97 protein-coding genes and 8 tRNA genes are annotated in these 107,534 nt (G+C 60.1%); 65 read left to right on the top strand and 40 right to left on the bottom strand.

Going from position 1 to position 107,534, the window contains the following annotated elements; genetic code table 11:
• The 5 genes from C0V76_RS17510 to C0V76_RS17525 form a co-directional block, all read left to right on the top strand.
• A partial coding sequence (locus C0V76_RS17510) for a DUF2345 domain-containing protein (protein WP_143707457.1) occupies positions 1 to 583 on the top strand: 583 nt, incomplete at its 5' end.
• A gap of 25 nt (positions 584 to 608) precedes the next feature.
• Positions 609 to 2,921 carry a hypothetical protein gene (locus C0V76_RS17515; protein ID WP_101944205.1) on the top strand — a complete coding sequence of 771 codons (2,313 nt, stop codon included), beginning with the start codon at positions 609 to 611 and terminating at the stop codon, positions 2,919 to 2,921.
• A gap of 12 nt (positions 2,922 to 2,933) precedes the next feature.
• Positions 2,934 to 3,857 carry a hypothetical protein gene (locus tag C0V76_RS19715; RefSeq protein WP_143707458.1) on the top strand — a complete coding sequence of 308 codons (924 nt, stop codon included), beginning with the start codon at positions 2,934 to 2,936 and terminating at the stop codon, positions 3,855 to 3,857.
• 281 nt (positions 3,858 to 4,138) lie between these two features.
• Positions 4,139 to 4,732 (top strand): hypothetical protein, encoded by a 594-nt coding sequence (locus C0V76_RS17520; RefSeq protein WP_143707459.1) that lies wholly within the window; start codon positions 4,139 to 4,141, stop codon positions 4,730 to 4,732.
• Between the two features lie 81 nt (positions 4,733 to 4,813).
• Positions 4,814 to 5,140 (top strand): hypothetical protein, encoded by a 327-nt coding sequence (locus C0V76_RS17525; RefSeq protein ID WP_101944207.1) that lies wholly within the window; start codon positions 4,814 to 4,816, stop codon positions 5,138 to 5,140.
• Positions 5,141 to 5,379: 239 nt separating this feature from the next.
• On the opposite strand, the gene C0V76_RS17530 is transcribed toward C0V76_RS17525, so the two are convergent.
• The 11 genes from C0V76_RS17530 to orn all read right to left on the bottom strand — a co-directional run bounded on the left by C0V76_RS17530 (position 5,380) and on the right by orn (position 13,724).
• Positions 5,380 to 5,456, bottom strand: a tRNA-Pro gene (locus C0V76_RS17530).
• A 60-nt stretch (positions 5,457 to 5,516) separates the two neighbouring features.
• Complete coding sequence (locus C0V76_RS17535) at positions 5,517 to 5,891, bottom strand: MerR family transcriptional regulator (protein WP_101944208.1); 375 nt, start codon at positions 5,889 to 5,891, stop codon at positions 5,517 to 5,519.
• On the bottom strand, positions 5,875 to 6,177 hold the full coding sequence (locus C0V76_RS17540) for an integration host factor subunit alpha (protein WP_101944294.1): 303 nt from the start codon (positions 6,175 to 6,177) through the stop codon (positions 5,875 to 5,877). Before C0V76_RS17540 ends, C0V76_RS17535 begins: the two co-directional genes overlap by 17 nt.
• A 19-nt stretch (positions 6,178 to 6,196) precedes the next feature.
• Entirely contained in the window at positions 6,197 to 8,572 is a 2,376-nt protein-coding gene (pheT, locus tag C0V76_RS17545) for a phenylalanine--tRNA ligase subunit beta (RefSeq protein ID WP_101944209.1), read from the bottom strand.
• Positions 8,573 to 8,586: 14 nt separating this feature from the next.
• Positions 8,587 to 9,621 (bottom strand): phenylalanine--tRNA ligase subunit alpha, encoded by a 1,035-nt coding sequence (pheS, locus tag C0V76_RS17550; protein ID WP_101944210.1) that lies wholly within the window; start codon positions 9,619 to 9,621, stop codon positions 8,587 to 8,589.
• Positions 9,622 to 9,714: 93 nt separating this feature from the next.
• Complete coding sequence (gene rplT, locus C0V76_RS17555) at positions 9,715 to 10,074, bottom strand: 50S ribosomal protein L20 (RefSeq protein ID WP_101944211.1); 360 nt, start codon at positions 10,072 to 10,074, stop codon at positions 9,715 to 9,717.
• Between the two features lie 19 nt (positions 10,075 to 10,093).
• Complete coding sequence (rpmI, locus tag C0V76_RS17560) at positions 10,094 to 10,291, bottom strand: 50S ribosomal protein L35 (protein WP_101944212.1); 198 nt, start codon at positions 10,289 to 10,291, stop codon at positions 10,094 to 10,096.
• Between the two features lie 127 nt (positions 10,292 to 10,418).
• Entirely contained in the window at positions 10,419 to 10,943 is a 525-nt protein-coding gene (gene infC, locus C0V76_RS17565; protein WP_101944213.1) for a translation initiation factor IF-3, read from the bottom strand.
• Positions 10,944 to 10,971: 28 nt separating this feature from the next.
• On the bottom strand, positions 10,972 to 12,888 hold the full coding sequence (gene thrS / locus C0V76_RS17570; protein WP_101944214.1) for a threonine--tRNA ligase: 1,917 nt from the start codon (positions 12,886 to 12,888) through the stop codon (positions 10,972 to 10,974).
• Between the two features lie 162 nt (positions 12,889 to 13,050).
• Positions 13,051 to 13,127 (bottom strand) — tRNA-Val (locus C0V76_RS17575).
• A 45-nt stretch (positions 13,128 to 13,172) separates the two neighbouring features.
• The gene (gene orn, locus C0V76_RS17580) at positions 13,173 to 13,724 is read right to left on the bottom strand and encodes an oligoribonuclease (RefSeq protein ID WP_101944215.1); all 552 of its coding nucleotides are present in this window, start codon (positions 13,722 to 13,724) and stop codon (positions 13,173 to 13,175) included.
• A 71-nt stretch (positions 13,725 to 13,795) separates the two neighbouring features.
• On the opposite strand from orn, the gene C0V76_RS17585 reads away from it, so the two are divergent.
• From C0V76_RS17585 to C0V76_RS17630, 10 genes are all read left to right on the top strand, one after another.
• The gene (locus C0V76_RS17585; RefSeq protein WP_101944216.1) at positions 13,796 to 15,046 is read left to right on the top strand and encodes a M48 family metallopeptidase; all 1,251 of its coding nucleotides are present in this window, start codon (positions 13,796 to 13,798) and stop codon (positions 15,044 to 15,046) included.
• Entirely contained in the window at positions 15,043 to 15,942 is a 900-nt protein-coding gene (gene rsgA / locus C0V76_RS17590; protein WP_101944217.1) for a ribosome small subunit-dependent GTPase A, read from the top strand. Before C0V76_RS17585 ends, rsgA begins: the two co-directional genes overlap by 4 nt.
• Before the next feature lie 80 nt (positions 15,943 to 16,022).
• On the top strand, positions 16,023 to 16,919 hold the full coding sequence (locus tag C0V76_RS17595) for a 5'-nucleotidase (RefSeq protein ID WP_101944218.1): 897 nt from the start codon (positions 16,023 to 16,025) through the stop codon (positions 16,917 to 16,919).
• 123 nt (positions 16,920 to 17,042) lie between these two features.
• Positions 17,043 to 17,837 carry a BPSS1780 family membrane protein gene (locus C0V76_RS17600; RefSeq protein WP_101944219.1) on the top strand — a complete coding sequence of 265 codons (795 nt, stop codon included), beginning with the start codon at positions 17,043 to 17,045 and terminating at the stop codon, positions 17,835 to 17,837.
• Positions 17,838 to 17,882: 45 nt separating this feature from the next.
• Positions 17,883 to 18,569: an RDD family protein gene (locus C0V76_RS17605; protein WP_101944220.1), complete on the top strand. Its 687-nt coding sequence runs from the start codon at positions 17,883 to 17,885 to the stop codon at positions 18,567 to 18,569.
• Entirely contained in the window at positions 18,566 to 19,552 is a 987-nt protein-coding gene (locus tag C0V76_RS17610; RefSeq protein WP_101944221.1) for a stage II sporulation protein M, read from the top strand. The genes C0V76_RS17605 and C0V76_RS17610 overlap by 4 nt, the downstream gene beginning before the upstream one ends.
• Entirely contained in the window at positions 19,542 to 21,071 is a 1,530-nt protein-coding gene (locus C0V76_RS17615) for a DUF4129 domain-containing protein (protein WP_101944222.1), read from the top strand. The genes C0V76_RS17610 and C0V76_RS17615 overlap by 11 nt, the downstream gene beginning before the upstream one ends.
• A complete protein-coding gene (locus tag C0V76_RS17620) occupies positions 21,064 to 22,527 on the top strand; it encodes a DUF4350 domain-containing protein (RefSeq protein ID WP_101944223.1) in 1,464 nt (487 codons plus the stop codon). Before C0V76_RS17615 ends, C0V76_RS17620 begins: the two co-directional genes overlap by 8 nt.
• A complete protein-coding gene (locus tag C0V76_RS17625) occupies positions 22,524 to 23,495 on the top strand; it encodes a MoxR family ATPase (RefSeq protein ID WP_101944224.1) in 972 nt (323 codons plus the stop codon). Before C0V76_RS17620 ends, C0V76_RS17625 begins: the two co-directional genes overlap by 4 nt.
• Positions 23,492 to 24,823, top strand: coding sequence for a DUF58 domain-containing protein (locus tag C0V76_RS17630; protein WP_101944225.1), 1,332 nt, complete (start codon positions 23,492 to 23,494; stop codon positions 24,821 to 24,823). The genes C0V76_RS17625 and C0V76_RS17630 overlap by 4 nt, the downstream gene beginning before the upstream one ends.
• Before the next feature lie 55 nt (positions 24,824 to 24,878).
• On the opposite strand, the gene C0V76_RS17635 is transcribed toward C0V76_RS17630, so the two are convergent.
• The 5 genes from C0V76_RS17635 to C0V76_RS17655 all read right to left on the bottom strand — a co-directional run bounded on the left by C0V76_RS17635 (position 24,879) and on the right by C0V76_RS17655 (position 29,679).
• Positions 24,879 to 25,790: an amino acid ABC transporter substrate-binding protein gene (locus C0V76_RS17635; protein WP_101944226.1), complete on the bottom strand. Its 912-nt coding sequence runs from the start codon at positions 25,788 to 25,790 to the stop codon at positions 24,879 to 24,881.
• Between the two features lie 131 nt (positions 25,791 to 25,921).
• Positions 25,922 to 26,764: a DUF4349 domain-containing protein gene (locus C0V76_RS17640; RefSeq protein WP_101944227.1), complete on the bottom strand. Its 843-nt coding sequence runs from the start codon at positions 26,762 to 26,764 to the stop codon at positions 25,922 to 25,924.
• 57 nt (positions 26,765 to 26,821) lie between these two features.
• Entirely contained in the window at positions 26,822 to 27,466 is a 645-nt protein-coding gene (locus C0V76_RS17645; RefSeq protein WP_101944228.1) for an HAD hydrolase-like protein, read from the bottom strand.
• Positions 27,463 to 28,548: a S9 family peptidase gene (locus C0V76_RS17650; RefSeq protein WP_158239273.1), complete on the bottom strand. Its 1,086-nt coding sequence runs from the start codon at positions 28,546 to 28,548 to the stop codon at positions 27,463 to 27,465. The genes C0V76_RS17645 and C0V76_RS17650 overlap by 4 nt, the downstream gene beginning before the upstream one ends.
• A gap of 21 nt (positions 28,549 to 28,569) precedes the next feature.
• Complete coding sequence (locus C0V76_RS17655) at positions 28,570 to 29,679, bottom strand: AIR synthase-related protein (RefSeq protein WP_101944295.1); 1,110 nt, start codon at positions 29,677 to 29,679, stop codon at positions 28,570 to 28,572.
• A gap of 139 nt (positions 29,680 to 29,818) precedes the next feature.
• Between C0V76_RS17655 and hda the strand changes: the two genes are divergently transcribed.
• From hda to panB, 9 genes are all read left to right on the top strand, one after another.
• On the top strand, positions 29,819 to 30,532 hold the full coding sequence (gene hda, locus C0V76_RS17660) for a DnaA regulatory inactivator Hda (RefSeq protein WP_101944296.1): 714 nt from the start codon (positions 29,819 to 29,821) through the stop codon (positions 30,530 to 30,532).
• A gap of 15 nt (positions 30,533 to 30,547) precedes the next feature.
• Entirely contained in the window at positions 30,548 to 31,258 is a 711-nt protein-coding gene (locus C0V76_RS17665; protein WP_101944230.1) for an HAD family phosphatase, read from the top strand.
• 68 nt (positions 31,259 to 31,326) lie between these two features.
• A complete protein-coding gene (locus tag C0V76_RS17670; RefSeq protein WP_101944231.1) occupies positions 31,327 to 31,710 on the top strand; it encodes a DUF6394 family protein in 384 nt (127 codons plus the stop codon).
• A 7-nt stretch (positions 31,711 to 31,717) separates the two neighbouring features.
• Complete coding sequence (locus C0V76_RS17675; protein WP_101944232.1) at positions 31,718 to 33,415, top strand: NAD-binding protein; 1,698 nt, start codon at positions 31,718 to 31,720, stop codon at positions 33,413 to 33,415.
• Positions 33,416 to 33,563: 148 nt separating this feature from the next.
• On the top strand, positions 33,564 to 34,919 hold the full coding sequence (pcnB, locus tag C0V76_RS17680; RefSeq protein ID WP_101944233.1) for a polynucleotide adenylyltransferase PcnB: 1,356 nt from the start codon (positions 33,564 to 33,566) through the stop codon (positions 34,917 to 34,919).
• Positions 34,920 to 34,922: 3 nt separating this feature from the next.
• The gene (folK, locus tag C0V76_RS17685; RefSeq protein WP_101944234.1) at positions 34,923 to 35,414 is read left to right on the top strand and encodes a 2-amino-4-hydroxy-6-hydroxymethyldihydropteridine diphosphokinase; all 492 of its coding nucleotides are present in this window, start codon (positions 34,923 to 34,925) and stop codon (positions 35,412 to 35,414) included.
• Positions 35,415 to 35,424: 10 nt separating this feature from the next.
• On the top strand, positions 35,425 to 35,766 hold the full coding sequence (locus tag C0V76_RS17690; RefSeq protein ID WP_101944235.1) for a DMT family protein: 342 nt from the start codon (positions 35,425 to 35,427) through the stop codon (positions 35,764 to 35,766).
• Between the two features lie 9 nt (positions 35,767 to 35,775).
• Positions 35,776 to 36,411: a deoxynucleoside kinase gene (locus C0V76_RS17695; protein WP_101944236.1), complete on the top strand. Its 636-nt coding sequence runs from the start codon at positions 35,776 to 35,778 to the stop codon at positions 36,409 to 36,411.
• Between the two features lie 135 nt (positions 36,412 to 36,546).
• A complete protein-coding gene (gene panB, locus C0V76_RS17700) occupies positions 36,547 to 37,362 on the top strand; it encodes a 3-methyl-2-oxobutanoate hydroxymethyltransferase (protein ID WP_101944237.1) in 816 nt (271 codons plus the stop codon).
• Positions 37,363 to 37,503: 141 nt separating this feature from the next.
• Here the strand turns inward: panB and C0V76_RS17705 are convergent, their stop codons facing one another.
• Positions 37,504 to 38,727: a J domain-containing protein gene (locus C0V76_RS17705; RefSeq protein ID WP_101944238.1), complete on the bottom strand. Its 1,224-nt coding sequence runs from the start codon at positions 38,725 to 38,727 to the stop codon at positions 37,504 to 37,506.
• A complete protein-coding gene (locus C0V76_RS17710; RefSeq protein ID WP_158239274.1) occupies positions 38,727 to 39,977 on the bottom strand; it encodes an ankyrin repeat domain-containing protein in 1,251 nt (416 codons plus the stop codon). The genes C0V76_RS17705 and C0V76_RS17710 overlap by 1 nt, the downstream gene beginning before the upstream one ends.
• 179 nt (positions 39,978 to 40,156) lie before the next feature.
• On the opposite strand from C0V76_RS17710, the gene pgi reads away from it, so the two are divergent.
• Positions 40,157 to 41,791, top strand: coding sequence for a glucose-6-phosphate isomerase (gene pgi, locus C0V76_RS17715; RefSeq protein WP_101944240.1), 1,635 nt, complete (start codon positions 40,157 to 40,159; stop codon positions 41,789 to 41,791).
• Between the two features lie 585 nt (positions 41,792 to 42,376).
• Here the strand turns inward: pgi and secA are convergent.
• Positions 42,377 to 45,106 carry a preprotein translocase subunit SecA gene (gene secA / locus C0V76_RS17720; RefSeq protein WP_101944241.1) on the bottom strand — a complete coding sequence of 910 codons (2,730 nt, stop codon included), beginning with the start codon at positions 45,104 to 45,106 and terminating at the stop codon, positions 42,377 to 42,379.
• 180 nt (positions 45,107 to 45,286) lie between these two features.
• On the opposite strand from secA, the gene C0V76_RS17725 reads away from it, so the two are divergent.
• On the top strand, positions 45,287 to 45,730 hold the full coding sequence (locus tag C0V76_RS17725; protein WP_158239275.1) for a DciA family protein: 444 nt from the start codon (positions 45,287 to 45,289) through the stop codon (positions 45,728 to 45,730).
• A 54-nt stretch (positions 45,731 to 45,784) separates the two neighbouring features.
• Here the strand turns inward: C0V76_RS17725 and C0V76_RS17730 are convergent, their stop codons facing one another.
• The gene (locus C0V76_RS17730) at positions 45,785 to 45,973 is read right to left on the bottom strand and encodes a hypothetical protein (protein ID WP_101944243.1); all 189 of its coding nucleotides are present in this window, start codon (positions 45,971 to 45,973) and stop codon (positions 45,785 to 45,787) included.
• Between the two features lie 7 nt (positions 45,974 to 45,980).
• Positions 45,981 to 46,904, bottom strand: coding sequence for a UDP-3-O-acyl-N-acetylglucosamine deacetylase (lpxC, locus tag C0V76_RS17735; RefSeq protein WP_101944244.1), 924 nt, complete (start codon positions 46,902 to 46,904; stop codon positions 45,981 to 45,983).
• 124 nt (positions 46,905 to 47,028) lie between these two features.
• On the opposite strand from lpxC, the gene amrB reads away from it, so the two are divergent.
• The 14 genes from amrB (at position 47,029) to nirD (ending at position 62,209) form a co-directional block, all read left to right on the top strand.
• Positions 47,029 to 47,844 carry an AmmeMemoRadiSam system protein B gene (amrB, locus tag C0V76_RS17740; RefSeq protein ID WP_101944245.1) on the top strand — a complete coding sequence of 272 codons (816 nt, stop codon included), beginning with the start codon at positions 47,029 to 47,031 and terminating at the stop codon, positions 47,842 to 47,844.
• Positions 47,845 to 47,850: 6 nt separating this feature from the next.
• On the top strand, positions 47,851 to 48,405 hold the full coding sequence (gene amrA, locus C0V76_RS17745) for an AmmeMemoRadiSam system protein A (RefSeq protein WP_101944246.1): 555 nt from the start codon (positions 47,851 to 47,853) through the stop codon (positions 48,403 to 48,405).
• Positions 48,402 to 49,475 carry an AmmeMemoRadiSam system radical SAM enzyme gene (gene amrS, locus C0V76_RS17750; RefSeq protein ID WP_101944247.1) on the top strand — a complete coding sequence of 358 codons (1,074 nt, stop codon included), beginning with the start codon at positions 48,402 to 48,404 and terminating at the stop codon, positions 49,473 to 49,475. The genes amrA and amrS overlap by 4 nt, the downstream gene beginning before the upstream one ends.
• Before the next feature lies 1 nt (position 49,476).
• Entirely contained in the window at positions 49,477 to 50,130 is a 654-nt protein-coding gene (locus tag C0V76_RS17755; RefSeq protein WP_101944248.1) for an alpha/beta hydrolase, read from the top strand.
• An 82-nt stretch (positions 50,131 to 50,212) separates the two neighbouring features.
• The gene (locus tag C0V76_RS17760; protein WP_101944297.1) at positions 50,213 to 51,319 is read left to right on the top strand and encodes a pectinesterase family protein; all 1,107 of its coding nucleotides are present in this window, start codon (positions 50,213 to 50,215) and stop codon (positions 51,317 to 51,319) included.
• 91 nt (positions 51,320 to 51,410) lie between these two features.
• Complete coding sequence (locus tag C0V76_RS17765) at positions 51,411 to 52,853, top strand: hypothetical protein (RefSeq protein ID WP_143707460.1); 1,443 nt, start codon at positions 51,411 to 51,413, stop codon at positions 52,851 to 52,853.
• Between the two features lie 99 nt (positions 52,854 to 52,952).
• The gene (aat, locus tag C0V76_RS17770) at positions 52,953 to 53,663 is read left to right on the top strand and encodes a leucyl/phenylalanyl-tRNA--protein transferase (protein ID WP_101944250.1); all 711 of its coding nucleotides are present in this window, start codon (positions 52,953 to 52,955) and stop codon (positions 53,661 to 53,663) included.
• Positions 53,663 to 54,409 (top strand): arginyltransferase, encoded by a 747-nt coding sequence (locus tag C0V76_RS17775; protein ID WP_101944251.1) that lies wholly within the window; start codon positions 53,663 to 53,665, stop codon positions 54,407 to 54,409. Before aat ends, C0V76_RS17775 begins: the two co-directional genes overlap by 1 nt.
• Positions 54,410 to 54,668: 259 nt before the next feature.
• Positions 54,669 to 55,409: a FadR/GntR family transcriptional regulator gene (locus tag C0V76_RS17780; RefSeq protein ID WP_158239276.1), complete on the top strand. Its 741-nt coding sequence runs from the start codon at positions 54,669 to 54,671 to the stop codon at positions 55,407 to 55,409.
• A gap of 213 nt (positions 55,410 to 55,622) precedes the next feature.
• Positions 55,623 to 56,591 carry a TRAP transporter substrate-binding protein gene (locus C0V76_RS17785; RefSeq protein ID WP_101944253.1) on the top strand — a complete coding sequence of 323 codons (969 nt, stop codon included), beginning with the start codon at positions 55,623 to 55,625 and terminating at the stop codon, positions 56,589 to 56,591.
• Positions 56,592 to 56,664: 73 nt separating this feature from the next.
• Positions 56,665 to 57,204 (top strand): TRAP transporter small permease, encoded by a 540-nt coding sequence (locus C0V76_RS17790; protein ID WP_173894018.1) that lies wholly within the window; start codon positions 56,665 to 56,667, stop codon positions 57,202 to 57,204.
• A 10-nt stretch (positions 57,205 to 57,214) separates the two neighbouring features.
• Positions 57,215 to 58,786, top strand: coding sequence for a TRAP transporter large permease subunit (locus C0V76_RS17795; RefSeq protein ID WP_101944255.1), 1,572 nt, complete (start codon positions 57,215 to 57,217; stop codon positions 58,784 to 58,786).
• Between the two features lie 535 nt (positions 58,787 to 59,321).
• Positions 59,322 to 61,853, top strand: a complete 2,532-nt coding sequence (gene nirB, locus C0V76_RS17800; RefSeq protein ID WP_101944256.1) for a nitrite reductase large subunit NirB — start codon at positions 59,322 to 59,324, stop codon at positions 61,851 to 61,853.
• 17 nt (positions 61,854 to 61,870) lie between these two features.
• A complete protein-coding gene (nirD, locus tag C0V76_RS17805; RefSeq protein WP_101944257.1) occupies positions 61,871 to 62,209 on the top strand; it encodes a nitrite reductase small subunit NirD in 339 nt (112 codons plus the stop codon).
• Between the two features lie 227 nt (positions 62,210 to 62,436).
• Here nirD and C0V76_RS17810 read toward each other — a convergent pair.
• The 5 genes from C0V76_RS17810 to C0V76_RS17830 all read right to left on the bottom strand — a co-directional run bounded on the left by C0V76_RS17810 (position 62,437) and on the right by C0V76_RS17830 (position 64,514).
• Positions 62,437 to 62,510: transfer RNA gene (locus C0V76_RS17810), tRNA-Met, on the bottom strand.
• 369 nt (positions 62,511 to 62,879) lie between these two features.
• Positions 62,880 to 62,956: transfer RNA gene (locus C0V76_RS17815), tRNA-Arg, on the bottom strand.
• A gap of 47 nt (positions 62,957 to 63,003) precedes the next feature.
• Positions 63,004 to 63,080: transfer RNA gene (locus C0V76_RS17820), tRNA-Arg, on the bottom strand.
• Between the two features lie 67 nt (positions 63,081 to 63,147).
• Positions 63,148 to 63,240, bottom strand: a tRNA-Ser gene (locus C0V76_RS17825).
• Positions 63,241 to 63,284: 44 nt separating this feature from the next.
• A complete protein-coding gene (locus C0V76_RS17830; protein WP_101944258.1) occupies positions 63,285 to 64,514 on the bottom strand; it encodes an aspartate kinase in 1,230 nt (409 codons plus the stop codon).
• 318 nt (positions 64,515 to 64,832) lie between these two features.
• Between C0V76_RS17830 and C0V76_RS17835 the strand changes: the two genes are divergently transcribed.
• The 5 genes from C0V76_RS17835 (at position 64,833) to C0V76_RS17855 (ending at position 67,901) form a co-directional block, all read left to right on the top strand.
• Positions 64,833 to 65,126, top strand: coding sequence for a DNA-binding transcriptional regulator (locus C0V76_RS17835; protein ID WP_101944259.1), 294 nt, complete (start codon positions 64,833 to 64,835; stop codon positions 65,124 to 65,126).
• Positions 65,127 to 65,255: 129 nt separating this feature from the next.
• Positions 65,256 to 65,696: a 6-carboxytetrahydropterin synthase QueD gene (gene queD, locus C0V76_RS17840; protein ID WP_101944260.1), complete on the top strand. Its 441-nt coding sequence runs from the start codon at positions 65,256 to 65,258 to the stop codon at positions 65,694 to 65,696.
• Positions 65,697 to 65,766: 70 nt separating this feature from the next.
• A tRNA-Ser gene (locus tag C0V76_RS17845) sits at positions 65,767 to 65,856 on the top strand.
• Between the two features lie 161 nt (positions 65,857 to 66,017).
• Positions 66,018 to 67,232, top strand: coding sequence for an integrase arm-type DNA-binding domain-containing protein (locus C0V76_RS17850; RefSeq protein ID WP_101944261.1), 1,215 nt, complete (start codon positions 66,018 to 66,020; stop codon positions 67,230 to 67,232).
• A gap of 360 nt (positions 67,233 to 67,592) precedes the next feature.
• A complete protein-coding gene (locus tag C0V76_RS17855) occupies positions 67,593 to 67,901 on the top strand; it encodes a hypothetical protein (RefSeq protein WP_101944262.1) in 309 nt (102 codons plus the stop codon).
• Positions 67,902 to 67,987: 86 nt separating this feature from the next.
• Here the strand turns inward: C0V76_RS17855 and C0V76_RS17860 are convergent.
• Positions 67,988 to 68,062: transfer RNA gene (locus tag C0V76_RS17860), tRNA-Arg, on the bottom strand.
• Positions 68,063 to 68,174: 112 nt separating this feature from the next.
• On the opposite strand from C0V76_RS17860, the gene C0V76_RS17865 reads away from it, so the two are divergent.
• The 3 genes from C0V76_RS17865 (at position 68,175) to C0V76_RS17875 (ending at position 73,276) form a co-directional block, all read left to right on the top strand.
• Positions 68,175 to 70,079, top strand: coding sequence for an ATP-binding cassette domain-containing protein (locus tag C0V76_RS17865; protein ID WP_101944298.1), 1,905 nt, complete (start codon positions 68,175 to 68,177; stop codon positions 70,077 to 70,079).
• A 152-nt stretch (positions 70,080 to 70,231) separates the two neighbouring features.
• Complete coding sequence (locus C0V76_RS17870; protein WP_101944263.1) at positions 70,232 to 71,731, top strand: polysaccharide lyase family 1 protein; 1,500 nt, start codon at positions 70,232 to 70,234, stop codon at positions 71,729 to 71,731.
• Between the two features lie 240 nt (positions 71,732 to 71,971).
• The gene (locus C0V76_RS17875; RefSeq protein ID WP_158239277.1) at positions 71,972 to 73,276 is read left to right on the top strand and encodes a polysaccharide lyase family 1 protein; all 1,305 of its coding nucleotides are present in this window, start codon (positions 71,972 to 71,974) and stop codon (positions 73,274 to 73,276) included.
• Positions 73,277 to 73,350: 74 nt separating this feature from the next.
• Here the strand turns inward: C0V76_RS17875 and C0V76_RS17880 are convergent, their stop codons facing one another.
• The 13 genes from C0V76_RS17880 to tssJ form a co-directional block, all read right to left on the bottom strand.
• Positions 73,351 to 74,256, bottom strand: coding sequence for a hypothetical protein (locus tag C0V76_RS17880; protein WP_143707461.1), 906 nt, complete (start codon positions 74,254 to 74,256; stop codon positions 73,351 to 73,353).
• A 107-nt stretch (positions 74,257 to 74,363) separates the two neighbouring features.
• The gene (locus C0V76_RS17885) at positions 74,364 to 74,981 is read right to left on the bottom strand and encodes a hypothetical protein (RefSeq protein ID WP_143707462.1); all 618 of its coding nucleotides are present in this window, start codon (positions 74,979 to 74,981) and stop codon (positions 74,364 to 74,366) included.
• Positions 74,982 to 75,038: 57 nt separating this feature from the next.
• A complete protein-coding gene (locus C0V76_RS17890; RefSeq protein WP_101944267.1) occupies positions 75,039 to 76,025 on the bottom strand; it encodes a hypothetical protein in 987 nt (328 codons plus the stop codon).
• A 342-nt stretch (positions 76,026 to 76,367) separates the two neighbouring features.
• Positions 76,368 to 76,667, bottom strand: coding sequence for a hypothetical protein (locus C0V76_RS19720; protein ID WP_143707463.1), 300 nt, complete (start codon positions 76,665 to 76,667; stop codon positions 76,368 to 76,370).
• Positions 76,668 to 76,899: 232 nt separating this feature from the next.
• Positions 76,900 to 77,421 (bottom strand): hypothetical protein, encoded by a 522-nt coding sequence (locus C0V76_RS17895; RefSeq protein WP_143707464.1) that lies wholly within the window; start codon positions 77,419 to 77,421, stop codon positions 76,900 to 76,902.
• Positions 77,418 to 78,077 carry a hypothetical protein gene (locus C0V76_RS17900; protein ID WP_143707465.1) on the bottom strand — a complete coding sequence of 220 codons (660 nt, stop codon included), beginning with the start codon at positions 78,075 to 78,077 and terminating at the stop codon, positions 77,418 to 77,420. Before C0V76_RS17900 ends, C0V76_RS17895 begins: the two co-directional genes overlap by 4 nt.
• Positions 78,078 to 78,145: 68 nt before the next feature.
• Positions 78,146 to 78,367, bottom strand: coding sequence for a hypothetical protein (locus C0V76_RS17905; RefSeq protein ID WP_143707466.1), 222 nt, complete (start codon positions 78,365 to 78,367; stop codon positions 78,146 to 78,148).
• Positions 78,368 to 78,424: 57 nt separating this feature from the next.
• Positions 78,425 to 79,399: a hypothetical protein gene (locus C0V76_RS17910; protein WP_101944271.1), complete on the bottom strand. Its 975-nt coding sequence runs from the start codon at positions 79,397 to 79,399 to the stop codon at positions 78,425 to 78,427.
• 5 nt (positions 79,400 to 79,404) lie between these two features.
• On the bottom strand, positions 79,405 to 80,991 hold the full coding sequence (locus C0V76_RS17915) for a hypothetical protein (protein WP_101944272.1): 1,587 nt from the start codon (positions 80,989 to 80,991) through the stop codon (positions 79,405 to 79,407).
• Between the two features lie 33 nt (positions 80,992 to 81,024).
• Positions 81,025 to 83,865, bottom strand: a complete 2,841-nt coding sequence (locus tag C0V76_RS17920; protein WP_101944273.1) for a type VI secretion system Vgr family protein — start codon at positions 83,863 to 83,865, stop codon at positions 81,025 to 81,027.
• Positions 83,866 to 83,896: 31 nt separating this feature from the next.
• Positions 83,897 to 84,667: a DotU family type IV/VI secretion system protein gene (locus C0V76_RS17925; RefSeq protein ID WP_101944274.1), complete on the bottom strand. Its 771-nt coding sequence runs from the start codon at positions 84,665 to 84,667 to the stop codon at positions 83,897 to 83,899.
• Positions 84,664 to 86,013 carry a type VI secretion system baseplate subunit TssK gene (tssK, locus tag C0V76_RS17930; RefSeq protein WP_254048295.1) on the bottom strand — a complete coding sequence of 450 codons (1,350 nt, stop codon included), beginning with the start codon at positions 86,011 to 86,013 and terminating at the stop codon, positions 84,664 to 84,666. Before tssK ends, C0V76_RS17925 begins: the two co-directional genes overlap by 4 nt.
• 25 nt (positions 86,014 to 86,038) lie before the next feature.
• Complete coding sequence (gene tssJ, locus C0V76_RS17935) at positions 86,039 to 86,650, bottom strand: type VI secretion system lipoprotein TssJ (protein ID WP_101944276.1); 612 nt, start codon at positions 86,648 to 86,650, stop codon at positions 86,039 to 86,041.
• Between the two features lie 434 nt (positions 86,651 to 87,084).
• On the opposite strand from tssJ, the gene C0V76_RS17940 reads away from it, so the two are divergent.
• The 17 genes from C0V76_RS17940 (at position 87,085) to C0V76_RS18020 (ending at position 107,360) form a co-directional block, all read left to right on the top strand.
• Positions 87,085 to 87,585 (top strand): tetratricopeptide repeat protein, encoded by a 501-nt coding sequence (locus C0V76_RS17940; RefSeq protein WP_143707467.1) that lies wholly within the window; start codon positions 87,085 to 87,087, stop codon positions 87,583 to 87,585.
• A gap of 41 nt (positions 87,586 to 87,626) precedes the next feature.
• Entirely contained in the window at positions 87,627 to 88,133 is a 507-nt protein-coding gene (tssB, locus tag C0V76_RS17945) for a type VI secretion system contractile sheath small subunit (protein WP_101944278.1), read from the top strand.
• A 4-nt stretch (positions 88,134 to 88,137) separates the two neighbouring features.
• Positions 88,138 to 89,628, top strand: coding sequence for a type VI secretion system contractile sheath large subunit (gene tssC, locus C0V76_RS17950; protein WP_101944279.1), 1,491 nt, complete (start codon positions 88,138 to 88,140; stop codon positions 89,626 to 89,628).
• Positions 89,629 to 89,655: 27 nt separating this feature from the next.
• Positions 89,656 to 90,159, top strand: a complete 504-nt coding sequence (locus tag C0V76_RS17955) for a type VI secretion system tube protein Hcp (protein WP_101944280.1) — start codon at positions 89,656 to 89,658, stop codon at positions 90,157 to 90,159.
• Between the two features lie 69 nt (positions 90,160 to 90,228).
• A complete protein-coding gene (tssE, locus tag C0V76_RS17960) occupies positions 90,229 to 90,720 on the top strand; it encodes a type VI secretion system baseplate subunit TssE (protein WP_101944281.1) in 492 nt (163 codons plus the stop codon).
• A gap of 5 nt (positions 90,721 to 90,725) precedes the next feature.
• Complete coding sequence (gene tssF, locus C0V76_RS17965; RefSeq protein ID WP_101944282.1) at positions 90,726 to 92,567, top strand: type VI secretion system baseplate subunit TssF; 1,842 nt, start codon at positions 90,726 to 90,728, stop codon at positions 92,565 to 92,567.
• On the top strand, positions 92,531 to 93,631 hold the full coding sequence (gene tssG, locus C0V76_RS17970) for a type VI secretion system baseplate subunit TssG (protein WP_101944283.1): 1,101 nt from the start codon (positions 92,531 to 92,533) through the stop codon (positions 93,629 to 93,631). Before tssF ends, tssG begins: the two co-directional genes overlap by 37 nt.
• A gap of 36 nt (positions 93,632 to 93,667) precedes the next feature.
• On the top strand, positions 93,668 to 96,364 hold the full coding sequence (gene tssH / locus C0V76_RS17975; protein ID WP_101944284.1) for a type VI secretion system ATPase TssH: 2,697 nt from the start codon (positions 93,668 to 93,670) through the stop codon (positions 96,362 to 96,364).
• A complete protein-coding gene (locus C0V76_RS17980; RefSeq protein ID WP_101944285.1) occupies positions 96,351 to 96,806 on the top strand; it encodes a Rap1a/Tai family immunity protein in 456 nt (151 codons plus the stop codon). Before tssH ends, C0V76_RS17980 begins: the two co-directional genes overlap by 14 nt.
• A 164-nt stretch (positions 96,807 to 96,970) precedes the next feature.
• The gene (locus C0V76_RS17985; RefSeq protein ID WP_216821792.1) at positions 96,971 to 97,426 is read left to right on the top strand and encodes a type VI secretion system amidase effector protein Tae4; all 456 of its coding nucleotides are present in this window, start codon (positions 96,971 to 96,973) and stop codon (positions 97,424 to 97,426) included.
• Positions 97,423 to 97,788: a T6SS amidase immunity protein Tai4 family protein gene (locus tag C0V76_RS17990; protein ID WP_101944287.1), complete on the top strand. Its 366-nt coding sequence runs from the start codon at positions 97,423 to 97,425 to the stop codon at positions 97,786 to 97,788. Before C0V76_RS17985 ends, C0V76_RS17990 begins: the two co-directional genes overlap by 4 nt.
• The gene (locus C0V76_RS17995) at positions 97,785 to 100,781 is read left to right on the top strand and encodes a type VI secretion system Vgr family protein (protein WP_158239278.1); all 2,997 of its coding nucleotides are present in this window, start codon (positions 97,785 to 97,787) and stop codon (positions 100,779 to 100,781) included. Before C0V76_RS17990 ends, C0V76_RS17995 begins: the two co-directional genes overlap by 4 nt.
• Positions 100,782 to 100,796: 15 nt before the next feature.
• Positions 100,797 to 103,781 (top strand): hypothetical protein, encoded by a 2,985-nt coding sequence (locus C0V76_RS18000; protein ID WP_101944289.1) that lies wholly within the window; start codon positions 100,797 to 100,799, stop codon positions 103,779 to 103,781.
• 35 nt (positions 103,782 to 103,816) lie between these two features.
• Positions 103,817 to 104,716: an SUMF1/EgtB/PvdO family nonheme iron enzyme gene (locus tag C0V76_RS18005; protein WP_216821793.1), complete on the top strand. Its 900-nt coding sequence runs from the start codon at positions 103,817 to 103,819 to the stop codon at positions 104,714 to 104,716.
• Between the two features lie 2 nt (positions 104,717 to 104,718).
• The gene (locus tag C0V76_RS18010) at positions 104,719 to 105,630 is read left to right on the top strand and encodes an SUMF1/EgtB/PvdO family nonheme iron enzyme (protein WP_101944291.1); all 912 of its coding nucleotides are present in this window, start codon (positions 104,719 to 104,721) and stop codon (positions 105,628 to 105,630) included.
• A 2-nt stretch (positions 105,631 to 105,632) separates the two neighbouring features.
• Positions 105,633 to 106,547 carry an SUMF1/EgtB/PvdO family nonheme iron enzyme gene (locus C0V76_RS18015; protein WP_101944292.1) on the top strand — a complete coding sequence of 305 codons (915 nt, stop codon included), beginning with the start codon at positions 105,633 to 105,635 and terminating at the stop codon, positions 106,545 to 106,547.
• A gap of 237 nt (positions 106,548 to 106,784) precedes the next feature.
• The gene (locus C0V76_RS18020) at positions 106,785 to 107,360 is read left to right on the top strand and encodes a phage baseplate assembly protein V (protein WP_101944293.1); all 576 of its coding nucleotides are present in this window, start codon (positions 106,785 to 106,787) and stop codon (positions 107,358 to 107,360) included.
• The last annotated feature ends 174 nt before the right edge of the window (positions 107,361 to 107,534 follow it).

Consider the following 107,534-nt stretch of genomic DNA (forward strand, 5'->3'; position numbering starts at 1 on the left):
GGTCGACGCCAAGACGGGCGCCGTGCAGTCCTCAGCAGCCGGCACTCAGAACTCAGCACTGCCTCATAGCGAAGACTCACTCCTGACCCTCGCCGGCTGGGGCGGCCTCGGCATCGTCGCCGGTCAGAGTCTGCAATGGGCCAGCGGCGAGACGATCAACTGGGCCAGCGGGCAGGACAGCAACTTCGCGCTCGCCAGCCACCTGCGCATTCACACCGGCCAGGCGCTCGGCCTCCTCAGCAGCGCGCAAGGCAGCGGCCACCTCAAACTCATCGCCAACAGCGGCCCGGTGCTCGTCCAGGCCCAGGCCGACACGATGACACTCGCCGCCAAAGCGCAACTGAAGATGGTCTCCGTCTCCGGCAAGCTGGATATCGCCTCCGCAAAGAAGATCCACCTCGCGGTGGCGGGTGGATCAGCCATCACCATCGAGGGCGGGAACATCACCGTGCAGTGCCCCGGGATGCTCACCGTGCATGCGAGTCAGAGGAGTTTTGTGGGTGGGGCGAAGGTGGACTATGCCTTCTCACCCTTCCCCCAAGAGGGCTTTGAAGTCAGCGGCAAGTTCTGTTTCTCAGCCTGAGCAACCTGGTTGAAAGCCAATATTCATGATCATTACTTATCCGATTAAGCAGGAATACATCAAAGGCAAAGAGCAGAGGGTTGTTCCTGACAAGGTGTATGACCTATGCGAAACCGCAAGCGGCACGTTTCCCGTTGGGAAAAATAGCTTCTGGCACGGCGGAGTGCATCTGTTTGCGGCCGCAACTGAGCCCATCCGGGCCATCGCCGAAGGCGAAATTGTTGCTTATCGATTCTGCGAAAACGACACGGGCGACAGCTATTTTGAAAAGCCCTATTCAACAAGCTTCGTCTTGCTAAAGCATGTTGCAGATTGCGGCAGCACCTCGCTAGGCAATACATCAATCACCTTCTACTCTCTGTACATGCACCTCGCGCCTTGGTCCGTTGTGACCGCTGCTAAACAACAGAGCCAAATTTCTTTCATCAAGAGCCAAGTGACTGAGCCTGAAAAGGACAAAAAAGGCAACGTAATCCCAAGAAAATACAAAACCGTCAAACGAACCGAAAAACCGATAGTAGATGGCGCTGTACATGGCAATAGCAACAATTTACGCGTAGAACGAGGCGACATTCTGGGTTTTGCGGGTTCGATTCCAGATAATTTCAGCACACCTAGCCGCGGCATACATTTCGAGATTTTCATGGAAGACGTCAGTTTTCTGTCGAACCCGAAGAAGAACCTCTGGGGCAAGACACGCCTGACCAGTGATCTGAACATCTGTTACGGGCAGATGCCTTCCGCGACGCCCATCGCAAAAACCATTGTTCTTGGACCAGAAGCAATCCTGACTCCATCAGGAAAGCCCGAATCAAAAACCGGCAATCTAAGAATAAAACTTCCAGACGGATCAATTTGCTGGATCAAGAAAGGCGCTTACACCACAAAAAGTTTCGAGATCGAAAAAAAGGTCGGCACAAAAATCGTCAAACAAAAACAAGATAAAACCGTTGCCACCACAACTTCACTGGAGGTCTTTCCAGTCGACCCAGATGAAAAACATGCACAACTCAAAGCCGGCACCGAAGTCATTCCCTGGGTATATCCATGGCTAGACGAAGGCGAATTCAGAGAAGAGCGCTTGGATGGCAAAGACTATGTTCAAGTCTTAATTGTCGACAGCATTAAAATCGCTTGGGCAGAAAAATCAAAGATCGCTTACAAGTCGGATGCTGACTGGCCTAATTTTACGCAAGTCTCAGAAAGCGGCACATTCGGTGCAGACGGCCTTGCCGACGACGAGAGCATAGATAAATTGATCACTCAGTACGACAAAAACAAAGACAGCGCCCTAGAAAAATCAGAACTTCCTCAAGACGCCAAAGAAAAATTGCGAAAAATAATTGTCAGCTATCCCACAGAATGGGACGACTCAGATAATGTAAGAAAATACGAGCGCATCATGAGCAGCACCTGGAAAGGACAAAAGCTATCTTCGACAGATTTCGAAAAATTCAAAACTCATCTTAAACGCATCCAGTTCTGGCAAGAGGCCAAAGCTGTCGCAAAACTACCCAAAAGCTCTACGCTCTGGCACCCGCACCCGATTGCGTTCATTGAACATTTGGCTAAATGCACCTGCCTATCTGAAGATGATTTGTTAAAAATATATCCCGCCACGCCGCGCGACACGAGAGAAAAATACCGAAACGCGTTAAACAAGGCGATGACAAAGTATGTGATTAACACAAGACTTCGGCAGTCGCACTTCTTCGGCCAAGGCGCGGTTGAGTCTGATTATTTAAGAGGCATGGCTGAAGGATCAGTAGACCGAAGCAAATATCCGGATCACCTAAGTTTTAAGGAAGAAACTTCAGACTGGTGGTATGGCAGTCGACCAACCGAAGAAGACGAGTATTTCTTTGTCAAACGGAAGAATTACAAGTGGGGCAATGGTAATTGCGGAAAAATAGACGGTCAAAAATTTCGAGGAAGAGGCTTCAAGCAACTGACGGGTCGATCGAACTACGCAGCCTACTGGTTGTTTAGAAACTGGATCGATATCAAGAGTTTCGACATGAGCTACGGGGGGCGTGCTGGTAACGGCACAGACTGGTGGAACGACGAAAAATACAAGCAAGCCGCAACAGCTTCGGCAGATAGTGTCACAGGAATGACGCTCAGGCCAGCCCCCATTAACGATCCGCAAAAAATTTCAATCGACCCTTTCAACACTATCGACTCTGGCGCTTGGTACATCTTGATTTTTAGGCCAAAAACCATCCCTGCCATGGATGAAGATAATTCAAAAAGCGTGACCTACGCCATTAATGGCGGCTACGGAGAAGAAAAAAGAAGGCTTGACGAAACAACAAAATACAAATCTATTTTATATTAAAGAAACTTAAAAATGAAATCTAAAACAAAAAAACCAAAAACCATATTTATAGCGGCTATCGCATCCACACTACCCGGCATTTCGATGGCAGTCCAATCGGAACTCAATACTAATGAATTTACCTATCAAGCAGAAGAGAGCTTAAACATCCTTAATATTCAACTAACCGAAAACAATGAATTACTATCAAGAATATCTTTAAACAAATCAAACACACAAAGATTATTAACAACCAACAATTCATACAAGTCAATATCCACCATTTGCTCATCCATACCAGAAAGCGAGTCAAAATACATATCTTATGACGGAAGCTTAATACTCACGACAACCCTTAACGACTACGGGACAGAAAAAAATAAAATTACCGTATACGACAGAATGTCTTGCAACAAGATACTCGAAAAAAAATCAAAATACGCTAGAACCACATACGACGGAAGAAAAGATTTGGGATTATTTATCTGGTCGGAAGATACTAGAACAGATTCGCCATTCGACAAAAACTCTTCGACAGTTTACATCACCAACTTCAAAGGAAAGTCTTTTGTAAAAGACAGAGGATATCGATTCCTACGAGACTATTTATTTATCAACAAAGACTATCTTTACTCCAGCAACTCTCACGGTGAAAATATACTCATCAACGTAAAGACATGGAAAAAACATTCAGACTCAGACAAAATTGAACGATTTGAAACAAAAGACAACTTCGACGCAAATATAAAATTTTCTTTTGAAGAAAAAACAGCCGAACTAATCGAAAAGTGGAAAAATAATTTTACAAAAAACAACTCAGGCATGGGGAGTGCTTACCACTACGCCACCGGCTACAACGCAAAAGACAATATCCTGTGTGCGGCGATTGCGGGAGTTAGCCCTAAAAACACTCTAAATGCTTTGCTTGTTTGCGCCCCGTATAAAACACCAAAATAATGCACCGAACCATATTTACAAAATATAATTTTATAAATTCGCCCGCCCCTTGGCGAATATCGGAAGGCGCAATCGCGGGGTCAGTCGGGACTTTTTCACAAATCAGAGATGGCGTATTCATTCACCACACAGGACGGCAAGCAGAAATAGACGGATGAAGCTACATCCATCAAGTGGGCCACATGCAATGGGAAATACAAGTTCCAAGGCCGCGGTTCCGAGAGCATCCTCCCGGACGGTGATTACAGCACCGGCGACTGAAGTTTCAGCCTCCCAAACACTTGCTTCACATCTATAGCCACACTGTGATATGCCCAAAGGACATCAACTTGACGAACACAAAGCTCACCTACTTACTCGCACTCGCCCTGTGCCTCACCGCCTGTAAAAGCCGCGAAGAAGAAATCGCTGCTGAGCACGCCAAAGGCACTGCCCTCGTTGAAGACAAGGCCGCCCGCGTGAAAGGCATTGGCGAAGCACTTCAGAGCGACGGCCAGAAAGCAGCGGCTGAACTTTCTACAGGTGTTGGCAAGGTGATCGGTGGGGTCACGCAGGGCATTGACCGCGCCAAGGAAGCCAAGATCACGACCGATGATGGCGCCGCAAAACTTGGCGTCAGCAGCGACCGTGCGGTGCTGGAGGTCAACGGCAAGGAGGGACAGAACACACTCAAGGCCTATGTAAAGTCTGCCCAAGCGTTCAAAGGCAGTCTGCATCTGCGCGGCTTCGACAACAACAACCGCGAAGTGGGTCGGAGCGCAAAGGAAGAGCGAAGCTTGGCTGCTGATGATGCCGAATACGTCGCCTTCACGTTTGATTCGGCCACACCCATGAATCGCGTAGAAAAGTGGGTGTTGTTCGCAGCAGCCAAATAGAGCTTGGTGGGTAGCCTACGTACTCAGGCAGCAGTGCAGGCCCGAAGGCCCAGACCCCACCGCCCTGCCGGACAAGAAGCCATGAACCAGGCCTTAGACCCCCGCAGCCTGCCCGCCGCGGCGAGCGCACTGGAGGCGCTGGCCAGCCTGCGTTCCGATACCCGGCTCTATGAATACGCCATCGAAGGCCTCTCGCGCGTCAAGGCGCCGATCGAGTTCGAAGCCTTCTGCAGTGAGAAGCACACGCAGCTACTGCATGCAGCATCGCGAGAGCGATTTCGATTTCGATTTCGATTTCGTCTCGCGCCTGCTCGCGGATCCATTTTCACCGCGCGGACAAGTCAGGAATCCCCGACCTTCTACATGTTGGATGTGGCTTACCTCGACCAACACCGCGCCGGCCGCTAACTTCGTCAGGGAAGTATCACCCGGAGTCAACGATGCCTTGCGGCGCTTGATGCGAAAACTGGAAGAGGTACCGGCCGACAGCCAGTAAGAAACCCGTGGCGCCCTGTAGCGAGATCAGATCAGCCCGTTCGCCAGCAGATTAAGCGCACTAGCGTTCGTCAAACGGCAACCAGAAACGATACTTGGCGTTAGATAGCAAAAAGCCCAATCCGAGGATTGGGCTAAGTGCTTGTTTCTGTTGGTCGGGGCGGCGGGATTCGAACTCGCGACCCCTTGCACCCCATGCAAGTGCGCTACCAGGCTGCGCTACGCCCCGACACAGAAGCGAGATTATAGCAGGAGATTCTAATCTTGCCAGCCTCCAAAGAGGCTTTTCTTATTCACGCAGGAGGGCAAGGATTGCTTGCAGTTCGCTACGCACCTGCGCGTTGGTTGCACGGCCACGCTCGACGATTTCGTCCGTCTCGCGGCGCAGGATCTGGTACTCCTCCAGGCGATTGCGCGCACCGCTGATGGTAAAACCTTCGCTGTAGAGCAACTCGCGAATGCGACGCACGAGGAGAACTTCGTGGCGCTGATAGTAGCGGCGGTTGCCGCGCCGCTTGACCGGCTTGAGCTGCGTGAACTCCTGCTCCCAATAGCGCAGCACATGCGGCTTCACTCCGCACAGCTCACTCACCTCGCCAATGGTGAAGTACCGTTTGGCGGGGATAGGGGGAAGCTCTGTTAGTTCTTCAAGCTGATGGTCCATCGCTCAGTTGTTCAACCGCCGTCTTAAGTTTCTGGCTGGCATGGAAAGTCACTACCCGTCTTGCGGTAATGGGAATTTCCTCACCCGTCTTGGGATTGCGTCCAGGCCGCTGGGGCTTGTCACGTAGTTGGAAATTGCCGAAGCCAGAAAGTTTCACTTCTTCACCACGTTCAAGTGCGTTGCGGATTTCTTCGAAGAAACCTTCAACCATGTCCTTGGCTTCACGCTTGTTCAGCCCCACGCGATCGAACAGAAGATCCGCCAACTCAGCCTTGGTCAGCGTGATCCCGTTTGTCTTGCTTTCATCAGGCACGAAGCTGTCCCCCAAGCTCACGCTCTGCGGCACTCACAAGTGCGCGCATAGCGTTGTCGATTTCCGTCTCTTCCAGCGTGCGTTCAGTGTGCTGAAGCACCACACGCAGTGCAATGCTCTTGTGATCGGCGGCAACACCCTTGCCCGCATAGACATCGAATACGTCAACCGTCCGGACAATTTCAATCGCAGCCGCGCGCAACACGCGCAACAGATCTGCAGCGGACACTTCCTGTTTGAGCACAATGGCCAAGTCGCGCAGCACAGCCGGGTGACGCAGCAGGTCTGCGTGTGCAGGAACGCTAACGGCCAAGGCTGCGGCGAGATCCAGCTCAAATACGACCGGAGCATTGCCCAATTCGTAGCTTTGTACCAGAGCCGGATGCAGCTCCCCCATGAAGCCCGTCACGATCCCGTTCACTTTGATTTCGGCCGAACGCCCCGGGTGCAGCGCGGGATTCTTGGCGGCAACGAACTCGGCGCGCTCCCCGAGCAGACGCTCGACATCACGCTTCACATCGAAGAAATCCACCTTGCGTGCGGCCTGCCCCCATTGCTCGGGCGCTACCGCGCCCCAAGCCAGGCCCGCCACACGCTGCGGTTGCGCAGCCGGATCGAGTGGCGTTTCGGCAGCGTTGCTGGCAAAGCAGCGACCCACTTCAAACAGACGTACGCGGCTAGCGCGACGACGCAGATTGGCTGACAAGGCGCCGACGAGACCACCCAGCAGGCTGGAGCGCATCACGCTCATCTGGCTGGCGATCGGGTTGGCAAGCTTCACCGGATTGCTGTTGCCGGCGAAATCCTTTTCCCAGGCTGCGTCCACAAAGGCGTAGGAGATCACTTCCTGATAATCCTGAGCCGCCAGCCAGCGGCGCAGGCGATGCACCGGGCGCTGGGTTTCGGTACTGGCCAGCATGTTGGCCGGGCCTTTCGGCGGCAGCGGCTGAATATTGTCGTAACCGTAGACGCGAGCAACCTCTTCGATCAGATCCTCTTCGATGACGATATCGAAACGGTAGCTCGGCGGAGTCACTTCAAGCGCCTCACCCTTTTGCTCGACCTGCATGCCGAGCAGGCGCAACGAAGCCTCGATCTGCTCGTCAGCGATCTCGAAGCCCAGCACCTTGCGGGCACGGGCGGGACGGAAGCTCACGGCAGGGCGCTGCGGCAGCTTATCCGCCACCATTGCATCCGTAATCGGGCCCGCCGAGCCGCCGCAGATATCGAGAATCAGCTGGGTGGCGCGCGCCATGGCTTGCGGCGCGAGCTCGAAGTCCACCCCGCGCTCGAAGCGATGGGAGGCATCCGAAGAGAAATTCAATGCGCGGGCACGGCCGACAATGGCGTCCGGCTGGAAGAAGGCGGATTCCAGAAAGATCTCGGTCGTCTCATCAGACACACCACTGTCTGCTCCGCCCATCACGCCAGCCAGCGCGAGAGCACGCGCTTCATCAGCGATCAGCAGCATATTGGCAGCCGGCGAAATTTCCTGGCCGTTCAGCAGGGTGAGTTTTTCACCGGCCAGCGGCCAGCGCACATGGATGGCGCCTTGCAGCCTGGCATTATCGAAGGCATGCAGCGGCTGTCCGAGCTCCAGCATCACATAGTTGGTGATATCCACGGCAGCACTGATCGAGCGCACACCGCAGCGCGCGAGGCGTGCCTTCATCCAGTCCGGCGTTGCGGCCTTGGCGTTCACACCGGTAATCACGCGCCCGAGATAGCGAGGGCAGCCTTCCGGCGCATCCAATACCACGGCGCGCTGCTGCGCGTGGCCCACTTCGACGCTGCGCGGCGCGGTGATTTCCGCAGGCGTACCGGTCAGGGCCGCCAGTTCGCGTGCCACACCGGCGAGGCTCAGGCAATCAGCACGGTTCGGCGTGAGCTTGATGGTGATTTTTTTGTCATCCAGCGACAGGTATTCGCGGATGTTCATGCCCACCGGTGCGTCGTCCGGCAGCACCAGCAAGCCGTCATGATCCTGAGTCATGCCCAATTCATCGGCCGAGCACATCATGCCGAAGGATTCCATGCCGCGCAGCTTGGCTGGCTTGATCTCAAAGCCGGGGAGCTTCGCCCCGACCATCGCGCAAGGCGCCTTCATGCCCTCGACGACATTCGGTGCGCCGCACACGATCTGCAGCGGCTCGCCCTGCCCCACATCCACGCGGCATACGCGCAGCTTGTCGGCATTCGGATGCTTCTCGAAGCTGACGATCTGGCCCACCACCACGCCGGTGAAGGGTGGCGCAACGGCGTCAACCTCTTCCACTTCGAGACCCGCCATGGTCAGCAGATGACACAACGCATCGGAATCGAGCGCCGGATTGCACAGGCTACGCAGCCATTGTTCGGAAAACTGCATGATCGATCCTGAAATTAATCTTGGAACTGGCTCAAAAAGCGCAGGTCATTCTCAAAGAACAGACGCAGGTCATTCACGCCATAGCGCAGCATGGTGAGGCGATCCAGCCCCATGCCAAAGGCAAATGCGGTGTAACGGCTGGGGTCGATGCCGCCATGTTTCAGTACCTCGGGGTGGCTCATACCGCAGCCGCCGATTTCCAGCCAGCACCCCTTGTTCGGCCCGCTCATGAAGGCAAAATCGATCTCGGCGGAAGGTTCGGTGAACGGGAAGAAGGAGGGTCGGAAACGGATCTGCAAATCGTCGGTTTCAAAGAAGCGCTGCAAAAAATCGACGATGACGCCCTTAAGGCCGGCAAAGGACACGTCCTCACCCACCCACAAGCCTTCAACCTGATGGAACATCGGCGAGTGCGTGGCATCGGAATCCACACGATAGACGCGGCCCGGCGCAATGATGCGCAACTCGGGCATGACATCTAAATCCTTGAACTTCGCCGCATGCGCCTGCATCGCACGAATCTGCACCGGGCTGGTGTGCGTGCGCAGCAGCACATCCTTGGCGCCGTCGATGTAGAAGGTGTCGTGCATTGAGCGCGCAGGATGATTGTCCGGCGTATTCAGAGCAGTGAAATTGAACCAATCTTCCTCGATTTCGGGGCCGTCAGCCACTTCGAAACCGATGGAGCGGAACAGGGTCTCGAAGCGCTCCTGAGTGCGCACGACCGGGTGCAGGCCACCGCGCCCCATGCCACGCCCAGGAAGGGTCACGTCCAGCGCCTCGGCTGCGAGCTGGGTTTCAAGTTGAGCCATGCGCAGGGCCTCACGACGGGCCTCCAACGCCTGCTCGATGGCACTTTTGCAACGGTTGATCTCAGCCCCGGCGCTCTTGCGCGCCTCCGGATCCAGCTTGCCAAGTCCCTTGAGCAGCTCGGTCAGGCTGCCACTCTTGCCAAGATAGATCGCCTTGGCCTGCTCCAGTGCATTCATGTCGGCTGCAGCGGCGAAGGCGGCGGCAGCGTCCTTGAGCAGTTGATCGAGGTGTTCCACGTCAATACCCGCAATTCTGGTTCGCGGCCTGCTCGGAGCAGGCCAGAAAAGAAAAAAGGAGGCTTACGCCTCCTTTTTTTACTCCCGGACAGCTCAGGCGCCGAGCTGTGCCTTGGCCTGATTGGCCAGCGCCGCAAAGGCGGGCTTGTCAAACACAGCCAGATCAGCCAGCACCTTGCGGTCGACTTCGATCGCAGCCTTCTTCAGGCCATTCATGAAGCGGCTATAGGTCAGACCGACTTCGCGGGCAGCCGCGTTGATACGGGCAATCCACAGGGCACGGAACTGACGCTTGCGCTGACGACGGTCACGGTAAGCGTACTGACCGGCCTTCATTACCGCTTCTTTGGCGATACGGTATACGTTCTTGCGACGGCCGCGGTAACCCTTGGCTTTGTCGAGGACTTTCTTGTGACGGGCGCGAGCCGTTACACCACGTTTAACGCGAGGCATGTTTTATCTCCTTCCTGAATCAAGCGTAGGGCATCATTGCGTGGATGCGGGCGGTATCGGTGTCATGAACACCGGTCATGCCGCGCAGCTGACGCTTTGCCTTGGTGGTTTTCTTGGTCAGGATGTGGCGCTTGAACGCCTGGCCGCGCTTGACGCTGCCACCCGCACGAACCTTGAAGCGCTTGGCAGCGCCGCTCTTGGTTTTCATCTTGGGCATTTGATACTCCAACGATTTTAGATATGACCCCCGGTGGCTCCGCCTGGAGCGCTTCAACTACCGGAACATCACTTGTTTTGCAGCAATCAGCCGATGCTCTGGCCAGGGCTGCTGCGCCCCTTCAAACTCAAACCTTCTTCTTCGGCGCAATCACCATGATCAACTGGCGACCTTCAAGCTTCGGAAACTGCTCAACCACGATGGTGTCGCCCAGATCCGCCTTGATCCGCTCAAGCTGGCGAATACCGAACTCCTGGTGGGCCATTTCACGGCCGCGGTAACGCAGGGTTACCTTGACCTTGTCGCCCTCTTCCAAGAAGCGGACCATGTTACGCATCTTGATCTGGTAGTCATTCTCGTCCGTTGCCGGGCGCAGCTTGACTTCCTTGACCTGGATCTGCTTCTGCTTCTGCTTGGCTTCGTGAGCCCGCTTCTGCTCCTGGTACTTGAACTTGCCGTAATCCATCAAACGGCAGACCGGGGGCTTTGCCTGGGGGGCGATTTCAACCAGATCGACCTCGGCTTCTTCAGCCATGGCCAGCGCCTGATGAGTCGGAACAACACCAAGTTGTTCGCCTTCTTCACCTACCAGCCGCACCTCGGGAACACCGATTTCCCGGTTGATGCGATGCGAGTTCTTTTCCTGAGCTATGGCAGAAACCTCCTAGAAAAACAAAAAATCAAGCCTCGGCGCCACGGCTTTCCAGCTCGTGTTGCCAACGCTCAGCCAATTCCGTGATGGACATTTGCCCCAGATCCTGACCGCCCCGGACGCGCACTGCGACCTTGCCGGCCTCTTTTTCCTTGTCGCCTACGACAAGCAGGTAGGGCAGCTTTTGCAAGCTATGTTCGCGGATTTTATAGGTAATTTTCTCGTTCCGCAAATCCGATTCGACACGGAAGCCCTTGGCGCGCAACTCTGTCACAACTTCTTGCACGTAATCGGCCTGCCCTTCGGAGATGTTCATCACCACCGCGTGAGTCGGCGCCAACCACAAAGGGAAGGCACCGCCATGATTTTCGATCAGGATGCCAAGGAAACGCTCAAGCGAGCCAAGGATCGCCCTGTGCAGCATCACAGGGCGGTGGCGGGCATTGTCTTCAGCAACGTATTCGGCGCCAAGGCGCTCGGGCAGCACGAAATCCAGCTGAATCGTGCCGCACTGCCAGGAGCGCCCCAGCGCATCCTTGATGTGATACTCGACCTTGGGGCCATAGAAAGCGCCTTCGCCGGGCAATTCTTCCCACTCCTTGCCGGAAGCCTTGAGCGCCGCGCGCAGACCGTCTTCCGCCTTATCCCAAGTAGCGTCGGAACCGGCACGTTTTTCAGGACGCAAAGCCAGCTTCACCGCCACATTATTGAAGCCGAAATCCTTGTACACACTCATCAGCAGCGCGTCGAAATCGGTTGCCTCGGACTCGATCTGATCTTCGGTACAGAAGATATGCGCATCATCCTGCACGAAGCCACGCACGCGCATCAGGCCATGCAGCGCGCCAGACGGCTCGTTGCGGTGACAGGAACCAAACTCAGCCAGGCGCAGCGGCAAGTCGCGATAGGAACGCAGGCCGTGGTTGAAAATCTGCACATGACCCGGACAGTTCATCGGCTTCACCGCGTAGTCGCGCTTTTCCGACTCAGTGGTGAACATGTTGTCGCGGTAGTTTTCCCAGTGACCGGACTTCTCCCACAAAGTGCGATCCATCACCATTGGCGTACGCACTTCCTGATAGCCTGCAGCATTCAGACGTCCGCGCATGTACTGCTCGACAGCCTGCCACAGGGTCCAGCCCTTCGGATGCCAGAACACCATACCCGGCGCCTCATCCTGCAGATGGAAGAGATCAAGCTGCTTGCCAACACGGCGATGGTCACGCTTTTCCGCTTCTTCCAGCATGTGCAGATAGGCTTCCAGCTCTTCCTTCTTGGCCCAGGCCGTACCGTAGATACGCTGCAACTGCTCATTCTTGGCGTCACCGCGCCAGTAAGCGCCCGCCACCTTCATGAGCTTGAAGAACTTGAGCTTGCCGGTAGAAGGCACATGCGGGCCGCGGCATAAGTCGATGAAATCGCCTTCTCGGTACAAGGAAATGGTCTGACCTGCCGGGATCGCAGCAATCAACTCGGCCTTGTACTTTTCACCCAACCCGAGGAAGAACTTGACCGCTTCGTCACGATCCCACTCTTCCCGGCTGATGCCGATATCCTTCTTGGCCAGCTCGGCCATGCGTTTTTCAATGGCTTCGAGATCTTCAGGGGTAAAGGGACGGGAATAGGCAAAGTCGTAATAAAAGCCATGTTCGACCACCGGACCGATAGTGACCTGGGCTTCCGGGAACAGCTCTTTCACTGCATAGGCCAACAAGTGGGCCGTGGAGTGGCGGATAACTTCGAGACCATCGGCATCCTTCTCGGTCACGATCGCCAGCTTTGCGTCAGCAGCCATCACATGCGAGGTATCGACCAACTGGCCATCCACCTTGCCAGCCAGCGCAGCCTTGGCCAGACCAGCACCAATCGAGGCCGCAACCTGGGCAACCGAAACCGGTGCCTCAAAACTGCGGACGGAACCATCAGGGAGGGTGATATTCGGCATTGTCTGGCCTCAAGCAATCGAAAATGCGGGCAAAAAAAAAGTGCGGGCTTAGCCGCACTTTTTCAATTTTCTACCAAATCGGGGACGCGCGGCGGTGAGCGCTCAGAAAGCAATCATCACCGTGCGAGTTCGAAACATTTTTAATCCCCGCTTCAGGAATTTTGGTAGGCGCGATTGGACTCGAACCAACGACCCCCACCATGTCAAGGTGGTGCTCTAACCAGCTGAGCTACGCGCCTGAAGAGCTGCGCATTATAGAGATTTTTTTTCGGCTGTCAAAGACTTCAGACGGGAAGCCGCAAGAAATTTGCGCGGTAGTAGCGCAGCTCCTCGATGGACTCACGGATATCGGCCAGCGCGGTATGCGCTTCGCTCTTCTTCACGCCTGCAGCCAGCGCCGGATGCCAGCGCCGTGCCAGCTCCTTGAGGGTGCTGACATCGATATTGCGGTAGTGGAAGTAAGCCTCCAGCGTAGGCATGTAGCGCGCCATGAAGCGGCGATCCTGGCCGATAGTGTTGCCACACATCGGCGTTGTGCGTTTCGGCACGTATTGCGCCATCCACTCAAGATAGAGTGCTTCAGCTGCAACCTCATCCGTGGAGGAAGCCTTCACGCGCTCGATCAGGCCGGACTTGCCGTGGGTATTCTTGTTCCAGTCGTCCATGGCGTCCAGCACAGCCTCTGATTGATGCACGACCACTACCGGGCTTTCGGCGATCACATTGAGGTTCACATCTGTGACGATCATGGCGATCTCGATGATCCGGTCGCGATCCGGCTCCAGCCCGGTCATCTCCATGTCCAGCCAGACAAGGTTGTTCACATCCTGTGCCATATAATCCTCCAGCGCTTGCAAAGCCCGGATTCTCGCATGTACGAGCCTTTTCACCTTAGCCGCAGACCCTCATGACCGCTTCCACGCTGACCGCCCTGTTCTTGCTGGCCCTTTTCCTCTCCGGCGGCATCCGCCTGTGGCTATCGCTGCGCCAGGCCCGGCATGTGGCAGCACACCGCTCAACCGTCCCCGCCGAGTTCGCGGCCAGTATCGAACTGACCGCACATCAGAAGGCGGCGGACTACACACTTGCCAAGGGCCGCTTCGGTCGCATCGAGCTGGCGCTGGGGCTGATCTGGGTATTGGCCCTGACCCTGGGCGGTGGCTTGCAGCTCATGCACGACCTGCTTGCGCAATGGTTTGAGCCAAGCAAGCTGTGGCACGGGCTCGCCCTCTTCGGTTTGCTGTCCGTGGCCGGCTTCGTCTGGGAGCTGCCGGGCTCGCTGTATTACACCTTCGTGCTCGAAGCACGTTTCGGTTTCAATAAAACCACCGCCAAGACCCTCATTCTCGATACGCTCAAGAGCAGCCTGCTGACTGTGTTGATCGGCGGACCTTTGCTGTGGTGCGTGCTGTGGCTGATGCGCAGCATGGGGGCGAACTGGTGGCTGTGGACCTGGGGCGTGCTGATCGCTTTCAATCTGGCGGCGATGGTGATCTATCCGCTCTTCATTGCACCGTTGTTCAACAAGTTCGAGCCGCTCAAGGACGAAGCCCTGGCTGCCCGCATCAACTTGCTGCTGGCCCGCTGCGGCTTCCAGAGCAAGGGCCTGTTCGTGATGGATGGCTCCAAGCGCAGTGCTCACGGCAATGCCTATTTCACCGGCTTCGGAGCGGCCAAGCGCATCGTGTTCTTCGATACCCTGCTCGCCACACTCACGCCTGAAGAAGTCGAAGCCGTGCTGGCCCACGAACTGGGTCACTTCAAGCACCGCCACATTGCCCAGCGTGTAGCACTGTTCGCCGTGCTTTCACTGGCTTTTTTCGCGCTGCTGGGCTGGCTAGCGCAGCAACCGGCCTTCTTTGCCGGACTGGGCGTCGAGGCACACAGCGAAGCGCTGACCCTGATCCTGTTCTCGCTGATCCTTGGCCCCTTCACTTTCCCGCTCACCCCCATGATGAGCTTCTGGTCACGCAAGCATGAGTTCGAAGCGGACGCCTACGCCGTGGCCAATGCCCAGGCGGGGGATCTGGTCTCGGCACTGGTGAAGTTGTATCGAGACAACGCCGCCACCCTCACGCCGGACCCGCTCCATTCGCTGTTCTACGACTCGCACCCGCCTGCCGCGATCCGCATCGGGCGCCTGAAAGCCGCGGCATGAGCGCGCGCCAGATCGGCACGGTCATCGCCGCCTTCGGGCGCCAGTACGCGGTGCGCCTCGCAGACGGCAGCCAGCTGCTGTGCGTGCCGCGCGCCAAAAAGAGCGAAGTCGCCTGCGGTGATCGCGTGGAGCTGGCCATGGCCAGTGCAGATCAGGGCGTGATCGAAAAGATCAGCGAACGCGCCAGCCTTTTCTACCGCGCCGACCAGTGGAAAGAGAAGCTCATCGCGGCCAATGTGAGCCAGGTCGTCGTCGTCGTAGCCACCGAACCCGGCTTCTCGGACGAGCTGATCACGCGCTGCCTAGTGGCCGCCGATGCGCAGGACATACCGGCCCTGATTGTGCTCAACAAGTGCGACATCACCGCCGGGCTGGAGAGTGCGCGCCGGCAGCTCGAAACCTTCGTCAAGGCGGGCCACGACCTGCTCGAGCTCAGTGCCAAGGGCGATGTGGAAGCGCTGCGCACTAGGCTCGCCGGGCATGTGAGCCTGCTGGTCGGCCAGTCCGGCATGGGCAAATCCACGATCACCAATGCGCTGATTCCGGAAGCCGATGCGCGCACCCGCGAGATCTCGGCCGTGCTCGATTCAGGTAAACACACCACCACTCACGCCCGCCTCTACCCTCTGCCCGGCGGCGGTGAGCTGATCGACAGCCCCGGCCTGCAAAGCTTCGGCCTCGCCCATCTGACGAAGAATGAAATCGAGTGCGGCTTCCTGGAAATCCGCGCCCTGCTCGGCACCTGCCGCTTCCGCGACTGCAGCCATATCAAGGAGCCGGACTGCGCGATCCGCGCCGCGCGGGATGGCGGCCAGTTCAACGAGCGCCGCTATGCCACTCTGCTGCAGATCCTCGACGAGCACGAGGTGGCACGCAAACACAATCTGGAACATTGATGGGTAGGTGCGACTTCAGTCGCACAAACCACCTGTGCGGCCGACTGACGTCGGCCCTACGAACGACAAGGAGCCCGCACATGCCATTCGATCTTTCCGACAAGCTGGTTATCGGCCTTTCCTCCCGGGCCCTGTTCGACCTTGAGAGCGAAAACGCGCTCTACGAGAAGCAAGGCGTAACAGCCTATTCCGACTATCAGCGTGCCCACGAAGATCAGGTGCTCTCCCCTGGCACGGCCTTCCCGCTGGTGAAAGCCCTGCTGGGCCTGAATGAACTGGTGTCAGGCAAGCAGTTTGTCGAAGTGGTGCTGATGTCACGCAATACCGCAGACACCGGCATGCGCGTATTCAACAGCATCGAGCACTACCAGTTGCCGATCACCCGCGCGGCCTTTTCCGGCGGCGAGCCGATCGCCTCCTACCTGCAGCCCTTCAAGGTCGATCTCTTTCTCTCCAAGTCCCAGGATGACGTGCAGAGCGCCGTGAATGCCGGCCTGGCCGCCGCCACGCTCTACGCCCCGCCCACCGCCAACGCCGCGCGGCAGGAACAGATCCGCATCGCGTTTGACGGCGATGCCGTCCTGTTTTCGCCCGAATCCGAATTCATCTACAAGGAAAAAGGGCTGGACGCCTTTTACGCCCATGAACAAGCCCACCGTTTCGACTCGATGCGCGAAGGCCCCTTCGCCAAGCTACTGATCCTGCTCGCCAAGCTGCAAAAGCAGTTTCCGGCCGAACGCTGCCCAGTGCGCATCGCGATTGTCACCGCCCGCGCCAGCCCGGCCCATGCCCGCGTGGTACACACCTTGCGTGCTTGGGGCGTGACGGTGGACGAAGCCTTCTTCCTCGGCGGCGTCACCAAGCACGAAGTGCTCGCCGCCTTCGGCGCGCACATCTTTTTCGATGATCAGGATGTGCATCTGGCCAGCGCAGCACCGCTGGTGCCCAGCGCCAAGGTACCCTATCGCCAAGCCTGAAGCAGTACCAACCGGATGTCGTAAAGACATGACACCCGGCTCCACCAAACTTGCAGCCGGCATGTCCCTGCGGCATGCTGCCGGGCGATACACACCCCACACAACAGATCAGGGAGCGCTTTCATGCAAACACAGGGCAACAACCCGTACGCACCACCGGCTGCAATCGTTGAAGATGAACAGAACTGGCAGCAGGACGGTCAGTACATCCCCGGTGGCCGCACGGTCAGCGCAGGTCGCGGTGTGTCCTGGTTCGGCATGGGCTGGGAGTTTTTCAAGCAAAGCCCGCTGGGCTGGATCGTGCTGCTGATCGTTTTCGGCGTGCTGTGGATGGTGGTGTCGATGATCCCGCTGGTGAACCTGCTGGCCATCGTGCTCTTCCCGGTACTCAACGGTGGCGTGATGATCGCCTGTGAAAACCAGCGCCGGAATGGCTCCCTCGCTATCGGTGACCTGTTCGCTGGCTTCCAGCAGAAGTTTGGGCCGCTGGCCATCCTCGGGCTGATTTCCTTCGGCGTCATGCTGGTCAGCATGATCCCGGTCATCGCCATCATGGGCTTTGGTTTTGCATCGGCCCTGATGGGTGGCCAACAGATCGACCCATCAATGATCATGGGCATGATGGGCTCTTTCGGTCTCGCCATGCTGCTGATGGTTGTGATCTCGATGCTGATGTACTCGGCCCTGTGGTTTGCACCGGCGCTGATTACCCTGCAAAACCTGTCTCCCGTAGAGGCGATCAAGGCCAGCTTTGCCGGCTGCTGGAAGAACTTCCTCGCCGGTCTGGTGTATTTCATCACCGCCACCATCCTGATGATTCTCGGTGCCATCCCGCTCGGACTGGGCCTGCTGGTCGTGCTGCCGATGCTCATGGTGTCGATCTACGCCGGCTACCGCGACATTTACATCGAAGAGTAAAACGCCCTCCTTCACGGTGGCACTCACAGGTGCCACCGTACTCCCATGCTCGACACCCTGCGTCACGTCACCACCCCGGAACTCATCGAACTGCAATTGCGCCCGGCGGGCCTCCTGCCGCGCAGCCTTGCCTGGACGATAGACCTCCTGATCCGCATGGCCCTGCTGCTGTGCCTGATTCCGCTGACCAGCGGCCTCGGGCGTGCCGGCGGCGGGCTATGGCTGCTCGCCTACTTCCTGCTGGACTGGTTTTACCCGGTTTTCTTCGAAGTCTGGCGCCAGGGAGCTACCCCAGGCAAAAAAGCACTGGGGCTCATGGTGGTGAATGACAATGGCACGCCCGTGGGCTGGGGGGCGTCGCTCTCGCGTAACCTGCTGCGCGTGGCCGACATGCTGCCCATGGCTTACGGCTGCGGCCTTGTCACGATGCTGTGTCATCACGAATTCCGCCGCCTTGGCGATATCGTGGCCGGCACCCTGGTGGTCTATCGCGAGAAACCGGTGGCCCTGCCCGCCCTCGAAAAAACGGCCGCCATCGCGCCTGCAGAGCCGCTCGACCGGGCGACCCAACGCGCCTTGCTGGCCTTTGCCGAGCGCGCCGCGAGCCTCACCCCAGCGCGCCAGGAAGAACTGGCTAGCCTGTTGCCCCAGCTCTCGCAAGGCAGCTATGGCCCGCAGGGCGCGGCGCGCCTGCTTGGCCTGGCGAGTCATCTGATTGGGCGGCGCACATGAAGCAGGACACTTTCGAACTGCATCATCGCCAGGACTGGGCGGCCTTCGAAACCTGGCTGACGTATGCCGCACTACCGCTGCGGCAACGCAATGCACAGCAACCGCCCTTTCCGGCCCACGAGCTGCCACAGCGCTACCGCCACCTGTGCCAACAACTCGCCCTGGCACGGGACCGCGACTACAGCCTATCGCTGGTCGAGCGCCTGCACGCCCTGGTCCAGCAAGGGCATGACCTGCTCTACGGTGCGCAAGGCAATCTGGGGCAGCGCGTCTGGCGCTACGCGGCCGGAGGTTTTGCGCGTGATGTGCGCCGTGAGCGCTGGTGGGTGCTGGCGGCAGCCCTGCTGCTGTTCGGCCCGCAGCTGACGATGATGCTGGCGGTGCACCTGAAACCGGATCTGGCTTACCTGATCCTGGATCCGCAGCAACTCAGCCAGATCGAGCACATGTACAGCCACGAGGTGAAGAACCTCGGCCAAGTGGCGCGCGAGGCCTCAACCGATTTCCAGATGTTCGGTTTCTACATCTTCAACAACGTGAGTATCGCCTTCCGCTGCTTCGCCGGTGGCATCAGCGCCGGACTGCTGACGATCTTTGCTCTGGTGCACAACGGTCTGTTCTTCGGCGTGATCGAGATGCGCCTGATTCAGGCCGGGCTGGCGGAGAACTTCCATTCCTTCGTGATCGGCCACAGCGGCTTCGAGATGGGGGCGATCGTGCTCTCCGGCGCGGCCGGCCTGCGCCTGGGTTTCGCGGTGCTGGCACCGGGCCAGCACACCCGCAGCGCCGCCCTCGCCCACACCGCCCGCAGCCTCATCGGCATGGTCTGCGGGCTGGCAGTGATGCTGGTGATCGCAGCCCTGATCGAAGCCTTCTGGTCTCCCTTGCGCCTGGCCTTCCCGATCAAGCTCGGTGTGGGCAGCCTGCTGATCCTCACCCCCTTGTTGTACTTCCTTTTTGCCGGGAGGCGTGATGGATCTTGAACGCCTGTCGGTCACCCTGCGGCCACGCAATCACTGGGAGGCCATCGATCTGGGCGTGCGCTTCGCGCTGAGCCGCGCCCGCCCGCTGTATGCCGCCTGGTTCGCGCTGACCCTGCCGGTGCTGGCTGCGCTGACGCTGATCTTTGCCTTGTGGCTGGGCGAGATCTCCTGGGTATTGCTGATCATGTGGTGGCTCAAGCCGGTCTTTGACCGGCTCGCCCTGCATGTGGTGAGCCACGCCGTGTTCGGCGAAATTCCGAGCCTGCGCCAGAGTCTGCACGCATTGCCGGGCCTGCTGCGCAACTCGCGCCTGCTGGCCGCCCTCACCTGGGAGCGTTTCAGCCTGACGCGCAGCATCCGGCTGCCGGTGGATCAGCTTGAAGGCCTGCGCGGCAAGGCCGGGCGCCAGCGCAAGAGCCTGCTCGGCCGACGCATCGGCAGCGCCGCAACCTGGCATACGCTGGCCTGGCTGCATCTGGAAACCATTCTGTGGACCGGTCTGCTGGGCCTTGTCTGGCTCCTGATCCCGGAAGACCTGATGCCGGCCGGGGTGACGCTCTGGAAACTCCTCACGGCGCAGCCACTTTGGTTCTCCTGCCTGCTCTACCTGCCACTGCTGGCCTGCAGCCTGCTGCTGGAGCCGCTCTACGTGGCGGGCGGCTTCATGCTCTATCTCAAGCGCCGCACAGATCTGGAAGCCTGGGATGTCGAGCTGCAGTTCCGCCGCCTGGCCCTGAGCCACACCATGCGCAGTGGCCTTGCCTCGGTATGCGTCGCAATCTTGCTCGGCCTGTTGCTCAGCGTAGCAACGCCGAGCCCGGCCGAGGCGGCCGACAGCGCCAGCCTGCGTGAAACGCAGATCAGCCAGTCCGGCGAAACCATCAAGCAGGTAATGCAGGACCCGGCCTTCGGCAAGGAAGAAACAGAACGCCGCCTGCACTGGCGCAGCAGCGATGAACCCAAAAACAAGGATGCCTTCAAGCTGCCGGACGGGCTGCGCGGACTCTTCCAAGGGCTGGAGGGCTTTTTCGAGTGGATCGGCAAAGCCCTGGCGATGCTCGGGCGCATCGGCGGCTGGCTGCTGATCCTGGCGGCTCTGGGGTTGCTGCTGTATCTGGCCAGTCGCTTCGGTTGGTTCAGAAACAGTGGGGAAGCCAAAGCACCGCCCGCCGAACTCGCCGGTTTCGATATCCGCCCGCAGTCCCTGCCGGATGATCTGGCCAGCGCCGCACACGCCCTGCTCACCGCAGGCGATGCGCGAGGAGCCTTGAGTCTGCTCTTCCGCGGCAGCCTGTCGCGCCTCGCCCATCGCGAGCAGGTCGCCTTCGCCCGCGGCGACACCGAGGGCGACTGCCTCGACCGCACCCGTCAGCAAGCCGCCGCCCGCGCGCCATATCTGGCCCGCCTGCTCGGCTGCTGGCAGCGCCTGGCCTACGCCCATCAGGTGATTCCGCCGGCCGAAATCGAAGCCCTGTGTCAGGACTGGCGCAAGCACTTCGAGGAGGTTTCGCGTGGATAAGCGCAGCCTCCTCACCGCCCTGCTCGCCCTGTGTGCGCTGGCATTTGCCGGCTGGTACGTGACCGAGCATCTTGAATGGCGCGAAGAGAAATCCCGCAGCGGCTACTCGCCAGAAGCACGCACCAACACCTGGCATGCCGGCCAGCTCCTGCTGGGCCGCCTGGGCTATGCGGCGGACTTCGCCAGCACCGAACGGGCGCTCGACCAGCTCGCTCCGCAAGGCACTCTGATGCTCTCCGGCATGGATCGTTTCGCCGACCCGGAACTGCGCACCAGGCTGCTTGACTGGGTGAAACGGGGCGGCCACCTCGTACTGCCGCTCAGCACCGAAGACAAGGATCGCGAGCTCCTGCGCGAATTGCAGATCGACATTCGCGGCGGCCTGCAGACCGGCGGCGAACTGATCGGCGCGATGAGTGAGAAATTCGGCGTGGATATCGATCTGATTGGCCGGCGCAAACTCAGCGCCGAGGGTCACGCCGCGCAGCTTGTGCTCCACGATGCGCCGGTTTTCCGTGCCGGCCTCTTCGCAAAGCGCCCCGGCGAATGGCAGGCCAGCCTGCGTGGAAGCCTGTCCGGAGACGAAAACCAGCCGGACGTGTTCGAACCGCTCAGCGAGGACGAGCAGGAGCTTCCGCCTGCCCACAGCGAAAGCGGCCCCAATCCACAGCCGGCCGCGCCCGCTGAAGCCGATAGCGAAGCGGCGCCAGGGGAGTCTCGCAGCGAGCTGATTCCGCTGGCCGACAGCCCGCCTGCGCCGCCAGAAGCAGCCGCTCCGGCAAGCGAGGAGGACACGCCAGATGCCGCCGAGGAAGACGAGCCCGCCCACGTTGAAACCCTCGCCCTGTATTCTCGCTTCCGCCTCGGTGAAGGCATGGTCACCGTCGGCAGCTTCGCGCCCTTCACCAACGAGCGCATCGAGAAGTTTGATCACGCCGCCTTCTTCGTGCGTCTGCTGACCCTGCCGACCGGGCCGCGCCCGGTACTGATGCTGGTGCTGCCACCTTACCCGGGCCTCTTCAGCTGGCTCATTGATCACGCGCCCGAGGCCTTGCTGGTTGCCACCCTCTTGCTGCTGGCCGCCTTGCGCCGGGTGATGCCGCGCTTCGGCCCCTTGCTGCCGGATGCGCCGCCGCAGCGCCCGGGCCTGCGCGAGCACCTCGCCGCCAGTGGTCATTTCCTGCTCCGCCAGCACTGCTACGAAGCCCTGCTCGCCCCGCTGCGCGAAGCCGTACTGCGCCAGCTCGACGGGCTGCAGCATCGCCACCCCGAAATCGAGGGCCGCGAGCAACTCGGCGAACACCTTTCCGGCATCAAGGCCGCCGACATCCAGCGCGCCCTGAGCCCAGATCCTGCCAACGCGCATGAATTCCTGCGCCGCGCCCGCATCCTTGCCACGCTGCGCCAGCAATGCCGCCTGCTGCAACGCCCATCCCTTCCCGGAGCCGAACCATGAGCCTGCCCACCACGCCGCTTGAAGCCACCGAACTCGCCCGCGCCCTGCGCCAGGAACTCGGCCGCGTCTTCGTCGGCCAGAGCGCCGTCGTCGAACACACCCTCTGCGCGCTGGTCGCCGGCGGCCACATCCTGCTCGAGGGCGTGCCCGGTCTCGGCAAGACCCTGCTGGTCAAGGCACTCGCCAAGACCTTCGGCGGCCAGTTCTCGCGCATCCAGTTCACGCCCGATCTGATGCCCGCCGACGTCACCGGCCACACCCTGTTCGATACGCGCAGCAGCCAGTTCGTGATCCGCCGCGGCCCGGTCTTCGCCAATCTGGTGCTGGCCGATGAAATCAACCGCGCGCCGGCCAAGACCCAGGCCGCTCTGCTCGAAGTGATGCAGGAAGCCCAGGTCACCATCGAAGGCAAGACGCTTCCGCTACCGCCGCCCTTCCTGGTGCTCGCCACCCAGAACCCGATCGAGCAAGAAGGCACCTACGCCCTGCCCGAAGCCCAGCTCGACCGCTTCCTGCTCAAGGTGCTGATCGACTATCCGAGCCTGGATGAAGAGCGTGCGCTGGTTGCCGCTTCCTGCACCGGCCGCACCGGCGACAAGCTGGAAGTCGAAGCCGTGCAGCAGGTTGCTACACCGGAGCAACTCATCGCCATGCAGCAAATCGCCGCCGGCCTGCGCATCGACGAGGCTGTGCTGGACTATGCAGTACGCATCGTGCGCAACACCCGCGAATGGAGCGGAATCGCCATCGGCGCCGGCCCGCGCGGCGCGATTGCGCTGGTGCGTGCAGCCCGTGCCTCGGCCCTGCTCGCCGGGCGCGAATTCGTCACCCCGGATGATGTGAAGCGTGTTGCCCTGCCGGCCCTGCGTCACCGCATCAGCCTCGTACCGGAAGCCGAGATCGAAGGCCTGTCGATCGACAGCGTGCTCACCAGCCTGCTCGCCCGCACAGACGCTCCACGCGCATGATGCTGCCCGCCAAGGCCCTGCTTGCGGCCCTCGCCGCCTGGCTCGTACTGGCCATTGCCAGTGCCATCGAACCCGCCCTGCAGCCGCTCGATAACGCTGCGGGGGTAGCGCTATTGCTATGGGCGGCGGTGGACTGGTTGCGCGCGCGCAGCGAAGCCCTGCCTGCCGCCCAGCGCGTGGTGAATGCCACACTCGCCGTCGGCGAGTGGGCACAGGTGGAACTGCGCTTTCATTGGGCACACCGCGTGCCAGCAGAGCTCAGCGTGTTCGATCACCATCCCTCCAGCTTTCAGCAGGAAGGGCTGCCCGCAGCCGTTCGCACCGCCGGCAATAACGCTCAAGCCCTGCGCTACCGGGTACGCCCGCGGGCCCGCGGCGATCACGCCTTCGGCCGCATCGAACTGCGCATCCGCTCGCCCTGGGCGGCCTGGTTGAGGCAAGTACAGGTCGCCGAAGCGCAAGAGGTGCGCGTCTATCCCAACTTTGCACCGCTGACCCGCCACGCGCTGCGCGCGGTGGATTACCGCAATGCGCGCTTCGGCCTGCAGCAAAGGCAGCGGCGTGGGCAGGGGATGGATTTCTCACAGTTGCGCGAATATCGCGAAGGCGATTCGATGCGCCAGATCGACTGGAAAGCCACCACGCGCATGGGCAAGATGATTTCGCGTGAATATCAGGATGAGCGCGACCAGCGTATCCTCCTCCTAGTCGATTGCGGTCGTCGCATGGGCGCCAGGGAAAACGAATCCGCGCAAACCTCGGGGAGTGATCTCTCGCACTTCGATCACGCGCTGGACACGGTGCTGATGCTTGCCTATGTGGCGCTCTCGCACGGCGACCGCGTTGGCCTGATGACCCTCGGCGGCCCCGAACGCTACCTGCCGGTGCAGCACTCGGCCGCCACCGTCAGCCGCATCCTGCGCGAGACCTACGATCTGCAACCCACGCTGCAGGTCAGCGATTTCGAACGCGCGGCCCAACAATTGCTGCTGCGTGAGCGCAAACGCGCGCTGGTGGTATTGATGACCAATCTGCGCGATGAAGATGATCAGGGCTTGCTGGCTGCTGCGCGCCTGCTCAGCAGCCGCCATCTGGTGCTGGTCGCCAGCCTGCGTGAAGCAGCCCTCGATGCGGCGCAGGACGAAGGCATCCAGGACGCCTTCGATGCTGCCCGCGTCACCGCTGCGGTGGACTACGCGCGGCGCCGCGAAGCCACGCTGCGGCGGCTACGTGCGGAAGGCGTACTGTGTCTGGACGTAAAGCCCGAAGATCTGGCGATCGAAACCGTGAACCGCTATCTAGCGGTCAAGGCGGCCAACCGGCTGTAACAGCCGCTCTCCACCCAGAAGCTTACGATCTCACGACGAGACCGTGAGCCGCTTCTCAGAGCATGTAACCCAGGCCCAGTGCTGTCGCCCGGCTGTTGCAAGGCCTTCTGAAGCAATCCGCCAACATCAGCGAGACCGGCGTGTTCAGCTTGGACGTCTTGAACCAGCGCTCGTAAATCGAACTGATTTCACCCGAGGCATAGAGGTTCGCGAGGGTCTTGTCGACCACAGCCTTGAAAGCCGGATCTTCTTTCCGGACCATCAGAGTCATCGGCTCGATGGACAGGGACTTCGTACTGATCGCGTACTGAGCCGGCTGAGCGCTGCTCTGGCGCATGCCTTCTAGCAGGATGTCCAGCTGGGCGACGGCCGCCACGGAGCCGGCCTCCAGAGCCTTCATTGCATCCTGATTCTTGCTGAAAACCACCAGCTTCATGGACTTGAGTGTGTCATCGCGCAACTGGTTGAAGAGCTTCTCAGCCGTGGTGCCCTTGACGATGCCAACCGCCTGATTGTTAAGCTGGGTGTAATCGCTCAAGCCTGCGGACTGCTTGCTCATGAAGCGCGTACCCGCGATGAAGTGGGCATAGGAAAACTCCACATCCTTGGCGCGCGTCTGGGTGTTCACGGTCGTGCCGCACTCGATGTCTGCTACGCCGTCGCGCACCTTGGCCAGGCGGTCAGCCGCCGTCACCACGACATATTGCACACGCAACTCGGAGAGCTTCAGTTCCTTTCTGATCTGCTCGGCAACTTTCTGGCACAGATCGATCGAGTAGCCCGACGCCACGCCCTGGCTATAGCCCGCGAAAGGCAGGTTGTCTTCGCGGACGCCGATGTTGAGCACCTTGCTCTTGCTGATCTTCTCCAGCGTCTGGGCTTGTGCCCCACTCTGCAGACCACAGGCCACGGCCAACACCACCGCCCAAGAGAATGTTTTCTGCCACTTCAGGCCGTACTGTGCCATCACCTGCTCCGTAAGTTTTAACGTCGAACGATCTGAATCCTCTCACAGATCTTTTCCGCCAAAACAACAACAAATGTAGCATCGGATGGATGGACAGACGGCCCTGCGCGGTACCTCAGCGCCAAGCCGGGCTAGGATTTCGGGCCCGACTTGCGCGCCCGCCACAAGCGCCGCCCGCCCCACAACACGGCAGCGCCGACTGCGAACCAGGGCCCCCCCCCCACCAGAAAATACATCAGCATCGCAAGACTCTCGGCAAAAGTGCTGCCCAGCCGGCGCCAGGCCTCGCGCAGCGGCTCCCAGCTACCGGGCTGGCTCAGCGAGGCCGGTGCGCGGAACTGGATATCGAAGCTGACTTTCTCGGTGACCGCCAGGGTGGCGCGCATCTGGCCTTCCAGCGAATCGATCTCGCCCTGCACCCGGGCCAGCTCGCGCTCGACTTCCAGCAGATCACGCACCTTGTCGACCCGCCCGGCCAGCAACCCGCGCAAGCGATCCCGCAAGGCTTTCTGGTTGGCCAGGCGTGCCTGCAGATCCACCACCTCATTGGTGCGATCGTTCTGACTCATCTCATGCTGCGCCAACTTGCCCAAGCCACGCAGGGTCGCCAGCAATTCCCCCGCCCGCCCCGGCACAATGCGCAGTGCAAGATTTGCGCTGGCCATGTCACCGCGCTGGTTCGCGATTCCCGCCGCCACCACCTCACAGGCCGGCAACTGGCAGGCCTCCAGCTGTGTGCGCCAGACGGCTTCGAGCCGATCCTCCGCCACTTCGATCACCACGTTGTGGCGCAACTCGATATGGCGCGGCACGCTGGCGGGCTGGCCGGCATCGGTCTGAGGCGCCTCCAGCTTGCGTGCCATCTCGACGGCCGGCGCAGCCGCCAGCATCGGCGCAGCCGCCATCTCTTCCTTCCGGCCGCAGGCAGCCAGCACCAGCAGCACACAGATCCCGCTCACCAACTTGCGCATCATGGTTTCTCTCCGAAAAAACGCTCGTAGCACTTCAACGGGCGAATACCCGTCTGCGGGTTAGCCTGCCAGTGCGGGATAAATTTCAGCGGGCTGACTGAATAGATAACGCGGCGCCCCGGCAGCCAGCTCGGCATGCGAGCCAAAGCCCCACAGCACGCCCGCAGCGGCCAGGCCGTTGCGGTGAGCCGCGTCGATATCCACCTCGCGGTCGCCCACCATCAGGCTGGCCCGGCTCACGATGCCGTCGGCCACGAGTGCGGCGATCTGCTCCCACTTGTGGATGTCCACGTCGCCACCGCTGACGAAGTAGAAATGTTGGCGCAGGCCGAAGAGATCGAGGATGCGCTCGGCGAAATCGGCCCGCTTCGAGGTGCATAAGCCCATCGGAATGCCTGCTGCATCGATGGCCGCCAGCGCCTCGGGGATGCCCGCATAGAGAGTGTTCTCGGCGTAGCCCACATCGCCGTAGCGCTCGCGGTACTTGTCGATCAGCTCACGCACATGCGCATCGGAATCCGTGCCGGTGAGTTCGCGGAAGCTGTATTTCAAGGGTGGGCCCACGCAGAAGCGCAGATCATCCAGCGCCCGCTCCGGGTAGCCGAAATGTGCCAATGCGTAATTGATCGAACGCCCGATGCCCTGCAGCGGATCGCTCAGCGTGCCGTCGAGGTCGAAGAGGATGAAGTCGTGTTTCTTGCTCATGGTTTCCCCTTGTTGATCCGCTGATCCAGCCAGTCCGCCATGATTTTCAGCGCAGAAGGCGCGAAGGTTTCATCAATCGCTTCGTACTCTGCCGGCAGGCCAGTCTGAGCAGACTGAAACAGGTGATTCAGACCTGGCAATTTCTTGACGGTGACATCCCGATTTCCGCCTGACTTGAGAGCTTGTTCAATGGCTGGCAGATTGGTACTGGCGCGCACCTGGATATCCTTCTCGCCATTCAGGGCCAGTACTGGACTTTGCACTCTGGCAAGAAAACTTGCCGGATCAGTCGCCAAAAAATAGCGAAACCAAGGTAGCGCCAAAGGCGCCACTTTTTTGCGCGCGTTTGTTTCATTCAGCGCGGGAGCAATATCCATCATGGCTAGGGTCAACTCACTCACCAGCCCGACCGTCGTCGCCTTGCTGGCCAGCACCACCGAAATCAACCGCTCCTGCGCCTCTACCATCGCACTAAGCACTGCGGGAGAAGCACCAGACACCCTTGCGCCATCTTCAACCTGATTCGAGAGGATGCGCGCGCCACTGACGCCCGGCCCCGCCAGCATTACCACACCCGCCACAGCTTGATTCGGCTCGGCTGCCAGCATGGCGGCAATCAAGCCACCTTCGCTATGACCAATCAACCCGATGCGCGTAGCATCCATCTCCGGCCGGGCACGCAGATACGCCAGTTCAGCTCGAGCATCATTGGCAAAGGTCTCGGTCGTGGCATACAGCAATGCGCCTTTCGATTTACCCACACCCCGATCATCCACGCGCAAGCTGGCGATACCACGTCGTGCGAGATAATCGGCGATCACCAGAAAAGGCTTGTGACCGAAGAGCGTCTCATCTCGGTCTTGCTGACCAGACCCCGTAATCAACAGCACAGCCGGATGCGGCCCCTTGCCGGGCGGCAACATCAGGCTACCGACCAGATGCACACCGGCCTCGTAAGGACTATCGAATTCCAGTTCGACTTCGCTGTACGGGAACGGGGCCTGTGGCGTCTGTGAACGCAAAGGAGCGGCCGCAGCCGCTCCCAGCATCATGCCCAGACACAGGCTCACCAGATATTTCATCCATGAGCCTTGCATCATGGCTCAGGCCCGCAAATGCAACTCGTCCGCCGCGTAGGTCAGGTTCAGCGGCTCGATCACGACCTGCTTCGGGCCGGCTTCGACGCGGCCGGCGACCCAGGCCTTGATGCCCAACCCATTAGCGATACGCGCCACTTCCTCAGCCTGCTCGGCGGCAACATAGAAGGCGAAACCGGCGCCCATGTTGAGGCTGCCGTAGGCTTCGCGATCATCGATACCGGCGTGCTGCTGCATGAAGCTGAGCACCGGCGGCACGTCCGGCAGGGAGTGGATGCGGTAGGTGAAGTTGCCCGGGTGACGCATGATCTTGCGCCAGCCGTGGCCGGTGATGTTGGCCGAGTAGTGCGGCACGATGCCGGCCGCGAACAGCGCTTCGGTGACCGGTACATAGAGCGTGGTCGGGTCCAGCAGGGCTTCGCCGTAAAGGCGGCCGTCCGACAATTTCGAGGCATAGCCTTCCGGCAGGCGCTCGACCAGCTTGCGCGCAAGGCTCACGCCGTTGGCGTGAATGCCGCTGGAGGCGAGCAGCACGATGGCGTCGCCATCCTGCATCTTGTCGCCCAGCGTCAGGCGCTCGCGCGAAGGGATGATGCCGACCGAAGAGGCCGCCAGATCGATGCGCCCCGCTTCGACCACGCCGGCCAGCGCCGGGGTTTCACCACCACCCCAGCTGACCTTGCACACGTCGCAGGCCTTCTGCCAGCCAGTCACCAGATCGACCATGCGAGCTTCGTCGGCAAACCACTCGCTGCCGCCGGCCGACCAGTAGGCGTGAATGGAGAGCGGCGTGGCGCCCACGGTGATCAGGTCATTCACCGCCATGGCAATGGTGTCCTGCGCGATCGAGTCGTAGTGCGTCTTGCCGGTGATCGGGCGCACCGCGTCGGCCACCAGCGCCTTGGTGCCGAGGCATTCGGTGATCGAGGCGATCAGGGTGCCGCCGATATCCATCACATAGGCCGATTCGCCGCGCGAGGCGAGGATTTCGGAGACCCCATGGCCGGCCAGATTGCCGGCGGTGGCGCTGGCAGCTTTCTGGGCAAGGATCTTGAGCGGATCGATCTTGCTGTAATCCACGCCAGCGGCGGTGTAGTCGAGAGGGGTCTGGGCCATGATGGGGAACTCGGTCAAGCGGGAAAGGCCGGCATTTTACCTGCTCGGGCGGCTTGGCGCCCGTCGGATCTGCAGGCGAATGTGCTGTGAGGGGGCGCCGACAGGTAAAATCGCGCCCTCACTCATCGCCGCCATCTCCATGCCCGCCCTCCCCAGCCCCTATCCGACGCATCAGCTCACGCTCGACGTGCGCCCGCGCGTGCCGGTCACGCTGGATAATTTCGTGGCGGGGAACAACGAGGCCCTGCTGCTGGCCCTGCGCCGCCAGCTCGGCGCGCGCGATGGCAGCTGGCTTTACCTATGGGGTACCGCCGGCTCCGGACGCAGCCACCTGCTGCGCGCCGCTGCAGCCGAAAGCTGCGCTGCCGGCCGGCCCGGTGCCTACCTGAGTGCGGCGCAAGGCGCCACGCTGCAGATGGAAGACGACCTGCTGGTGGCGCTCGACGACATTGACCAGCTCGATGCCGAAGGCCAGGCAGCCCTCTTCCGCGCCCTGATCCAGGCCCGCGAAGCACAAGGCTCGCTGATCCTCGCCGGCAAGCTGCCCCCCCAGCATCTGGCGCTGCGTGAAGATGTACGCACCCGCATTGGCCAAGCCCTGATCTTCGAGATCCAGCCACTGGATGACGATGGCAAGGGGGTGCTACTGATCCAGAACGCCCTGGCGCGCGGCATCACGCTGGAGGCCGATATCGTCGAATACCTGCTGCGTCACGGCCGACGCGACGCTCGCTGGCTGATGGGCGTGCTCGATGCGCTCGACGAGGCCTCCCTGACCCAGTCCCGCCCAGTCACCCTGCCGCTCTTGCGCGAAGTGCTGCGCGAGGACTGCGAACCCGAACTCCCCTTCTGATAAAGCTGAAACACCATGAACCTCGCTCTCTTTGATCTCGACAATACGCTGCTCGATGGCGACTCCGACCACGCCTGGGGCCAGTTCCTGTGCGACAAGGGCGTTGTCGACCCGGTGGAATTCAAGGCTCGTAACGACGCTTTCTACGAGCAATACAAAGCCGGCACCCTGAACATCGACGAATTCCTCGATTTCGTGCTGGCCCCGCTGGCCTGCCATTCGCGCGAAGAGCTGATGAAGCTGCATGACGAGTTCATGAACGACGTAGCCTTCGGCATGATCAACGAGATGGGCAAGCAACTGGTGAACTGGCACCTGGCGCAGGGTGACCTGTGCGCTGTCGTGACTGCCACCAATGCCTTCGTCACCGAACGCATCGTGCGCTACTACTTCCATGTGCCGCACCTGATCGCCACCGTACCAGCCCTCGAAAACGGCCGCTTCACTGGCAAGGCGCGCGGCACGCCGGCCTTCCGCGAAGGCAAGATTACCCGCGTGAATGCCTGGCTGGAGTCGATGGCGCTGGATCTCTCCTGCTTTGAGAAGAGCTGGTTCTACAGCGATTCGGCCAATGACATTCCGCTGCTCGAGCAGGTCAGCGATCCTGTGGCCGTCGATCCCTGCATCGCCCTGCGCCTGCGCGCCGAAACCCTCGGCTGGCCGATCATCAGCCTGCGCGAAAAGAATCAGGACGGCGCCGGCAGCGGCATCATCCTGCAAGCCTGATCGGGCAATCCCTTGTCTGCCCGCACGATGCACTGGCAGGATGCGGGCAGCACATTGGAGACTCCGCCATGAACCTCGAAAAAGTCATCTTCGGCTTCTTCATCATCCTCGCCTGCACGCTGAACTTCGGCTTCTTCATCGGCGACATCGATCGCCCCGAACTGCACCACGCCTCCGAGCTCTTCGCCGCCATCGTGGTGAACCTGATCGCCACGGTGCTCAAATTCGGTGACCGCACCCACATCGGCGCCACCCACCTCGCCACCAGCCTCGTCGCCGTGCTGCAACTGGTCGCCGCCAGCCTGGTCTGGGCCTGGCACCTGTATATCGCCCAGCACCCGATCGACGGCCAGACCATTTCGGTAGTGGTGTCGCTGTCCGGCGGTGCGCTGCTGGCCAACCTCATCTCGGTGATCCTGCTGATCGGCGAGACCCTGCGCCAGAGCCGCTGAGCCCGGCATGGGTGACGTTCTCTTCATCGCGCTGCGCCGCCTGCGCACGCCGCTGATCACCCTCATCCTCGCCTATGCCATCTCGGTGGCGGGGCTGGTCGCCATGCCCGGGCTGGACGGCAGTGGCCAGCCCATGAAGCTGGGCTTCTTCCACGCTTTCTACGTGGTGAGCTATACCGCCACCACCATCGGTTTCGGCGAACTGCCCTGGGTCTTCACCGACGCCCAGCGCGCCTGGATCACCTTCACGATCTATCTCTCGGTCACCTGCTGGGCCTATGCGCTGGGCAGCATCTTCGCGCTGGTGCAAGAACCGGTCTTCCGCACGGCCGTGGCGCGCAGCCGCTTCACGGCGCGGGTCCGGCGCCTTGACGAACCCTTCTACATCCTCTGCGGCTACGGCCAGAGCGGCACCGCCCTGGCGCACGCCTTCGATGCACTGGGCACCCGCAGCGTGATCATCGAAACCCGCCCCGAGCGCGCCGCCCGGCCAGACGTGGAAATCTACCAGGAGCCGCCCTGCTGTCTTGCGGCAGACGCCCGCTGGCCCGACGTGCTGCAAGATGCTGGCGCGACCCATCCGCGCTGCAAGGCCCTGATCGTGCTGGTGAGCGACGACGAAGCCGCTCAGGCCATCGCCATCGGTGCGGCGGCCCTGAACCCCGGACTGCCGATCATCACCCGAGTGCATAGCGCACTGGCTCGCGCCAACCTCGACAGCTTCCCAAACATCACGGCCATCGACCCCTTCGACACCTTCGCCACCAATCTGGAAATGGCACTGGCCGCACCTGCCGTGCTTTGGGTGGAGGACTGGCTCTCCAGCGTGCCCGGCAGCGCCTGCCCACAGCCACCGATCATCCCGCAAGGTCACTGGCTGGTGCTGGGTTTCGGCCGCTTCGGCCACGCCGTGGCACGGGCCCTGGAGCGCACCGGTTCGACCTGGACCGCCATCGACTCCAACCTGCACCTGACTGATGAACCCCATCTGCAACACAGCGACAATTCGGTAGAGAGCCTCGGCGCAGCCGGCATCGACCGGGCGGTCGGCATAATCGCCGGCACCGACCGCGACGCCATGAACCTGGCCCTCGTCACGCGCGCCCGCAAGCTCAATCCGAAGCTGCACGTGATCATCCGCCAGAACCATGTCGCCGAGCGCAGCCTGATCGAAGCCGCTCGCGCCCAGCAATGCTTCGTGAAATCCGAAATCATGGTGCGCGAATGCCTGCAGCTGCTGGTCGCCCCGCTGCTCAACCGCTTCCTGCTGCAGGTGCGCAAGCACGGCGCGGAGCTCGCCGAACAGATCGCGGTACGCTTGCTCACCGGGCTCGAAGAGCGCGTGCCACACATCTGGGTTTTCAACGCCTACGCCTCCTACCCGGGCCTGCGCGCAGCGCTCAGCGGCCAGGCAGGAGCCCCCTTGCGCCTGAAGGAACTGCAGATCCACCCGCTCGACCCGAGCTTGCGACTGTGCGCCGTGCCCCTGCTGCTACTACGTGGCGAGGAAGAGTTCATGCTGCCAGCACTGGACATGGAACTGCAGTCCGGCGACCGGATCCTGTTTGCCGGCCGCGAGGGCGAAGAACGTCTGCAGCACCGCTTCCACCTCGACCCCAGCCCGCTCGAATTCGTCCGCAGCGGCGTGGAGCCCGCTCGTAGCTGGATCTTCCGTCAGCTTCAAAAACGCCCCCGCGTGCGCTGATCATCCGCCAGCGCAGCACGCACGCGACAGTACCCGACGCTGTTTGTTCGTGCGCCCCGGCACTAAATTCCGAAGCAGGCATGCCAGGCGATATACTTCCGGGCTTCAAGAACCTCTTCAGGGCCCTCGGCCCCCAGCCCACATCGGCATGATCCGCAAACTGCTGCGTCGCGTCTTCAAGAAAGCCCCCGCCTCCCTTCCCGTGGCCGAGGCGGCTGCCATCCCGCTGGAACTTCACGGCATCCGCCGCGAAATGGTCTCGCCCGCCTCGCGCAAGGTCTGCCATGTGCTGCAGGAAGCCGGCTTCAAGGCCTACGTGGTCGGCGGTGCGGTGCGCGACCTGATCGCCCGCATCGACCCGAAGGATTTCGACGTGGCCACCAATGCGACGCCGGAAGAGGTGCGCCACCTGTTTCGCCGCTCGCGCATCATCGGCCGGCGCTTCCGCATCGTGCACGTGATGAGCGGGCCGGAGACCATCGAAGTCTCCACCTTCCGTGCGCTACACGACGAAGACACGGTCACCGACGAGCACGGCCGCGTGCTGCACGACAACACCTGGGGCACGATCGAAGCCGACGCCACCCGCCGCGACTTCACGGTGAATGCGCTCTACTACGATCCGACCACCGAAACCGTGCTGGACTTCCACCACGGTGTGGCCGACCTCAAGCAGAAAACCATGCGCGTGATCGGTGACCCGGCCACCCGCTACCGCGAAGACCCGGTGCGCATGCTGCGCGCCGTGCGTCTGGCCGCCAAACTCGATCTGGCCCTCGATCCGGACGCCCGCAAGCCAATCCGCGAAATGAGCGAGCTGCTGGCCAATGTGCCCGCCGCACGCCTCTTCGACGAAATGCTCAAGCTGCTCTCCTCCGGCTACGCCGTGGTGAGCCTCAAGCGCCTGCGCGACGAGGGCCTGCACCACGGCCTGCTGCCCCTGCTCGACGTCATACTGGAGCAACCGCAGGGCGAGAAATTCGTCTGGCTGGCCCTCGAAAATACCGATGAGCGCGTGCGCGCCGGCAAACCGATCTCCCCCGGCTTCCTGTTCGCCACCCTGCTGTGGAACGAAGTGCTGAGCAACTGGAGCGCCCGCAAGGAGCGGGGCGAATATCCGCAGCCGGCGCTGTTCGAAGCCATGGACGAAGTGCTCGCCTCACAGGCCGAGAAGCTCGCCATCACGCGCCGTATCGCAGGTGACATCACCGAAATCTGGGCACTCCAGCCACGCTTCGAGAAGCGTGCCGGCAAAGCACCTTTCCGCCTCATTGAACAGCCACGCTTTCGCGCAGCGTATGACTTCCTGCGCCTGCGCGCAGAATCCGGCGAGATCGAGATGGCGCTGCCGGACTGGTGGGATGATTTCGCCAATGCCAACACCGATGATCGCGAAACCATGCTGGTAGCAGACAAGAAAGGCGACGGCGCAGCCCGCAAGCGTCGCCCCCGCCGCCGCAAGCCGCGCAGTGAAACCGGCGGCGCCGAGCCGGCAGGCGAATAAGCGATGGCCGTACTCGCCTGGATCGGACTGGGTGCCAATCTCGGCGACCCGGTCAACACCCTCAGGGAAGCCTTCGCCGCATTGGGCCAGCTGCCCGGTTGCCGCGTACTGACGTCCTCCAGCCTCTACCGCACCGCCCCACAGGGACCGGGCACCGAAGGCCAACCGGACTATGTCAATGCCGTAGCCGCACTGGATACCACCCTCGCCGCCCCCGAACTGCTCGAAGCCCTGCTCGAACTCGAAAAGAACTTCGGCCGCCAGCGCAGCACCCGCAACGCTGCCCGCACCCTAGATCTCGACCTGCTGCTCTACGGCTGCGAGATTCTCGATGCGCCCGGCCTGCACCTGCCCCACCCGCGCATGCACGAACGTGCCTTCGTGCTCATCCCGCTCGCCGAACTGGCGCCGGAAACCCGCATTCCCGGCCGCGGCCCGGTGCTCGAACTGCTCAACGCGCTGCCAGACCAGCGCATCGCACGTATCGCCGACTGAAGGAAAGCCGATGCCGATCTGGATGCAAACCGCCGGCCTGCTCGTCGCCTCCAACGTGTTCATGACCTTTGCCTGGTATGGCCACCTCAAGCATCTCGGCAATCGCCCCTGGTTCATCGCCGCGCTGATCGCCTGGAGCATCGCCCTCTTCGAGTACCTGTTGCAGGTACCAGCCAACCGCATCGGTGCCCAGGCCTACTCGCTGGGTCAGCTCAAGATCATGCAGGAAGTGATCACGCTCGCCGTGTTCGTGCCCTTCGCCGTGTATTACATGGACGAACCCCTCAAGCTCGATTACCTGTGGGCCGCGCTATGCATGCTGGGTGCGGTGTACTTCATCTTCCGCACCTGAAAGCCCGGAATGCTCGAAAAAGCCCGCTACATCGTCGTCGAAGGTCCGATCGGGGCCGGTAAGACCAGCCTCGCCCGGCGCCTCTCGGAGCGCCTGTCGGCCAGTCTGGTGCTCGAACAACCGGAGATGAACCCTTTCCTCGCCCGCTTCTACGCAGAGCGCGAGCGCTGGGCCCTGGCCACCCAGATCGAATTCCTGTTCCAGCGCGCCGGCCTGCTCGCCGAAGCCACTCGCCTCTTGCAGGGTGGCCAGCGCGTCATCAGTGATTTCGTGCTCGAGAAAGATCCGCTCTTCGCCAGTCTCAACCTCACCGAGGACGAAGCGCGCCTGTACGAAAAGGTCTTCACCCAGCTGCGCCCGGCGCCGCTCAGGCCGGATCTGGTGATCTACCTCCAGGCCCAGCCTGAGACCCTGATCGAACGAGTCAGGAAACGCGGGCTGGATGCCGAGCGCCGCATCACCGAGCAATACCTCGGCACCGTGTCGGAGCGCTATGCGCGCTTCTTCCACGATTACAACACCGCCCCGCTGTTCGTGATCAACGCCGAAGTCCTGAACCCGGTCGACGAAGATGACGACTTCGAACTGATCCTGCAGCGCCTGCAAGCCATGCGTGGCTACCGCGAATACTTCAGCTACGCCTGACCCCGTCTCGCTGCGCAGCGTTCATGCATCTATAAAAAGGCTGGATGCCCGTCAGCAGGAGATTGACGGACAATGCGCTCCCGTTCGCCGGCGACGCATTCGCCCGGCCCGTCGCCACACCGTACAGGAGTCGACATGAGTTACCTCGAAAACGCCAAGCCCGTCACCCTCACCAGCCTGGCCGCGATGCGCCAGAACGGCGAGAAGATCGCCATGCTGACCGCCTACGATGCGAGCTTCGCCGCCCTGTGCGAGCGCAACGGCGTGGATGTGCTGCTGGTTGGCGACTCGCTCGGCAACGTGATCCAGGGTCAGAAAACGACCCTGCCGGTGACGATGGAGCAGATGGTTTATCACACCGAATGCGTGGCCCGCGCCGCCCAGCGCGCCTGGGTGATCGCCGACCTGCCCTTCGCCAGCTACCAGGAAAGTCCGCAGCAGGCCCTGCGCAACTCGGCGCGCCTGATGGCCGCCGGCGCCCAGATGGTGAAGCTCGAAGGCGGTGCCGTGATGGCCGAGACGGTGCGTTTTCTGGTCGAGCGCGGCGTACCGGTATGTGCCCACATCGGCCTCACGCCGCAATCGGTGCATCAGCTCGGCGGCTACCGCGTGCAGGGCAGAACTGAAGCGGGCGCGGCACAGATGAAAATCGATGCGCTGGCACTCGAAGCGGCGGGTGCAGCCATGGTCGTACTGGAAATGGTACCCGCCACCCTGGCCGCCGAACTGAGCACTCAACTCAGCAGCATGGCCACCATCGGCATCGGTGCCGGCAAGGACTGTGATGGTCAGGTGCTGGTCTTGCACGACATGCTGGGCGTCTATCCCGGCAAGAAGGCACGCTTCGTGAAGAACTTCATGGACGGCGCGGCGAGCATCGATGCGGCCGTAGCCGCCTATGCCGCCGCGGTGAAGGACGGCAGCTTCCCGGCGCCGGAACACACCTACTGAGTTGCAAGCAGCAAGGGCGCGCCTTCGGCGCAACAAGCTTCAAGTAAAACCCGGCCGGATGCGCGGCCAAAACTCTTGGTTTGCGGGCCACAACTCGCAACTTACTTGTGACTTGAAGGCGCGTAGCGGTGCGCTGGCAAGCTACTCGCACTGACTGCGGATGAACTCCGCCATCTTGCGCAGCCGCGCCGCATCAAAGGTGCCGTCGGCCTCATCACGCGTCACGAAGAGATTGATGCCGGCATCAAAGCCATTGGCGGCGAACCAGCCCTGGCGCTCCTGCCAAGCGGTACGCAAAGCTTCGCTCTCAAGCACGCCCAGATGCTCCCATAGCAGGCTCTGCCCCTTGGCATCCCGGATGGTGAAGGCCGGCTCACGCTCACCCGGGCGGGCGCTGCCGGCCAGGGGCTGACGGTAGGCGTACTCCAGCCCTAGTTCGTCGAGCAGCGCGGCGATCGCCAGCTCGGCCGGGCTGCACTGTGGCTGGCGCGTCTCGGCCTCATCCTCTGCCGGTTCGTCCGGTGCATCGCCCGGGGCGCCTTCCGGGCTGGGCTCGCACGCCGCAGCCACTTCAGCGGCCACCGGCATCAGGGCCTGCTGACGCAGCCGGGCAAGCTCGTTCTCGGCGCGGGCAATATCGCGCTCGATACCGATCTCGATGATGCGCAGCTTGTCCTCTCCGCGTGCCTCTGCCTCCTCCACCGCCTTGTAGAGCCGGTAGAGGCCGGACTCGCGCAGGGTCGCAGTGGTCTGGCCGATATTGCTGATCTGCTCCCGCACCCGTGACATCAGGCGAATGGTGCGAATCAGGCGCGTAGCCGCATCGTCCTCGCCCGGCTGGGCGCGCATCTGGTATTCGTCGATCAGGGCCTGAATGGTGTGCACATGGCCATCGCGATAGGCCACATTGATGCGCGACATGATCTCGTCACGCAGGCTGCGGTCGTCGTCATCGCCGGCGCGGTCCGGGTGTACGATCTTGGCCGCCATCCGGTAGTACTTGCGCAAATCATCACTGGGCATGAACTCCTCAGCACCCGGATCGATATCGATGGCGCGGGCAGCTTCAGCGCTGGCCTGAGCCTGAGTACTGGCAGCGCGGGCGGCAGCCTGGCGCAGCGCATCGCGTGGTGCGAGGCGCACGCGCAGCTGGGCAATCTCTGCGCGCACGCGATCGAGCCGCGCATACAGATCGCCTACCCGGCGCCAGTAGCGCAACTTGAAGGCAGCCAGGCCATTCTGCAGGGTGGCGTATTCGGTCTGCACCTCGGCGTAGCGCTCTTCGAGCACTTCAAGCTGCTGCAGCTTGGCTTCGAGCTCAAGCTCCTCGGGTGCAGGGCGATCACTGCTGAGCCACTTGAACATCAGGTCTGACTCCTGCCGGCCCACTCACGATAGGCGCGGGCGAGATGCGGACGGTTTTCGGGGCCCAGAGTTTCGGCGAGCCAGTCGCTGAGCACCAGCAGGCTGCGATTGGAAAACGGGGATTCGACCAGCAGGTTTTCGAGAAAATCGCGCTGTTCGGCATAGTCATCCGGACTGCAGCGCACCAGTTGTTCGTCGAGCGGACCATAAACCGCGTCAGGCTGCCCCTGCAAGGCCCGCTGCAGCACACCGGGCAGCAGCGGATTGCCGCTGCGTAGCGCCATTTCCAGCGCGCTTTCGCCGCTGGCTGGCTCGATCAATGCTGGGTTGGCGCCGTAGCACAGGAGCATCGCAGCCGCTTCCAGATGACCATTCACTACCGCGTAATGCAAAGCGCTGAGCCCGGTCGTGCCACCTTCAAACGCACAGACCTCCTGAGCATCCGGCTCAGCGCCAGCGGCCAACAGCACCTCCAGCACCCCCACCGCACCACGTGCGGCCGCGTAGTGGAGCGGCGTGCGCAAGTCGGCGCCCGCTGCGTCACGCGTGGCGCCGGCCTTCAGCAGCAGAAAGGCGGTGGCGGCGCAGTTGCTCAGGGCGGCAGCATGCAGGGGCGAGCCGCCACCGAATGCACCGAGCTGATCATCAAAGGAATGCCAGCCAGACATCGCATCCACATCCGCTCCGGCAGCAATCAAGGCTTCGACCAGCGCCGTCATGCCTTGCCCGGCCGCCAGATGCAGTGCGCTTTCGCGCCGCCCCGGCAAGCTCGCATTGGGGTCAGCCCCGGCCGTCAGCAAGCTCAGCGCAGCGTCCTCACAACCCGCCTCGCAAGCCACCAGCAAGGGCGTAGCGCCCGGAAAAAACACGCCTTCGCGCAGATGGCCGCTGGGAGAATCAAGCGGCGCGCCCTGCTCGACCAGCAAACCGAGTGCCGCCAGCGAAGCACGCCGGGCCGCAAAGTGCAGCAGTTGAGGGCCCTCGTCGTCGTCCGAACGGTATTCCAGCAACTCCGGCTCGTCGCGCAGCAGGCGCGCCAGAGGGGCCAGCTCGTTGCGTTCGATGAGGGCACAAGCCTCGGCGTACTGCACAGCCAGATCACCTGCCACGCGATCGCGCCACAGGATGGCCAGCCCGCGATTGACGAAGCCAGCGGCATCCTGCACCAGCACGGCCAGCTGGCGCTCGGGTGTAGCCAGCGCGGCGTGGGGCGTGACAAGCGTGCTGAGGCTGCTGGCTTCCGGGTTCATGCAGGGCCGCGAAAAGGGTGGATGACCCTGCATGATACTGGCCCCAGCCTATGCCTGCGCGGGCTCATACTCCTAGAGGCAGCGCGGCCCGCCGTATTCCGCACTCGCCCGCAGCGCCCCGGCCGGCTTATCATCACAGAACTGAACTGAATGCCATTGACCGACCGGAATCCACGCCGATGAACCCGACCCAGACCCTTGCCTGGCAACAACTCGCAATGCACGCCCGTGCGCTCGAAGCCACCCACCTGCGCGAGCTCTTCGCGGCCGATCCCGACCGCGCCGGCCACTTCAGCAGCAAGGCCTGCGGCATCCTGCTCGATTACTCGAAAAACCGGATCACGGCCGACACCCTGCGCGAACTGCTGGCACTCGCCGAAGAATGTGCGCTGGGTAGCGAGATCCGCGCCATGTTCGAGGGGGGCGAGATCAACAACACCGAACACCGCGCCGTGCTGCACACCGCGCTGCGCGCCCAGGGCGACGTTCAGGTCCGTGTGCAGGGCGAAGACGTGATCCCGGCGATCCGCGAAGTCCGCGCCCGCTGTGCAGCCTTCAGCGAACGCGTACGCAGCGGCGAATGGCGTGGCTACAGCGGCGAAACCATTACCGACATCGTGAACATTGGTATCGGTGGTTCCGACCTCGGCCCGCTGATGGTCTGTGAAGCACTGAAACCCTATGCCGACGGCCCCCGCCTGCATTTTGTCTCCAACGTAGATAGCCTGCACCTCACCCAGACGCTGGCTGGCCTGAACCCGGCGCGTACACTGTTCATCATTGCGTCCAAAACCTTCACCACGGTCGAGACCCTGACCAATGCCCGCAGCGCCCGTGCCTGGCTGGTCAAGGCCGCCAGTTCGGAGTCGGCTGTCGCCAAGCACTTCGTGGCGGTATCGACCAACGCAACCAAGGTTGCTGAGTTCGGCATCGACACCGCCAACATGTTCGGCTTCTGGGACTGGGTCGGCGGCCGCTACTCGCTGTGGAGTGCCATCGGCCTGCCTATCACCCTCGCCATCGGTGCCGCCGGCTTCGATGCCCTGCTCGAAGGTGCTGCCGACATGGATCAGCACTTCCGCACAGCCCCGTTCAAGGACAACCTGCCGGTGCTGCTGGGCCTTCTGGGCGTATGGTATGTGAACTTCCTGGACTGCCGCTCACAGGTCGTTGCCCCCTACAACCAGACCCTGCACCGCCTGCCGGCCTTCCTGCAGCAACTGGACATGGAATCCAACGGCAAACAGGTGCGCGCAGACGGCAGCCCGGTCGACTACGCCACGGGCCCGGTGATCTGGGGTGAGCCCGGCACCAACGGCCAGCACGCCTTCTTCCAGCTGATCCATCAGGGCACGGCGGTGATCCCGGTTGATTTCATCCTCGCCCTCTCGCAACCGGGTCAGCTCGCTAACCACCGCGTGAGCCAGATCGCCAACTGCCTTGCCCAGTCAGCCGCCCTGATGCAAGGCAAGGCAGCGGACGAAGTACGCGCCGAGATGGAGGCCAAGGGCGTCGCCACGGCAGAAATCGAAGCCTTGCTGCCGCACCGCGTCTTCCCCGGCAACCGACCGAGCAACACCTTGCTGCTGGACGATCTCTCGCCACGCACGCTGGGCGCACTGCTGGCGCTCTACGAACACAAGGTCTTCGTGCAAGGCAAGATCTGGGGCCTGAACTCCTTCGACCAGTGGGGTGTGGAGCTCGGCAAACAGCTTGCCAGCGGGATTGAGCAGCGCCTCAGTGCAGCGAGTGGCCCTCGCTATGACACATCGACTGAAGCGCTACTGGCTTACATCGGCGAATCCATATCCTGACCCCCTTCAGCAAACTTTCATCAGAAAGCCGGTCCTTAAGATCGGCTTTCTTGCTTTCAAGCCTCTCGCTTTGACGCGCCATCAGACAGTTTGAGCGCATGGCTATCTCAAGCATCACGCTCGCCGCACGGGTGCATGGCGCTAAAAAAACAGCCGGGTTTCGCGCAACCTCAACATGGTGGAAGACTTCTGCAGCCGCCTGGCCGTACCGCCCTATGGCGAACGCGAGGCATATCATTACGGCAGCCTCTGAGCCGCGCGGGAGAAAACGGGCCAGCCCATCGGCGTAAACGATCTGCATAAGGCAGCCCACGCTCGCGCGCAGGGACTGACGCTGATCAGCATTAATCTGCGCGAATTCGACCCCGTGCCGGGCCTGTTATCCGAGAACTGGGTGTCAGCACCAAGATTTCGACAGACACAAAAAAGCCAGACTCGAAGTCTGGCTTTTTTGCATTCATCACCGCCCGAACCAGGCGTTAGCGGAAAGCGTAGCGAGCGGGCCGCGATTGAGGCGAGACACGCAGCCGTATGCTTTCTATACGGCGAGCATCACAGCCTCAAGCCCGGTTCGCGCAGCACGCTTTACGCCAATGCCCCGTGGCACTGCTTGTACTTCTTGCCTGAACCGCATGGGCAAGGATCATTGCGCCCCACGCGCAAGCCGTTGTTTTCAACCGGCAGCTGCTTCTTCTCGGTGACGGCCGCCTCCGCCAGCGCTTCGTCGTAGTCAGCGTGGTGGTATTGCACGTTTTCCACACCCGGATGCTGTTCGGCGACCTCTTCGATCTGCTCCTCTGAACGCACCTGCACGGTCATCAGCAAACGCACCACTTCGGTCCGCACGGTGTCCAGCAAGGATTCGAAGAGTTCGAAAGCTTCGCGCTTGTATTCCTGTTTCGGGTTCTTCTGCGCATAGCTGCGCAGATGGATGCCCTGACGCAGGTGATCCAGCGCAGAAAGGTGTTCGCGCCAGTGCTGATCAAGGGTATTGAGCATCACGCTGCGCTCGAAACCAGCCCAAGCGTCGTGCTGCACATCCTTGACCTTGTCGGCATAGGCCTGATCGGTCGCTTCAACCACCTTGACGAGCAGGTCTTCGTCAGAGAGACGGGTGTTGTCCTTGGCCCACTGGCCCACCGGTACCTCTACACCATACTCGGCCTTGAGCGCCTTCTCGAAACCGGCCAGATCCCACTGTTCTTCGACCGACTCGGCCGGCACATAGGTGCGGAACAGTTCGGCGATCACACCCTGGCGCATGGCAGTGATGGTCTCGCCAATATCGCTGGCTTCAAGCAGTTCGTTGCGCTGGTGGTAGATGACCTTGCGCTGATCGTTGGCTACGTCATCGTACTCAAGCAGTTGCTTGCGGATATCGAAGTTGCGCTGCTCGACCTTGCGCTGGGCGGACTCCAGCGAACGGTTGACCATGCCCGCTTCGATCGGCTCGCCTTCAGGCATCTTCAGGCGCTGCATGATGGCGGAGAGACGCTCGCCGCCGAAGATCTTCATCAGCGGGTCTTCCAGCGACAGGTAGAAGCGGCTGGCGCCGGCATCCCCCTGACGACCGGAGCGGCCGCGCAGCTGGTTGTCGATCCGGCGCGATTCATGGCGCTCGGTACCGATGATCTTGAGGCCACCAGCGGCCAGCACCTGCTCGTGCAGGCCCTGCCACTCATTGCGCAGGGTGGCGATCTTGTCGGCTTTCTGCTCATCAGAAAACTCGGCGTTTTCCTTGACCAGCGAGATCTGCTTCTCGACGTTGCCGCCCAGCACGATGTCCGTACCACGGCCGGCCATGTTGGTGGCAATGGTGATCACGCCGGGACGCCCGGCATCCGCCACGATCTCGGCTTCACGGGCGTGCTGCTTGGCATTGAGCACGTTGTGCGGCAGCTTCTCGACCTTGAGCAGTTCGGACAGGAGTTCGGAAGACTCGATCGAGGTAGTACCGACCAGCACCGGCTGACCGCGCTCATGGCAGTCCTTGATGTCCGCAATGATGGCGGCGTGCTTTTCCTTCTCGGTGCGATAGACCAGATCGTTCATGTCCAGGCGGATCATGGGGCGATTAGTCGGGATCACCACCGTTTCCAGCCCATAGATGGAGTGGAATTCGTAGGCCTCGGTATCGGCAGTACCCGTCATGCCGGCAAGCTTGCCGTACATGCGGAAGAAGTTCTGGAAGGTGATCGAGGCCAGGGTCTGGTTCTCGGAGTTGATCTTCACGCTTTCCTTGGCTTCCACGGCCTGATGCAGACCATCGGACCAGCGGCGACCCACCATCAGGCGGCCGGTGAATTCATCAACAATGATCACTTCGCCGTTCTGCACCACGTACTGCTGATCCTTGTGGAACAGCGAGTGCGCGCGCAGGGCGGCGTACAGGTGATGGATCAGCAGGATGTTGCCCGGCTCGTAGAGGCTGCGGCCTTCGGGCAGCAGGCCCAGACGCACCAGAATCTCTTCAGCATGGTCATAGCCTTGCTCGGTCAGCAGCACTTGCTGCTGCTTGAGGTCGACGGTGTAGTCGCCCGGCACGGTAACGTTGTCGTCCTCACCTTCCTGCTTGGTCAGCAGGGGCGCCACAGCATTCATGCGCACATAGAGGTCGGTGTGATCTTCGGCCTGGCCGGAGATGATCAGCGGCGTACGGGCTTCGTCGATCAGGATCGAATCCACCTCATCGACGATGGCAAAGTTCAGGCCGCGCTGGGCGCGCTGACCGAGCTCGTAGACCATGTTGTCGCGAAGGTAGTCGAAGCCGAACTCGTTGTTGGTCCCGTAGGTGATGTCCGCAGCGTAGGCGGCAAGCTTCTCGGCTTGCGGTTGCTGCGAATAGATCACGCCGGTGGACAGGCCCAGGAAGCTGTAGATGCGCCCCATCCAGTCCGCATCGCGGCTGGCAAGGTAATCGTTCACCGTTACCACATGCACGCCCTTGCCGGAGAGCGCATTCAGGTACACCGGAAGCGTGGCAGTCAGGGTCTTGCCTTCACCGGTGCGCATTTCGGCGATCTTGCCGTCGTGCAGCACCATGCCACCGACCATCTGCATGTCGAAGTGGCGCATGCCGTGCACCCGCAAGCCGGCTTCGCGGACTACCGCAAAGGCCTCCGGCAGCAGTGCATCAAGGCTTTCGCCCTTGGCGATGCGCGCCTTGAATTCCTCGGTCTTGCCGCGCAGCGCTTCATCGCTGAGCGCCTGGATCTGCGGCTCAAGGGCGTTGATGGCACGCACCTTGTGCATGTATTGACGGACCAGCCGGTCATTGCGGCTGCCGAAGACTTTCTTGAGAAGGCCAGCGATCATTTTGGATGGACGAGTAAGGCGCGGCAAAGACGCGGATTCTAGCATGCGGCCCCGGCATGGCCCGCCGGGCGTTTCGGAGGCCGATCAGCTCTTCCTTGCTTGCTTGCTACAACGCAAACACGGCATGCTTGAGCCCTGCTGACTCACTCCCCCTTGTGCGCCCACATGGGGCCGATTTCGATGGCTACAAGCCCGCTCAACCGTTTCATCGGACGCTCGGACGTCCTCGCCCGCCTGCAGGATCACGCCGCCCTCCTGCAGCGCCTGCAGCGCAAGCTCGACGCTGCCTTGCCGGCAGTGTCGCGCGGGGCTGCGCAGGTCGCCAATTTCCAGGATGGCGAGCTGATCCTGCACGTGGCCTCGCCCGTGATGGCCACCCGCCTCAAGCTGGGGCTGGAAACCCTCAAGCATTCACTGCAGGTGGCCGGCGAACCAATTCAGAGCATCAAGGTGAAAGTACGAGCCAGCCCCTTCACAGGCAACGGGCGTGAAGAAGAAGTCATCGTGCGGCCGATTGGCGCCGACGGGCGGGCTGCGCTACTGGGGCTGGCTGAAGGCCTCAAGCCGGACGATCCGCTGGCACGGGCCCTGAAGCGGATGATCGAACGCAGCGCAAAGGGCTGATGCCTGAGCGCTTGAGCAGAAGCCAGCGGCGCGCGTTTCCAGTAGGAACGGCCCTCAGACCAGCGGTGCGATCAGGCGCTCGAACACCAACAAGACCAGGGTGACCAGCCCCACAACGAGTCCGTAGCGGAACAGATTCCAGGCCCAGCGGAAGAAGTATGGCTGCCGCGTGAGCAGGCCCAGCGCGGCACACACGCCGATGGCCAGAGCCAGTGCGAGGGCAACCAGGCGCAGGATCAGCATGACCGCCTCAGGCAAAGGCCAGCTGGGTTTCGAGCTGGCCGCGCAGGGTTTCGGGCAGCTTTGCGTCATCTTCGAAAGTGACGATTTCCCAGGCTTCCTTATCCTCCAGCAGCACGCGCAGGATCTGGTTGTTGAGCGCATGGCCAGACTTGTTGGCCACGTAATGCGCGAGCAGCGGATGACCGCACAAGTAGAGATCGCCAATGGCGTCGAGCACCTTGTGCTTCACGAACTCATCCGCATAGCGCAGGCCATCCGGATTGAGGATCTTGTATTCGTCCAGCACGATGGCGTTATCGAGGCTGCCGCCCTGGGCCAGGCCCATACCGATCAGCACCTCCAGATCCTGCACGAAACCGAAGGTGCGGGCCCGCGCTACGTCGCGCGAATAGCTCTGATTGGCAAAATCCACGGTCACTTCGGTGGCCGTGCCATCGATGGCCGGATGATTGAAGTGGATCGCGAAAGAGAGCTTGAAACCATCATGCGGCAGCAGGCGCACGGATTTGTCGCCTTCCACATACTCCACCGGCTTCTTCACGCGCAGGAAACGCTTGGGAGCATCCTGCAGCTCGAAGCCCACCGACTGCAACAGGAACACGAAAGGCGCGGCGCTGCCATCGAGAATCGGGATCTCGGGCGCGTCGACGTCCACATAGCAGTTATCCACGCCCAGCCCGGCCAGGGCGGACATCAGGTGCTCAACGGTGCCGATCTTGGCGCCATCCTTCTGCAGACCGGAGCACATGCGCGTATCGACGACCGCATAGGGATCGCAGAACAGATCCACCGGTGGCGTCAGATCCACGCGACGAAACACGATCCCGGTATCGGGGGCTGCGGGTCGCAACGTCATTTCCACGCGCTTGCCGCCATGCAGGCCCACGCCGGTTGCCTTGACCACTGCTTTCAGGGTTCTCTGTCTGATCACGCCGCTATCCTGTTGTTCATATTGAATAATTCATACGATTGTAACGGACAGCCGGGCAATTCAGCCCGGCCAGGTGGGGTTCCCGCTACCTATAATCAGGATAGCCTCTCACTCGCCCCTGCCCATGGCCACCCAGCCCGTCCGCCCCGCCGCCGTTGCCGGTCTGTTCTACCCGGCCGATCCGCACACGCTGAGCGCGCAGTTGCATAGCCTGCTCGCACAAACCGAGCGGCCGTCCGCCCTGCAGCCGCCCAAGGCGCTGATCGTGCCGCATGCCGGCTACATGTACTCCGGCCCAATCGCCGCTAGCGCCTACGCCATGCTGGAAGCCTTGCGCGACATCATTCGCCGCGTAGTACTGGTGGGCCCCAGCCACCGCATGGCCTTTGCCGGTGCCGCCCTGCCCGGCTGTGCTGCCTTCGCCACCCCGCTCGGCAATGTGGAAATCGATAGCGACGCCGTGTTCACGCTTGCTCAACGCCCTGGCGTGGTTTTCGATGACAGTGCCCACGCTCAGGAGCACGCGCTCGAAGTCCAGCTGCCCTTCCTGCAAACCGTGCTGGAGCACTTTCGCATCCTGCCGCTCACCCTCGGCATGATCGAAGCCCAGCAGGTCGCCGAACTGCTCGAAGCGGTGTGGGGCGGGCCGGAAACCCTGATCGTGGTGAGCTCCGATCTCTCTCACTACCACCCCTATGCCCAGGCCCAGGCCGACGACATGGACGCCATTGGCCTGATTCTCGAAGGCGAAGGCCCGCTCAATCATGAGCAGGCTTGCGGTGCGACCGCCATCAATGCCTTGTGCATCACCGCCCGGCGCCACGGCCTGCTGCCGCGCCTGCTCGATCTGCGCAATTCGGGCGACACGGCAGGCGACCGCTCACGCGTGGTCGGCTACGCGGCCCTGAGTTTTTCGCCCGGCCAGCGCCGCACTCACTGAGTCGCCATGACCAGCGACGCCGCACTCGGCCCTCTTCTCCTTGCCCAAGCCCGTGCGGCAATTGCCGGCACGCTGGGGCTGAAGGCGGCCGAACCCGGCGATCACCCGGCCCTGCATGAGCTCGGTGCCAGCTTCGTCACCCTCACCCGCGAAGGGCTGTTACGCGGCTGCATCGGTCAGCTACAGCCGGTCAAGGCGCTCGGACCGGACGTAGCCGACAACGCCCGCGCAGCGGCTTTTCGCGACCCTCGCTTTGCCCCGCTCACAGCCGAAGAATGGCCCGATCTGCAGATCGAGGTATCCGTGCTGGGGCCGGTGAGCTTCGTGCATTGCCCCACCGAGGAGGACTGCCTGCGCCAGCTCACGCCTTTCAAAGACGGCGTGATCCTCGCCAGCGGCGCACGCCGCGCCACCTTCCTGCCGCAAGTGTGGGAACAGTTGCCGGACCCGCAAGACTTCATCCGCCAGCTGCTGCAGAAAGCCGGCTTGCCGGTCGACCTGTGGCCGGCCGACATGCAGCTCGGCCGCTACCGCGTCACGAAATACAAGGAAGCCGGATGAATCACCCGGCGCGCTGGTGGCATCTGCTTGATGACGGCCGCCTCCAGTGCGACCTCTGCCCGCGCGACTGCCGCCTGCACGCTGGCCAGCACGGCGCCTGCTTCGTGCGCGAGCGCATCGGCGACGAGATGGTACTCAGCACCTATGGCCGCAGCTCCGGCTTCTGCCTCGACCCGATCGAAAAGAAGCCGCTGAACCACTTCCTGCCCGGCTCCTCCATCCTCTCCTTCGGTACCGCCGGCTGCAACCTCGCCTGCAAGTTCTGCCAGAACTGGGACATCTCGAAATCCCGCGACATGGACAGGCTGATGGATCAGGCCAGCCCGCTGACCATCGCCCGTGCCGCGCGCAAGATCGGCGCGGCCAGCGTCGCCTTCACCTACAACGACCCGGTGATCTTCGCCGAATACGCCATCGACATCGCCACCGAATGCCATGTCGAAAATGTGCGCACAGTGGCCGTCACCGCCGGCTACATTAATCCCGAACCGCGGCGCGAATTCTTCGCCGTGATGGATGCCGCCAACGTCGACCTCAAAGGCTTCACGGACGATTTCTATGTGAAGCTCTGCGGCGCGCACCTCGCCCCGGTGCTCGACACCCTGCAGTGGGTCCGGCACGCAAGCACCTGCTGGCTGGAAATCACCACCCTGCTGATCCCCGGCGCCAACGATGGCGACGCCGAAATCAAGGCCCTGAGCGACTGGATCTGCCGCGAGCTGGGCCCAGAAGTGCCGCTGCACTTCACGGCCTTTCACCCCGACTACAAGCTCACCGACCGACCGCCCACACCACTCGCCAGCGTGCAGCGCGCGCGCCGCATCGCACTGGATGCCGGGCTGCGCCACGTTTATACCGGCAACGTACATGACCCGGCCGGCGCCACCACCCATTGCGCCGGCTGCGGCACGACGCTGATCGAGCGCGAAGGCTATGCCATTCGTCGCTACCGGCTCGACCCCCAAGGCAAATGCCCCGACTGCGGCCAGCCACTCGCCGGGCATTTCGCCGCCCAGGCCGGCAATTTCGGCAACCGGCGCATTCCGATCCAGCTGGCCCGCGAAGGATGAAATGACAAGCACCCATGAATTACGTATCCAGACTGGCAAGGTCTGGCTCGATGCCCTCCACGCCAGCCCCGCACAGCCGCGCGGCCTGATTCTCTGTGCCTTGCCACACATTGCGCAGCTGCGCGATTCACGCGACAGCCACGCCGCCGGCTTCCTGCATGAAGCCGGTTTCACCACTCTGCTGGTCAGCCTGCTCACCCCCTACGAGGCCCAGCACGATTCCGACGCGCATTACGACATTGCCCTGCTCGACCAACGCATCGCCGCCCTACTCGAATGGATCGCTCACCAGCCAAGTCTGCAAGGCCTGCCGCTGGGCGTACTGGCGAGCGACAGCGTACTCAGCGCCTGCATCCGCCAGTTCGCGCGCGAACCCGGCAATGTGAGCGCACTGGTCAGCCGCGCCGGGCGCCCGGAACTTGCCGGCGCCGCCCCGCTGCGCAGCCTGCAAGTACCACTGATGATGATCGTGCCCGAAGCCGCCAGCGAACTCACAGCCCCCAGCCAGCAAGCCTGGAAGCTGCTCGGCGGCGAAAAACTCTGGCATACCGTTCCCGGCGCCAGTGCCAGCCTGATCGAGCCGGGGAGCCTGGAGAACGCCAGCCGTGCTGCCTGCGCATGGTTCCTGCGGCACATGCCAGCCGCAGAGCGCTGAAACCTGCTTGGCCCGCCTGCATTGGCACCGGAAACACGGCACTGCTATCCTGCCCGCGAACCCGTTTTCGCTGGAGCCCGCCATGAATCCTGATCGCCGCCAATTTCTCACCCGCAGTAGCGTCGCCTTCGCCGCCCTCGGCCTCGGCGCCTGTGCCAGCCCCCCCGCTCAGCCCAAGGACGGGCCGGACAGCGTGGTCGACGCCAGCTTCACTGGCAAGGCCGGCAGCCTCATCAATGGCCGCCCCACCTACCAGACCGTGCAGCAGGCGCTCGACGCCGCTCCGGTCTTCGGTGACTGGTGGGTCCAGCTCAAGCCTGGGCGCTACGTCGAAAAGATCACCGTCATGAAGAGCGGCCTGCGCCTCACCGGTGAAGACCGCGAGCGCTGCATCCTGAGCTTCGATGCCTACGCCGGCCAGGTCAAACCCACTGGCGGTTTCTGGGGCACAGATGGCAGCGCCACACTGACGATCCGTGGCACAGACTTCAGCGCCGAAAACCTCACCATCGAAAACAGCTTCGACTACCTCGGCAACATGGCGCGCGACCGCAGCAGCCCCGATTTCATCCGCGGCAGCCAGGCGCTGGCCGTGTACATCGGCGGCCAGGCCGACCGCTGCAGCTTCCGCAACGTGAATCTGCTGGGCTATCAGGACACCCTCTGCCCCCACGTGGGCCGCAGCTATTTCGAGCGTTGCCTGATCACCGGCAATGTCGACTTCATCTTCGGTGGCGGCCAAGCCTGGTTCGAGGAATGCGAACTGCGCGCCCGCCCCGCCGGCTACGCCACCACCAAGGTCGGCTATCTCACCGCACCGAGCACGCACGTCAGCCAGAAATACGGCTTCATCTTCAATCGCTGCCGCTTGAGCCGCGAAGCCGGCGTGCCGGACGCCACCGTCGCGCTGGGCCGCCCCTGGCATCCGAATGGCGCGGCAGACGCCATCGGCCAGTCCGTCTTCCTCGAATGCTGGATGGATGCCCACATCACCGCCGAGGGCTGGGACTCGATGAGCTCCACCACCAAGACCGGCGAACGCGTCACCTACACCCCGGAGCAATCCCGCTTCTTCGAGTACCAAAGCAGCGGCCCCGGGGCGGCCAGCAATGCCAAGCGCCGCCAGCTGACCGATGCACAGCTGGCCGACTTCACCCGGAACAAACTGCTCGGCAGCTGGCGGCCTTGAGGAGACGGCCCGGAACCATACGCAATGCGCTCAACGCATCAACTAAAATACGCAGCGTCATAAAAACAAGAGCGAACAAAAAGGGGAAAACATGAAAGGAACACAACTGCTGCACGCAATGCTTGCTGCAGCTGCCATGCTCATGCTGAGCACGACACAAGCTGCACTGAGCTTCATCCCGAAAAATGAAGTACTGCTGGTGCAGGGCAAGGCCGAAGCGGGCGACGCTGAGCGCCTGCAAGCTGCGCTGACCCCTAGCATCACCACGCTGGTGCTGCGCGCACCGGCGGGCAATAACTGGCAAGTAGCTGCGGAGTTGGCTGAAAAAGTAGAGAAAGCCAAACTCACCACCGTCGCACACGGTAGTTGCGAGAGTTTCAGTTGCGCCATGATGTTTCTGGCTGGACAGCGGCGCATGTTCAGTGGCGCAGGCCGCCCAGAGATTCACTACGTTTCATTGATGTTCGCCGACACCACCTATCGTCAGACCGAGGATCAGACACCGATGCTCAGAGTCGTCGATTGGTGGGAAGACCACACGACCCTCTCCGGCAAGGATCTGCTGATCCATCGCGACTCGATCTTTGCCAGCAACATGGACGGCATTTATGACCGCAAGGTCTTCTTCGCTCCGGGCGCCCGGCACTCGCTGGGCGCGGTCCTGCACTGCTCCGGCGAGCGGGCCAAGAAACTGGGGCGCTTCCAGTATCTGAACGACTGCATGCCCACCCCCGGCACGGCACTGCAGAAGAAGATCATCACAAGCGAAGAGCGCTTCACGCACGCCTCCTTGGTCGAAAAAGAGGACCTCTCACCCCCACCGGCCACCCAGCTCGCAGCCCTTGAGAGCAAGCCCATTGCCCCGCTCACCGATGAATGCGCGGAGCGCTACAAACTTTTCCTCCAGCAGGACTCTCCGCGCGCCTTCGTGATTGGCGCCAACCAGGCTTGCTGGTGGGCCAATGCCCAGGTTCCGCGCCCTTACGAAGCCACTATCAACGCCTGCCGCAACGCAAAGATCGGCGAATGCCGCTTCTACGCAGTAGATGACAAAGTGGTCTTCGTCCCGTTTGATCTGCCCGCCCCGGCCATTGCCGCAGCGGAGACGAGCGCCAAGCCGCCCAGCGCCTCAGCCCCCAATGCGACTGCTAGCAGCAGTGCACCCGGCTATTTCACCCCCACCCTCAAGCCCGAGCACGTCACGCTGAGCCTGGCCCGCGATTACAGCAAGGAAGCAGGCCTGCAGGGCATCGCCGACCAGTTCACGCTGGAAGGCAAGGTCGTGCTCTTTGCCAACATCTCGTGGGAACCTGCAGACTGGGCACCTGGCCTGCAGCACATCGAAGTCAAATGGTTCAAGGGCAACCAGCTGATTCGCACCCAGCGCAACACCAAGGTTGATTACAAGCGTTCACCCGCCACGTTCTGGGCAACCCAAACCACAGCAGGGCTGGGCGAAGGCCAGTGGCGCGCCGAGTTCCACGCCAACGGAGTGTTGCTCGGCAGCAAGACCTTCACGATCAGCGCCAACTGATCGCATTGACGCACGCCGTTCAGGGGCGGTTCTTCTGCAGAAGGCCGCCCCTGTTCATTCATGCCCTAGAATGAACGCAAGCCCGCCAGTCCAAGCCGCATGATCCCCTGTCTCAACCCCGAGCATCCGCCTGCCTTCCCGCCGGTCAGCCGCGCTCTGCGCGACCCGGCGGGCCTGCTTGCGGCCGGCGGCAGCCTTGCCCCGGAGTGGATTCTCATGGCCTACCGTCAAGGCATCTTTCCATGGTTCTCCGAGGGCGACCCGCTGTTGTGGTGGAGCCCGGATCCGCGCATGGTGCTGCGCCCCGGCGAGGAGCGCATCAGCGCTTCACTGAAGAAGACCCTGCGCCGCGGCCACTATGAAGTGCGCTGCGACACCGCCTTTCCGGCTGTGATGGCCGCTTGCGCGGCGCCACGCAGCTATGCCGACGGCACCTGGATCGTGGCGGACATGCAGGAAGCCTACTGCCACCTGCATAAACTGGGCTGGGCGCACAGCGTGGAAACGTGGATTGATGGCGAACTCGTCGGCGGCCTTTACGGTGTGGCGATCGGGCGCGTGTTCTGCGGCGAATCGATGTTTCACCGCGCCACGGATGCCTCCAAGATCGCCTTCGCCCATCTTGCCCGCCTGCTTGCACGCGAAGGATTTGCAATCCTGGATTGCCAGATGAACACCACTCATCTAGCCTCGCTGGGAGCCGCCGAGATTCCACGCCACGCTTATGTGGCCGGCCTCAAGGAATGGACCCGCGATGCCGTTCCCGGCACATGGCCCGCTGATTTTGCACGGGCCGACTGGAGGAGCTGATGTCCCAGTTGCAGGATCTGCCTTACGCCCTGCTGCAGTTCTACGCCACGGCGCCCTATGAATGCTCCTATCTGCCAGAGCGTCAGGCGCGCTCGCAGGTCGCCACGCCGGCCCACATGGTCGACACCCAGCTCTACAGCCAGCTCGTACGCGATGGCTTCCGCCGCAGTGGGATCTACACCTACCGCCCCTGGTGCGATGCCTGCCGCGCCTGCGTGCCGGTGCGCCTGCCCGTTGCCGAGTTCACGCCCAACCGCAGCCAGCGTCGCGCCTGGGCACAGCACCAGAATCTTGAAGCACGTGAGGCCGAGCTACGTTTCTCGGAAGAGCACTTCGACCTCTACCGCCGCTACCAGCATGCCCGCCATGAAGGCGGCGGCATGGATCAGGATGATCGCGAGCAATACGCCCATTTCATGCTCGAAAGCCAGGTCGACACGCGCCTGATCGAGTTCCGCGAAAACGGGGTATTGCGCATGGTGAGCCTGATTGACTGCCTCAGTGACGGCCTCTCCAGCGTTTACACCTTCTACGACACCGAAGTGCCGGGCGCCTCTTACGGCAGCTTCGGCATCCTGTGGCAGATCGCCAGCTGCCACAGTATCGGCCGCCCCTATCTGTATTTGGGTTACTGGATTCGCGACAGTCGCAAGATGAGTTACAAGCAAAAGTTCCGCCCCCTCGAAGGTCGCGTGGGCGGACAGTGGCGACGCCTCGAGGAAAGCGACTTCAGTCAGCTTGGCTAAAACGCCGATAAACGCTTGCGAAGCGACCCAGCTTGTTCAGCAGTTGCCTGACAAGCACTCCAGGGCATGCACAATCAAGGTTTATACGTAAGAAGTTGTCTTACCAGACGCCCCAAAATAGCCCAAAAGCATGCGGGTTAACACCTAGCAAACCCTTGCCAGATCAAAAAAAACGGGCTTTTCGATGACTTGTCCGAAAAAGGTTTACATCACCCACAAGGTGTAAGGCAAAATGCGCCGACTCTTACAGGAGGGGCACATGGCTGACATCCAGCCGGATAAAAAAACCAGGGCAAGCGGCACGAATCGGGTGGACACCGTCTACACCGGCATCGTGGAAGCCATGTCCAACGGAGACTTCCCGGAAAACGCACGTCTGCCGACCGAAGCCGAGCTGGCACTGCAGTACGGCGTCTCCCGCCCGACCGTGCGTGAAGCACTTTCCCGTCTGCGTCTGGATGGCCTGATTGCCTCCAAGCGCGGCTCCGGCAGCTATGTACTGCGCCGCCCGGATCGCAATATCAAGCGCTTTGCCCCGATCGAAAGCATTGCCGACGTGCAGCGCTGCTTCGCCTTCCGCATCGCGCTGGAAGCGTCCGGAGCCAGCCTCTCGGCCGAAATGCGTACTCCGCGTGATCTGGACGACATCCGGCGCTGTTTCGATGCGATGGAAGCTGCACGCAATCAGGACGACAACATCGCCTTCGTCGAACACGATCTGCAGTTCCACCTTGCCGTCGCGCGTGGTTCGCAAAACGTTTTCTTCGTCACGGCACTGGAACTGATCATCGAGCAGATGCGGGTGGGCATGCAGTTGGCGCTGAATCTCTCGCTCGAACGCGAACGCGTGTGGCGTGAGCTGGTGCAGATCGAGCACCGCGAGATCCTCACCGCAATCGAAAAGGGCTCCTCGGTCGATGCAGCCGAGGCGATGCGTTTTCACCTCGGCAACGCTCGCCGCAGACTGTTTGAAGGCCCCGCTCAGAAGACCTCCGGATAAGCGCGGGTCAGGTGTTGCTCAAGGGCAACACTGACATCGCACCCGAAGGGTATGGCATCGAAAACACGATATCCCCCGGTGATATCGTCGTAGCACCCCGCTCAGGCGGTATGGATTCCGATCCGCATCACCTGTGAGGGCTGGTTTCAGGAGATGGACGGCCCTGGCCGGACGTTTTTTGTTTTGTTGGTCACTATCAGGAGACACACGATAATGCGTACATCAAAGCTGGCAGCAGTACTGGCCACGGCGATTTTCGCCGCCGCCCCCGTAGCAGCCGTGGAAATCAAGGCCGCTGACGTCCACCCGGAGGGCTACCCGAACGTGGTGGCCATGCAGAATCTGGGTAAGAAGCTTGAAACCCAAAGCAAAGGCAAATACACCCTGAAGATGTTCCCGGGTGCCGTTCTGGGCGATGAAAAGTCCATGATCGAGCAGACTCAGGCAGGCGGCATCGACATTCTGCGTACCTCGCTTGGCCCGCTGGGCCCGGTGGTGCCGGAAGTGAACGTGTTCAACATGCCCTTCGTGTTCCGTGACGAAGCCCACATGCGCAAGGTGATCGACGGCCCGATCGGCGACGAAATCCTTGCCAAGATCACCGCCAGCTCCGCCAAACTCGTGGCACTGGGCTGGATGGACGGCGGCACGCGCAACCTGTACACCAAGAAGCCGGTGCGCAAACCGGCTGACCTGGCTGGCCAGAAGCTGCGCATGATGGGCAACCCGCTCTTCATCGACACCATGAACGCCATGGGCGGCTCGGGCATCTCGATGGGCTTCGGCGAACTCTTCAGCGCCATGCAGACCGGTGTGGTTGACGGTGCCGAAAACAACGTGCCGACCTATGTGACGCAGAACCACTTCACCGTCGCCAAGTACTACGACCTGACCGGCCACCTGATCATTCCCGAAATCTTCGTGTTCTCGAAGGCCAAGTGGGAAAAACTGACCCCGGAAGACCAGGCTCTGATCAAGAAGCTGGCCAAGGAAGCCCAGTTTGAGCAGCGCGCCCTGTGGGACAAGCGCGTCACCATGGACTCCGCCCGCCTCAAGGCTGCAGGCGTGACCATTGTTGCCGACGTCGACAAGCAAGCCTTCTACAAGGCCACCCAACCGGTGCGTGACAAGTACGGTGCCCAGTTCGCCGACCTGATCAAGCGCATCAACGACGTCAAGTAATACCGCTGCACCAAGGAACTGGCGGGTCTGCCCGGCCCGCCAGTTTTTTTGCGGCCTTTTGGAGCAAGTAGCAATGAAAGATACGTACTGCAAGGCAATGGATGCGGTGTATTGGCTCTGCATCTGGATTGCCGGTCTGGCCATGGTGGTCATGACCCTCGTCATCCCGGTTCAGGTGGTTGCCCGCAAGTGGTTCGATTCCGGCCTCTCCTGGCCTGAGCCGATGGCCCTCATGTGCATGATCATCTTTACCTTCGTCGGCTCGGCAGCGGCCTATCGCGCGGGTTCGCACATCGCTGTGACCATGCTCACCGATCGCCTGCCCCCGCAAGGCAAATACATCTTTGCCCGCATCGTCGACTTGCTGATGGCCCTCGTGGCCCTCTTCGTGATCGTCTACGGTACTGATCGCGTGCTCTTCTTCATGGAAACCGGCCAAACGCTTGCCGATTTCACTCAGATTCAAGTGAGCTGGACTTACCTGCCCCTGCCCATTGGCTCGGCCGCCACCCTGCTCTTCATCATCGAATCCTTCTTCTTCGGCTCCCAGCAGCATCGCCCGATCGTCATGATCGGCAGCCATGGTGGCAGCGCTGAAGACTCGACCAACTAAGGAGCCCGTCATGGATTCTGCAATCATCATGGGCATCTTCTTCCTGCTGCTCGCAGTAGGACTGCCCGTCGCTTACACCCTGGGGCTCACTGCCATGTTCGGCGCGATCTATTTCGCCGGCGACATGAGCTACATGACCACCATCATGCTCAAGATGGGTGACGGGGTGAACAAGTTCAGCCTGCTCGCCATTCCCTTCTTCGTGCTGGCTGGCGCCATCATGGCCGAGGGCGGCATCGCCACCCGCCTGATCAACTTCGCCTCGATCTTCGTGGGCTTCATCCGCGGCGGCCTGTCGCTGGTGAACATCCTCGCCTCCACCTTCTTCGGCGCCATCTCCGGCTCTTCCGTGGCGGATACCGCCTCGATCGGCTCTGTGATGGTTCCGCAGATGGAAAAGCACGGCTATCCGCGTGACTACGCAGCAGCCGTCACGGCATCCGGTTCGGTGCAGGCAATCCTGATCCCGCCCAGCCACAACGCCGTGATCTATTCGCTGTATGTGAGCGGCGCCTCGATTCCGGCGTTGTTCCTGGCCGGTGTGGTGCCGGGCATTACTCTGTGCCTGACCCTGATGGCCCTGTGCATCTTCTTCGCAGCCAAGCGCGGCTACCCGAAGGGCGAAGTGCTCACGCTGAAGCAGGCCGCCAAGCAGGCCTTCGACGCTATCCCCGGCCTGTTCACCGTGGTGATCATCCTCGGCGGCATCCTCTCCGGCCTCTACACGGCCACGGAATCGGCCGCCATCGCCTGCGTGTGGGCCTTCCTGGTCACCATGTTCGTGTACCGCGACTACAAATGGCGCCAGCTGCCGGTGCTTGTGCACCGCACCGTGAAGACCGTCACCATTGTGATGATCCTGATCGGCTTTGCTGCAGCCTTCGGCCAGATTCTCACCATCCTGTCGATCCCGGCAACCATCTCGGCCTTCTTCACAAGCCTCTCGGATAACCCGATCATCATCATGCTGGCCATCAACGTCCTGCTGCTGATCCTCGGCACGCTGATGGACATGGCCCCGCTGATCATGATCATGACCCCGATCCTGTACCCGGTTGTTGCCCCGCTCGGCATTCACCCGGTGCACTTCGGCATGATCATGATGGTGAACCTGGGGATCGGCCTGATCACCCCGCCGGTGGGCTCCGTGCTCTTCGTAGCGAGCGCTGTATCGGGGCGCAAGATGGAGCAGGTCACCAAGGCCATGGCCCCCTTCTTCGTTGCCCTGTTCGCCGTGTTGATGATGGTGACCTATCTGCCCCAGCTTTCGCTGTGGCTGCCTACCGCGGTAGGTGAGCTGAACGCAGCCCCGACGGTGGTGGACGATGCTGGCAAGACCGCCAAGGGTCAGCCGGTGAAGATCGAGGTGCTGAAGAACGACTCCGACAAGGAGAACAATCCGCTCATGATCGAAGAAACCAAGGTGCTGGAAGGCCAGGGCACGGTGGATTTCGACGAGAACGGTATTGTCACCTTCACCCCGGCCGCCGACTTCGCCGGCACCGCCGTGGTCCAGTACCAGGTGACGGACTTCCTCGGCGGCAGCACCAAGGGCAAGATCACGATCACGGTTGCCCCCTGATCGATCCCCGCTAAACCCGGCTGCGGCCGGGCAGTGCCCAAAAGCAAAACCCCCGGTCTCCGGGGGTTTTGCTTTTGGGTGAAGCACATTCCGCTACCGCCTGCTTGCGTCAGGCACAGCATCTCGCGACACCTGGGCTCACCAGCCCGCCCACAGCAATCAACTTTCTTGTGCAGCTGAGCGCGCGCACCACTCCCAAACCAATGCAGCACAGCTGCCCTATCGCACTACTTCAGTGCTGCGCAGTTTCAAACGCATCTCCTGCCCTATCTCAAACCATTGAAAGATAAAGCCCTTTGCATCTGGCACAAATGCTGCTAGCGATCATGCGTCCGCCTGCAACGTAGTAGCGGACATATTGCCTCCGCCAACGACGGCGAAATCCGGGCCTCTCTCTTTATCGAGAGTCAGAAGCCCGGTTATTCCAACCCGACAAAGCGCCGCGTTCTGCGGGGGCCTTCATGTACGTGCCGCTTCAAAGCCTGGCACGCGATGATTTGCACAAGCCTCCGAAGCCGGTCGTGCGAGATTCAACATGAAGATAGTCATTATCGGCCACGGCATGGTGGGCCATAAATTCCTGGAAGAACTGCATCAGCTCCAGGTGCCGGATATCGAAGTCACCGTCCTGTGCGAAGAGCCCAGGCCAGCCTACGACCGGGTTCATCTTTCTGAATTCTTCGCCGGCAAGAGCGCTGAAGACTTGTCGCTGGTTGAGGAAGGCTTCTTCAAACGCAGCGGTTTCTCGCTGCGCCTCGCGGCCCGGGCCGTTGCCATCGACCGTCACAATCGCACCGTCACCACGCTCGACGGTGAGCTGCTGCCCTACGACAGGCTGATTCTCGCTTCGGGCTCCACACCTTTCGTACCACCGGTACCCGGGCGCGAGCGGGCGCATTGTTTCGTCTATCGCACCATTGAAGATCTGCAGGCCATGCAGGCCAGCGGTGCGCAATCGCGCGTCGGGGTGGTGATCGGTGGTGGTCTGCTGGGGCTTGAATGCGCCAAGGCTCTGCGCGATCTGGGTCTGGAAACGCATGTCGTGGAGTTTGCGCCGCGCTTGATGGCGGTACAGGTCGACGAAGGCGGCGGACGCGTCTTGCGCGCCAAGATCGAGGCGCTGGGCGTACATGTGCATACCAGCCGCAACACGCTGGAGATCGTTGAGGGCGAGCATGCCCGGCACCGCATGAACTTCTCGGATGGCAGCTCGCTGGAGACGGACATGATCGTGTTTTCGGCCGGCATCCGCCCCCGCGACGAGCTCGCCCGGCAGTGCCAGCTGGAGATCGGCCCGCGCGGTGGCGTGGCGATCGATAGCGTGTGCCGCACCAGTGATCCGGCCATCTTTGCGATCGGCGAGTGTGCGGCCTGGAATGAACAGGTCTTTGGCCTGGTGGCGCCCGGCTACGACATGGCCCGCGTGGCGGCCCGCTATATCGCCGGCCAGGAACAGGTGGCCTTCGTGGGCGCCGACATGAGCACCAAGCTCAAACTGATGGGCGTCGATGTTGCCAGCATCGGGGATGCCCATGGCAAGACGCCGGACTGTCGCAGCTACCAGTACGTGGATGAACGCCGTCAGGTCTACAAGAAGATCGTGGTCAGCGAAGATGGCAAGCAGTTGCTCGGTGCCGTACTGGTGGGCAATGCCGACGAATACGGCACGCTGCTGCAGATGGCGCTCAATGGCATCACGCTGCCCGCCGATCCGGAATTCCTGATCCTCCCCTCGAGTGATGGCAAGGCCAAGCCCGGCCTCGGCGTGGAGGCCCTGCCGGAAACCGCCCAGATCTGCTCCTGCAACAACGTCAGCAAAGGGCAGATCTGTGCAGCCGTAGCTGCGGGAGCCTGCAGCATCGGCGAACTCAAGGCCTGCACCAAGGCCGGCGCCACCTGTGGCGGCTGCGTACCGCTGGTCACCCAGGTAATGAAAGCCGAAATGGCTCGCCTCGGCATGGCCGTCAACAACCACCTTTGCGAGCACTTCCCGCACTCCCGTCAGGAGCTCTACCACCTGGTCCGGGTCGGCCAGATCAAATCCTTTGGCGAACTTCTGGCCCGCCACGGCAAGGGGCTGGGCTGCGACATCTGCAAGCCTGCCGCCGCCAATATCCTGGCTTCGTGCTGGAACGATTTTGTGCTCCAGCCCGAGCTGGCCAGCCTGCAGGACAGCAATGACTACTATCTGGGCAACATCCAGAAAGACGGCAGCTATTCCGTTGTACCGCGCATGCCTGGCGGCGAGGTAACGCCTGACGGCCTGATCGCCGTGGGACAGGTCGCCAAGAAATACGGCCTCTATACCAAAATCACCGGGGGACAGCGCGTCGACCTCTTCGGGGCCCGTGTCGAGCAACTACCCCTGATCTGGGAAGAGTTGATCGAAGCCGGCTTTGAATCCGGTCATGCCTACGGCAAGTCCCTGCGCACGGTGAAAAGCTGCGTCGGCTCGACCTGGTGCCGCTACGGTGTCGATGACAGTGTCGGGCTCGCAGTGGAACTGGAGAACCGCTACAAGGGCCTGCGCGCGCCGCACAAGATCAAATTTGGCGTCTCTGGCTGTACACGTGAATGCGCCGAAGCCCAAGGCAAGGACGTAGGCATCATAGCCACAGACAAGGGCTGGAACCTCTATGTATGCGGCAACGGCGGCATGAAGCCGCGTCACGCCGAATTGATCGCTTCCGACCTGACAAAGGCCGAGCTGCTCCGCCTGATCGATCGCTTCCTGATGTTCTACGTGCGCACGGCAGACCGCCTGCAACGCACCAGCACCTGGCGCGAAAACCTCGAAGGCGGCCTGGCGTATTTGAAGGAAGTGCTGATCAAGGACTCCCTCGGCATTGCTGCCGAGCTTGAAGCCCAGATGCAGCATGTGGTGGATACCTACCAGTGCGAATGGAAGACGGCCATTTCCGACCCCGAAACCCGCAAGCGCTTCCGCTCCTTCGTCAATAGCGAACAAGCGGACCAAAGGATCGTTTTCGTGCAGGAGCGAGGCCAGATCCGCCCGGCCCGTCCTGAAGAACGCGTCCAGACCTCAACTGACGGCAGCCCAGCCTGACACCAGGAGTAAGCCCCATGACAAACAGCACCCAGCAATGGACCACCGTTTGCGCAGTCAGCGACGTCCTGCCCGACACTGGAGTCTGCGCGCTGATCAACGACCAGCATATCGCGATCTTCCGGGTTGGTCAGGCGCAGTTCTACGCCATCGACAATATCGACCCCCAATCCGGCGCTAGCGTACTCGCGCGCGGTCTGGTGGGTAGCTTCGGCGAGCGTATTGCGGTGGCCTCGCCGCTTTACAAAAACCACATCGATCTGCGCAGCGGCGAGTGCCTGGAAAACCCAGCCTACTCAGTGCGTGCCCATTCCGTGCGCATCGAGAACGATCACGTACAGATCGTTGTGACCTGAGTCGCAGCGCTCCCCAGACAAACAAAAAGGACATGCATACCATGTCCTTTTTGCATTAACCACCACTGGTAAGCCCTGGATCGAGCCTGAAGCCCCATTGCGTCCAGCACGGCGCTGGCCCCTGCGAATTCGCACTTGAGTCGCTAAGTGCTTAGATTTATCCAAGCACTGACCTACAAAGCAAAAAGCCCAGTCTTTCGACCGGGCTTTTTACTGAAGGTATTGGGTTGCGGGGACAGGATTTGAACCTGTGACCTTCGGGTTATGAGCCCGACGAGCTGCCAGACTGCTCCACCCCGCGTCAGAGAAGAATCATTATGTACGTTAGTTCTTAATGAGTCAAGAACTAATTTGAAGAAACTTCCATAGCATGGTTTTTTGAAGGACTTCCTTGCCAGAAGATGCTCGATCTGGCGAACACAACAGCTGTCTGGATAACAACCCTAACGCCTTACATCTTCCTGCGAATCCTGGCCCTCAATCCACCCGGGCCGCAAACTTCTATCTACCTTGACCAAAACTGCTGCCAGAAGGCAAAACCATAAGTAGAGTAAGTCGCGTAATTTCAAGCAGACATCAGTAGCAAGCGCGCACCTGATATTCATGCCAGGCCCCAGCTAAGCGTAAAAATAAAAAAGCCAGTCTCTCGACTGGCTTTTTTACTTAAGCTTGGTACACCCAGAGCGATTCGAACGCCCGACCCCCTGGTTCGTAGCCAGGTACTCTATCCAGCTGAGCTATGGGTGCAAACCCCGGAAAACCAATCTTACTGAAGATTGGCTTCACTACTTATTTGGTACACCCAGAGCGATTCGAACGCCCGACCCCCTGGTTCGTAGCCAGGTACTCTATCCAGCTGAGCTATGGGTGCAAAATCAAGAGGCAGTATTATCTGCCACTTTTCTTGCCTTAGCAACATCTTTCGATGCTGTGTTCTTTGGCGGAGAGCAAGGGATTCGAACCCTCGAGACAGGTTTTGCCCGTCTGCTCCCTTAGCAGGGGAGTGCCTTCGACCACTCGGCCAACTCTCCGCGAAGAAGCAGCATTTTAGCCACTTCCCCTTAGCTGGTCAAGATCAACCAGCAACCTGATCAAGCTCGAAAGCCTTGTGCAGTACGCGTACAGCAAGTTCGAGATACTTTTCGTCGATCGCCACGGAAATCTTGATTTCCGAGGTGGAAATCATCTGGATATTGATGCCTTCTTCAGCCAGCGTGCGGAACATGCGGCTGGCAATACCGACATGTGAGCGCATACCTACGCCAACCACAGACACCTTAGCCATAGCGCGGTCGCCACGAACTTCACGGGCTCCAACATGCGCCTTGACGCCATCGAGAATCCCCAGTGCGCGATCCAACTCGCCACGCGGCACGGTGAAAGAGAAATCGGTGGAGCCATCCTGACCGACGTTCTGAATGATCATGTCGACATCAATATTGGCTTCAGCAATCGGCCCGAGGATCTGGTAGGCAATGCCTGGGCGGTCAGGCACGCCAAGCACGGTGAGTTTGGCTTCGTCGCGGTTGAAGGCGATGCCGGAGATGATCGGCTGTTCCATCTTGATATCTTCCTCGAATGTAATCAGAGTCCCCTCGCCGCCTTCCTGGAAGCTGGAGAGAACTCGCAATCTGACCTTGTACTTGCCAGCGAACTCGACCGAACGGATCTGCAGTACCTTGGAGCCAAGGCTCGCCATTTCGAGCATTTCCTCGAAAGTGATGCGGTCGAGCTTGCGTGCTTCGGGCACGATGCGCGGGTCAGTGGTGTACACGCCATCCACATCGGTGTAGATCTGGCATTCATCTGCACGCAGCGCCGCAGCCAAGGCAACGCCGGTTGTGTCGGACCCACCGCGCCCCAGCGTGGTGATATTGCCCGCATCATCAACCCCCTGAAAGCCGGCAACGACCACAACACAACCTTCTTCAAGGTCGTGACGCATGCGGTCTTCATCGATTTTCTGGATCCGGGCCTTCGTAAAAGAACTGTCGGTCAGGATACGTACCTGAGCGCCAGTGTAGCTGCGCGCCTTGATCCCTTCGGCTTGCAGCGCCATGCTCAAAAGACCGATGGTGACCTGCTCGCCGGTCGAGATGACCACATCGAGCTCACGGGGATCGGGATTGCTCTGGACTTCCTTGGCCAGTGCAACCAGGCGATTGGTCTCGCCACTCATTGCAGATACCACGATCACCAGTTGATGCCCTTGCGCATGCGCCCGCGCTACGCGCTTGGCCACATTCTTGATGCGCTCGGGGGTGCCGACCGAGGTGCCGCCATATTTCTGAACTATCAGGGCCATCTTGCTTGGTGCTGCCGGAACGGTAAAGGCGCGAATTCTATAACAAGCAGCTTGATCCATACAGGGGGCGCTAGACAAGTGTGCTCAGACTTGAAGCGCCCGCATCTATAAGTAAAAGCGTGAAAAGCGCCCTGGAAACACAGCAAATGCCACTTGAATGCTCCCGAAATATTGATCTATACTGAATGCGTCTATAACCAAAGTCATAGATCGATGCTTTGGGAAGTGTTTGTTTTTGTTGTTTAATATACTTACGCTCTGACTGACCATCGATCATGACGGTTCTCGCCCCAACCCCGTTGAAAAGGATAAGGTCATATGAAGATCGTTGAAAACGTAGATGTGCGTGAAATCCGCCGCAAACTGGGCCTGAACCAGTCGGATTTCTGGTCTGAAATCGGTGTCACACAGTCTGGTGGCTCACGCTACGAGAGTGGCCGCAGCATCCCTCGCCCGGTTCAAGCCCTGCTGCGCCTGGTGCACATTGAGCAGATCGATATCAACAAGATCCGCAAGGACGACTACGAAGTGGTCGAGTTCCTGCGCTCGCAGAAGTCGGATCTGTTCAAGAGCCTGAAGAAAGAAGCCAAGGCCTGGAAGAAGGAAAAGTAATACCCTGCTTGCATTGCATCAGCGAAGCCCCGCCAGGCATACGTCCGGCGGGGCTTGTTGTTTCTGCTTCAGCTACAATCCAGCACTCTTGCCCTATTGTGGGCTGACCGCACATTCTGGACTTTCATAGTGATCATCACCCGCCGCCTCGAATTCGACTCCGGACACAGAATTCCGGATCACCGCAGCCTTTGCCGACACCTGCACGGCCATCGCTATGCGCTGGAGGTCACTGTGTCGGGAGATGTCACGCGGATGGATGGTGATCCTCGCAATGGCATGGTGCTGGACTTCTCAGAGGTCAAATCCTTGATGCGGCAGTACGTAGTTGACGTCTGGGATCACGCCTTTCTGGTCTACGAGGGGGATAAACAGATCCGCGACTTTCTCGACAGCCTGCCAGAGCATCGCACGGTCGTACTGAACGTGGTGCCGACCGCCGAAAACCTCGCAGCCAAGGCCTTCGAACTGCTCGCTCCTCACATTAATGATCTCTGCGACAAGGCTTTGACGCTGGAAAACGTACGGATCTACGAAACGCCCAACTGCTGGGCGGATGCTCGTCGTTAAGGCTGGACAGCGGCTCGAAGCAGCGGCAGAATGCCGTTCCCTTGGCTTTCTGATAAGCCTGACCGATTCTGGAGGTGTGGCAGAGCGGTTGAATGCACCGGTCTTGAAAACCGGCGATGTTGAAAGACATCCGTGAGTTCGAATCTCACCGCCTCCGCCAGAATGAAGGACAGCAACGTCCAAAGAAAGCCGGAAAGCCCAGTAAAAAAAGGCTTTCCGGCTTTTTCTTTGTCCAACGCAGGCCAAAGACGCCCATTGCAATCCGGGGGCAACTAGGGGCAACATTGGGGGCAATAAGTTGCCCCACAAAGAGTTGCCCCCATGCCCCTGACCGATACCGAAATCCGCAACGCCCTCCCCGGAGAAAAACCGCTCAGAATGTTTGATGGTGGCGGTCTGTACCTTGAAATCGCCCCATCCGGGGGCAAGTGGTGGCGCCTCAAGTACCGTTTTGACGGCAAAGAAAAACGCCTTTCCTTGGGCGTCTACCCCGAAACTACATTGAAGGCTGCTCGCGACAAACGTAATGAAGCCCGCAAGCAACTGGAAGCTGGGACTGATCCCGGTTCCGCACGCAAGGCCGAGAAGCGGCGCGCACTGGTATCGCGGGCCAATTCATTTGAGGCGGTCGCCCGCGAGTGGTACTCCAATCAAGAGCCGACATGGGTAGCCACCCACGCCAAGGATGTATTGCGCAGACTGGAAAGCAACCTGTTCCCCACCTTGGGCGAGTTGCCCCTGTCTGAGGTTGAGCCTGCCGACCTGCTGGCGGCTGTGCGCGAAATCGAAACACGTGGCGCCCGCGACCTCGCCCACCGCGTGTTGCAAGTCGCCGGGCAAGTTTTCCGCTACGGTGTTGCTACCCAGCGCTGCAAGCGCGACCCCACCCCCGACCTGCGCGGTGCCCTCAAGCCCCACAAGGCTCGCAACCAGCCAGCCGTCCGCCCCGAGGAAGTCCCTGCACTGCTGCGCGCCATCGACGGTTACGAAGCCATCGGCGACCGCCAGACCCGCCTGGCCCTCACGCTTTGTGCTCTCACTTTCACTCGGACAACAGAGCTTATCGGCGCGGAGTGGTCGGAAATAGACCTGGATGCAGGGCTGTGGATCATTCCCTCCCAGCGCATGAAGATGCGCAACGAACATCTGGTTCCCCTTGCGAAACAAGCCATCGAAGCGCTCCTGCTGCTTCAAGAGACCTGCTGTGGTTCCCGCTTCGTATTCCCTGGGCGCAACCGCGACAAGCCCATCAGCAACAACACCATGCTGTTTGCCCTGTATCGGCTGGGCTACAAGGGAAAGATGACCGGGCACGGCTTCCGCGCCGTCGCCAGCACCATCCTGAACGAACAGGGCTACCGGCCGGATGTGATCGAGCGGCAACTGGCTCACTGCGAACAGAACGAGGTGCGCGGCGCCTACAACCGCGCCGAGTACCTGAAAGAGCGGCGCACCATGATGCAGGAGTGGGCGGACTATCTAGACAAGCTCAAAGCTGGCGCTGAGGGCATTCAGCCACATGGAACTGCCGCTTGAAAGACTCCGACAATGGGAAACAGAATGTCCAGAACTGATGCCATCAATGCTCTTTACAATGAGTTCATGGCAGAGATTGAATATGGAGAAGGCCAGCCAACCGCAGAACGGCTATCTACCCCGCCCCGATAAAGCTTGGCCCTAGAACCAGCGTCTGGAAAGTTGCAGACATCCGGGCCATCCTCGATGGCACATGGCAGCAGCAAGGGGGTTCCAAGTGATAGCCCCCGCCAACACAAGCGAAGCTTGGGCGCGTGCCCACGCGCTGGCCTCAGCCATCCCTTTCGCCTTTACGAACGAATTCAAACGCGAGCTTAAAGTTCAGCTTCTGGGCGCTTTGCGCGTGGCTCTGAGGCGCGAATGACAATCGGCCCACAATGCCCTCCTGCGCCCTATGCGGATGATGTCCGCGCCAAAGGCTGGCGGCTGGAAATTGACTGCGAACGCCTGTTTCAGTCCGACACTTGGGCACTGACACCCGATGCGCAACGCGGCTCCCTGCTCCACCTTTTGGTATCCGCATGGACTCAGAACCCGTGCGGATCTTTGCCCAGTCAGGATGCGCTGATTGCAGCCCGCATCGGGCTTCCGGCTGAAGTCTTCGCAGAACAGAAGGCGGTGCTGCTGCGTGGCTGGTATATTTGGCGATACTTCCAGGGAATAGTATGAAAGACACCGCCCCGCCAGAAATAAAAATGGAGCCCTTCGGGGCTCCATTTTTTTCGTCTCGCGCTCGCTCGCCAGCTTGCATGGGCTGGTACCACCAACAGGAATCGAACCTGTATCTGCCGCTTAGGAGGCGGCCGTTCTATCCATTGAACTATGGCGGCAAGAAGGCGCGCATTGTAGCGCCCTGCGGCCGTTTCGCGAAGGAGTGATACACGGCAAAGACTAGACGGGCGGGTACAATCAGCCCCCTCTGCTTTGCCTGCCGATCGCAACATGCCTTTGATGACTCTTGAAAATGCCTGCCTCGCCTTTGGCGACGTGGCTCTGCTGGATCATTCCGAGCTGGTACTGGAACCGGGAGAAAAAGTCGCGCTAATTGGACGTAACGGCGCCGGCAAATCCAGTCTGCTACGCGCTCTGGCCGGGCAGGCAAAGCTGGACGATGGCACGGTATGGCGCCAGCCCGGACTGAAAGTGGCTTATGTAGCGCAGGAACCAGACTTCGCTCTGGATCGGACCGTATTCGCCACGATTGCAGACGGCGTGGGTGAGGCGGCGCGCCTAATTGCTGATTATCACGCTGCAGCCCATGCACTGGCACAAGGCGAAGAGGCCGCTCTGGGGCGCATGGCCGAGCTACAGCATCAGCTCGAAGCCGGCGGCGGCTGGAGCCTGCACCACAAGGTTGAGCAAGTCATTGACCGCCTGCGCCTTGATGGCGATGTACAGGTGGCGAGTCTTTCTGGCGGCGGGATCAAACGCGTGGCACTGGCCCGCGCGCTGGCTGGTGAGCCCGATCTTCTGCTACTTGACGAACCCACCAACCACCTGGACGTTGAGGCCATCGGCTGGCTGGAGGAGTTGATCCGTGCTTTTCGGGGTGGCGTGGTGGTCATCACCCATGACCGCGCTTTCATGGACAACGTCGCGACCCGCATCATCGAACTCGATCGTGGCCGGCTGGGCAGCTTCCCGGGCTCGTTCTCCGAGTACCAGCGCCGCAAGGCCGAAATGCTGGAGATGGAGGCCAAGAGTGCTGCCGAGTTCGACAAATTCCTCGCTCAGGAGGAGGTCTGGATCCGCAAAGGTGTGGAAGCTCGCCGTACCCGTAATGAGGGTCGGGTCCGACGCCTTGAGGGGCTGCGTAGCGAGCGTGCCGAGCGCCGTGACCGGATTGGCAACGTCAACCTGCAACTGGATCGTGGTGAGAAGAGTGGGCAGCTGATCGCCGAGCTGACGGACGTAAGCAAAGCCTTTGGGACCAAGGCCGTCATTCAGGGTTTTTCGGCACGCATCATGCGTGGTGATCGCATCGGCCTGCTGGGGCCCAACGGTGCTGGCAAGACCACCCTGCTCAAGCTGATCCTCGGCGATCTTGAGGCGGACACGGGGAGCATCCGGCGGGGAACGAAACAGCAGATCGCCTATTTCGACCAGTTCCGCGAAGCGTTGGATCCGGAAGCGCCGCTGACCGAGGTGATCAGCCCCGGCTCCGACTACGTGGAAATCGGCAAGACGCGCAAACATGTGATCGGCTATCTGGAAGACTTCCTGTTCTCCCCGCAGCGCGCGCGCAGTCCGGTGAAGTCGCTCTCCGGCGGCGAACGCAACCGCCTGCTACTGGCGCGCCTGTTTGCGCGGCCAGCAAACATACTGGTACTCGACGAGCCGACCAATGATCTGGACGTGGAGACGCTCGAACTACTCGAAGACCTCTTGCAGTCGTATGACGGAACGGTGTTTCTGGTCAGCCACGACCGGACCTTTCTCGACAATGTCGTCACCCAGACCCTTGCGGCTGAAGGCAATGGCAAATGGCGTGAATATGCCGGCGGCTACTACGACTGGCTGAGAGTCAAAACGGCAGAGCGCGAAACCGCGGAAAAGAACGATGCGGGCAAGACCAGCACCGCCAAGCCCATCGAATCAGAGCGCAAAGCCACTGCCAACCGTAGTGCCAAACTCAGCTTCAACGAAAAACGCGAACTCGAAGCCCTGCCCGGCAGGATTTCGAGTCTTGAGGCGGAGCAGGCTGAGTTGCAACAACAACTCGCCAACCCGGATATCTATCGCACGCGTGGCGCCGATGTTCCGGCCATGAACGCGCGCCTTGCAGAGATCGATGAAGCGCTCCTGGAGTTACTTGAACGCTGGGAAGCGCTTGAAGCAAAAAGCTGAAAAAAACGCACTTTTTTGAACTGGCGAAAGCCTGCTTTTGGGCGTATGTTTCCGGTCTTACCGGAACCGGAGCCGCGACTTGGAGTCAGACGGCTCACGCGCGGTAAGGCACCTGCACTGCCCTGCTTGTCATATTCAATCTGGAGGAGAGCATGAAAAAAAACATACTGGCCCTGTCGGTCGCCATGATCGGCGTCCTGAGCGGCTGTGCCGGCTTTGAACTGGAGGCAGAGGGCGATGCTTCAGGTATTGCCGGGTCGGATCTGGGCCGTGCTGTCATGCCTGCCAACAATGGCTGGGCTGCCGCGGAGGGCGCCGTCACCGGTGGCTCGGCCGCCACAGCGGAAAACGACTTCACCGTCAGCAGCCGTAAAGAACTGGTTGCTGCGCTGGCCAAAGCCGGAACTTCCCCCAAGATCATCCGCATCCAGGGCACGATCAATCTCTCCAGTGATGATTCGGGACGCGAATTGACAGAGAAGGATTACGCCGTTGCGCCCTACAATTTTGATGCCTACATGAAGGCCTATGCGCCGGCTGTTTGGAACCAGAAGCTGGAAAAAGGCCGCCCCAACCGCAAGCTTGATGGTCCGCAGGAAGCCGCACGTGAAGCCTCGGTGAAACGTCAGCGCGACCAGATCACGATCAAGCTCCCCTCCAACACCACTCTTGTGGGGCTGGGTGCGGATGCCAAGATCGTCAAGGGCAACTTGTGGATCGGGCCGGAGTCCGAAAACGTCATCATCCGTAACATCTCTTTTGAAGATGCCTTCGACTATTTCCCGGGCTGGGATCCGGGCGACAGCTTCAAGATCGACAAGAGCTATCCCGGCTGCCAGGAAGCCTATGTGGATGCCAAGACGGGTCCGCAACTGTGCCCGGGCGGGCGCTGGAATTCGGAATACGACAACATTTCGGTCAATGGTGGCAAGCGCGTCTGGATTGATCACTGCACGTTCAGTGATGGTGATCGCTCCGACAAGCTCTTCCCGCCGATCTTCCCCTTCCCGCACAACGAAGTGACGCAAAAGGTCCAGCATCACGATGGTCTGGTCGACGTGACCAATGGCGGGAACTACGTGACCATTTCCTACAGCGTATTCAAGGATCATGATAAGTCCTTCCTGATTGGCGGCAGCGATAGCTCCAAGCTCGATACAGGCAAACTAAACGTCACGATCCACAACAACTACTTTGAAAACGTCGGTCAGCGCGCTCCGCGTGTGCGTTTCGGCAAGGTCCACGTTTACAACAATTACTACGTAGCCAATTCAACCGGTCTGGGCAACGCCAAGACTGACTACGAAAAACACCAGCAGGAACTTGCTGCCCATGCCAAACACAATATCGCTCGCGGCCTGATCGGCGTTGGCAAAGATTCGGCAATCTACTCTGAAGCCAATGTGTTCGAGATCACCGGTGGCAAGGCTGATATAGCAGTCATGCCATACACCGGAGGCACAGTGTTCTTCGATCAAGGCTCCAGTTTCAACGGCCAACCGGTTGATCTGCTGGCCGAATCGAATGCGGCCAGTGGCAAGGCGCTGAGTCCCAACGTGGGCTGGAAGCCGACACTGTATGGCAGCCAGCTCAAGCCAGCCGCTGAAGTTCCGGCTTACGTGAAAGCCAACGCGGGAGCTGGCAAGCTCTGAGCAAGGCGGTTCTGAGTGAAAAAGCCGACGCTTCGCCGTCGGCTTTTTTCCTTACGAAAGAGATCCTGAATGCTTCACTCAAGGGAGTAGTTTGTCATGACGCCTGCAGCACGGAGGTTCTGCGCACTTCTCGTCTCAATGGCCTGTGCATGCGCCTTTGCCCAGCCGGTTCCTCCTGAGCGACAGCCCCTGCCTCCTGGCGATGGCTGGGCCGCAATAGGCGGGGGCGTCACCGGGGGCATGGCAGCCAAGGAGCGCTACACCTATACCGTCGGCACCCGGCAACAGTTGCTGGATGCGCTCAAACAGGCAGGCAACGAACCCAAGATCATCCGCATCCAGGGCACGATCAACCTGATGACGGACGATCGCGGCCGGGAACTCGGTTTCAAGGACTTTGCAGATCCCGGTTACGACTTTGAGGCATACAAGAAGCTGGTCAATCCACACACCTGGAATCGCCAGCCACTCGTCAATGGCAGGCCCCCCCGGATTGCCGGCCCGCTCGAAGAAGCTCGCAAGCGTTCCTGGAACAAGCAGAAGCAACAAGTACAGGTACTGATTCCCTCTAATACCACCCTGATCGGCATCGGCAGTGATGCAAAGATCACCCGTGGCAATCTCTACCTCGACAAGGGCGTAGAGAACGTGATCATCCGCAACATCCACTTTGAAGATGCCTACGATCACTTCCCTCAATGGAATCCCGGAGACTCCTACAGCACGACGCGTACCGCGCCGGTTGTGGACGACTTCGGCAAGAATCACTCTGTACCAGGATGCCAGACCGAGTTCGTGGATGACGAACACGGCCCGCATCGCTGCAACGGTGGACGCTGGAACTCAGAGTTCGACCTAATTTCAATCAAGGGCGCCAAGCGGGTCTGGATCGATCACTGCTCATTCAGTGATGGCGAGAGTCTGGCCAAGACCATCCCGAATATTTTCGCGATTCCCTACGATCAGCCTGAACAGAAGATCACACCACACGATGGTCTGCTGGACATAACCAACGCCTCTGACTTTGTTACGGTCTCCAATAGCCACTTCTTCAACCATGACAAATCCATGCTGGTCGGAGGCAGCGACAACCAGCCTGCAGACGAAGGCAGCCTCAACGTCACCTACCACCACAACCTGTTCGAGAACCTGCGCCAACGCCAGCAACTTGTACGCTACGGCAAGCTGCACAGCTACAACAATCTGTTCAAGAGCAGTCGCACCGATCCCCAGTACCCCTTCGCTTACGCCTTCGGCCTCGGCACCTCGGCACGCATCTACTCGCAGAACAATGTTTTCGAGATAGAGGGACTGAGTGACCCGGCGCGGCTGGTCAGCCTGTTCATCGTCGGGGCCGCCCTGCAGGACAAAGGGACTCTACTCAACGGCCAGGCCGTCAGCATCGTAGAGCGCTTTAACGCGGCCCAAGGCCGTGCAGTGATCCTTTCGGACCTGGGCTGGACACCACCCACGCCAGACGATCTGCTCCCGCCAGAAGCCGTGCCGGCCTATGTGCTCAAGAATGCCGGGGCAGGTAAACTCTAGGCGATCGGTGTCGCCAGCTTCGCGCACGTAGCAGAGGCGCGGCCGACTGCACCTCTACGCGGCTTGCTGAATGCTCAGCTTGCAGGATCTGGGAACAGCGGCATGCGCTTGGGTGGCTTCGGCACCGGCCAACCACTGCGCGCGGCCCAGGACGCGATGTTCGGGATAAAACCGGGAAAATCACCGCCGGGGCAGTCGTGCAGACAGAACCAGCTCTTGCCATGACGCCCGATGACCGGTTTGGCGGGCAAATCAAAACGCCCCCAACCGATCACCGGCCGGATCGTCGCCAGGATTCGTTGCGGATAGCGCCCCTTGCGATCCGGCTTGGCACTGCGATCATCTTCGAGCTCGTAGGACGTGACATCGATATAGGGCAGCTTGCGATTCTCCAGGTAGGCGCGCCATTCTCGACAACCAAAGCCTCCCAGCACAGAGCTGGGCCGAAAATTCGGGCGATAACGTTGCTCATCCTCCTTCGAGCACAACGCGGGCAGCGTGCCACTCCCCTCCCCCAGGGAAGCTGTCTGCCACTGCCCTAAGCCGAACACAAAGTCCTGCGTGCCATTTCCGGAAGCCAGTACCAGCTCATCATCCTGAGCCAGATGCCCGAACAAGGGAGCCCTGCTGGAGTGACGAGACACGAGTTCGCCGGAACGGTTGAATTCGAGCAGCAGGGAAGCAAAAACTTCCTCCCGCTCAAGAAACGCGTTCTCTACGACGTAGGTACGCACCCCTTGCGCAACAGCCTCAATCTCCTGCTCCTGCCCGGGCCTCGCTTCAGAGAGCTTTTTCTTGCCACGCGTTGCGCGGATATCAAAGAAATACGGCGCATCCAGTTTCAGGATGTAACGCAAAGCCCAGGGCTGCTCCTGCCAGAGTGGCATCGATTCCGCAGAAGGAAGCGCATCAACCGCCCCTGCCCGGGCAGACACCAGACAACACAAGAGCATCACCAGACGCAAAGTCAAACCAGACATGAATACAGATCCTGCAGAAGCCCCGCGTACGGGGTTAGAAGCCATGCCCGTCAGCACCGGCTCATGTGAAGGGCCGGTCCGGGGCGCTCAACACCCGGTCGCTCGATTCAAACGCCCCCCGTCACGAGGATGCCCTGCAACTTCATCTCGGTGAGCAACTTTTCCGACATGGCGCGCACGATGCTCAACCGCTCACTGCGCGTATAACCACCCAGCACGGCATTCCTGCTGCGATAAGGGTCCTTGAAGGTGTATTGCCACACTTGGCGTCCACTCCCCTCATGCACCAGCACAGCCCGCACATCCACCTCCTGCCCCTGCAGGCTGCTACGGGTCGGCCATATCACCAGGGAATAATTGCGCTGATCCTTGCGCAACTCGTCCCAGCGGTAATTCGCTCCCGCGATGTAACTGAAGGCCTGCACGTTCTGCTGGCGAAAAACCGGCTCAATGTTCTCGCGCAAATCCACCGCAAAGCCATAAACCATCTGCTGGGTTTCAGAAGCCGCACTTTCGTCGTACGGAATCGGTTTGCGCGGATCCGGCATCACCTGCATAGCCACCCCCTTCTCGGGAATTTTCACCGGATCGGTGGCCACAAAAATATTCACGCCCATGAAGCGTTCGGGCAGCTGGACTTGTTGCTCCTCGGGCTTATTGCCTGAAGACAATGCGCAGGCATTCAAGCCGAGGGCAAACAAATACAGAACGAATCTAATCTTCACTTCAAACTCCCTGTCCTAGAAATACTCAACGTGGCACGCCGAACCATTAACAAGTAATCACTCCTGCGCAACATCCCACTGCCATATCGTCGCACCGTAATTGGAGTCCAGATCCGGCATCACATCTCCCTGCTTGAACATGCGGCGAGAATCCTCCTTGGCGGGCGTCATCCAGTAGCCGGTCTGAGAGCATGATTGGCCGGCCGGGCAGCGCAAGCGATCTCTATCCCCATCCTCACCCTCATCAGGCTCTGGCGGAGGAAGTGGAACCATGTGACCCGTGGGACGAACCGGATGCCAGGTGGTTTCAACGAGTTCAAACGCCTGACTTCCATCTTCAGGATCTTCAAACGTCACTTCATAGGCGGGTTGCATGATCTGGATACCTTGGCGGGCAAAGGCCAAGGCCGCCGTGCCCATCCCTGTTGCCGGCACCCATACTCCCGTCCACGGCACGATCTCGCCGGTCTTGCAGGAAATGGATTTATCGACGGCGTACTCCGGGATTTCGGTGGGGCGTTCGGGATAGATGTCGAGATAGATGTCTTTCTCGTGATTGCGTGCGATGCGATCACCGGCAATGCCCATGTCTTCAGGCACACAAATACGCCAGTCCTTCGTATGCGTTTTATAGCCGTCGCTGGTGTACATCTGGCTATTAGTCACAGCAATGCCGAACTCACTACATATGCTGTAGGCTTTTTCAAGCTTGCGCATAAAGGACTCTGCTTTGCCGTCCATCCAGCTCATGTTGCCTTCTTCAAAGACCCGGGGCGTATTCTCGAGGTATCCCCCCCAACGCAACATCGCGTCGTATCCGCCCTGAACAAGCAAGGCTCTTGCATTGCCATAGGTCTCCAGCAAATGCTCCATGCGCTCACCACCGCGGGGAACCGGCGCATAGTCAACAATAAACGGATGCCGCTCTATACATGACATGAATACATCGAACGCCTCTTTTAAATTATAAAATGCCCGATCAATATATTCGAGTGAAGTGATCGTGTACCAGAGGTGCGCCTCGCGGCTCAAATTACGTTGCATGCGCTTCATTCCTTCAACGGATTGGGTAGGCCAATAATGCTGTGCTGATCTTCAAAGTCCTTGAAACCCCAACCAGTTTCAATCGGGCCTTCTATTCGCGAGTAATTAATCTGGATACGGAGGCTACGCGGACCAGGTCTTGAAATAAATAATTTCCAATAAATGGCAATATCTTAAATTTCGCCACAAACTAAAAGAAAGACTGCTCAAAACCTTTCTTGAAATGCCGCAATTCAAGACCTGACCCCAGCCTTGACCCAATTCAAGACCTGACCCCAGCCTTGACCCAAAAGGCAAGACCTGCCCCCGCTGTTCATGACCCGCTGTTCACACTGGCTGGCACTACTTCGGCGATATCTCGATTCGCTCCTCAAACTCGCTCAGGCTTTTGAGGACATCGCTATCCGATTTGTAGCGATTCTTCAGTGCAAGTAGCTGACGGTCAGTTCCTGTGCAGTATTTAAAGACTTGCTTAGCCAAGTACTGACCTCGCCTTTCGTCGTAAACCTCTTCTCCCCGAAAGTGATCACACCGTTCGCGGCGAGCAACAAATTTCGCAACATCCGAAGGCACTGCTGCCTCAGCGACCGTGCAAAAAAATAAGAGTAGCAGCGTCGCAACTGCACCGAGATTTTTGTTCACAACTCACCTTCCGTCCGTTGACCAATGAGGGGCGTCCGAGCCCGAACCGTTATACTTGGTAACACTGTATGTCGCGCCAACCTCGTGAAACTTCGTGTTCATGCCAGACCTCTCAAGTCAATCCTCATAACCCTATGATTCTTAATGACGGTGAAGATTGACTTCCGGACGATTTGCGACGCTCTCGGCCGATTACTTCGCTAACCCCGCCGTCACAAAAACCGAGAAAAACCTAGGGTGCCGGCTCCGCAAGCAGCACAAAATACAGTGTGCGAGTACCTAGAATACAAGCAAACCCCTCCACGCTTTTGTTGCTTTTCACCGCGTAAAAACTTCGCAACGCGCAAAACGCGTTTGCTACTTGGCTTTTTCGGCCAAGTATTCTTTGCAACGCCTCTTTCTCTTCGCTACCAAGCCAAGCTCTCACTGCATTGGGAGGAAGAAAGTCCACCTTATGAGACTCGTCCCCAGCTGACTTCTGTTGAGCGTGTTCTGTCGGCCCCACAAAAAGGATGCTTAAATAATCTGTTGGGCCCGGCACGCCTCCTTCCCAATCAGGAGTTCCAAAAATTTCCCACTGCGACACCTGCAGTCCTGAATCGATATTGATATATCGGCGCAGCTCATCAATGTTCGTACTAAAACTCAACTGACTACCCTCCGTTGCAAGGTCATTCTCATGAGTGCGCAGCGCGAAATAGCCAAACACACCTAGAAAAATTACAAGCAAACCAATAAAGAGGTTGTTCTTCACCACGCCACCACCGTCGAATAAGTCCCACGATTGATGTACTGCTTCGCAAGACCTACCACCTGAAATCGGCCATTCTCACTGTCAGGTATGTTGGTTGTAATGTCTGCCATCCCTGGATTGAAGTTATACATATCTTCCATATGGAACGTGATGTGAGCAACGTGTCGAATTCGGCATTGTCGATTGGATGTATCAACGTCGATTTGCACGTCTGCAGGCACCCATACCGAATGCCCGCCAATCGCTCGTTGCCAATTCACTGTGGCGGGATAAAGAGAGCGAAGTGGCGGCTCCGGATACAAACCATCCTTTCCTCCTACGCGATAAGGCTCACTGGTCAATTGAAAACTTGACCTGTTGAACCCAATAACCTCGGCGTGCTTCTTTAGGTCCTCAATGAGGAGATCCCTTACCTTTTTTCCATTCGAGTCTGTGTTCAAAAATTTGCCATAATCAATCGTTCGATCAGCGCCACTTGCGTTCATGTAGTGCAAATATGCATCTGCTGCTTCCGTTTGGTCCTCGTTGCCGCACTTGTCAATATAACTACCTGTAGCCCCATTGCATAAGGACTTTGCACCTACACCTTTGGCGTACCAAACCGCATAGTCGAGACGAGCTTGCTTCGTTGGCGCTTCTGGTGTGAATCTATCCAAGAATCCTTGGTCATGGACAATATTAGGCCGCTTCGGCTGACCAATTTTGTACCTCCCCGAGCGCTCCGTCATCCTGATTGGTACGTCTGATGAGGACTGTGCGGATCCGGCATCACCTGCATCGCCACACCCTTCTCGGGGATTTTCACTGGATCGGTGGCCACAAAAATATTCAAGCCCAGGAAGCGTTCAGGCAGCTGAACTTGTTGCACTTCGGGCTTATTGCCTGAAGACACTGCGCAGGCATTCAGGCCGAGGGCGAACAAACACAGTACGAATCTAGTCTTCACTTCAAACTCCCAGTCCTAGAAATACTCAGCGTGGCACGCTGAACCATTAACAAGTAATCACTTCTGCGCAACATCCCACTGCCAGATCGTCGCTCCGTAATTGGAGTCCAGATCCGGCATCACTTCTCCCTGCTTGAACATGCGGCGAGAATCCTCCTTGGCGGGCGTCATCCAGTAGCCGGTCTGAGGGCATGATTGGCCGGCCGGGCAGCGCAAGCGATCGCTATCCTCATCCTCACTCTCGTCAGGCTCTGGCGGAGGAAGTGGAACCATGTGACCCGTGGGACGAACCGGATGCCAGGTGGTTTCAACGAGTTCGAACACCTGACTTCCATCTTCAGGATCTTCAAACGTCACTTCATAGGCGGGTTGCATGATCTGGATGCCTTGGCGGGCAAAGGCCAAGGCCGCCGTGCCCATCCCTGTTGCCGGCACCCATACTCCCGTCCACGGCACGATTTCGCCGGTCTTGCAGGAAATGGATTTATCGACAGCGTACTCCGGGATTTCGGTGGGGCGTTCGATATATGCGGAATCCTCATGGTAGCGAGCGATGTCTCCCCCCCCAAAACCCATGTCTTCAGGGACGCAGATGCGCCAATCCTTTGTGTGGGTTTTGTAGCCGTCGCTGGTGTACATCTGGCTATTTTGAATAGCAGACCAAAACTCACTGCAAACACCGTAAGCATTGTTTAGCTGACTAAAAAACAAGCTTTGGTCTTGCTCCAGCCAAGTCGTTACGCCTTCACGTAATCCGCGTGGTATATCTTCAAGCCCTCCACCAAAAGCAATCATTGCATCAAAATTCCCCTGCTCCAGCAATGCACGAGCATTGGGGTAAGTTTGAAGCAAGTTCTCCATAACCCCTCCCCAATACGAGACGGGTTTGTAATCTGCAATGAAAGGATGAGCCTGAGATCTCCGGCTAAAAATAAAAAAAGCATCCTGAAGATAGCTCTGCGCCCGATCCATATATTCGGGTGAAGTGATCGTGTACCAGAGATGTGCCTCGCGGCTCAAATTACGTTGCATACGGTTCATTCCTTCAACGGATTTGGCAGGCCAATAATGTCGTGCTGGTCTTCAAAGTCCTTGAAACCCCAGCCAGTTTCAATCGGGCCTTCAATTCGCGGGTCATTGATCTGGATGCGCACACCGCTCTGGCTTGCATTGCCTTTTGCATCCTTGATGACATTCCCCTCCACCATATCGGGGAACTGGGCGCTCACAAACCCATCGGATTTTGCGTTCCTCAATTGGTCGCGCCCACCGTTAAGTCCAATAGGGTGCCAAACCACCTGATCCAAGCCCCCCTCTAAAAAGCCATCTTCTACCTTCTTGCTACTCTCGTTGAGGAACTGCATCGCGGTAGGCCCTTCCCATACGGTGATTTCACCATCACGGGCCTTGTTGTAGGTGAATTTGATATAAGTGCCGTTCTGATTCCAGTGCGGCTTGACTGCAAGCCGTCCACGCCAGAGTTCGCGAGCCTTTTCAGGGGTCCTGTTGATCTCGTCCCAGACCTTCTGCGTGATCCAGCAGGTGCTCAGGCTTCCGCTGGTGGGATCGACAATGCGGTAGAGCGTTTCGCCATCGCTAAGCTTGCGGGCCTTTACCCCTTTAGCAAAGCTCTTGATTTCGTAGTCGCCCAACTCAGGGGCACCGTCCTCGATGCCTTTCTTGTAATCGGCTGTCTTTTTAAATCTCTCGGGACTCAGCTGCTTAAAAGTCACCGGATCTGCAACTTTCACCCATGGCGGCTGATGCTTCTTGATGAGCCGTTTCGCCCCCGCCTCCGAGAGCGGTGCGATCCAGCCTTTGTTGACTTGCTGGGTATAAGCCACCCAATACATATTGTCGAGACGCTCCGCCAAGCGCCTCATGACGGCGCGCATGGGCTCAATGAACTTGTCGACGGACTCGTCGAACCTCTTCTGCACCGTCACGATGCCATCGAATACGGCCTTGATCTTATGGCCGGCGCTGTCCGGCAAGAAGTGCTTAAGCGTATTCAGAATATCTTTGACATCGTTTGCCCGTTCATTGAAGCGCTTTTTAAGTTGGACGGTATCGATTTTGTCCGCAACTTTTCGGATGGTGGCCCCGACCCAACGCACCACGTCGGGTACGCGTTTCATGGTCAGAAACTTCTGGACTTTGGGATGGCGCAAAAACTGAATGATTTCTGGCAACGCAGCGTCAAACGCTTCATCCAAGTGCGTCACCATCTTGCTGGTGTTGGTCAGGTCATCGACATGCTTGATGAGAGGTCGCATGCGAATGAAGACGATTTTGACGACCCCTTTGGCGACAGACCCTAATTCGGGGATGAAGCCTATCAAGGTGAGCACCAGCGAGAACCAGGCCATCCCGCTGGCCGGGGTGCGCGCTATGGTAATGACATTGGCGATAAGGTCGCGAATGTCCATGATGGTATCCAACCCTGGAACCAGACAGACAGCGGTATCCAGACCAATTTGACCAGTACTTCTATTAGGGTTGAAGTCGCCCTGAAGAGCCTCCCACACCCAATTAGCCTTCTCTTTGCCGCTTTGTAGTGAGGCCTGCGCTTCACGCTTATAGCGATTTGCGGATTTAACGATGTCATCAAACGCAAAGGTCATGATGTAAGCAAAAGTTCATTGAAAAGCATGGCGTCAGCCAAGATAGGCTTTGATGGATTTCGAGAGGTCTGCCAGGGTGTACGCAGGCGGATCTTCCGTTGGGGGCGGATTCTCGTACTCGACGCTGTGCTCGCCTTTCTTAGGGACGTTCTCTATGTGGGCGTAGCCCTTGTCGTCCAACGTGCCCTTGCGTTTCGATCCGTCCGCAAAGGTGACTGTGTAGCGTACGTTCCCAAGCGGTTGGGCTTCCCAGCCGCGTAAATCAAGATCAAGCCAGTTTGCTTCTTCCACAAGCGGGCCGATTGGGAGCTTTTCTAAGGCGACTGCGTGCATCGTGCCCTGCGGTAAATCATCAAGATTCGCGCCAGAGCTCCCCCCACCCGCCATCACATGCTGCGCCCCCTTCACCGTAAAACTCCCCGGACACGCAAAGGTAATGTTTGCGCCCTCAAGCGTGATCGAGCTCTGCCCCGCCTGCAGCACGATCTTGCTGTTGGCCAGCACGTGAATCTCGTCGTTGCTGCTAGTGACGGTAACGTTCTGATCAGCCAGCACTTCGAGCGGGCCGTTGTGGGACTGGAGGCTGAGCGGGCCGTTGGCGGCGATCGCCTTGATGCCGCCAGCGTAGGTGTAGAGGCTGGTGGCGTCGCCCGAAACGAAACTGGCGGTATGTTGCGCCGTTAGCTGGGTATCACCCTGTACCGTTGCCGAGAGATGCTCTCCTGCAAACAGCGTGCTGCTCTGCGGCGTGGTGAAGGCGATGCTGGCCGGCGCTTCCATCAGCAAGGCCGGCCCCTCAAAGGACTTGAGCTCGCGATCCGGGAGTGCGTTGCCGTCAGGCGGCGGGGCCTCTGGATGAATGCTCTGGCGGAAGGCTTCGATTTTCTGGACCTGGGCCAGCGCATCGGCCTCGGATTGGGTCGCGGCATCCGAGAGACGCTGGGCGGTGTCATTCGCGGCCTTGAGCTGGCCGGCGGCTTCTGTGGTGTCCAGCTGGATTGATCCTGCGTTCTGACGCGCCGTAGCGGAGATCAGCATGCCTTTGGCGGCACGCTGGATCTGCCAGCCATCGGTGCGCAGCTCGAAGCCTTGCCCGCGCCCGGCACCACGCTGACTGCCGCTCGGGCTGTGATGGATCAGGTGCCCCAGATTGAGCTGGCTGGCAAAGGCGCTGCTGGCAAGACGGGTGCGTAGTTGCCCGGTGGCGTCATCAATCTGCCACTGGCTCCAGCCATTGCCATCCAGCGTCGGAGCGTGAATGCCCGCCACCACGCCAGAGTGGTTAGCCGCCTCACCGGCAGGCCAGGGCACTTCGTCCTGCCCGTTATGCAAGGCAGCAACGATGACCGGACGATCAATATCGCCCTCATGGAAATCCACCAGCACTTCACTGCCGATTCGCGGCGTGAAGTGGCTGCCCCAGTTGGCGCCGGCAAGCGCTTCGGCCACGCGTACCCAGGTGCCATTACCCAGCTCCCCCGTAGCGCGCTCGGTGTCGTGCGCGAGGCCCCCCGGGTTGGGCTGCTGACCACGCTGCCAGTGAAACTGGATGCGAACCCGCCCATCCCGCTCGCTACAGGTCCCGAAGGCGTGCGCGTTCTGGGTGCCGACAACGAGTGCGGTCTGCAGGCCCGGCACGGCAGGCTTGGGAAGGGCGCGCGGCACAAGGGGAAGCGAGAGAGGAACGCTGACTGCCCGGTTGCGATAAATGCCGCGTTCGATTCGCGCTTGCGCGCCCGCAGCATGGGCTTCGCTGTCAAGGTTGTTGCTGGCCTCGTGCTCGACGATCAGCACGCGCTGCCGCGCTGCCTCGCCCTGGATGGATGGATTCTGCGTGAGCGTGAAGCTGCTGCCTGCCTCCAGTTGGCGAACGCTGCCGGTGCTGCGATTCGAGCCGCCACTGAGTGCCATGAATGCCGTATGCAGACGCACGCTGCGCTCGGCCGCCGCCTGATCGCTGAATCGATAGGCGCCCGAGGCGTCATAGTCTTCCAGACGAGGCAAATCCCCTGCCCCGCCCTGTGCAGAAAAGTCAGCGTCGCTGCTCGCTGCGGGAGCAAGCAATTGCCGGTAATCCCAGCTGGCCAGTGTCGCGGCATTGCTGCCGAGGCTGCGCGCGCTCTGCCAGGTCTGAATGCTGTCGCTGGCTTCGGTCGCGTTGTTGCGATGAAAGCGCACAAGCGGCTGACGACTCTCGGGAGCCTCGCTGCTGCCATCGACGATGATGAGTTTGTGGCGGGTATGCGCCAGCTCGCCCGAGGCGGCTTCATCCTGCTGATGCTCGAAGTAGAAGGACAAACCTTCACTGGCAAACAGGCGCGCCAGGAAGGCCTGATCCGTTTCGCGGTATTGGGCGCACAGGCTGCGCAGCGGCAAGGTTTCGCTGAGACGGAATTCGAAGGCGCCGGCCGGGTAGTCAGCGAACACTTCGCGCGCAATGTCTTCAACACTTTTATCCTGGAAGATCCGGCTGTTACGGCGCAGAGCCATGCAGGCCGTCCACGGCTGCAGCTTCAGGGCATAGCGCGCCAGTGCACCATCGCTCCCCAGTTGGGTAGCGGCCGTCACGAGACCATGCCAGCTTCGGCTGCTGCGCCCGTCGGCCAGCAGGACACGCAAGGTGAGCTCTTCGCCGATCAGGGCTTTAAGCTCCAGATGCGCCGAGCTCGCCAGGCACTGGATCTCGAACTGAAAATCCTCCGACACCGCCTCGCGCCCACGCATCTGTTCAACCAGCAGGGCGGCCTCCGGCAGCGGGCAAACCAGCGTCAGCAGACGTGCGTGCTGGGAGAGGGATTTGAGAAAATCCTCGCGGCTGGGCAGCATGCTGCCCAGACCGGCAAAGAGACTCGTACTGGCAGAAGAGATGTCCATCAGAAGCTCGGGAAAATACGACGAAGCCGAATCAAGGCAGGGTGATCGTGATCCGCGCCTGACGCGGCGCGAGCTTGAACAGCTCCTGATAGGAAGCGAGCGTCTTGCCGGTCTGATGATCCAGATAGGCACGCAGGCCAATGAAGCCCAGCACTCCCATCAGACCCATGACGCTGGCAATCACCCACACCGGCACTTCGCTGCGCAGAGCATGCCGGATGCGATCCGGGATCGCCCAATGCGGCGCAAAAGCCGCCCGCTTGCCCTTGTGGTGCACCACTTCATCTCCCACCCGGGCGATCAGGTAATTGATCTTCTCCGGCCCCTCAAGCAGGTACTTGCCGCGAAAGCCATGCAGCAGACAGTGGTGAAACACCTCCAACGCCTGCACACGGCGAGCCCCTTGGGCGCGCAGTTGCTCCAGCTTCTCAAAGAAGCCCTCACCGGCCAGTTGCTCACCGAAGAGCGCAAGCTGCAGAGGCTGGCGCTCCCACTCGTCACGCACCGAAAAGCGTGAGCCGAGAATGGCCTCATCCACTGCGGCGCAGAAGGCGTACTTCACGTCATAGATGTCATCCGCCGAAGCATTCTGGCGCTTGGCATTGCGCTCGAACTCGTCAAGGAAACGCCGGATGCGCTCGCGAAACACGTTGGCATCCGCCGGGGCTGCGCGGTTTCGCAACATGAAAAGAAGATAGAAGCCGTCGTGCATGAGGTCTGCGAGGCTGCGCGCAATACGCGGCGCTTCAACTTTGGGCTGGGCCGGCGTGTTGCCGAAGAGGGTCGGAGCAGAGAGGCTCATTCAATCACCGCCATGAGTTCGAGTTTGAGATCCTTGAAGCCTGAGGGCACATAAATCGCGATGCTCTGTGCCTGCAGCATGCGTTCGTAAATGGCGCCATGTGGCTCGATAGAAAAGTAGTAACTGCCGGGGCGTACCGGAATGGCCGCAGGCACCTGTGGCGCAGCCATCAGTTTGATACCGGGCATGGCCGAGAGGACCAGCTTGTCCACATCGTCCGGGGCTCCCACTTTGACCCGCAGCGGCACGGCTTCGACCAACTCTGCCGGCGGCATGTCAGCCCCAACCGCCAGATACAGCGAAGCGTTCGCCCCCAGCTTGTCGGACTCCAGACGACCAGAGTACTGACCAGGCTTGCTCTCGGTGATGGTGATGGTCACATAGCGTGCCGAGATCACCGTATCAATCAGATCGCGAATAATGCGATCGAGCAATTGAAAGCCCGGCGCAGGATCCTGGTGCTTGTAGGCAGGCAGATCAGCCAGCGAATAGGCCTTCGAAAAGGTCAGCAACTGTCCCGCCAGACGCAGCATGCTCTGGAACAACCGCTCCGGATGCAATTGAGGAAGATGCAGATAATGCGAAAGCTCCGCAAAACCGGAGCTTGCGGTATGCAGCAGCCAGAAAGACGCCACGTCGCCCGAGCGAAACTCGATCACATGCTTGGACGGCTCACGATGATGGCCATAAAGCGCCTCACACTTGGCCTGCAACATATCCAGCAGACGGCGCAACATGCCATTCAGGAACGGTGAGGCGAGTACGCTGAGTGAAGGTGGCACGAAGCCAGGATCCAGCTCGAAACCCCCTGTGGCTGTACGGCGCACTTTCAGCAACGGAAACGACACGCACTGATCACGCGGCTCCGTATCGGCCAGCAGACGCACTTGCTTGCGCAGCACCGTCAGATCTCCGCTCACCGCATTCGTATACAGGTCACCGGCCTCTTCATTCGCCAGCAGATAACGAGCCGCCTGCGCCGCCCGTACCCCCACCTGAGCGTAGTTCCCTCCCTCCGGACGCAGTAAGGGCAGTGCCAGATAAAAGACCAGGCCTTCCGCTGGCAGGTCGAAGTCCGCCAGGGAGCGCGGATCCGGCAATGGGTCTACATAGGGCGCATCGATCTGCTCCCCGTCCTGAGCCAGCGCCTTGATTTCCACAAGCCGCAAGGAGCCACTATCCAGCGCATCGCGGTCCACACTCAAGGAGCCCACTCCCCACAAACAGGGGTGCACCGCGTGCAAACCAGTCGCCAAACGTTGCTCGTGATACAGATCCTGGCGCTGAAAATGCTGGGGCTTCAGAAACAAGCCCTCGCCCCACATCAACTTCTGAACTTTCTTCACGTCTTCGCTACCTCACCCGCTACGCTCACTTGCACGACACGCCACCCAACGAGCCGGCATTAACCAGCTGTGCATTGAAAGGCACGCCGCGCGACACCGTCATCGCACAGGCATGCGCCCCCATAACCACGCCATTGGCATTGGCTGGCTCCGCTCCCGAAAACACCAGTCGCCACCTGTCCGGATGCGGCTTGCGAAACAGCGCCACCACGCCGAGATAGGTGGCATCCCCTGCCAGCATTTCCTGACGCACGACCTCTTGACCAGGCGTGACCACCAACTCCTTCACCTCGATCACATCACTGGCCAGTGCCCCTTTTTCCGCCTGACCATCAGCCAACAGCTCATAGGGCGCCTGCATGAAGGCCGCTGGATCACGCAGACGATAGAACTTGATCACCACCGCCATCGGTCGCTGACGCTCATCGGCATTCAGGTTGCGGCCGGCAAACACCTCTACACGGGTGGGCTTGGCAGGCGCTGCAGCCGCTTTGGAAAGGCTCTCCGCCGGCACAAGCCCAACCAATGCCAGCGCACCATCTTTTATTTTTGTCGCACTCGAGCTGGCGCACCCCTGAAACAACAAAAACACCAAAAGAAGCGCGCAAATTCTTAATTTCTTAAAATCATCACTCATTACATGCTTCTTTCAAAAATCACCAAATACAACACCGCAAACAAAAAAATAAAAAATATCTCAAATCCATCAAACAAACAACCAAGCTATTGTTTTTTATGGATTTTTTAAGTCGCGCCACAATCTTAAACAAAAAACAGAGGGGCGAATATACAACGACACGAAATTTTTAAAACCTGCCCATTCGAACATTTTGTAATCAAAATTTTGGGTGCTAGGATGCGCCGCCAGCAGAAAATAAAGACAAGAATTTATTTAAAATTTTCGGCCGGATTTGATGAATTCGCGACTCAAGAAGGTTAATTACAATGAAATCTATCGTTTTGCCCGTTATTTCACTTTCTCTCGTCCTGCTGGTTGCCGGATGTGCCCTGTCACCGCAAACGCCTGCCCCGAAAACAACCGCTCAGTTGATCGAAGAGTCGCAGACCGCGTTGAACTCAGGCAACCGCGAAACAGCTGTCGCCCTGCTCGAGAGCGCATCGAAGAACAACCCTGCTGATGCAACTCCGTGGCTCAAGCAAGCCCAGTTGCATTTCGACGCGGACAACTACCCTGCCGCCATCCAGGCAGCGGATGAAGCCATGAAACGTGAGCCGGCCAACAAACAGGCCAAGGCCATCGCTGTCGTGGCCAGCCTGCGTGTTGCCATCCGCGCGATCAGCGACATGAGCCAGGACAGCATGCTGCGCGGCTCCAACCGCTCGGAGGCTGAGCGTCTGGCTCGCGCCTTGCGCGAAACCCTGGCTCAGGATCAGCTGGTGCCGCTCGAAGACCTCCAAGCGAAGTCCAAAACCAAGGCCAAGCCCCGCTCCACGGGCAAGACGGAGTCGGCGCCCGCTGCCCAGCCCGCCAGCGCCGGCACCCCGGCCTCTCAGCCCAAGCCTGCCGCAGCCCCTGCTGCGGGCGGCAGCCCCTTCAGCACCCTCAAGTAAGGCGCAGCCGCGCTGCCCCAAACACTGATCCGGAGACCATCGTGGCCAAATCAGAAAGCATCCAGAAGAAACTTCAGCGCGTACGCCCGCCCCGCGTTCAGCTCTCATATGACGTGGAAATCGGCGACGCCGTCGAGCAAAAAGAACTGCCCTTTGTCGTCGGCGTGCTCGGCGACTTTTCCGGCAATCCGGAAGCCCCTTTGCCCCGCCTGCGGGATCGCAAGTTCGTCAGCATCGATGGGGACAATTTCGACGACGTAATGAAGGGCATGGCACCGCGCACCGTATTCCGCGCCAAGAACACCCTTTCAGAGGCCGGCGGCGAGCTCGGCATCGAACTCAAGTTCGAGTCGATGGAAGACTTCCGCCCGGAATCCGTGGTGCAACAGGTCGCACCCCTGCAGAAGCTGCTCGAAGCCAGGAACAAGCTAGCCGACCTGCGCGGCAAGCTGGCCGGTAACGAAAAGCTCGACGACATCCTGCAACAGGTACTGACCAGCACCGAGCAACTGGCTGTCATCAGTCAGGAAACCGGTGTCAAGGAGTAAGCCCATGAACGCCAATCTTTCCGCTCTCCAGGCTGCCGCTCCGGCGGCTGAGTCAGCCTCCCTGCTCGACCGCATCGTGGCCGACAGCAAGGTGGCCAAGTCACAGGCCGAACACTCGCGCGCACGCGACCTGATCAGTGAGCTGGTTTCCCAGGTCATGGAGGGTGCCGTGGTGGTTTCGGACAATCTCTCCGCAACGCTGGATGCCCGCATTGCCGAGCTGGATGAACTGATCTCCGGCCAGCTCTCAGCCATCATGCACGCACCAGAATTCCAGAAGCTGGAATCATCCTGGCGTGGCCTTGAGTACCTGTGCAAGCAGTCTTCCACCAGCACCACCCTGAAGATCAAGGTCTTCAATACCAATAAGAAGGATCTGGTGAAGGACTTCAAGTCGGCCATCGACTTCGATCAGAGCGTGCTCTTCAAGAAAGTGTACGAGGAAGAGTTCGGCACCTTCGGTGGCGCCCCCTTCGGCGCCCTGATCGGCGACTACGAGATCGGCCGCCAGCCGGAAGACATGTACTTCATCGACCAGATGTCGCATGTCGCCGCTGCAGCTCACGCCCCCTTCATTTCCAGCGCCTCAGCTGAGCTCTTCGGACTGGAGACCTTCACCGACCTGGGCAAACCACGTGATCTGGGCAAGGTTTTCGATACCGTCGAATACGCCAAGTGGAAATCCTTCCGCGAGAGCGATGACTCCCGCTATGTGGGCCTCACCCTGCCGCACTTCCTGGGACGCCTGCCCTATCACCCCAAAGACGGCACCCCGGTAGAAGGCTTCAACTACGTGGAAGATGTAGACGGCACCGATCACAGCAAGTACCTGTGGGTAAATGCCGCCTATGCTTTCGCTGCCCGCCTGACAGATGCTTTTGACATGTTCGGCTGGTGCGCAGCCATTCGCGGCGTGGAAGGTGGTGGCCTGGTCGAGGATCTGCCAACCCACACCTTCAAGACCGACGACGGCGAAGTCGCGCTGAAATGCCCGACCGAGATCGCCATCACCGATCGCCGCGAGAAGGAGCTCTCTGATCTGGGCTTCATTCCGCTGGTGCATTGCAAGGGCACTGACTACGCCGCTTTCTTCGGCGCCCAGTCGGCCCAGAAAGCGAAGAAGTACAACACCGACTCGGCCAATGCCAATTCGGTGCTGTCATCGCAGTTGCAGTACATCTTTGCCGTCTCGCGAATCGCGCACTATCTCAAAGCCATGATGCGCGACAAGATCGGCAGCTTTGCTTCGGCCGGCAACGTCGAAACCTATCTGAACAACTGGATTGCCCAGTATGTGCTGCTCGATGACGGCGCATCGCAGGAAGCCAAGGCCCAGTTCCCGCTGCGCGAAGCCTCGATTCAGGTTTCCGAAGTGCCGGGCCGCCCTGGCGTGTACCGCGCGGTGTCTTTCCTGCGCCCGCACTTCCAGCTCGATGAACTTTCGGTCTCGCTGCGCCTGGTGGCCGAATTGCCGCAGTCCGCAAAAGGCGCTTGATCACTAACCCCCTAGAAGGAGCAGCAAGTGAAGGATATTTACGTTCAGTTCAAAGGCAAGTTCGACGTCAAGGGCGAGTCCCGCGACAACGATCATAAGGAATGGATTGAAGTCGGTTCCTGGCAGCACCAGATCCTGCAACCGAAGTCGGCCACCGCCTCCACCGCGGGCGGTCACACCGCCGAGCGTTGCGAGCACGGCGAGATGATTTTCGTGAAGGATATCGATCTGACCTCGCCCCGCCTGTGGGAAGGCTGCTCGGCTGGCCACACCTTTGACGAAGTGACCGTTGATTTCATGCGTGCCGACGGCGACAAGCGCGTGAAGTACCTCGAGATCAAGCTCAAGAACGTGCTGATTGCCGCAGTGACTCCGGCCGTGGGTGGTGAAGGCATCCCCACCGAGAATTTCTCGCTGAAGTACGCCGCTGTGCAGTGGACCTACACCGCGCAAGACATCAAGGGCGGCACCAAGGGCAACAAGATTGCCAAGTGGAGCCTGGCCAAGAACACGCCGACTTACGACGTGTAAGGCAGCCTCCAGCAACCGGCGCTCCCGCGCCGGTTGTTGCCCCTCCGAGTTCTAGTTTGAAAGCAGTTCATGGCTGGATTTCTGCCAACCCTCTTCGAGCGTCTGCGTGATGACGCGCCTCACCGCAGTGCCGAAACAGATCCGATGCGCCGCTGGTCCGTGGATGAGCTGAAGGAGTCCGTCGCCCGCGATCTGGAATCCCTGCTCAACAGCCGTGCCGCCTTGTTTTCCGACAGCTTCGAGCGCTTCCCCGAAAGCCACCGCTCAGTTGCCAGTTACGGCATGGGTGATTTCGTGGGTCTGAGCCTTGCCAATCCCGCTGATCGTGACCTGATCTGTCGCACCCTGGAGCGCACCATCGCACACCACGAGCCGCGTCTGCGCCAGGTGGATGTACGCCTGGAAGCGGATCGAAGCTCCATCGGCTGCCTGCAGTTCGGCATCAATGCCGTGCTCTACGTCAATCCGGCCAGCGAGCCGGTGACCTTCGATGCGCTGCTACAACCGAACACCCTGCAGTACTCCGTGGCCAAGAGCCGCGGTCTGTCCGGAGTCCGCTGAAGCTCATGCGCGATCTGCTGCCCTACTACGAGCAGGAACTGACCTTCCTGCGCCGCCACGCCCGCGAGTTTGCCCAGCGTTATCCGAAGGTCGCTTCGCGCCTGCTGATATCCGGCGACTCCTGCGAAGACCCGCACGTCGAGCGCATGATCGAATCCTTCGCGCTGCTCTCGGCCCGCGTGCAAAAGAAACTCGATGACGACTTCCCGGAGTTCACCTCCTCGTTCATCGATGTGCTCTACCCCCACTACCTGCGCCCCCTTCCCGCCTGTTCGATCGCACGCTTCGACCTGGGCGGCGCCGATGCCCAGCTCTCCGGCATCAGCCGGATCGAGCGTGGCAGCCAGCTCACCACCCGCCCGGTGAAGGGCATCAGCTGCAAGTTCCGCACCGCGTTTGATGTGGCGCTGTCCCCACTACGTATCGAATCCGTCGGCTATTCCGAGAGCTTCACGCCGCCACGCGGCTTTACCCTGCCCACGGGCAGTGCGGCCCTGCTGAGCATCGGACTAAGCTCTGCCTCCGAGCAGTTGCCACTGGGCAGCATCGAGTTGCAGAAGCTGCGCTGCTTCATTGATGGTGAGAGCTCGCAGGTCGAGCAGATCCGCGAAGCCCTGCTATCGCGCTCACTGGCCATCGTGCTCGAAATCCCGGGCGAATACCGCTGGCATCGGCTGGGAGCCGGCTTCACCCAGGCAGTCGGTTTCGGCCTCAGTGAGGAACTCTTCGACTACGACGCCCGCTCTCATCTGGCCTACCGCCTGCTCTCCGAGTTCTTTGCCTTCCCGGAGAAGTTCAACTTCGTAGATTTCGACTACGCGGCCCTGCGTGCCCTGCTGCCTGCGGGCATCCGCCGTTGCAGCCTGCATTTCATCCTCGGTTCGCAACACGACGACAGCCGCGATGCCCGCCTGCTCGAGCGCGTCAGCACCTCGAATATCCTCACCCACTGCACACCCGTAGTGAATTTGTTCGACCAGAATGCAGATCCGATCCGCGTCACCCATACCAAATCCAGCTATCCCGTGGTGCCGGACGCTCGGCGCGCCCATGCTTTCGAGCTCTACGCCGTCAAGTCAGTCTGCAAGGTCGAGAAGACTTCGCGCGGCGAAGCGGTGCTGGACTACCGCCCTTATTACGCCCTGCGCCACGGCGAAAATCTCGAGAACAGCGGACGCTTCTGGCATCTTCGCCGCGACGAGCAGGTTGCAGAACTAAGCCCCGGTTTCGAGTATGAAATCTCGGTGGTCGATATCGATTTCGATACCCGCGCCGAGAAAACTGAAACCCTCTCCATCGAGCTCACCTGCACCAACCGTGACCTGCCCGCGCAACTGCCTTTCGGCATGGCGGGTGGAGACTTGTTCATGGAAGGCGGCTCAGTCGCCCGCAGCATCAGCCTGCTGAGAAAACCCAGCCAGACGGTGCGCATCGATCGCAGCAAGTCTCACTGGCGCCTGATCTCCCATCTCTCTCTGGGCCAGCTCTCGCTTACCGAAGCAGGCCTTGAAACCCTCAAGGAAACCCTCGCGCTCTACGACCTTACCCGCTCCCCAGTCACCCGCAAGCTCATCGACGGGCTGCAGAGCATCTCGCATCAAGTCGTCACCGCGCGCATCGCCGGCAATCCCTTCCCAAGCTTCGTGAAGGGCGTGGAGATCCGCCTCGGCGTGAATACCCAGCACTTCGTCGGCACCAGCGTGGAGCAGTTCGCGCGCCTGCTAGACCACTTCTTCGGACTTTATGTCCACACCAACAGCTTCACCCAGCTCGTCGTGTGCAATCACGAAAATGGCGAGGAGATCACCCGATGCCTACCCCGCAACGGCGACCAAACGCTGGTGTAATCGAGCGCCTGCGTGAGGCGCCGTACAAATTTGAGTTCTTTCAGGCCGTGCGCCTGCTGGCCACCCATTTCCGCCAGGAACACAATGAGGCACCCTCGCGCATCATTGGCGAGCGCATCCGTTTCGGCAATTCGCTGAATATCGGTTTCGCCCCCAGCGAAATCGAGGCTCTGGATTTCGATTACCAGGAAGCCCAACCGGAAGCGCCGGCCTGGCCAGCCGAGGCCACGCTCCCAGCCAGCGAAGGCATCATCGCGGCTCGCCTCACCCCCAGTTTCATTGGCCTCACCGGCAACAACGGCACGCTGCCGCGCGGCTATACCGAAGATCTGATAGAGCGCGAGCTCCGCAAGCGCGACAAGGGCGCACGCGCTTTCCTCGACATCTTCTCGAACCGAGCCGTCGCCCTCTTCTACCGCGCCTGGGAGAAGCACCGTCTGCACTTTCAGTACGAGCGCAACCGGCGTGAGCGCTTCCTGCCGATGCTGCTCTCGCTGATCGGCGTCGGCAATGCTGGCACCCAGGAAAAGGTCTGCGATCCATCACGCCAGCTGATGGCAGAAACACTGGCCTATTACGCCGGAGCGCTCCGCCAAAGTGCGCGCCCGGCCCATCTGATCGAACGCATCGTAGCGGACTATTTCCGCGTGCCGGTGCGCCTGCGCCAGTTCGTCGGCCGCTGGCACGATCTGCCGGCAGCCCAGCAAAGCATGCTCGGCGCTGCCAACATGAGCCTGGGCGTGGATACCGTCTGCGGCACCCGCATGTGGCAATGCCAAACCGGTATCGCACTGGAGATCGGCCCGCTGGCGCGGGCAGATTTCGACCGTTTCCTGCCCGGCGGTGAAGCCGCCCGCGCCATCACCAGCCTGCTCGCCATGCTCACCGGCATCACACTGGATTGCACGGTGCGCCCCATCCTGCGGCGCCAGGATGTGCGCCCCACTCAGCTCGGCGGCAGCATCCCGGCCCGCCTTGGCCACAACACCTGGATGCTGACCCGCATGACCCAGGAAGACCGTAGTGACCTCGCCTGGGAAGTCCGCCACGACGCCGCAGCCTGACCCCTCTTTTCAACTCATTCCGCGCACCCAAACATCATGTCGAACAATCTCAAGGTTCTCATCAGCAAACTCAACCCCACCTGCCGCAAGGCCGCCGAGCGTGCAGCTGCGCTGTGCATGTCCTCCGGGCATTTCGAGGTCGATCTGGAGCACCTGTTCCTGGCCTTGTGCGAAACCGACAACTCCGATTTCTCGCGCCTTGCCCGCAAGTTCGACGTCAGCATCACCGCGCTCGAACGTGATCTGGCCAATGAGATCCAGCGCTTCAAAAACGGCAACACCCGCACCCCGGTGTTCTCCCAGCACCTGCCGGCGCTCTTCGAGCACGCCTGGCTGATCGCCTCGCTCGAAGCGGGCAATCATCAGATCCGCTCCGGGCATCTGCTGCTAGCGCTACTTACCGCACCGGATCTCTCCCAGCTCGCCTATCGTGGCTCCAAGCTGTTCGTGAAATTCCCGCTCGACGAGATCAAGCACAAGCTCGTCGAACTCACTGTCGGCTCCGATGAAGCCGTGCAGAACGTAAGCGCCGATGATACTGACGCCAGTGAAGTGGATGCCGAAGACATGGCAGCCGCCAGCCAGGGGCATGCCCGCAGCCCGGCACTGGACCAGTTCACCACCAACCTCACTGCCCGCGCGGCAGAAGGCAAGATCGATCCGGTAATCGGCCGCGACACCGAGATCCGTCAGGTGATCGACATCCTCATGCGCCGCCGCCAGAACAACCCCATCCTCACCGGTGAAGCCGGCGTCGGCAAAACCGCCGTGGTCGAAGGCCTCGCGCTGCGCATCGCGGCAGGTGACGTACCGCCCCCGCTTCAAGGCGTGGCGCTGCACACGCTGGACATGGGTCTGCTGCAGGCTGGCGCCAGCGTGAAGGGCGAGTTCGAAAACCGCCTCAAGAATGTGATCGATGAGGTGAAGAAAAGCTCTACACCGATCATCCTCTTCATCGATGAAGCCCACACCATGATCGGTGCAGGTGGCCAGGCCGGCCAGAACGATGCCGCCAATCTGCTCAAGCCGGCGCTGGCGCGCGGCGAGCTGCGCACCATCGCGGCCACCACCTGGAGCGAGTACAAGAAATACTTCGAGAAGGATGCCGCCCTGGCCCGCCGCTTCCAGGTCGTCAAGGTCGAAGAGCCCTCTGAGGACATCGCCAGCGCCATGCTGCGTGCCATGGCCGCGCTCATGGAACGCCACTTCAACGTGCGCATCCTCGACGAAGCCATTACCGAAGCCGTGCGCCTCTCGGCCCGTTACATCACCGGCCGCCAGCTGCCAGACAAAGCCATCAGCGTGCTTGACACCGCGTGCGCCCGCGTTGCCCTCGGCCAGAGCGCCACGCCGGCCCGCATCGAAGACACCAGCAAGCGCCTCGCGCGCATCGATACCGAACTCGCCACCCTCTCGCGTGAGCGCGCCATCGGCCAGGATCATGCCGAACGCATCAAGACACTGAATGCCGAGCATGTCAGCCTCAGCGAAGTGCTGACCGCAGACAAGGCTCGCTGGGAACTGGAAAAGCAGCTCGTCGAAAAAATCGCCGGCGAACGTCTGGCACTCGAACAGAAAGCGGCTCAGCCCGAGGCGGATGAAGCACCAAAGGGCAAGGCCAAAGGCAAGAGCGTACGCAGTGACGCCCAGCTCGCACTGGATGCACTCGCCGCCGAGCTGCGCAGCCTGCAGGGCGAGAGCCCGCTGGTGCCGCTGCAGGTCGATGGCAACGTGGTGGCCGAGATCATCTCGGGCTGGACGGGCATTCCGCTCGGCAAGATGGTCAAGGACGAAATCCAGGCCGTGCTCAAGCTCAAGGAATCGCTCGAAGCCCGGGTGATCGGCCAGCCTTTTGCGCTTGAATCCATTTGCCAGCGCGTACGCACTGCACGTGCCAACCTCGAAGACCCCAACAAGCCCAAGGGCGTGTTCCTCTTCGTCGGCCCCTCTGGCGTCGGCAAGACCGAGACCGCCCTGGCGCTCGCCGAATCACTCTACGGCGGCGAGCGCAACCTCATCACCATCAACATGAGCGAGTACCAGGAGGCGCATACCGTCTCCGGCCTCAAGGGCTCGCCCCCGGGCTACGTCGGCTATGGCGAGGGCGGCGTGCTCACTGAAGCGGTGCGCCGCAAGCCCTATTCCGTCGTGCTGCTCGACGAAGTCGAGAAGGCTCACCCGGATGTGCTGGAGCTCTTCTTCCAGGTCTTCGACAAAGGCGTAATGGACGACGCCGAAGGCCGCGAGATCGACTTCCGCAACACCCTCATCATCCTCACCAGCAACGTCGGCTCCAGCGCCCTGATGCAGGCCTGTCTCAACAAGGGCGCCGACGAGATCCCGACGCCGGAAGAACTGGATGCGCTGATCCGCGGCCAGCTCAACAAAACCTTCAAGCCCGCCTTCCTCGGCCGCCTGAAAGTCGTGCCCTACTACCCGATAGCCGACGACGTGCTCGAGCAGATCATCCGCCTCAAGCTCGACCGCATCGCCGCCCGAGTCGAAGCCAACCACAGCGCCGCCATGAGCTACACCGACGATCTCGTCGAAGCGGTGCTCGCACGCTGCACCGAAGTTGATTCTGGCGCCCGCAACGTCGACAACATCCTGAACGGCACGATGCTGCCCGAGATTGCCGGCAGCGTGCTCTCGCGCATGGCCGAAGGGCGCGAGATCAAGAAGATCAAACTCAGTTCCAACGACAAGGGTGAGTTCAAGTATGCGATCAGCTGACGTTCGCCACGTTCTCCCCGTAGGTGCGGCTTCAGCCGCACGCCAGCGCCGCGCTTCGGGCACGCCAGGCGTGTGGAGTGGCCGGCTGAAACCGGCCCTGTGCGCCGCGCTTTGTGCAGCCAGTCTTGCAGCATCGGCCGCGCCCGATGCAGCGCCGAATCCTGGCATCGACAGCGTGAATCTCTCCGGCGCGGACTTTTTCGCGGCTTATACCCATAGCGACCCGGCCATCCGCGAACGCGCCCAGCTTTATCTGCTCGGTGTGATGGACGCCAGCGAAGGTCGGAGTTGGTGCAGTTACCGCATCGCCAAGTCCGTCACCTTGCGCGAGATCGTGTTTGAGCACCTGCGCAAGCAGCCCGCCGCGAAGCTGAGCCGCCGTGCCTCAAGCCTGATCGAAGAGGGGCTGCAGGCTGCGCTCCCTTGTAAGGAAAAGAAATGAAACCCGCCTACTCAAGGCTGAAGGCCGCTCACTTTTCATCGAACTATGCCAGCCCGTCTTACAGCTCGACTACGAGCCTTCTTGCTTCACAAGCTTGAAAGCCAGACTTCTTCCGTAATCACCCGGAGCGCACGATGCCCCTATCCAGACCCGCATTTCAAACCATGTGGTCACACTTCTCCACCATTCATGGCGACGGCAGCCTCAAAATCGTTGGCGCAACAATTGGCGGGAAAGTTCAGGAAAACATCGATCTGGGCATCAAGGATCCCAGCGCCGGATTCACCAATGCCTGTGCCATCCGGATGAGCTACTGCCTGAACCGCTCCGGCACGCCCATAACGCGAGGCATCTGGAAAGCAGTCTCCGGCGGCGACAAGATGCAGTACATCTATCGCGTATCAGATCTGATCAAGTTCATGCACCAGGCCTTCGGCAAGGCTGATCTATCTGCAAAGAATCCGCAGCCCAAAGATTTTCAAGGCCTGCGAGGCATTCTTCTCTTTGGTGTGCCGTGGCGCGATGCTACAGGCCACGCGACGCTCTGGAACGGCGCCACATGCTCGGATCACTGTCACTTCCCTATCGCAACAGAGGCTTCGATATGGCTCCTGAAATGAGACTTGCCCTCGCATGCCTGTGCGCCGCAGCAAGCCTGTCGTGCTTCGCCAGTGCGCCTGAAAGAAAGCATTACACCCCCGCGCAATACCTCAAGAACTACGCACTCAGCGCGTGTATTGCGAACGGATTTCAGTCCGGGGAGGTCGTCAGCGATGCCCTTGCTGCGGCCAATGGCTACAAGGAGCTGGGCAGTCTGGATATCGATGCGTACAACGACGCGGCAGCCCTGGGCAAAGCGTTTCTCACGCGGGACTACCTGAGCCATGAGGGCTCAGAAAAACTCATCCTCATGAAATGCGTGGATCTGTTTCACAGCCGGGAGCTGAATCAACTCGCCCGAAAGTATGCGAAACGGAAATGAACCCTCCCCTCAATGCCCTGCCTGCTGACATGAACACGATCGCCACCGCCATCCAACAAGCGCTCACGCCCGGCCACTCCGACAGCACCCGCCTGCTGCGCCTGCATACGGCAGACAAGACTGTCTCCCTGCTCGCCGAACGTCTGGAGGGCGTCGAAGAAATCATCCCCGCCCGGGAGGATGGCGCAGGCTTCCGCTTCGAGCTGCTCGCCCTGAGCCCCAACACCCGTCTGCAAGCGGTCGACTGGCTGGGCAAGCCCATCCTGATCGAACTGCTCACGGCCCAGTCACGCACGGCCCTGCGCCCCCTCTCCGGCCACATCACCCACTTCGAAGCCCTCGCTGCCGATGGTGCCTTCGGCTATTACCGCCTCACGGTGGAGCCTTGGCTGGCCTTTCTTGCCCATCGGCGCGATAGCTATGTCTTCCATGACATGTCGGTCATCGAGATCGTCGAATCCGTGTTTGCCGACTATCTCGGTCAGGCTAGCCTCAACCCGGCCTGGCGCTGGGCGCTCGCCGATGCCTCGGTGTATCGCAAGCGCTCGGTGTGCACCCAATATCGCGAGAGCGATCTGGCCTTCGTGCAGCGCCTGCTGGCCGAAGAGGGGCTCTATGCCTGGTTCGAGCACGCAAGCGGGGCGAGCGCCGCCGAGGCTAGCCACAGGCTGGTGATTGCAGACCATATGGATGCCTTGGCGGACAACGCTCAGGCTTCGATCCGCTTTCACCGCTCCGACGCCACCGAGGCGGCCGATACGATCCAGCATCTGGTGTCGCAACGCGCGCTGGCAAGCCATGCGGTGTCGCTCGCGAGCTGGGATTACCGCAGCCTGGACGCGCGTCTCTCCAGTGCCCCGGGGCTGCCCGACGAGCAGGTCGCCAGCATGCCGCTGACCCGCTTTGATACGCCCGGCGCCTATGCCTGGCCCGATCGCGAAACGGGCGAGCGCTTCGCCCGCTGCCTGCAGGAGTCCATCGAGGCTCAGCGCCAGACACTGTTCGGTGAAGGCGCCGTGCGCAGCCTCACCCCCGGCAGCCGTTTCACTTTGCTCGATCACTTCGATGCAGATGCGCCCGAGGCGCAGAACGAGGCGGATCGCAATCGTTACGCGGTGATTCGCGTCCGCCACCAGGCCCGCAACAATCTTGGGGCGAGTCTCACCGAGAAGCTCGCGAGCACCTTCGGCGCGCCTCCTCAACAGCCTGAGGCGCCGCTCTATCACAACAGTTTCACCCTTCTGCCTACCGCCCTGCCCTGGCGCGCGCCCCTGAGCACCGAGCAAGGGCGCTTGCTGCGCCCGCGCCCCAGCGTGCAGGGCACGCAGAGCGCGATCGTGGTGGGCGATGCGGGCCAGCCGGTGCACACCGACCGCGACGGCCGCATCCGGCTGCAGTTTCACTGGCAACGCGGCGGCCAGAGCCATAGCCGGCTGGCCACGCCCTCGGGTGAGGACAACGCGCCGGCCAATGCCGGCAGCTGGAGCTGGGTGCGCGTGATGAGCCAATGGGCCGGTGCCAACTGGGGCGCTTCTTTCGTGCCCCGTGTCGGCCAGGAGGTGCTGGTCGCCTTTATCGAGGGTGATATCGATCGCCCGGTCGTCGTCGGCAGTCTTTACAACGGCCAGGGCGCCAACTCCGCGCAGGGCAATCAGGTGGCCAGCGGCGCGGGGGTGGCCACGGGCAATGCACCGGCCTGGTTTGCCGGCACAGATCCTCAGTCTTCCGAGGCGAGCGGTGAAGGCCATGCCCACCCTGCCGTGCTCGCCGGCTTCAAGACCCAAGCGATGTCCGCCAGCCAATCTGGCAACGGTGGATTCAATCAACTGGTCTTTGATCTCACGCCCAAGGAGCCACGCACCCAACTGGCCACCACCCAGTTCGCCAGCAGCCTGAATCTGGGCGCGCTGCGCCATCAGTTCGACAATCAGCGCAAAGCTTTCCGAGGCCAGGGCGCGGAGCTCAGCACCCACGAGTCCGGTGCGCTGCGCGCCGGCAGCGGCCTCTTGCTCAGCACCGACGCACGCGCCAATGCCACGGGCGCGCAGATGGACGCACGCCTTGCGAGCAGCCAGCTCGAAGCCGCCCACGGCCTCGTCAAGGCGCTCGCCGATTCGGCGCAAAAGCAGAAGGCCTCCCTCGAAGGCGAAGCCGCGCCCGACAAGCTCGCCGCAACTGAACAACTCGCCCACAGCCGGAACGTGCTGGGTGACTCTCAGTCCTCAGCACCCAGCCCTCAGTCCTCCGGCGAAGCCGGCTGGAGCGAGCCGATGATCATCGCCGAGACCCCTGCAGGCATCGGCGCCCTCACCCCCAAAGACGCCATCCTCAACGCCGGCAACACCCTCACACTCGCCGCACAAGACATCCACCTCGCCGCCCAAGGCAAGAGCGCCTGGGCGGTGAAGGACGGCATCGCGCTCTACACCTACGGCAAAGCCTCCGACAACAGCCGCCCCGTGCAGGACACAGGCCTCAAGGTCCACGCAGCAAAGGGCAAACTCAGCGTGCAGGCGCAATCAGACAAGGCCGACTTCAACGCCGACAAGAAGGTGACGATCACCTCCACCACCAAGGATGTGCTGCTGCAGGGCAAGAACGACCTCGCGCTCACAGCAGGCGGCGCGTCGATCCAGATATCGGGCGGGAATATCACGCTAATCGCGCCCGGAAAGGTTTCGTTGCTGGGGAGTCAGCGGAATTTCACGAGTGCGAAGAGTGCGACGCCATCACCGGTGAGTTTTATTCAATCCAGTCTCAATTTGTCTTCTGGCCCTCACTACCTTCGCTACCAAGCCTTGACCGTGCAAGGCGAGCCAATCAAGGGCGCCAACTACGTCATGCTCAGTCAAGACGGCAGCGTACTAGCATCAGGCCGCACTGACGCTCAAGGCCGCACACCACAAATCACCACCGAATTTGCGCAACGTGTGCAGCTCTTCCTGCAAGACGACGATCACCAGGGCTACCACGTGCAGCCTCAAGAAATCTAACCCAAGAGCTTCGATATGGCACACGGACAATTCTCTTTGTACTACTTGGATACCTACGGCGGCAGGCATGCAAGCGCGCAGACGCATTACCAAATCGTCAATGATGCAAACACGGAAATTACACGCGGCGTCACTGGAGCCAATGGAGAAACTGCGCAGTTTCCCAACACTAGTGCAACCAATCAGACATTCAAAATTAAAGTTCTGAACCCAGTCCTTGCCCGCTACGAAGACCCTGTAATTCGTGTGGAAGATCAAACCATTTCGCAATTACACATTGATGTGTTGGGCAGCAATGCTGCAGGGGCTATCACCGGGAAAGTGGCCCTACTGTCATTCCAGCGCGCGATGTTTGTGAACGCTGCCACCAACAAACCCATTGCCGGGGCCTCGTTCAAAGCGTTTATGGTGGACGACAAAGGCAAGCGTGTTCGCGCACGTGACGCAAAGTCAGGCCAGCTCATTGAAGGCAAAACCGATGCCAAGGGTTTGACAGAGCGTATTTGGTGCACAGATAGCGTGAGTTTTGAATTCACCTACCCAGGTACCCGTGCGCTGATTAAAACTGGATACCTTGAACCCTTCGTACAGGGCGGCACATCAACCCATCACAATGTACCGTTTAAAACCATATCGGCGAACACTGCGCCGGATGCGAACCATACCGTGCCTTTGGCAGGCGTAACTTCGGCACCCGTGGTAGTCAACCCGCAGACACAAGAGTTGCTGGTCGTGCCGCGCAAAGACTTTGAAGACTTTGAGAAATTTAGCGGGCAGTTTGACGCTGTTCTGCGCACCAAACACCAAGCACAAGCAGACCTTGGCAAGGCACTAGAGTCGAGAGACGCCGATGCGGTCGCTGCTGCTGAAAAGGCCTTGGGTTTGGCGGAGGACAAGGTAAAAGAAACGTTAAACAAAAACTTTAAAAAGCTCACAGACATTCGAGAGGTCTACACCTTCGAAACCACCACCAGCGGAAAGCTCGACGGCAAGCCCAAAACGACGCTTCGTCGTCGCTACATCAATGAAGGCCACTATCTAAAGCTAAAAAACAACCGACTCAACCGTGAACAATTCAGCATCAAGCTCACGGTCAAAGACATAGACGGCACCACAAAAAAACAATACGAAGGCAAAGGCCACACCGCCATTGACGCTTCAAATAATCTGCAAAAAAACAATGCCGCTGCCAAAGCCAAAGCAGACAAAGAGGAAGCAGCAAAAAATACCGATGAAGCAAAAAAGGCTGCTGCCAAAAAATCTGCTGATGCGGCTAGAAAAGAAGCCTACTACGCCGACAAACCCGGCAAGGCCCCGCCGCCACGCACCCCATTAGGGGCCGGGGCCGTAGACCGCAATTTACTAACTAAATCCATGTCGAACATACTTGGCGAGCTCAAGACCAAGGGGCTCGATAAAAATGCCTACGGTACCCTAGACTTGCCCGGCTTCGGCGGGCAGCTGGCCGACAGCATTGAGTACAGCGAATCTTTTGACACCGACTACTCGGCACAGTGGCTGCGGCTGGTCGGAGCGGCAGGCGCACAAAGCCAAATGGACTGGCGCAAAGGCGCAGTGGGCATTAGCGGCAACCTGCAAGGCAAGGTAGTCGCGTGCGAAGGCAGCTACGCGATGCACTATGCCGTGCCCTCGCGTGCGGGCTGGCTCATGACATGCGGTGGCCAAGACATGGGCGCGATACGCGTCTACCTGGAACTTACGCTGTATGGTTTTGCGGGCGCCAAAGTGGCAATGGAGGGCAGCGCCACGCTCAAGTTCATACCAGGCGTCGGCCCGTCGCTTGAAGGAAAACCCCGTGATAAAGGCCCCAACTATACAAGCATGGTGAAGACCGCTTGGAAGGACAAAAACAAACCCATCAAACTACCTTCCTTTGAGGCCGATGGCGAAAACACCGCAATGCCGGATGGCACGGGTGTCAAAGCCAGTGTGGACGCGTTTGCCGGAGCAGAAGTCGGCATCACCCCGAAAGGCAGCTTGCAGTGGCTACCGCCGGAAAAGAAAGACTTTATAAGCTTTGCTGACGTGGCCTTTGATTTTGCCCTAAGTGCAGGCGCCGGAGCCAAGGCCAACTTTCACATGTACTACGCCCACGGCAAGTTCCGTTTCAAGATGGCTGCTGGCCTAACGTGGGGTGTCGGCGCCAAGGGAGCGCTGGATTTTGCTGTAAACCTAGACCAGATGGCCGAAATGGTGAAATGGCTGGCCATGCAGTTGCAGCACGTGGGCTTCAAACAACTGGTGTTTATCGAGAAGGAAGCGTTTCAGGCATTGTCGCAAGTCTTAGTGATGTTGATTGGCGAGCAAACTCCCCTGGGGCAAGCCCTGGCCAAGTCGGCGGAAGAAATAGATCAAAACTTTAATGCCATGCTAAAGGCAATTGACCGCTCCGATGCACGCAAAAAAATGCTCGATGGCATCATGCGCAATCCGCACTGGCTGGTGAATGCCACCCCTGAGACACGTGGCATGCTCCTCTATCAAATGACTCGCCACTGGGCCTATGATCATGCTGGTGATACTCCAGCGGTAAAAAGGGAGGGGACGGGCTACCTGCCCAATATCCACTTCCTGGACCGGCGCAAGCAAGCCATTCTGAAGATATTAACCCCTGTACAGCTCGCCAAAGAATGGGAGAATGTGTTTCAGCATATGACGGCCAAAGGCACCAAGATCGCCAAAGGTGATGCAGGCCACAACGAAGGCGACGTGCTGCGCTTGCTGAACAACGGCCTGAATCTGAGCGACGATCTGCAGAAAGCCTTTACCAACACCAATGCAGGCAAAAACGCAGCCAACAAAGAGATGGATAACCCTTACCTCACTAAATTTTTTGAAATGAAAGCAAGGCTTAAAGGAAAGTTCCCTAAAGGTTACAAGGTGGCGATGAATGACACGCCGGCCTTTAACATTTCTGGCGAAAAAACCAGTCCGTCGTTTGCCTTGGCAGAAATTAAAGACACCAACACGGTAACCTGATGATGTTCAGATCACACCCTCGCCGCGCCTTAAGCATGAGCTTGGCACTGTGCCTAACCGCGTGCGAAGCATCCACCACCCCGCCCACCAAGATTGCTACGGCGCCCACCCCCCAAAACCCGGCCCTGCACGCTCTGATCGCCAAGACCAAAAAAAACTTGGTATTTGTAGAAGGCGGCACATTTCAGATGGGCGATTTTGGCATGGTGCACAACGCAGAAAAACTGCCTTACTACGGGGCACTGGATACCATGCCGCTGCACAAGGTCACGCTAGATAGTTTCTCCATCGCAGCCTATAAGACAACGTATGAAGACTACGACGTCTACACTGAAGCGACTGGGCAGAAGAAAATTGCGCAAGATCCGCGCGACATCGAATACAAGCGCCGTACAGCCCCTGCCGGGGCTCACTGGCAAGCTGCGCGTGACTATTGCCAATGGCTTGGCAAGCAAGTGGGCACGCCCATGGACTTGCCCACTGAGGCGCAGTGGGAGTATGCCGCGCGCAACCGAGGCCAGATGGTGATCTATGCCACCGACAACGGCAAGATAGATGCGGGGCGCAATGTGCCAACTTATGAATGGCTCGAGGAGCACAATCAAGCTGAAGGTGTTTATTCGTCAATTTATTCGGGATATGAAGTCGGCCTATTCCCCCCGTCACCTTTAGGTCTATATGACTTGGTTTCGAATGGAAGGGAATGGACACTGGATTGGTACGACGCAACTTATTACGCACACTCACCTGTTTTCAACCCCAAGGGGCCAGAGTCTGGAGCAGAAAAGGTGTTGCGAGGTCACGAAAACATGTCCCGCGACGGTGTGGAGATGCGTGGAATGACGATGGTGCGGCACTCAAGCCCGTTAATGCCAAAGTTCGTCAGTATCACCCACCTTCGCTGCGTTGCCACTTCCACAAAAAAAATCCAATAAAAATGCGCGCAAGCAAGACTTTCGCTTGGTTTGCCTTGGCTATTTTCTTTTCGTCTTGCGAAGCATCCACCCCCGCGCCCGCCAAGAGTGCTTCGGCGCCCAGCCCCCAAAGCCCGGCCCTACAAGCTCTGGTCGCAAAGACCAAAAAGAATCTGGTATTTGTGGAAGGCGGCACATTCCAGATGGGCGACTTCGGCATGGTACACAACGCTGCAAAACTGCCCTACTACGGCGCGCTGGATACCATGCCGCTGCACGAGGTAACCCTTGATAGATTCTCCATCGCGGCCTACAAGACAACGTATGAAGACTACGACGTCTACACCGAAGCGACTGGGCAGAAGAAGATTGCGCAAGATCCGCGCGACATCTACTACAAGCGCCGCACAGCGCCTGCCAGGACTCACTGGCAAGCCGCGCGAAACTATTGCCAATGGCTGGGCAAGCAGGTGGGCACGCTCATGGACTTGCCCACTGAGGCGCAGTGGGAATATGCCGCCCGCAACCGGGGCCAAATGGTGGTGTATGCCACAGACAACGGCAAGATCGAAGCGGGTCGCAATGTGCCAACCTATGAATGGCTGGAAGAACACAACAAAGAAGGGTCCGCAAGCTCACTATATGAGGTTGGGTTGTTCCCTCCGTCCCCGTTAGGCTTATACGATCTGGTCTCGAACGGAGCGGACTGGACGCTGGATTGGTATGACGCGAAGTACTACGCGAACTCCCCCATCCTCAACCCCAAGGGGCCCAAAACGGGCACGGAGAAAGTAACCCGCGGTCAAGAAAATCTGGAGCCGGTAGCGATGGAGATGCGCGCTATGACCATGGTTCGATTGCCAATCGATCCGACGGGGAGATTTGCGGATTACGCCATGCGCTGTGTAGCCAATTCCGCGCAAAAAATTCAATAGAAATGCGCGCGAACCAAACTTTCTCCTGCTTGGCCTTGGCGCTGTGCCTAGCCGCTTGCGAAGCCTCCAGCTCCTCGCCTGCAACCGACGCTAAAGCGTCGCCCCTCGAAAACAGCGCCCTGCAAGCGCTGGTCACCAAGACCAGGAAAAACTTGGTGTTTGTCGAAGGCGGCACATTTCAGATGGGCGATTTTGGCATGGTGCACAACACTGCAAAACTGCCCTACTACGGCGCGCTGGATACCATGCCGCTGCACGAGGTAACCCTTGATAGCTTCTCCATCGCGGCCTACAAGACAACGTATGAAGACTACGACGTCTACACCGAAGCGACTGGGCAGAAGAAGATTGCGCAAGATCCGCGCGACATCTACTACAAGCGCCGCACAGCGCCTGCCAGGACTCACTGGCAAGCCGCGCGAAACTATTGCCAATGGCTGGGCAAGCAGGTGGGCACGCTCATGGACTTGCCCACTGAGGCGCAGTGGGAATATGCCGCCCGCAACCGGGGCCAAATGGTGGTGTATGCCACAGACAACGGCAAGATCGAAGCGGGTCGCAATGTGCCAACCTATGAATGGCTGGAAGAACACAACAAAGAAGGGTCCGCAAGCTCACTATATGAGGTTGGGTTGTTCCCTCCGTCCCCGTTAGGCTTATACGATCTGGTCTCGAACGGAGCGGACTGGACGCTGGATTGGTATGACGCGAAGTACTACGCGAACTCCCCTGTCCTCAACCCCCAGGGGCCCAAAACGGGCACGGAGAAAGTAACCCGCGGTCAAGAAAATCTGGAGCCGGTAGCGATGGAGATGCGCGCCATGACCATGGTGCGGCTGCCAGACGAACCGGGGCCAACCAAGTACCTGGGTTACGCCATGCGCTGCGTAGCCAATTCCGCACAAAAAATTCAATAGAGATGAGCAAGACCAGGGTCAGGTCTTGAATTGAAGCATTTGTGTGCAAAGGCGAGAGCGCCCCGATGCGGATGCCGCCGGGCCCGCAACAATCTTGGGGCGAGTCTCACCGAGAAGCTCGCGAGCACCTTCGGCGCGCCTCCTCAACAGCCTGAGGCGCCGCTCTATCACAACAGTTTCACCCTTCTGCCTACCGCACTGCCCTGGCGCGCGCCCCTGAGCACCGAGCAAGGGCGCTTGCTGCGCCCGCGCCCCAGCGTGCAGGGCACGCAGAGCGCGATCGTGGTGGGCGATGCGGGCCAGCCGGTGCACACCGACCGCGACGGCCGCATCCGGCTGCAGTTTCACTGGCAACGCGGCGGCCAGAGCCATAGCCGGCTGGCCACGCCCTCGGGTGAGGACAACGCACCGGCCAATGCCGGCAGCTGGAGCTGGGTGCGCGTGATGAGCCAATGGGCCGGTGCCAACTGGGGCGCTTCTTTCGTGCCCCGTGTCGGCCAGGAGGTGCTGGTCGCCTTTATCGAGGGAGATATCGATCGCCCGGTCGTCGTCGGCAGTCTTTACAACGGCCAGGGCGCCAACTCCGCGCAGGGCAATCAGGTGGCCAGCGGCGCGGGGGTGGCCACGGGCAATGCACCGGCCTGGTTTGCCGGCACAGATCCTCAGTCTTCCGAGGCGAGCGGTGAGGGCCATGCCCACCCTGCCGTGCTCGCCGGCTTCAAGACCCAAGCGATGTCCGCCAGCCAATCTGCCGATGCTACTAAAGCCCCTCGCCATGAAGGCAGCGCCCTGCAGAGTGATCGAGCAAAGTGAAACGGTAGCCGGGGGCATTGTTTTTTTTTCCCCAAAAGCAAAACCCCCCTGCCTCGTGAGAGACAGGGGGGTTTTGGGTATGGGGTAGTCTGACGATGACCTACTTTCGCATGGGCGGACCACACTATCATCGGCGCGGTTTCGTTTCACGGTCCTGTTCGGGATGGGAAGGGG

The organism is Uliginosibacterium sp. TH139, assembly GCF_002855595.1.
GTDB lineage: Bacteria > Pseudomonadota > Gammaproteobacteria > Burkholderiales > Rhodocyclaceae > Uliginosibacterium > Uliginosibacterium aquaticum.

Coding starts and splice junctions, on each gene's coding strand:
- C0V76_RS17915 (WP_101944272.1), bottom strand. CDS start 80,991: ATGACCTTTGCGTTTGATGACATCGTTAAATCCGCAAATCGCTATAAG.
- amrS (WP_101944247.1), top strand. CDS start 48,402: ATGAATCACCCGGCGCGCTGGTGGCATCTGCTTGATGACGGCCGCCTC.
- panB (WP_101944237.1), top strand. CDS start 36,547: ATGAGTTACCTCGAAAACGCCAAGCCCGTCACCCTCACCAGCCTGGCC.
- C0V76_RS17830 (WP_101944258.1), bottom strand. CDS start 64,514: ATGGCCCTGATAGTTCAGAAATATGGCGGCACCTCGGTCGGCACCCCC.
- C0V76_RS17640 (WP_101944227.1), bottom strand. CDS start 26,764: ATGATGCGCAAGTTGGTGAGCGGGATCTGTGTGCTGCTGGTGCTGGCT.
- C0V76_RS17835 (WP_101944259.1), top strand. CDS start 64,833: ATGAAGATCGTTGAAAACGTAGATGTGCGTGAAATCCGCCGCAAACTG.
- C0V76_RS17525 (WP_101944207.1), top strand. CDS start 4,814: ATGAACCAGGCCTTAGACCCCCGCAGCCTGCCCGCCGCGGCGAGCGCA.
- C0V76_RS17875 (WP_158239277.1), top strand. CDS start 71,972: ATGGCAGCCAAGGAGCGCTACACCTATACCGTCGGCACCCGGCAACAG.
- C0V76_RS17780 (WP_158239276.1), top strand. CDS start 54,669: ATGGCTGACATCCAGCCGGATAAAAAAACCAGGGCAAGCGGCACGAAT.
- C0V76_RS17980 (WP_101944285.1), top strand. CDS start 96,351: ATGCGATCAGCTGACGTTCGCCACGTTCTCCCCGTAGGTGCGGCTTCA.
- tssG (WP_101944283.1), top strand. CDS start 92,531: ATGCCTACCCCGCAACGGCGACCAAACGCTGGTGTAATCGAGCGCCTG.
- pheT (WP_101944209.1), bottom strand. CDS start 8,572: ATGCAGTTTTCCGAACAATGGCTGCGTAGCCTGTGCAATCCGGCGCTC.
- C0V76_RS17990 (WP_101944287.1), top strand. CDS start 97,423: ATGAGACTTGCCCTCGCATGCCTGTGCGCCGCAGCAAGCCTGTCGTGC.
- C0V76_RS17515 (WP_101944205.1), top strand. CDS start 609: ATGATCATTACTTATCCGATTAAGCAGGAATACATCAAAGGCAAAGAG.
- C0V76_RS17890 (WP_101944267.1), bottom strand. CDS start 76,025: ATGCAACGTAATTTGAGCCGCGAGGCGCACCTCTGGTACACGATCACT.
- C0V76_RS17755 (WP_101944248.1), top strand. CDS start 49,477: ATGACAAGCACCCATGAATTACGTATCCAGACTGGCAAGGTCTGGCTC.
- C0V76_RS17790 (WP_173894018.1), top strand. CDS start 56,665: ATGAAAGATACGTACTGCAAGGCAATGGATGCGGTGTATTGGCTCTGC.
- C0V76_RS18005 (WP_216821793.1), top strand. CDS start 103,817: ATGAGCTTGGCACTGTGCCTAACCGCGTGCGAAGCATCCACCACCCCG.
- C0V76_RS17600 (WP_101944219.1), top strand. CDS start 17,043: ATGCAAACACAGGGCAACAACCCGTACGCACCACCGGCTGCAATCGTT.
- pcnB (WP_101944233.1), top strand. CDS start 33,564: ATGATCCGCAAACTGCTGCGTCGCGTCTTCAAGAAAGCCCCCGCCTCC.
- C0V76_RS17775 (WP_101944251.1), top strand. CDS start 53,663: ATGTCCCAGTTGCAGGATCTGCCTTACGCCCTGCTGCAGTTCTACGCC.
- amrB (WP_101944245.1), top strand. CDS start 47,029: ATGGCCACCCAGCCCGTCCGCCCCGCCGCCGTTGCCGGTCTGTTCTAC.
- C0V76_RS17865 (WP_101944298.1), top strand. CDS start 68,175: ATGCCTTTGATGACTCTTGAAAATGCCTGCCTCGCCTTTGGCGACGTG.
- rplT (WP_101944211.1), bottom strand. CDS start 10,074: ATGCCTCGCGTTAAACGTGGTGTAACGGCTCGCGCCCGTCACAAGAAA.
- C0V76_RS19715 (WP_143707458.1), top strand. CDS start 2,934: ATGAAATCTAAAACAAAAAAACCAAAAACCATATTTATAGCGGCTATC.
- C0V76_RS17855 (WP_101944262.1), top strand. CDS start 67,593: ATGACAATCGGCCCACAATGCCCTCCTGCGCCCTATGCGGATGATGTC.
- C0V76_RS17725 (WP_158239275.1), top strand. CDS start 45,287: ATGGCTACAAGCCCGCTCAACCGTTTCATCGGACGCTCGGACGTCCTC.
- C0V76_RS18015 (WP_101944292.1), top strand. CDS start 105,633: ATGCGCGCGAACCAAACTTTCTCCTGCTTGGCCTTGGCGCTGTGCCTA.
- C0V76_RS17785 (WP_101944253.1), top strand. CDS start 55,623: ATGCGTACATCAAAGCTGGCAGCAGTACTGGCCACGGCGATTTTCGCC.
- C0V76_RS17995 (WP_158239278.1), top strand. CDS start 97,785: ATGAACCCTCCCCTCAATGCCCTGCCTGCTGACATGAACACGATCGCC.
- tssE (WP_101944281.1), top strand. CDS start 90,229: ATGGCTGGATTTCTGCCAACCCTCTTCGAGCGTCTGCGTGATGACGCG.
- C0V76_RS17605 (WP_101944220.1), top strand. CDS start 17,883: ATGCTCGACACCCTGCGTCACGTCACCACCCCGGAACTCATCGAACTG.
- C0V76_RS17795 (WP_101944255.1), top strand. CDS start 57,215: ATGGATTCTGCAATCATCATGGGCATCTTCTTCCTGCTGCTCGCAGTA.
- C0V76_RS17710 (WP_158239274.1), bottom strand. CDS start 39,977: ATGAACCCGGAAGCCAGCAGCCTCAGCACGCTTGTCACGCCCCACGCC.
- thrS (WP_101944214.1), bottom strand. CDS start 12,888: ATGCCGAATATCACCCTCCCTGATGGTTCCGTCCGCAGTTTTGAGGCA.
- C0V76_RS17760 (WP_101944297.1), top strand. CDS start 50,213: ATGAATCCTGATCGCCGCCAATTTCTCACCCGCAGTAGCGTCGCCTTC.
- pgi (WP_101944240.1), top strand. CDS start 40,157: ATGAACCCGACCCAGACCCTTGCCTGGCAACAACTCGCAATGCACGCC.
- C0V76_RS17850 (WP_101944261.1), top strand. CDS start 66,018: ATGCCCCTGACCGATACCGAAATCCGCAACGCCCTCCCCGGAGAAAAA.
- C0V76_RS17615 (WP_101944222.1), top strand. CDS start 19,542: ATGGATCTTGAACGCCTGTCGGTCACCCTGCGGCCACGCAATCACTGG.
- C0V76_RS17585 (WP_101944216.1), top strand. CDS start 13,796: ATGACCGCTTCCACGCTGACCGCCCTGTTCTTGCTGGCCCTTTTCCTC.
- nirD (WP_101944257.1), top strand. CDS start 61,871: ATGACAAACAGCACCCAGCAATGGACCACCGTTTGCGCAGTCAGCGAC.
- C0V76_RS17690 (WP_101944235.1), top strand. CDS start 35,425: ATGCCGATCTGGATGCAAACCGCCGGCCTGCTCGTCGCCTCCAACGTG.
- tssH (WP_101944284.1), top strand. CDS start 93,668: ATGTCGAACAATCTCAAGGTTCTCATCAGCAAACTCAACCCCACCTGC.
- C0V76_RS17665 (WP_101944230.1), top strand. CDS start 30,548: ATGAACCTCGCTCTCTTTGATCTCGACAATACGCTGCTCGATGGCGAC.
- C0V76_RS17630 (WP_101944225.1), top strand. CDS start 23,492: ATGATGCTGCCCGCCAAGGCCCTGCTTGCGGCCCTCGCCGCCTGGCTC.
- tssF (WP_101944282.1), top strand. CDS start 90,726: ATGCGCGATCTGCTGCCCTACTACGAGCAGGAACTGACCTTCCTGCGC.
- C0V76_RS18010 (WP_101944291.1), top strand. CDS start 104,719: ATGCGCGCAAGCAAGACTTTCGCTTGGTTTGCCTTGGCTATTTTCTTT.
- rsgA (WP_101944217.1), top strand. CDS start 15,043: ATGAGCGCGCGCCAGATCGGCACGGTCATCGCCGCCTTCGGGCGCCAG.
- C0V76_RS17655 (WP_101944295.1), bottom strand. CDS start 29,679: ATGGCCCAGACCCCTCTCGACTACACCGCCGCTGGCGTGGATTACAGC.
- C0V76_RS17730 (WP_101944243.1), bottom strand. CDS start 45,973: ATGCTGATCCTGCGCCTGGTTGCCCTCGCACTGGCTCTGGCCATCGGC.
- hda (WP_101944296.1), top strand. CDS start 29,819: ATGCCCGCCCTCCCCAGCCCCTATCCGACGCATCAGCTCACGCTCGAC.
- C0V76_RS17925 (WP_101944274.1), bottom strand. CDS start 84,667: ATGAGCCTCTCTGCTCCGACCCTCTTCGGCAACACGCCGGCCCAGCCC.
- C0V76_RS17695 (WP_101944236.1), top strand. CDS start 35,776: ATGCTCGAAAAAGCCCGCTACATCGTCGTCGAAGGTCCGATCGGGGCC.
- C0V76_RS17625 (WP_101944224.1), top strand. CDS start 22,524: ATGAGCCTGCCCACCACGCCGCTTGAAGCCACCGAACTCGCCCGCGCC.
- C0V76_RS17985 (WP_216821792.1), top strand. CDS start 96,971: ATGTGGTCACACTTCTCCACCATTCATGGCGACGGCAGCCTCAAAATC.
- orn (WP_101944215.1), bottom strand. CDS start 13,724: ATGGCACAGGATGTGAACAACCTTGTCTGGCTGGACATGGAGATGACC.
- C0V76_RS17635 (WP_101944226.1), bottom strand. CDS start 25,790: ATGGCACAGTACGGCCTGAAGTGGCAGAAAACATTCTCTTGGGCGGTG.
- folK (WP_101944234.1), top strand. CDS start 34,923: ATGGCCGTACTCGCCTGGATCGGACTGGGTGCCAATCTCGGCGACCCG.
- C0V76_RS17670 (WP_101944231.1), top strand. CDS start 31,327: ATGAACCTCGAAAAAGTCATCTTCGGCTTCTTCATCATCCTCGCCTGC.
- C0V76_RS17870 (WP_101944263.1), top strand. CDS start 70,232: ATGAAAAAAAACATACTGGCCCTGTCGGTCGCCATGATCGGCGTCCTG.
- C0V76_RS17910 (WP_101944271.1), bottom strand. CDS start 79,399: ATGCAACGTAATTTGAGCCGCGAGGCACATCTCTGGTACACGATCACT.
- tssC (WP_101944279.1), top strand. CDS start 88,138: ATGAACGCCAATCTTTCCGCTCTCCAGGCTGCCGCTCCGGCGGCTGAG.
- C0V76_RS18000 (WP_101944289.1), top strand. CDS start 100,797: ATGGCACACGGACAATTCTCTTTGTACTACTTGGATACCTACGGCGGC.
- C0V76_RS17650 (WP_158239273.1), bottom strand. CDS start 28,548: ATGAAATATCTGGTGAGCCTGTGTCTGGGCATGATGCTGGGAGCGGCT.
- C0V76_RS17880 (WP_143707461.1), bottom strand. CDS start 74,256: ATGTCTGGTTTGACTTTGCGTCTGGTGATGCTCTTGTGTTGTCTGGTG.
- C0V76_RS17765 (WP_143707460.1), top strand. CDS start 51,411: ATGAAAGGAACACAACTGCTGCACGCAATGCTTGCTGCAGCTGCCATG.
- C0V76_RS17535 (WP_101944208.1), bottom strand. CDS start 5,891: ATGGACCATCAGCTTGAAGAACTAACAGAGCTTCCCCCTATCCCCGCC.
- C0V76_RS17645 (WP_101944228.1), bottom strand. CDS start 27,466: ATGAGCAAGAAACACGACTTCATCCTCTTCGACCTCGACGGCACGCTG.
- tssJ (WP_101944276.1), bottom strand. CDS start 86,650: ATGAGTGATGATTTTAAGAAATTAAGAATTTGCGCGCTTCTTTTGGTG.
- C0V76_RS17705 (WP_101944238.1), bottom strand. CDS start 38,727: ATGTTCAAGTGGCTCAGCAGTGATCGCCCTGCACCCGAGGAGCTTGAG.
- C0V76_RS17610 (WP_101944221.1), top strand. CDS start 18,566: ATGAAGCAGGACACTTTCGAACTGCATCATCGCCAGGACTGGGCGGCC.
- secA (WP_101944241.1), bottom strand. CDS start 45,106: ATGATCGCTGGCCTTCTCAAGAAAGTCTTCGGCAGCCGCAATGACCGG.
- rpmI (WP_101944212.1), bottom strand. CDS start 10,291: ATGCCCAAGATGAAAACCAAGAGCGGCGCTGCCAAGCGCTTCAAGGTT.
- C0V76_RS17675 (WP_101944232.1), top strand. CDS start 31,718: ATGGGTGACGTTCTCTTCATCGCGCTGCGCCGCCTGCGCACGCCGCTG.
- nirB (WP_101944256.1), top strand. CDS start 59,322: ATGAAGATAGTCATTATCGGCCACGGCATGGTGGGCCATAAATTCCTG.
- amrA (WP_101944246.1), top strand. CDS start 47,851: ATGACCAGCGACGCCGCACTCGGCCCTCTTCTCCTTGCCCAAGCCCGT.
- aat (WP_101944250.1), top strand. CDS start 52,953: ATGATCCCCTGTCTCAACCCCGAGCATCCGCCTGCCTTCCCGCCGGTC.
- C0V76_RS17595 (WP_101944218.1), top strand. CDS start 16,023: ATGCCATTCGATCTTTCCGACAAGCTGGTTATCGGCCTTTCCTCCCGG.
- C0V76_RS17920 (WP_101944273.1), bottom strand. CDS start 83,865: ATGGACATCTCTTCTGCCAGTACGAGTCTCTTTGCCGGTCTGGGCAGC.